This window comes from Pseudomonas sp. Marseille-QA0892 (assembly GCF_054950135.1).
Map to the genome: position 1 here is coordinate 3417205 of NZ_CM143104.1, position 115343 is coordinate 3532547.

The window sequence follows — 115343 nt, forward strand, 5'->3', positions numbered from 1 at the left end:
CCTTCCCGGAATTCAATCGGCCGCCGACTGGTAGTGGCCACGCTGGGCTTCTGTTTGCTATTTGCCGTCGTGACGGTAGGCGCTCGCGGCTGGTTCGCCTGGCAGACGCATATGCAGAATATGAAAGATGAGCTTGCGCTGATCGACCAGGTGTTCCAGGCCACATTGGCCAAGGCGATCTGGGACATGGACACCGACGCGCTAACGTCGCAGTTGGATAGCGTTGCGCATGCTGCGCCCATTGGCCGGGTGGAACTACGAATCTTCCATACCGGGCGAGAGCCGACCGTCATCATTCGCTCCAAGACTAGCGCTACCAACGACACGCAATTCCTCGCTCTACGACGTGAGCTGACCTTCGCGCCCTATCCAGGTGGTACGGAATGCGTGGGGACTCTAGAGCTCGACGGAGACCAGGCCCTGCTGCATGAGCGGCTGGCGAAAGACCTGCTTAGTATCCTGTTAGCCCAGATCATCCAGGCATTGCTGCTTGCAGGCTTGATCATGTGGATGTTCAACCGCTCGGTGACGGTCCATGTCCGGCACATCGCCCGGCACCTAAGCCAGCTGTCACCGGAAAACCTGGGTTCGCGGCTCCGACTCGACCGAGCGCTTGGCCTTCGTGACGAGTTGACTCAGTTGGAGGCCGGCGTCAATGCCGTGCAGACCAACCTCGCCACCCACCTTGAACAGCAACACGAGTACGAAAAGGACCTGGCTGCTCATCGTGACCACCTCAGCGAGCTCGTTGCGGCGCGAACCGAGGAGCTGATGGCTGCCAATGCGCGTCTCGAGGAGCTATCGCGCATCGATCCCTTGACCGGCCTGGCCAACCGCCGCGATTTCGATGATGTGAAGGAAATGGAGTTCAGGCGTGCGTTACGCGGCCGGCAGCCCCTGAGCGTGCTCATCTGCGACGTCGATTTCTTCAAGGCCTATAACGACTTCTATGGCCATGCCTGTGGTGACAAATGCCTGCAGGATGTCGCCCAGCTGCTAAAGAAAGCATTCAGCCGAGCCGGCGAAATGGTTGCACGTCTTGGGGGTGAGGAGTTCGCGATTTTGCTCCCCGGCATGGATCGCAATCAGGCGTCCCAAGCCGCCGAGCGGGTGCTCACGCTGATGGCCGAAAGAGCGCTTCCCCACGAGGCGTCTCAGATTGCACCCCATGTCACATTGAGCATTGGCGTGGCACAGCTGGACCTTTGCGCCATGGACCATTTCGATCAGCTATTGAATGTGGCCGATCAAGCCCTCTACCGCGCCAAGCAGTCGGGCCGCAATAAAGTTGCCTGGTAAAAACAAGAGCCTACCCATGTTCCGATTAAAAACGCTGTTGGGCCTGTTCCTCGTCGTGGTGATAACGCCAAGCTACGCAGACCGCATTACGGTCGTCACCGAAAGATCATCGTTCGCCTATGCCGTAGGGCGCACGGTCAGCGGCCCAGCAACGGATTTCGCGGTCTCCATGCTCAAGGAGGCCGGCTTGAACGAATATGAAATCAGCCTGTACCCATGGGCACGGGCATACGACATTGCACTACAGCGCCCCAACGTATTGATCTATTTGATAGCTCGGACGCCTAAGCGCGAGGACCGATTCAAATGGGTCGGCGAGTATGTGTCTATTGAACCCATCTTCTATGCCATGAGCACGCGCCCGGATATCTCGATAACATCGCTCGAGGATGCCGCGGGCTACCGAATCGGAGTCACCCGAGATGGCATGCAGCACCAGTACCTCGCTCAACGGGGATTCACGCGACTGGTCCCATCCGCCCAGGAGAGTGAGAATCTTCGCAAGCTATTGAGTGGACAAGTCGACTTGATTCCGATGCCGGAAAGCGAGGCTCGTGCGTTATGCGCAGAGGCCAACGTGGACTTCTCCGCACTCCGTGCGGTGTCTCCCGTTCCCGGATTGATTACTCGGCTTTACATGGCCTTCAGCGAACAAACCGACGATGCCATCGTGGACAAGGCTCGGGAGAGTTTCAAGCGTCTGCGTGATGCCCAGGCGCGAGCGCGCCCTTGACACTCAGGGACGGTGCGCCAAGCATGACCGCTCTGCAAAGGAGCCTGACATGAGCCTTGAATCCGTCCGTACGTTCTTTTCCCACCATGCACCGGACATCACGGTCATCGAACTCGAGACCAGCACCGCGACGGTCGCACTTGCAGCCGAGGCGCACGGTGTCGAACCCGGCCAGATCGCCAAGACGCTCGCCTTTCGCGTCGGTGACCGTAATGTCCTGATCGTTGCCCGCGGCGATGCGCGAATGGACAACCGCAAGATGAAGGAAGCGTTTGGCGCCAAGGCCAAGATGCTCGATGCCGAGACCGTCGTAACCCTCACCAGCCACCCGGTGGGTGGCGTCTGCCCCTTTGGCCTCGCCACGGACCTGCCCATCTACCTGGACGAATCCCTCAAGGCCTACGATGAAGTCCTGCCGGCCGCCGGTGCTATCCACAGCGCCGTGCGCATCACGCCAGAGCGGATGGCTGAACTGGTCAACGGCACGTGGATCGACGTTTGCCAGGTGGCCGAAACGGTAGCCTAGACGCGTCGGCTGTATCGCTCACTTGGCCGGCCACTGTACCGGGACGCGCCACATCGCATGCGGCACCATCACGTGATTGCCACAGGGAAGTTGCACACATGCGTATCGCCATATTGACGTTCGAGGGCTTCAACGAGCTCGATTCGTTCATTGCCTCCGGCATTCTCAACCGGATGGCACGTTGCGGCTGGGAGGTCGCAATCACCAGTCCTACCCATTCGGTCACATCGATGAATGGCGTTCGTATTCATTCCCAGCAGCGCCTGGAATTTGCCAACGAGGCAGACGTAGTGCTGGTTGGAAGCGGTATTCACACTCGGGATGTGGTGCGTGACGTCGGCATCATGGGAGGGCTTGACCTGGATCCGTCGCGCCAGTTGATCGGCTCGCAATGTTCGGGCGCACTGGTACTCGCAAAGCTGGGCCTGCTGGATCAGATCCCCACATGCACCGACCTCACGACCCGGCCCTGGGTGCTGGACGCAGGTGTGGAGGTGATCGGCCGGCCCTTCCATGCAAGCGGAAATGTAGCCACAGCGGGCGGCTGCCTGTCATCCGTTTACCTGGCTGCCTGGGTGATTGCGCGGGTGGGTGGGCTTGGCGCCTGTGCCGACGCGCTGCGCTATGTGGCGCCGGTTGGAGAGAAGGACAGCTACGTCGAGCACGCCTTGCGGGTGCTCGCGCCCTACCTCGAGGCCGAATCGGCCTCACATGTTCTTGCGCAGTGATACCGGCTCGCGCGATGTAACGTTCTCGGAAGGCTGCCCGACCATTTCGTCGTAGACCGCCGATTGAACGAGAAAGGACGGGATGTCCGAGATGCTGGCGAGGTGCTTCTTCGCTTCGTCGATGGACCCAAGCTGCAGGGTTTCGCCATCCGCGCCGTACACCGGCGATGGGTTGCCACCGACGACGCCGTGCACGGCGTAGGACCCGCCTTCCAGCGAAACGAGGTGTATCTCCTCCAGCTCGCCGTTCTTGGCCTTGGTCTTCAGTTCGTCAAGCGTCATGGTCGTGTACTCCACTTCTTCGGTCGTAATGTCTGACGGATAGACCTGTCCTGAGGCAGCGATGATCCGTTGAGCCGCCAGACGGGCGAACAGCGCTCCATTACGTCTTTGTTTCAAATGCTGAATACCCAATTGCGCGGCCAACGGCCGCTTGGCAATCTAGCGCACCGCGGGAGGGGCTGGTTTTTGCCTCTCTCGCGGCGTGTCTCGCATCCCGCTGGAGTTCGCCGTTCGCAGTTAAGCGATCGCTGGCGCAGGAGGCTGGCACACCGTAGTCGCTGACGCATCGCCGCGGGCGTTCAGCGTGGAATCATCGCGGCAGGTAATCAGGGTTTGCGTCGATCGAAGGAGGAACACGACGTGGATGCTGCAGCCATTTTCTGGGCCCCGATCCTGGGGATGATACTCATGGGCTGGATCATATGCGGTCACCAGACCTTCTCCCTGGCACGGCATCGCCGTATCAGTTCGAAGGAATGGGTCTCCCGCATGACTGACGCCAGCCTGATCGCTGCACTGGCGGGTTTACCCATCAGCTTCGGCCTTTATGTCGTAGCCAGCAGCGGGATGTGAACGACACTGCCGGCGGCCTCGTCAGGCTTCCGGCAGTGTCGCACCGCTCCAGCCCCCTTTTCGATCCGTTTGGTCTAAGTGCGATGTAGCCGTACGCGTCCGCCGCACGTCGCCTCACCATGGCCCGTTGCCAACGCCATAGGCGCGGGCCCTACAATAGGGGCGATAGAACCGGTCGCGTGCCGAGTATCCTGACGTGACAAGAACAATATTCGAGGAGATCGAGACATGCTGACGGCCCTGCCCTCGGACGACATGCGTCCTGTCCGCGATCGCCTCAAGGAGGTGGCGCTCAGGCAGTTTGCCGAGCGGGGTTACCACGCTGTGGGCCTTCGCCAGCTTGCAAGCGAGCTTGGCCTGCAGGCAGGGTCGCTGTACGCCCATATCGATAGCAAGGAAAGCCTGCTTCGGGAGCTCATCGAGGATGGCTATGACGAGCTTATCGAGAGCGCCCGCGATGCATTGTATCGAGCAAGCTCACGCGTAACGCCCCTATCGGTCCTGATTCGCCATCATCTGGATTACCAGACCGAGCGCGCTGCCTGGTACTTCCTGGCCACCATCGAAGTGCGCCATCTGCCGCGCGAAGGCTGTGAGGAAATCATCGAACTCCAGCGCCAATACGCGGCACTCATCCAGCTTTCGCTCCCCGACCGTCACAAGCACCCCAACCCAAAAGGCCTTACCGAGCAGATCATCAGCCTGCTCAACGGCATTCCGCAGCTCAAGAGCCGCTGGCAGGAAGTCCGCAAGCTGGACGATTGGGAGCAGGATCTGGAACGACTGATTCTGAAGCGTCTGGCCGCAGGCGAATGATCGCGGCAGCGAGATCACCCTGAACGTGCATCCTGGCCCAGCAGTCCATAGACTCCGGTCAACGCCATCTGGAGGTCATCTTGCATGAAACCGCGTCTGCTGATTCTCAATTCCTTGTCGGCCGAGAGCCTCGCGCGCATCAGCGAGCGGTACGACACGCTCTACGCGCCGGATGCGGAGAGCCGTCAGAAGGCCATAGAGGCACACGCGGGGGAGATCGATGCCGTCCTGACCATTGGCATCATCGGCCTTACGGCTGATGAAATTGCCCGCATGCCGAAGCTCTCGTTTATAGCCACACTGGGCGTGGGTTACGAGAAGGTCGATCTCGACGCTGCGCGTGATCGCCAGATCAGCGTCAGCAACGGCGCAGGAACGAATGCCATCTGTGTCGCGGATCATGCAATGGCGCTTCTGCTCGCCCAGATCCGCGATATTCGTCGGTTGGACATGGCCTGCCGCGCCGGCGTCTGGCGCGACGCATTGCCCATGACGGATAACGTCAGCGGCAAACGCCTCGGGTTGCTGGGCCTGGGGGCGATCGGCGAGCAGCTTGCCAAGCGTGCCACGGCCTTCGACATGGAAATTGGCTATCACAAGCGCAGCGTCAAAGCCGAAAGTCCCTACCAGTACTTCGATGACATCGTGGCACTGGCGGAGTGGGCCGACTGCCTCGTCGTCGCCGTGCCCGGCGGCGCGGCTACGCACCATATGGTCAATGGCCGGGTACTCGAAGCACTGGGCTCCAATGGCTATCTGGTCAACGTCGCACGTGGCAGCGTCCTGGACACCGACGCGCTTGCCCTGGCGCTGCGCGGCAAGCAGATTCGCGGCGCAGCCCTGGATGTCTACGAAAGCGAGCCAGAGCCGCCCAAGGCCTTGCTCAACCTCGATAACGTGACGCTGACGCCGCATGTTGGCGGTGCGTCGCCGCAAGCGCTGGAGCAGTCCCTAAGCCTGTTCCTGGAAAACATCGGCAGACATTTCCGCGGCGAGGCGGTGCTGACGCCGGTATGACCCACCACTGATCGAATACGCGGGTTTCGTTTCCGGCGCTCCCCTTCAACTTTTGCCAACTGCCGCCGATACGCTGGAACCACTACCCACCGTACCGGTGACAGTCATGTTCTTCTCGCGCCAAAAAGACGAGCTTGCTCGCCTACAAGAAAAAGTCGCCATGTTCGAGCGGGCCCAGGCGAGCCTCAACGAGCAACAGGTATCGGCCACACTCGACGCATCGGGCCGATTCACAAGCGTGAACGACCTGTTCCGCCAGGAGCTGCAGTACAGCGCGTCCGACGTCGCCGGCCGGCATCTCAATGAATTCGTTCCCGCGCTTGTCGTGAAGGACGAGCATCACCGCCGCATCACCGATGCGCTGCAGCGCGGAAGGTCCTTTAGCGGCGCGCTTCGGCTGCTGCGCAAGGATGGTAAGGAAGTCTGGCTGCGCATCGTACTGGTACCGCTGACGCTTTCGAATGGCACAATCGATTCGTTCGCGATCCATGGCAACAACGTCACGATGACCATCGAGAACTCGCGTGAGCACGAGAACATGGTCAATGCGCTGAAGCGCTCGACGGCTGTGATCGAGTTCAACATGGATGGCACCATCTTCAACGCCAACGAACGTTTCCTCGGCGGGATGGGTTATTCGCTGGAGCAGATCCGTGGCAAACACCACCGCATGTTCTGCACCCAGGAAGAAGCCAATTCCAAGGCGTATGCGGATTTCTGGGCCAAGCTGAACGCGGGCCAGTTCATCGCCGATCGATTCCATCGCATCGACGCGCGTGGCAACGACGTATGGCTCGAAGCGTCCTATAACCCGGTGTCCGACCTACAGGGCCGCCTCTACAAGGTGGTCAAGTTCGCAACGGTCATTACCGACCAGATCAATCAGGAACGCGCCGTCGCCGATGCGGCCGAGATTGCTTACGTCACGTCCCAGCAGACCGACCAGAGCTCCAAGCGCGGCACCGAGGTGATCAACCAGGCGCTGGCGGTGGTACAGCAATTGACGGGCCAAATGCAGAAGGCCAACGGCTCGATCGAGGCGCTGGACCAGCAAGGCGAACTGATCGCCAGCATCATCAAGACCATCAGCGGCATTGCCGAGCAGACCAACCTGCTGGCGCTCAACGCCGCTATCGAAGCCGCACGCGCCGGCGAGCAGGGCCGCGGGTTCGCAGTGGTTGCGGATGAGGTGCGTCAGCTTGCCTCGCGCACGTCGACAGCTGCACAGGAAATCGTGGGCGTGATCCAGAAGAACCAGAGCCTGGCCGCCGATGCCGTGGCGGTGATCGCGCAGAGCCGCAGCCAGGCGGACGAGGCGCTTGCGCTATCCACCGAGGCCGGCCAGGTCATCCTGGAGATCCAGAGCGGTGCCCAGTCGGTCGTGAGCGCGGTCAGCCAGTTCGCCAACCGCTTCAGCCACTAACCCGCCCCAAACCCGGCTGCCTGTGCAAGGCGCCGGGTCCACCCTCTCCGGCCGCCTTTCAGCGAGCCGACAGAACGCGCTGTCCAGCGATGGGCAATTTCTCGCGTGGCCCGCTATGATCGTGAGCCATGACGCCCCCTCCCGTGCTCCGTAGCCCCTGCCCACCTGGTGCCTGTGATTGCCAGCGCGATGCGCTTCTGGATGCGTCCGGAATGGATACACGCATCCTGCTGCTGACAAAGCCGGAAGAAAAGCGATTACTGGAGCGCCTGGAAAACCTAAAGGACCTGGCCGATCTGGAGCGTCTCCAGCGGCGCATGTACGAACAGCTCGGTTTGCGGCTGCATATTGCGCCTGGCTACAACGAGGTGCGCAGCATGCGCGGCATCAGCATTCGGATCGAACCGCAGCCGGGTCTGTGTCGAAAGACGAGGCAATCGATTCCAGCAGCGATACGGCGAGGGATGGAACGCAACCCCGAGGTCGCTTACGCGTTGCTCAACGCAAACGACCTGTTGCGGGATGCGTAAGAATCTTCAGAGGGATGCGAGCACTTCGCGGTAGGCGCGACATTGGGCGCATTTGCACTGACGTCGGGTACCGACCGAGAAAAAGAAACTCTGGGTGGTCGCAGCGACTGTTGCCTGTGCGTCTGGCTCCTCTGCGAGCTCGAGCATGACCTGATCCGCGAGCAGGTCAAGAAGATCCTTGTGAAGCCGCTGGGGATCGCCAACCGAATTGAAGCACGCCATGAGAAAGCCTCCAGAGGAGAAGTAGCGAGCACTATCGCATCGCTTATCCACTCTATCGGCACGGGTGTCTGGCACTTGATGGTCAGAGGCGCTCGGCTGACGATAGGTATGAACGCCCCGCCGCAATGCCCGAACGACTCGAAGCATTCGTTACCTTATAAATAACTTATGCTTTACAGAAAGAAACTTATATCAGCTGCGCATTATATTAGGTGCGAACTCCCAATGCGAACTCTTAAAGAGCTGAATTAATAGCTTCACCGAACTTATAAGATCCATTTTTAAATTAGATTAAAACGAAGCAGACGCGGGCAGAGCCCGCGTCCAACCTCGATTCTTTAGCGAAGATCAGCTGCGGCCGCTATTGCTGTTCTGGCCGCCCTTACGCCCGGCTTCGGACGCTTTTTCGCGATCATTCGCGAAGTTGCCACCGCTGTTGGAGCCGCCTTTGCTGCCGGCTTCCGCAGCGCGCTGCGGGTCGTTGGCGAAGTTGCCACCGCTGTTCTGGCCGCCTTTGCTGCCAGCCTCTGCAGCGCGTTCTGGATCGTTGGCGAAGTTACCACCGCTGTTATGGCCGCCCTTGCTACCTGCTTCTGCAGCGCGTTCACGGTCGTTAGCAAAGTTGCCTGGGTTGTCATTTGCCATTTTGTGTCTCCCAACTATCAATAAGTTTTGAGCCAAGGCTGCGACTGTGTTTATACATTCGCGCCTCTCGTAGTGTGAGAAAGCGGAGCTGGCAATAGAGTTCTTGCGCTCAGTGAAGTAAAGACAAGCGGCCCGGAATGTATAACTTAAATACCAATACGCTATCCGATTGATATCAGATCAGAGCGCTAATATGACCGCTGGCGGCGGTTATCCACAGCCCGTTGATATCAACGGGCGGAACAGCGTTGTACAACGAGAGGCGGCGTGCCATCAGCCCCGCCGAACGACGGGCCTGATGGCAGGACTCAGGCCTCGCCGCCTTCGGCCGGCGCACCTGCTGTGGCAGCAGCCAGCGCCAGCAGACGCGCGCCCGCAATGTCCGCCTTGCCGGTGCCCAGCTTTGGTAACCCGGCGACCTGAAGCCACTGGCTTGGCTGCATCAGGGGACTCACACCGGCCTCCACGAGGGCACGCTTGGCCGCGGAAAGGTCGAGATCACGTTCGTGCAGGACTACGATGCGTTCGCCTTTCTTTTCATCCGGCACGTTCACGGCCATCAGGTCCAGCTCGGGATCATCGAGCGCTGCCCTGATCTGCTGCTCGACCGCACCAAGGCTGACCATTTCGCCGCCGATCTTGGCGAACCGGGAATAACGATCGACGATGGTGAGGAAGCCATCGGCATCCAGCCGCCCCTTGTCACCGGTGATGTACCAGCGCTCACCGTCCCGCTCATGGATGGCCTTGGCGGTGCGGCCCGGATCGTTGAGATAGCCTTGCATCAGTTGCGGCCCGGTAATAAGGATCATGCCCTCCTCACCTGTGGCTAACTCCTCGAAGGTCGCTGGGTCGACGATCTTTAGACTGGTGCCGGGCAGTGGCATGCCAACGGTGCCAACCTTGCCGCCGCGCTGGACTTGCAGGTAAGCCACATCAAGCGCATCGGGTAGATTGACCGTCGCGACCGGTGCGGTCTCCGTCGCCCCATAGCCCTCGTAGATCTCCTTGTTGAATTTCAGTTTGAAGCGGTCGCGGACGTCCTCGCTGAGCTTTTCCGCTCCTGCAACCACGATGCGCAAGCTGCTGAGCATCAGCGGTTCGACCTTGTTGTTGCGTGTGAACAACCGAAGGAAGGTAGAGGTGCCGCACATGATCGTGGCCTTGTAGGTAGCCACGGAACGGGCGATCGCGACCACGTCGGTCGGGTCCGGCTGGGCTACCAGTGGAAGGCCTTCGATCAGCGGCAGGAATTGCGTGACGGTCAGGCCGAAGGCATGGAAGAGCGGCAGCGACGCCATGACGACATCGTCATCGTTGGTGTTGAGGACGTCAGAGGTCTGCTTGATATTCGCCATAAGGTTGCGGTGGCTGAGCATCACCCCCTTGGGTACGCCTTCACTGCCACTTGAAAACAGGATCGCCGCCGTCCTATCCGGGTTAACCGGACGGACGAACAGGGCCTTCAGCATGAACGCAGGCAAGACCTTCACGGCCAGCCATGTGGCGATCATCTCGGGCTTACCGAAGCGTTCTCGAAGTGTCTCAAGCATGATGACATTACGGCCGGTCAGAATTTCACCCACTGGCAGGCCGCGCTTCTCAAGCTTTTCGATGAAGCGCTGCGAGCTGTAAATGGTACGAATATCGGCCTGGTCAAGTGCCGAAATCAGCGCCTCGCGACTGGCCGTGTAGTTGAGGTTCACGAGGGTCTTGCCCGCCAGCAGCACAGCCATGTTGGCGAGTACACCCGCGTTGGAGGTCGGCAAAAGTACGCCTACGTTCTGCTCCGGGCTGAGCTTCACCATGCGCCGCGCGATGGCCAGGCTTCCGGAAAGTGCCTCCGCCGCACTGAGTGGCTTGCCCAGCCCGTCGGCCAGCGCCAGTTCGCCGGTGCGGCGCTTGACGCTGTCGATCCACGCGTCCGGCAGGCTCGGCAGGTCTTCCATGTAGTGCTGCCAGGAGCGGACCGTCTGGTCGAAGATGCGACGCTTCAGAACGTCGGCCGTCGTCGTCTTCGGCAACGGCTGGCCGAACGCAACGATGACCGAGCGGTGCAATGGCGTACCGCGCAATTCCTTGAGTTTGCTGGACGACCGAGAGAACTGGCTGCCCCACAGGCCACGCAGATAGAACGGCACGATCACCACATCGTCGTTCGCCTTCTCACAGGCGCGTTCATAACCTCGGCGGAACTCACCCAACTGCCCGGTACGGCTGATCGCCCCTTCGGGGAACAGGCACACCACCTCCCCGGTATTGAGCAACTGCGCAACGGTCTCCAGCGACTGCGTGGCGCCAGCGCCTTGCTGGATCGGAATGCAACCCAGTGGCTTCAGCAGCCATTTGAGGTACCAGCGATCGTAGATGCTCTTGAGCATGACGAACCGCACCGGGCGCGGGCTGGCGATTTGAACCATCGCCCAATCGACCCAGCTGATGTGGTTGCCCAACAGCAGCACCCCGCCCTGAGCCGGCAGGTTCTGCAAACCATGCACCTCCACCCGATAGCGCTGCTTGAGCATAAGGCCAAGCAGGAAGCGGACGAGGCTCTGCGGCAGGCGTATGGCGGTATAGGCACCACCGACGACCGCAACCGCCGCAATGATCAGCAGGAGGTAATGACTGCTGACACCTATCAGGGCGAACAGAGCCGTCAGTATCAGGAACCCGAGCATCGCCAGGTTCTGAATCCAGTTGTTCGCAGCGAGTACGGTCCCTAGCTCTTCTTCGCGCGCATGGAACTGGATGAGCGCATTCAGCGGCACAATGAACAGGCCTCCCATGGCGCCGATGAACACCATGTTGAGCGCATGCGTGAAGGTCGACCCATAAAGCGGAAGCATCCAGAGGCCAGCAGCGATACCCAGCGCACCCAATGGGATGAGCCCGGTTTCGATTCGGTTGCGGGACAGCCGGCTCGCGATGGCGGAGCCGAGGGCGATACCGATACCCGTGGCGGCGAGAATCCCCTGGATGACCAGGGCATTGTTCACGCCCAGGCTGTCCTTCGCGTAGGACGGAAACGCCGCGAGCAACACCTGCCCGACCGACCAGAACACGGCGAGACCAATGATCGATTGGCGGATGACAGCATTACCCGTAACCGCCCGTACATTGGCCCTGGCCGAGCGGCCATGAAGGTAGTCGTCCCAGACGAAGGGCTTGCGAGACGCGGGCGCTGGCTCGACGGGAAGCCGATAGAGCATCACCAGCTCGACCACACTGGCCGCGACGAGCATCCAGCCAAGCGGCGCGACGTCCTGAAGCATCTCATGGGGCGTATCAGCCGCGCCCAGCCACGCTTCGAACAAGGCGGTAAACACGAACGTCCCCGCGAGTATCGCCACGATCGAGACCGCCTGAACCAGGCCGTTGGCCTCCGCCAGCCTTGGCTTGCCGAACAACGTCTTGATGTAGCCGTACTTGGCCGGCGAATAGAACGTCGCCTGAGCCGCCAGGAGCAGCGTCATGGCGAACGAGAGCCAAAACCAGCCGGCGTAGTACGCCAGTGTGATCAGGAGCGTTATGCCGACTGCAGCCCAGGCGGACAACCGCATCACACGTACCTTGGGCTGCGTATCCGAGACATGTCCGGCCGGGCTGAACAGCAGGATGAAGGGCAGCAGCATCAGGCCGTTGACGATCGCCGTCAGGATGACCTGGGTCGAGCCGTCATAGATCTTGAAGACGGTGTTCTGAATAACGATCTTGTGGCCCAGATCAACGAACGCATTGATGAACATCGCGATCAGGAAGGGCCAGGCGCCTGGCATGCGGTGCAGTTTGTCCATGGAGGCCTCAGTGAGAACAGACCGATGCAGACTGGCGCGTACAAGAGGGTGGCGCAACTCTGACAAGTGAAGTTGCACCGCTTTGATGGCAAGGTATCGTTTTCCGATACTTTTCTTCTCGGTTCTTATTCATGACGCAAGTTGTCCGTCTCGTCGAGACATTGAAGAAACAGCTCAAGGCGCATGGGAAAACCTATGCCGATGTCGCGACGCACCTTGGGCTAAGCGAAGCATCGGTCAAGCGTACCTTTGCAGAGCACACCCTGACGCTTGAGCGGCTCGAACGAATATGTGGGCTCATCGAGATCGACCTTGGGGGACTGGTGCAGGCGATGCAGGCGGAGGCCCCGCAGACCTCTGGCTTGAGCGAGGCGCAGGAACAGGAAATCGCGGATGATCCATTGCTTCTGCTGGTGGCCGTGTGCGCGATCAACGGTTACGGCCTGGCCGACATGCTCGAGCAGTACCGGCTCACCAAGGCAGAGTGCGTACAAAAGCTGATCCGCCTGGAGCGGCTCAAGCTCATCGAACTGATGCCGGGCAATCGGATAAAGCTGCGTATCGCCCCTAACTTTCGCTGGCAGCCTGGCGGGCCGATCCAGCGCTTCTTCCAGGCGCACGTGGCGGGCGATTTCTTCCGCTCACGGTTCGATGGGGACCAGGAGCGGTTGGTCGTGCTGAACGGCCTGCTTTCTCCGGCTGGCAACGCTCAGTGGCAACGCAAGATGCAGCGGCTGGTCAGCGAGTTCAACGAACTGTGCCGCGAGGAAGCCTCCCTGCCACTCGCCGAACGCTTCGGCACCACGGCCGTCCTCGCCGTCCGACAGTGGCAATACAGCCTGTTTCGCGAGTTTGGGAAGTAAGTAGGGTTCAGCGCGTTGTGATCCATGCGCTGGCCAATGGTCCGCCGATGCCTACCAAGCTGACTATGCGCCTGTAGGGTGGAATCCCGGAGGCCTTCCACCGTTCACCTCGAACGGCACGACCCGCGGTGTATCGGCTCGATACCGGTTGTGTGCGCCTTGGAGAATAGTGCCCGTGACTACCGTTTCGGTACCGGCTATCCGGTGGGTTACGCTTCGCTAACCCACCCTACAGGCTAATGCCCATCATTGTGGCTACATGTCTGTAGGGTGGAATCCCGGAGGGCTTCCACCGTTCACCTCGAACGGCACGACCCGCGGTGTATCGGCTCGATACCGGTTGTGTGCCCTGGAGAACAGGGCCTCCGACCATGACTACAGTTTTCGGTACCGTCCATCCGGTGGGCTACGCTTCGCTAACCCGCCCTACATGGCTGTGGTGGGAGCGTTTGGCCAATGGCGAGCTCCGGCCCACCGTGGGGTCACGCGTCAATTTCCGCCGCGTACGTTGAAGCGAACGTTTACCGCAGCGGCGAGCGAAAACGGTAGTAGGAGCGTGTCGAGCAACGCGCTGGCTGGCAAATCGAGGCCTGGATACTTGGGTGCTTCGGCGCCGAAATGGTCGTCCGCACAACATCCGCCGTTCAGGGCATACAGGTCGAGCCGCGTGCCGGCATAGACCAGCGGTGCGTCCGGCTTGTTGGCATTAAGCGTCCGTGCGGTCGCGCAGCCCTGGGTGAGCAGCGCGGCGGCGATCAATCCGATCCAGTATCTATTCATCGTTCACCACATGATGTTCGCCCCAGCGCGGCAGCATGTCCTGGGGGATATCCAGCAGGTTGAGAATCCGGGCGACAATGAAGTCGACCATGTCATCCAGCGTCTGCGGCTGATGGTAGAAGCCCGGCGATGCAGGAAGGATAGTCGCTCCCAGGTTGGACAGCTTGAGCATGTTCTCCAGGTGGATGCTGGAATACGGCGCTTCGCGCGGCACCAGAATCAGCTGACGACGCTCCTTCAGCACCACATCGGCCGCCCGCTCGATGAGGTTGTTGCAGGCGCCGGTGGCAATTGCTGAAAGCGTACCGGTGGAGCACGGCACCACGACCATCGCGCTTGGCGCGCCGGAGCCGGAGGCGGGCGGCGCCATCCAGTCTTCCTTGCCATAGACGCGGATCTGATTCACCGAGGCCCCGGTGTATTCGGTCAGAAATGCCTGCATCGCCTGCGGTTTGCTCGGCAGCGTGACGTCCGTTTCGGTCGCCATCACGAGCTGCGCCGCCTTGGAAATCAGGAAATGCACCTCGCGGTCTTCCTGCACAAGACAATCAAGCAGTCGCAGGCCGTACTGCGCGCCTGAGGCGCCGGTCATGGCAAGGGTGATGCGTTCCGGTCCGGTCATGGCTTACTCGGGCTTGGGCGTGTCGACAGGTGCAATGGGGGCTTCGCGCTTTTCGTCGAGCTTGGTGACGATCCTGGCCTTGGCAGAGCTGACAGAGCGCACGACAGCGTCACCACCCTTGTTCAGGGCAAGCCGAAGCGCTTCTGAATCGTCCCGCTCGAACATCTTCACCTTCTCCAAGGTTTCGGCATCATCGATATCGAAGTACGGCGCCGTATCGAAGTTCAGCTTGTTCGCCACCAGCACGGTGGGGAATCCGTTACGCATGACGTTATAGCTGCGTACCCGCTGGTTGTAGTGCTCGCGGCGCTCGAAGATGGTTTGCTCAAGGCGCTCAAGCTGCTGCATGAGCGCCTGGTACGTCTCGTTCGCGCGCAACTGAGGATAGTTCTGCGCCAGCGCCGATACACGCTCCATGGCCCCTTCGATGTTGTTCGACAGCGATACATAGGTCAGCTTTTCATGCTCGCCGTAGCCCGCCGCGATATCGATCACCTGGTTTGCCAGATCCACGCGCTTCTTCATCGAGGCCTGCAGGTTCGACAACGCCTCTCGGATCGCCTGCATGGCCGCCTGAAGCTTGTTGTATTGAAGAACGACCCAAACGGCGATCGCGGCAGCGATCACGATCAGCAAAAACAGAAATTCCATGGTGTGCAGCTCCCTTCCCTTGCGAATTGAAACGAGGTGGATTGATTAACGCAGTGCTTCGGCCAACTTTCCGTGCAGGCCGCCGAACCCGCCGTTGCTCATGATCACCACATGGGTGCCAGGGGCGGCATTGGCTTTCACGCCGGCAATAATGCTGTCGAGCGAATCACAAACGGTGGTGGGCACGGTCGACCCCGAGACCGTGGCGGCCAGGTCCCAGCCCAGGTTCGCCGGGGCATACCAGAATACGTGGTCCGCCTGGGTCACGGATTCAGGCAGTCCATCCCGGTGCGCACCGAGCTTCATGGAGTTCGAGCGTGGCTCTATGACGGCGATGATGTTCGCCGTGCCGACCCGCTTGCGCAAGCCGTCGAGCGTGGTGGCGATCGCGGTCGGGTGGTGGGCGAAGTCGTCGTAGACAGTAACGCCGTTGACCTCGGCCACCTTTTCCATGCGCCGTTTCACGCTCTTGAAGGATGAAAGCCCGGCGATACCCAACTCCGGAACCACGCCGACGTGGCGCGCCGCGGCCAGCGTTGCCAGGGCATTGGCCACGTTGTGCTGCCCTGTCAGTTCCCACTCGACGGTGCCCTGCGGCTGGCCATCGAAGAGCACCTCGAAGCGACTGCCGTCTTCACTCAACAAGCGTGCTTGCCACTGGCCGCCCTCACCTGTCGTGTGGACCGGCGTCCAGCAGCCCATCCCGATCACACGCTCGAGCGCGGCCTCGCTTTTAGGGTGAACGATCAGCCCTTCGCCCGGGATCGTACGAATGAGGTGATGGAACTGGCGTTCGATGGCCGCCAGGTCCGGGAATATATCGGCGTGGTCGAATTCGAGGTTATTCAGGATCGCGGTGCGCGGGCGGTAATGAACGAACTTACTGCGCTTGTCGAAGAACGCGCTGTCGTACTCATCGGCCTCGACCACGAAGAACGGCGTTCCGCCCAGGCGGGCGGATACGCCGAAATTCTGCGGCACGCCGCCAATGAGAAACCCTGGGCTCATGCCCGCATGCTCGAGCACCCAGGCCAGCATGCTGGTCGTGGTGGTCTTGCCATGCGTGCCGGCCACGGCCATCACCCAGCGGCCCTGAAGCACATGATCGGCGAGCCATTGCGGGCCACAGACGTACGGCAATCCCTTGTTCAGCACGTATTCAACGGCAGGATTCCCGCGCGAGAGGGCATTGCCGATCACGACGAGATCCGGCTCCGGCTGCAGATGTGACGGCTCGTAACCCTGCATCAGCTCGATGCCCTGCGCTTCGAGCTGAGTACTCATGGGCGGATAGACATTGGCATCCGAGCCCGTGACACGGTGGCCGAGCTCTTTGGCGAGAACGGCGAGCGAGCCCATGAAGGTGCCGCAGATGCCGAGAATATGGATGTGCATGCTGACTCCGTACAACCAGGCCGCGGGCGCGGCAAATGCGCGCGAGGTTATCACAGCGCCCCGTCGCTACGGGCCACTCTGCAACGGCGCTGAACCGAAGCGCTGGCACATCTATTGCTCTGGTTGCAGGTGCACTCCGGCGCCTTCCCGCCCCATGGAAGGCTTGCAACGACATGATCAAGGCGAACCCGAGATGTCCATCGAGCACACGAGCCAAGCACCTGATAAAGCTGGCGTCGACTTCGAAAAGGTCGACGCAGACTACTTCCAGAACCGGCAATTGAAGCAAGGCGCGGCAGGCTGGGTCCTGCTTGTCGGCCTTGGTGTGGCCTATGTGATTTCGGGGGACTACGCCGGCTGGAACTTCGGCCTGGCCCAGGGCGGCTGGGGCGGGATGTTCATCGCAACGTTACTGATGGCTACGATGTACCTGTGCATGTGCTTCTCACTTGCCGAGTTGTCCTCGATGATTCCCACGGCTGGCGGCGGCTATGGATTCGCTCGAAGCGCCTTTGGCCCCTGGGGCGGCTTCCTGACCGGCACGGCGATCCTGATTGAATATGCCATCGCCCCGGCGGCCATCGCCTGCTTCATCGGTGCCTATTGCGAATCGCTCTTCGGCATCGGCGGCTGGATGATCTACCTGCTGTTCTATGTGGTGTTCATTGCCATCCATATCCTCGGCGCAGGCGAGGCGCTGAAGCTGATGTTCGTCATCACGGCCGTGGCCGCCCTTGCGCTGGCGGTATTCATCGTTTCCATGGTGCCGCACTTCAGCGTGGCGAACCTGTTCGACATACCCGCCACGATGGCCGCCGGGGCGAGCAGCTTCCTACCCTTCGGCTACGTTGGCATCTGGGCTGCCCTGCCCTATGCGATCTGGTTCTTCCTCGCGGTCGAGGGCGTACCGCTTGCGGCAGAAGAAACCAAGGACCCACGCAAGGATCTTCCACGCGGCCTGATCGGCGCCATGTTGGTGCTTCTCGCGTTCGCTGCACTGATTCTGGTCGTCGGACCGGGCGCTGCCGGTGCACAGAGCCTGGTCGCGTCGGGCAATCCGCTGGTGGAGTCGCTTGAAAAAGCCTACGGCGCCTCGACCTGGATGAGCCAGTTCGTCAACCTCGTTGGCCTGGCAGGCCTGATTGCGAGCTTCTTCTCGATCATCTATGCCTACTCCCGGCAGATCTTCGCGCTGTCACGGGCGGGATATTTGCCCCGCTCGCTGTCGCTGACCAACCGCAACAAGGCGCCGGTGCTGGCGCTGATCATCCCGGGCATCATCGGTTTCGGCCTTTCGCTGAGCAACCAGGGCGACCTGCTCATCCTGGTCGCCGTGTTCGGCGCCACGATCTCCTATGTATTGATGATGGCCTCGCACATCGCACTACGGGTTCGTCGCCCTGATCTGCCGCGCCCTTACCGCACCCCCGGTGGTGTCGTGACATCCGGCATCGCGCTCGTGCTCGCCTGTGTCGCCGTAGTGGCAGGCTTCCTTGTGGACCCGCGCGTCGTGATCGGCGCTGTCATCATCTACGCTGTGTTGATCGGCTATTTCGCGCTGTACAGCCGCCACCACCTGGTATCCGGCACGCCGGAAGAAGAGTTCGCCGCGATACAGGCAGCCGAACAGGACCTGCGTTGACGGGTCCCAGCTAAAACAATGACGCCGCGCCCCACGCGGCTCTGGAGACGTTGCCATGGCCCGGTTCAACCACACCGTTGGCGGTCAGACCTACCGTTTCGAAAGCCTCAAGGACGTGATGGCGAAGGCCAGCCCGGCCCGCTCGGGCGACTTCCTCGCCGAAGTCGCGGCGAGCAGCGACGCCGAGCGGGTCGCCGCGCAAATGGCACTGGCGGACATACCCTTGCGGCAATTCCTCGACGAGGCTGTCATTCCCTACGAGAAGGACGAAGTCACCCGCTTGATCATCGATACCCATGATGAACAGGCCTTCTCGCCCGTCGCGCACCTAACCGTTGGCGGCTTTCGCGACTGGTTGCTGAGCGACGAGGCGGACACATCCGCACTCACTGCACTTTCGTCGGGGCTCACGCCCGAGATGGTCGCGGCCGTGTCCAAGATCATGCGGGTACAGGACCTCATCCTCGTCGCCCAGAAGGTACGCGTGGAAACGCGCTTCCGGAACACCATCGGCATCCGCGGGCGGATGTCCACGCGATTGCAGCCAAACCACCCTACGGATGACCCGGCAGGCATCGCAGCAAGCATTCTGGACGGTTTGCTGTACGGCAACGGGGACGCCGTCATCGGCATCAACCCGGCCACGGACAGCACCGCCGGCATCTGCGAATTGCTCAAGATGCTGGATGCGATCATCCAGCGCTATGAGATCCCAACCCAATCCTGCGTCCTGACCCACGTCACTACATCCATCGAAGCCATCGGTCGCGGCGCGCCGGTGGACCTCGTCTTCCAGTCCATCGCCGGCACCGAGGCCGCCAACGCGAGCTTCGGCATCAATCTGGCGGTGCTTCAGGAAGGGTACGAGGCCGGGCTGTCACAAAAGCGCGGCACCGTCGGCGAAAACCTCATGTACTTCGAAACCGGCCAGGGCAGCGCGCTTTCCGCCAACGCCCACCATGGGGTGGACCAGCAGACCTGCGAAGCTCGCGCCTACGCCGTCGCGCGCCGCTATAACCCGCTGCTGGTCAATACGGTGGTCGGCTTCATCGGCCCCGAATACCTCTATAACGGCAAGCAGATCATTCGCGCAGGGCTCGAAGATCACTTCTGCGCCAAGCTACTTGGCGTGCCAATGGGCTGTGACATCTGCTACACCAACCATGCCGAAGCCGATCAGGACGACATGGACATGCTCCTGACGCTGCTGGGTACGGCCGGCATCAATTTCATCATGGGCATTCCGGGCTCGGACGATGTGATGCTCAACTACCAGACGACCTCCTTTCACGACGCGCTGTACGTGCGCAAGGTGCTCGGCCTGCGCCCCGCACCGGAGTTCGAAGCCTGGCTCGAGCGCATGGAAATCCTGCGCCAACACGACGGCACGGTTCGCCTGGGCAACGAAGTGCCCACGGCCTTCCGCCAGGCGCTCGCTCAACTCGGCTGACCCATCTTTCGGAGGCACGCACATGAGCGCGCAAGACACACTGCCCGACAACGTCACGCAAGGCCCATGGGATGCGCTGCGCAAGCTCACCCCGGCGCGCATCGGGCTCGGCCACACCGGCACCAGCCTGCCAACCCGCGCCCAGCTCGAGTTCCAGTTTGCGCACGCTCAGGCGCGTGATGCGGTGCACCTGCCGTTCGATCATGCGGAGCTGGCAGACAGCCTGGAGGGGACGGGGCTTGAGCGCGTGTTGCTGCACAGCGCGGCATCGGACCGACACCTCTACCTGCAACGCCCCGATCTCGGACGAAAGCTGGATGACGCCTCTGCGGCCTCGCTCGATGCGCACGCCGCGGAGCGGTCGCAGCCCTATGATCTGGCGATCGTGGTCGCTGACGGCCTCTCCGCGCTGGCCATTCATCGGCACGCCAAGCCGTTCATAGAACGCCTGTTGGAGCTGATCGGTGAAGAGAACTGGTCCCTTGCGCCGATTACACTGGTACAACAGGGGCGCGTGGCCGTCGCGGACGAAATCGGCGAGCGACTGGGCGCGAGGATGACGGTTATCCTCATTGGCGAGCGCCCTGGCCTCAGCTCACCGGACAGCCTCGGACTTTACTTCACCTTTGGCCCGAAGGTGGGGCTGAACGATGCCCATCGCAACTGTATTTCCAATGTCCGCCTGGAAGGCCAGAGCTATGCCATGGCTGCACACCGCCTGCACTACCTCATGCGCGAGGCCTGTCGGCGACAGCTTTCGGGGGTGAGCCTCAAGGACGATGCGGATATGCAGACGCTCGCCAGCGAATCGGGGCAGATGCTCGACAATTTCCTGCTGCCGGACACCCCGCGCTCCTGATCCGCCACGCTCAGCGCGCTTGGCCCAGGTGCAATCAGGTACGCGGAATTGCGCTAGCGGCGTGACTTGAGGCAGCATTCGGTCCGTCCCGGCCGCCGCGCCGTTGTCCAATGACGAACTGGATGCTTCCCGCCTGCAAGGGGCGTCCCTTCGTACCGAGGCCCTCATGCGCATCATTCAAGCCACGCCTGAACATCTGGATCTGATTGCCCCGATGTTCATCAAGTACCGTGAAGTCTTTGGCGAGCCCGCCTATCCCGAACAATCGCGAGCGTTCCTCGCCAAGCGCCTGGAGCGGGACGAATCGGTCATCTACCTGGCCCTGGCCGACGACGAAGACAAACCCATGGGCTTCTGTCAGCTTTACCCCGGCTATTCCTCGCTCTCGCTGGAGCGCGTCTGGGTACTCAATGGCCTCTTCGTGGAAGAAGACGCCCGCCGCCAGCAAGTCGCCGACCGACTGCTGCAAGTAGCGCGCAAGATGGCGAAGGAAACCAATGCCGTGCGGCTCCGTGTCGCGACCCGCGCAGATAATTTGGCGGCGCGCGCACTTTACGAGTCGATTGGGTTCGAACAGGACGCCGAATTCACCAACTATGTGCTTCCGCTCGACTGAGCCTGACCGCGGGGCCCGCCCGACGCCGGTCGCAAGGCCGAGTCTGGCCGGCAGTTGGCCTGAACGGCGCCATCAGCCTGATTGCTTCGGAGCTTTCGCAATGGACTTCGCCCCGCTCGACATCATCCTTCACCTCGACGCCTACCTGGAACTGCTGATCAACCAATATGGGAGCTGGATCTACCTGATCCTCTTCGCAGTGATTTTCTGCGAGACGGGCCTGGTCGTCATGCCCTTCCTGCCGGGGGACTCCCTGTTGTTCATTGCCGGTGGGATGGCCGCGATCGGCGGCATGGACCTCGGCCTGCTCATGCTGTGCCTGTTCCTCGCCGCTACGCTCGGCGACAGCACCAACTATGTGGTCGGCCGTACGTGCGGCAAACGGCTGTTCTCCAACCCGGACTCGAAGATCTTTCGCCGCGACTACCTGCTGCAGACCGAAGCCTTCTACCTCCGCCACGGCGGCAAGACGGTCACACTGGCGCGTTTCCTGCCGATCCTGCGGACCTTCGCTCCGTTCGTGGCCGGCCTTGGCCGCATGCACTACCCGCGGTTTCTCGGGTTCAGCGTCGCCGGTACCGTACTGTGGGTATGCGGGCTCTGCACCCTGGGCTATTTCTTCGCGAACATCCCGTTCATCCGTCAGCACCTGACGCTGCTGATCCTGGCCGTCATCGCCCTATCGCTCGCGCCGGTCGTGGTAGGCGCTATCCGCCAACGTCAGCGCAGCCGCGCCGTGCGCGCCGCGTCCGGGCACTGACATCGATGTGGAGCTTTCGCGCCTGGCGCCGACGGCGGTTTCTGGAGCGCACCCGGATAGACCCGGTGCTCTGGGCCAGGGTCAGGTCGCGACTGCCCATCCTTGACGGTCTGACTGAAACCGAGCTCACACGCCTTCAGGCGCAAAGCCTGTTGTTCCTGAAAGACAAGACCGTGAGCCCGTTGCCCGGCGTAGAGCTCGGTGACGAGGAATTGCTGGTCATTGCCGCTCAGGCGACACTGCCGCTGCTGCACCTGCCCGACGTTGATTGGTACAGCGGCTTTCACGAGCTGGTGATTTACCCGGACGACTTCGTCAGCCCCCAGAAATACCGGGACGATGCCGGCATCGAACACGCCTGGGATGATGAACGCAGTGGCGAAGCCTGGCAGCAGGGGCCGGTCATCATGGCCTGGCCCGGCATCCTGCAGAGCGGCAACTGGGACGGCTTCAATCTCGTCATCCATGAGCTCAGCCACAAGCTGGACATGCTCGAAGGCGGCCCAAACGGCCTGCCGCCGCTGCACGCCGGCATGCGCATCGACGCCTGGGCTGGGGCCATGCAGCCCGCCTATGACGCCCTCAATGCCCAACTCGATGCCGACGAAAACGCCGAGACGCCCATCGACCCGTATGCAGCGGAAGATCCGGCCGAATTCTTCGCGGTCACCAGCGAATATTTCTTCTGTGCTCCCGACCTGCTGCACAGCGCCTACCCGGCGGTGTATGCGCAACTCAAGGCGTTCTACCGGCAGGACCCGTTGGCGCGGCTAACGGCGCTCCAGGCGAACGATCCTGCCTACCGACCGGAACCCGCCGCGGCCGACGATGGTCTTGGTAGCTAGCTTTCAATCCTTGGGCCTATAATCGCGCCCACTTTTCGGACCCAATTCCAGGGAGTCGCCCATGAGCTACAGCAAGATCCCGGCCGGCAAGGACCTGCCTAACGACATCTACGTCGCCATCGAGATCCCGGCCAACCACGCGCCGATCAAGTATGAAATCGACAAGGACAGCGACGCGCTGTTCGTCGACCGCTTCATGGCTACCCCGATGTTCTACCCGGCTAACTACGGCTACATTCCCAATACGCTGGCCGATGACGGTGACCCGCTGGACGTACTGGTCGTGACCCCCTACCCTGTTGCCCCTGGCGCTGTCATCCGCGCTCGCCCCGTGGGCGTGCTGCACATGACCGACGAATCCGGTGGCGACGCCAAGCTGATCGCCGTACCGCACGACAAACTGACCGTGCTGTACAAGGACGTGAAGGAATACACCGACCTGCCAGCCCTGCTCATCGAGCAGATCAAGCACTTCTTCGAGAACTACAAGGACCTCGAAAAAGGCAAGTGGGTGAAAGTTGAAGGCTGGGGTGACGCGGAAGCCGCCCGTGCCGAAATTACCAAGGCGGTTGCGGCTTACCAAAAATAAGCTGACAACACCTCCAAGAAGCCGGCCACAAGCCGGCTTTTTTATTGCCTGCAAATGGCTCAGCAGCGCGCGAATGTGGGCCACAGCACTCCAGGCTCTCGGCCTATACTCGACGTATGCTCGTCCATGCATAGACGTCACCATGAAACGCCCACCCCTTCCCCCTGCCCTCGTAGCGCTGATACTCACTGCAATCACACCCGCTGCCTCAGCCGACTGGCGATGTGCGAACGGCATCGCGAGCAAGGGCGACAGCATGCTGGAGGTGACGCGCAAGTGTGGTGAGCCCGCGGCACGGCAGGCCAACATGCCTGCTGTCGGGCCAGACGGGCGTGTGGCTTATGGCGCCGTGCAAGTCGAGGAATGGGTGTATGGCCCGCGAAGCGGAATGCTCTACACCCTTCGGTTCGTGGATGGCAGGCTGGTACGGATCGACAGCGGGAGGGAGTGAGCCGCCAATCCGCGGCTCACCTTTTGCCGTTACTCGGTGGCGATGCCGGCTGCCCTGGCACGTGCCGAATGAAGTTTCCTGTAGCTTTCCACCAGGCGCAGATGGCGGTCGAGCCCCTCGAGTTTCATGCTGGTCGGTGTCAGGCCGTGGAAGCGGACGCTGCCGTCCACCGATCCCAGTACGGCATCCATCCGGGCATTGCCGAACATGCGACGGAAGTTGGTTTCGTAGTCTGCCATTTCCAGATCCTCATCGAGGATGACTTCCAGCACGACATTCAGCGCCTGGTAGAACAGGCCGCGCTCGACGGTGTTGTCGTTGAACTGCAGGAAGGCCTCGACCAGCTCCTTGGCCGGCTCGAACTGTTGCAACGCCACATGGATCAGTAGCTTGAGTTCCAGCACGGTGAGCTGGCCCCAGACCGTGTTGTCGTCGAACTCGATGCCGATCAGGGTGGCGATATCGGTGTAGTCGTCCAGCTCGGCCTCTTCGAGGCGTTCGACCAGTGCTTCGAGTTGCTCGTCATCCAGCCGGTGCAGGTTCAGGATGTCATCGCGGAAGAAGAGCGCCTTGTTGGTATTGTCCCAAATGAGGTCTTCGACAGGGTATATCTCGGAATAGCCGGGCACGAGGATCCGGCAGGCCGTCGCGCCGAGGTCGCCATAGACGGCCATGTAGACTTCCTTTCCCATCGATTCGAGGATGCCGAATAGCGTGGCCGCTTCCTGCGCGTTCGAATCGCTGCCCTGCGCCGAGAAATCCCACTCGACGAATTCGAAATCGGCCTTCGCGCTGAAGAAGCGCCAGGACACGACGCCGCTGGAGTCGATGAAGTGCTCGACGAAGTTATTGGGCTCGGTCACCGCGTGGCCTTCGAAGGTCGGCTGCGGTAGGTCGTTCAAGCCCTCGAAGCTTCGGCCCTGCAGCAACTCGGTCAGACTGCGCTCCAGTGCCACTTCGAAGCTGGGGTGCGCGCCAAAGGATGCGAACACGCCCCCGGTGCGCGGATTCATCAGCGTGACGCACATCACGGGGAATTCACCGCCAAGCGATGCGTCCTTCACCAGCACCGGGAAACCCTGCTCTTCCAGGCCGCGGATGCCCGCCAGGATGTTGGGGTACTTGGCGAGCACATCTTCCGGGACATCCGGTAATGCCAGCTCGCCTTCAAGGATCTCGCGCTTCACGGCCCGCTCGAAAATCTCGGACAAACACTGCACTTGCGCTTCGGCTAGCGTATTGCCGGCGCTCATGCCGTTACTGAGGAACAGGTTCTCGATCAGGTTGCTCGGAAAGTAGACAGTCTCGCCATCTGACTGACGCACATAGGGCAACGCGCAGATCCCGCGCTCGGTGTTGCCCGAGTTGGTGTCGTAGAGGTGAGAACCGCGCAGCTCGCCGTCCGGATTGTAGATTTCCAGGCAATACGGATCGAGGATCCCCTTGGGCAGCGCATCCTTGCGGCCCGGTTTGAACCAGCGCTCGTTCGGGTAATGCACGAAGGGCGCGTTGGCGATGTCCTCGCCCCAGAACTGATCGTTGTAGAAGAAGTTGCAGTTGAGCCGCTCGATGAATTCGCCCAGTGCCGATGCCAGAGCGCTTTCCTTGGTCGAGCCCTTGCCATTGGTAAAGCACAGCGGTGACTGCGCATCACGGATATGCAAGGACCAGACATTCGGCACGATGTTGCGCCAAGACGCGACTTCAATCTTCATGCCCAGGTTGGCGATGATCGCCGACATGTTGGTGATGGTCTGCTCCAGCGGCAGGTCCTTGCCCAGGATATACGTGCTGGCACCGGACGCCGGGTCCAGCATCAGCAGGGCGTCAGCGCTGGCATCGAGGTTATCGACTTCCTCGATGATGAATTCGGGGCCGGTCTGCACCACCTTCTTGACCGTACAGCGGTCGATCGAACGCAGAATGCCCTGACGGTCCTTGGCGGAGATGCCCGCCGGCAACTCGACCTGGATCTTGAAGATCTGGTTGTAGCGGTTTTCCGGGTCGACGATGTTGTTCTGCGAGAGGCGGATGTTCTCGGTCGGGATATCCCGCGTCTGGCAGTACAGCTTCACGAAGTACGCCGCGCAAAGCGCCGACGATGCCAGGAAGTAATCGAAGGGCCCCGGCGCGGAGCCGTCCCCCTTGTAGCGGATAGGCTGGTCTGCGATGACGGTGAAGTCGTCGAACTTGGCTTCCAGTCGAAGGTTGTCGAGGAAGTTGACCTTTATTTCCATGGGGGGATTACCTGGGTGTGTGCAGCGGAAAAGCCGCGAATTATCCGGTTTTTACCGAGTGAAGTCTTGGGCTATCGGTCGGTGCCGCGCTGTGTGGCGTCATTGTCCAAAACGGCCGGGAGCATAGGCGCGAGAGCGAGGCAGAGGTCGACCGCGCAACTTTCAGCCTCAAGGGTATTGATGCTTTTTCTCCCCGAAGGTCAGATTGAAGCCTGCGTTCTCGAAGGTTCTGCCGAGGCAAGATGACCCTGTTGATTGGTCACGCCTTCCCACGGGTCCCTTGTTAGCCGCTTCGCTTTCCGGTACCACCGCCGTCACGCGCTAATCCCCTATATTGCCGAGGCCCGCATCCGCCCTATTCTGTCGAGTCACCCGGAAGCAGCCCGCTTACTGTTTTGAGGCCCACGCATGAACATCAGTAATATCCCCTTTGGCACCACCGATTGGTCGACAATCGACGCAACCGAACATACTGGTGAAACCGGGATGGCCTATTGGCGCACCCAAACCTTCGGCGACATTCGGGTGCGCATGGTGGAGTACACGCCGGGCTATCTGGCCGACCACTGGTGCAGCAAAGGCCACATCCTGTTCTGCCTTGAAGGTGAACTTCACACGGAACTCGAGGATGGTCGGCGCTTCGTGCTCAAGCCCGGCATGAGTTATCAGGTGGCCGACAACGCCGAGCCTCATCGCTCCTACACCGATGTCGGCGCCAGGCTTTTCGTGGTGGACTGACGGGCGGCGCGTTCAACCCGTTTCGTACTGACCAGGGTCACGCTCGGTACACGATTCATGGCCTATCTTCTATGACTGACCCCTTATGCCGCCTGGCGGTACATCGCTCTGGTCCAGGAGATAGCCATGAAACTCGCCATGTTCAGCGCCCAACCCTACGATCGCCGGTTCTTCGACGAGGCGCTGCAACGCAAGCACGCTGGCAGCGACGTCGACATCACCTACCTCGATGCCACCCTCTCGGCTGACACTGTACTGCTGGCGCAGGGGTTCGATGCCGTTTGCGCCTTCGTCAATGACGACCTGAGCGCAGCGCAGCTGGAGACCCTGGCAGGCTTCGGCATTCGCGCCGTTCTCATGCGCTGCGCCGGCTTCAACAACATCGACCTCAACGCAGCCAAACGGCTTGGGCTGTTCGTTGCTCGCGTCCCGGCGTATTCGCCGGAGGCCGTTGCGGAGCACACGCTGGCGCTGGTCATGACGCTCAATCGCCACACCCATCGGGCCTTCAACCGGGTACGCGAAGGCAACTTCATGCTCGATGGCCTGCTCGGCTTCAATCTGCATGGCAAGACGGTCGGTCTGATCGGTACCGGGAAGATCGGCATCGCCACGGCGCGGATCTTCAAGGGTTTTGGCTGCCGCGTGTTGGGCCACGATCCATTCGAGACGCCCGATTTTGCGCCGCTAGGCGAATATGTAGCGCTCGAGCGACTGCTTGCCGAGTCCGACATCGTGAGCCTGCATTGCCCACTCACGGAAGGCACGGCACATCTGATCAATGCCGAGAGCCTGAGCCGCATGAAACGCGGTGCGATGCTGGTCAATACGTCGCGTGGCGGGCTCGTTGATACGCCGGCTGTTATCGATGCGCTGAAATCCCATCAATTGGGTGCGCTGGCGATCGACGTCTATGAGCAAGAGAGCCAGCTGTTCTTCCAGGACCGGTCCAGTGCGCGCATCGATGACGAGGTCTTCCTTCGCCTGATGACGTTCCCCAATGTCATGGTGACTGGCCACCAGGGCTTCTTCACCGAGGAAGCCCTGCGGGAAATCGCCGATGTCACGTTGCACAACCTGCAATGCTTCACGCGCGGCGAAGGCTGCGGCAACGTCCTCTGCTGAATTGGCACGCTCTCCTTTTCCCGCTCAAGCGGGCCATAGCGGCCCGCGCTACCGGAGCCTGACCTGTCATGTGGCAGCACCTCTACGACCCACTGGGCAACGCCTACCTGTCCGCGCTTCTGGCCGCGACGCCCATCCTGTTCTTCCTGCTGGCCCTGACACTGCTCAAGCTCAAGGGAATGACCGCAGCGATTCTCGCGCTGGGCATCGCCGCGGCCATGGCCGCGCTGCTGTTCGGCATGCCGCTGGCGAGCATCCTGGGCGCAGCATTGTTCGGCATCCTCAGCGGTCTGTGGCCCATTGGCTACATCATCCTCACGGCGGTGTGGCTTTATAAGCTGGCTGTGAAAAGCGGCAAATTCGAGGTCATCCGCGGCAGTATCGCCACGATCTCGGACGACCAGCGCGTCCAGGTCATTCTCATCGCGTTCTGCTTCGGGGCATTCCTGGAAGGGGCCGCAGGCTTCGGAGTACCCATTGCCATCTGTGCGGCGCTGCTCGTCGAGCTGGGCTTCAAGCCTTTGAAGGCGGCCATGCTCTGCCTGTTGGCAAATGCCGCGTCGGGCGCTTACGGGGCGATCGGTATACCGGTGCTGGTCGGTGCGCAGCAAGGCGGTGTACCACTGGCCGAGATGTCATTGATGATGATTGCGATCGTGCAGCTGGCGACGCTTTTCGTCCCGACCCTGTTGATCGCTGTGCTGGACGGCTGGCGTGGCATTCGCGAAACCTGGCCCGTACTACTGCTGATCGGGGTGCTGTTCAGCGGCGTGCAGACCGCGACGCTGTATCTGCTCGGGCCCGAGCTGGTCGATATCATCGCACCTCTGGTGAGCATGGGGTGCCTGGCTGCGTTCATGCAGGTCTGGCAACCCCGCCACGTCTATCGTGAAGACGGCGCGCCGCCTATCTCCAGCCAGCGCTGGTCATTGCCGCAAGTGATCGCGGCGTGGTCGCCGTTCTACATTCTCACGGCTGTAGTGCTGACTTGGAGCCTGCCCGCATTCAAATCGCTGTTTGCCGCAGGCGGATGGCTGGAAAGCACGGTGCTGCGCATACCCATGCCGTTCCTGCATCTGCAGATTCAAGAGCTTCCGCCAATCACCGAAGCTGCGCGCGCGCTGCCCGCCGTCTGGACACTGGCACTCGTGAGCGCGCCGGGCACGGCCATCCTCATTTCCATTCTCATCACAGTGGCGTTGTCACGTCGGCTGTCCTGGCGCGCCGCCGGGGAGCAGTTCTCGCTGACGGTCACTGAGCTATGGCGCCCGCTGACCATGATCTGCCTGATCATGGCAGTGGCCTATATCGCCAATTTCTCGGGCGCGTCGTCCAGCATCGGGCTGGCGCTGGCAAATGCGGGCGCCGTATTCCCACTGCTATCACCGATCATTGGCTGGCTGGGCGTGTTCATTACGGGCTCGGTGGTAAACAACAACACGCTGTTCGCCCACCTGCAGGCGATTACCGCCACGCAAATTGGCACCAGTCCGTCCCTGTTGGTCGCTGCCAATACCAGCGGCGGCGTCATGGCCAAGCTGATCTCGCCACAATCCATTGCCATTGCCGCCGCTGCGGTAGGCCAGGTCGGTCGAGAGTCCGAGATCATGCGCATGACGCTTACGTACAGCCTCGCCCTGTTGGCATACGTTTGCGTATGGACATGGCTACTGGCGCAATGGGTGCCCGCCACACTTTGAGCCGTGGGCAGGAGGCGGCGTTATGCAGCCGTCTCCTGTGGATACCAACCGAGATGCGCCTCGATCAGACGGCGGTTGGCCGTGCTGATGCTCGCTGGTGTGGATCGTATGTAGTGCTCGGCATGAGCGTATTGATCGGCAGGCAACCCTTTGAGGTAGTCGATAACGTCCGTTTCACTTGGCATGCGGTGGTTTTCCCCGCGGCTTCGCGGCGGCAGGGCGGTCCAAACCACCGCATCGATCCCCCTCGCAGTGGCCCAGGCTGCAATCCGGTCCGAGCAGGGCGAAGGACCGTATACGGCAGGCAAGCTTCCTACGCACTCGGGTTGAAACGCCGGAATGCCCTCGCGTTCACGCAGTTGCTCGCGCGCAACCGCCAGTTCAGCCACATCCAGAAGGGCCCAGAGAACCGGTACGTCGGCGACACCTGGGCACAGTACCGTCGCTAACTCACCCCCGTCGCTTTCCCGGGCGAACTCGATGGGCAACAGCGGCCCATCGTCGAACCATTCGGAGGCCAACGCCAGGTCACCCGGCTTCCAGATCAATGATCCCCAGCCCAAGCAGGCAATACGCATAGTGCTCCCCCCTCCCATGTCGTCATGGGTGGACACCCGTTACGCCGTGAAGGTGCGGCACGGTGCCATAGCCGCCCGGCGAACGGTGTGGACCGACCGTCTCCCACCGCGCGCAAGCGAACGGGCAGCATGGCGCCAGGTCTCATAGAGGAACGTCCTCCTGACGCATGCGATGATGTAGAGTTGGCGGTTCGATGCCCGGGTGTGCCCGTTTGCCCAGGGCCAGCGGTGGCACATGGACGACCCTCGAGTTCACGATTGGATTTACGGCGACAGCCCGGCGACCTGCACCGAATGAGCGCTTCAGACACGGCCCGATCCTCGCGCAAGCACTGGTTGATCTGCGAACACTGCGATTCGCTGTATGAGCGCGCGCCTCTGAAGCGGCGCCAGGCCGCGTACTGTCAGCGCTGCGGAGCTCTGTTGGAGCGCGGCGGTGGATTCTCGATCGAACAGCTACTGGCACTGTCCATTGCCGCTGCGATCCTTTACATATTCGCTAACATCTTTCCGGTCATTCAGATTCGCATGGAAGGCCTCACGAACGAGGCGTCCCTGTGGCAATCGGTGCAGGCGCTCGCTCAGGGTCGCATTACCCTGATTGCGCTGGTGGCAGGCCTCGCCATCATCTTTGCGCCCGGCCTGCAGATCATGCTGCTGGTCTGGGTGCTTGCCTTCGCCTATAGGCGTCGTGTTGCGCCGGGATTCAAGCTTTGCATGCGTACATTGGAGCATCTCCGTCCCTGGAGCATGCTCGAGGTGTGTCTGCTGGGGATTCTGGTGTCCATCGTAAAGCTCTCGGGCATGCTCAATGTGCATCCGGGCGCGGGTCTGTGGGCCATGGGCATGCTGACAGTACTCCTCATCCTTATTGCCAACCGGGATATCCGCCGGCTATGGGATGAGCTCCCGGTGCCAATGTCATGAGCCAGCCGCCTTACGCCTACGAGCGTAGCCTCGCCCTCTGCCATACCTGTGGATATGCCTGTGATCTGGATGCTCACACCTGCCCCCGATGCCAGTCAGCGGTGCATCGACGGAAGCCGAACAGCTATGCGCGCACCTGGGCGCTGCTGATCGCTAGCCTGATCTTCTACATACCGGCCAATACCCTGCCGGTGATGTACACCAGCCTGCTGGGCAGCGCCGCCGAAAGCACGATCATGAGTGGCGTTATCGAGTTCTGGAAAGAAGGCTCCTGGGATATCGCCGCGCTGATCTTCATCGCCAGCATCGCCGTCCCGTGCCTGAAGTTCTTCATTCTCGCTCTGCTGCTGATCACCTGTCAGCGACGTAGTCGATGGGCACTGCGCGAGCGTGCACGGCTGTACCGGTTCATCGAGCTGATTGGCTACTGGTCGATGCTGGACGTGCTGGTCGTTGCCCTGGTCGCAGCGCTGGTGCAATTTCGCGCACTCAGCACCATCGAGCCACGAATCGGTATCCTGTTCTTCGGCCTGGTCGTTGTGCTGACGATGCTGGCCGCAATGACTTTCGACCCCCGCAAGATCTGGGACGCAGAGGTAAACGATGTCCGATAGGCCCAACCCGTCCGCACCGACTCCGGAGGTGAGAAGCCACCGTTTCCGTATCTCGCTGATATGGCTGGTGCCCATTGCGGCCGCGCTAGTGGGACTGTCCATGGTCATCCACAGCTGGTTATCCACAGGCCCCACCGTCGTGGTGAGCTTTCAGACCGCTGAAGGCCTGGAAGCCAACCGTACCCAAGTGAAGTACAAGAATGTGGTCATCGGCACGGTGACCCGCATTCAGCTCAGCGATGATCGCTCACACGTCAACGCTACGATCGAGCTGGACAAATCAGCCCACCCGTTTACTCGCGAAGATTCGCGCTTCTGGGTCGTGCGTCCACGGATCGGGGCCGGCGGGGTATCCGGCATCGATACCTTGCTATCGGGTGTATTCATCGGCGCGGACGCCGGCCGCTCCGAGGAAACCAGCACCACGTTCGAAGGACTGGAACAGCCTCCCGCTGTAACCTACGGCCAGCCCGGCAAGCGCTTCACGCTGCATACGGGCGATTTGGGATCGCTGTATGTGGGTGCGCCAGTCTATTACCGTCGCATTCAGGTTGGCCAGGTCGTTTCCTACACCCTGGCGAACGACGGCAAGGGCGTGGACATCGAGATCTTCGTGAATGCCCCGCATGACCGCTTCGTGCTGACCGACTCGCGGTTCTGGAACGCCAGCGGCATCGATGTTGCATTGGGCGCGAATGGCTTGAGGGTAAACGCCGAGTCGCTGTCGACCATCGTGGCAGGCGGCATCGCGTTCCGTGAGCCCAACTGGACGCCTGAGCCCAAGGCGGCGGACGAATACACCGAATTCCAGCTGTTCGCTGACCAGCAAACAGCCCTGGCCCCTCCAGACGGCGAGCCCCGCTATATCCGCATGCGCTTCAACCAGTCCCTGCGCGGCATGCGTCTGGACGCGCCGGTCGAGTTCCTCGGCATCAACGTCGGCCGCGTCGTATCGATGGATCTGGAGTACGACGAAAAGACCGGGGACTTCCCGACGACTGTGGGCGCGGTGATTTATCCACAGCGCCTCGGCCGCGCTCATGAGCAACTCGTGAAGGAAATGGGTGGCGAAGGCGAGGAGATGACTGCCAAGCTCATCAAACGCTTCGTGGATCGAGGCCTGCGCGCCGAAGCCCGTACCGGGAACCTGCTGACAGGCCAGCTCTACATTGCCTTGGAGTTCTCACCGAACGCACCGAAAGTGGCCTTCAATGCCAAGGCACAACCGATCGAGATTCCCACCGTGGCCGGCAGCTTCGACCGGTTGCAGGAGCAGCTTCAGGCCATGGTCGACAAGATCAGCCGCCTGCCGGTAGACGAGATCGGCAACAACCTCAACGGGAGCCTCGCCGAGCTTCGCAACACGCTAAAGCAAGTCAATGGGCAGGTCCTGCCGGAGATGAAAGGCACGCTGCAGCAGGCGAACGAGACGCTGGAACAGGTCGCCCGAACCATGGAAACGACCCGTCAGACGCTGGCCGACGACTCGCCGCAACTCCAGCAGGTCGAGACGACGATGGAAGAACTCCAGCGCACCGCCCGCTCGATGCGTGTGCTGACCGACTACCTAAGCCGGCATCCCGAAGCCCTCATTCGCGGCCGTTCGAGCGAAGCCGCGCCGGGTTCCTATCAACCGCCGACGCCTTCACGCCGATCCATGGAGCCCTGACATGACATCAATCCAACGCCTGCTGGCCGTCGCCGCGACGCTGACCCTGACGGCATGCAGCTCCGCGCCGCCCACGCAGTACTACACGCTGATCGCTCCGCCGTTCACCGCCGACAGTGCCGCCACGGCGCCGGTCGGCTTTCAGTTCAACGTTCAGTCCCTGCGCGTGCCTGTGCAGGTCGACCAACCGCAACTTGTGATTCGGCAGGGCGACGGCACGCTGGCGATCCTGGAGAACGAGCGCTGGGGCTCGCCCTTGGCAGACGAGTTTCACGACGCGCTGGTGGCCCGCATGGAACATCGACTGGGCACCCGCGACCTGTCCGGCCTGCCCCGCGACAGTGAGCGAGATCAGCTCGCATTACGCATGGATGTGCGCCGCTTCGAGTCGATCCCCGGCCATTACGCACTCGTCGACGCCGTCTGGAGCCTGGAACTGCGGACCCCGAACGACGGCCGCCGCAGCCTGACGTGCAGCACGACCGTTACCGAAGCCTCCGGCGAAGGGCTGGAAAACGTCGTCGTTGCGCATCAGCGCGGGGTCACGAAGCTTGCCGACACTGTCTCCGACACCGCGCGGCGCTGGGCCAGCAATCCCGCACAGGGATGTCCGGCCGCCCGGTAAACACGCGGTTCCGGTGGAAGCCCTGCGGGATTCCGCCCTACGAAGCTGCGCCTGCGACGGCTGAGGCAGCGGACCTGTAGGGTGGATCAGCCGCAGGCGTAATCCACCGTTTACCGCATCAGCCATCAGCCATCAGCCATCAGCCCCAGGCCCCGAACCCAATCACAATTTGCCGCTCACTCGCGGTACCGGCGGAAGCCCTGCGGGATTCCGCCCTACGAAGTCGTGCATACGACGGCAAAGTCGGCAGCCTGTAGACCCGTAGGGTGGATTAGCCGCAGGCGTAATCCACCGTTTACCGCGTCCGCCATCCGCCCCACTTCCAATCACAATGGCGCCGCACTTGCGGTTCCGGCCAGAGCCTGCGGGACTCAGCCCTACAGAACAGGGTTCCTCCCGGCGCTATACCCTCGCGGTACGGCAGAACACGGCGCATGCGTCACTGAAACATCGTGGAACAACCAGACGAAACGGCAGTCACACGGACGCCATAGCACTTTGGTCATTCGCGAGTAGGGACGTCGCGGGCCATATCCGATGAAGCCGCGACACGATGGAGAAGATGTCCGCCTGGCTTCCCCTGTTGGAATCCCTCGCTGATGCAGCCACGCTTTAGCCCAGCCACCGATGATGCGTATCGCAACGACATTCAGGGTGTCCGCGCCATCGGCGCCCTCTTCATTGCCGTCTACCACATCTGGCTGGCCAAGGTATCCGGGGGCGTGGACGTCTTCTTCGTCATTTCGGGTTTTTTGATGGCCAGCCTGCTGGCCCGTCAGTTCAACCGCGAGGGGCGCATTCGGCCCTTCCTGTTCTGGGGTAACCTGGTTCGACGAATCGCACCTTCTGCCTACTTCGTACTGCTGTGCACCCTGGGACTTGCGTACCTATTCGTCCCGGAAACGCTGTGGACGCAGGTGATCAAGGAGACGGTCCATAGCGCTGTCCACTACGAGAACATCGGCCTGATGCGCTCGTCCGTTGACTATCTCGCACGAGACAACCCGCCCAGCCCTGTCCAGCAGTTCTGGGCACTTTCGATGCAGGTGCAGTTCTACGCCGTGCTACCCCTGCTATTAATGGGTACGTTCGCCCTGGCCAGCCGCGTCGGGTCTACCAAGCCCGTCTTCATCGTGCTGGGAAGCCTGATCGCCGCATCCTTCGCCTATTCCCTGTTTGCCACACCGCTCAATCCCGCGCCGGCCTACTTCAACCCCCTGACCCGGGCATGGGAGTTCCTGTCCGGTTCGCTTCTCGCATTCGCCCTGCCGTGGATTCGGCTCAGCGCGGCCGTACGCACCGTTTTGGCCACGATCGGACTGGCGATCCTGTTGTTTGCCGGCCTCGTCATTCCCGTCGACTTCCACTATCCGGGCTATATCGCGCTCGTACCCGTGGCCGCCGCACTCTTTCTCATCATGTCCGGCGCAAAGGACCAGAGCACCTGGGTCAAGCGCCTCCTGTCCCACCCTTCGCTGGTGGCGGTCGGCAGCGTGTCGTTCACGCTTTACCTGTGGCACTGGCCGCTACTGGTAGTGGCGCGGGAATACAACCGGGGCGCCAATCTCAGCCTCCTGCAGGGGGTCGGGGTCATCGCACTGTCCATCGTGTTGGCATTCCTGACCAGCCGTCTCGTGGAACAACCGCTGCGCTCGCGGCGCAAACCGGAAGGGCTCCAGGTACTGGTCCCCTACGCCATCGGAGTGGCCTTCATCGCGCCGGTACTGGTCAGTGCGGGCCTGTGGCGTCATCACCTCAACGGCATCGTGGCAGCCGAAGCGGCGGTCGCGCAGACCTTCGATGCGACGCCCCCGCCACTGGCAGAAGTACAGACCGACACCACCGCCATCAGCCGCGATACGTTCATTGCGGTGAAGAGTGTGCTCCCGGATGCCTACGGTGATGGCTGCCATCAGGACGCTGTCTCCCCAGACGTGAAGGAGTGTGCCTACGGGGATGAAAACGCGACGACGACTGTGGCGCTCGTTGGCGGCTCGCATTCGGCGCAATGGCTGCCGGCGCTGAACATCATTGGCCAGGAGAACGGCTTCAAGGTCATCAACATCACCAAGAGCGACTGTCCGTTAGGCGCGCTCGCTGAATCGGATCCCTCGTGCGCGGAATGGAACAGCCGGGTCATGACCCGATTGGGTGAACTCAAGCCGGACGCCGTCGTGACCACCTCGACGCGAGCAGTGAAGGACAGTGGCGAGGAGTACGTACCGGACAGCTATGTTGAACAGTGGCGCGCACTGGACGCCCAGGACATTCCTGTCGTGGCGATCCGTGACAACCCGTCCTTCGAATTCGACACCATCGATTGCATCTCTCGCCACAAGCAGGATCCACAGTTCTGTGCCAAGCCACGCGACGAGTCACTGGCGGCCGAAGATCCTGCCGAGGAGGTCGAAGCGCAGGTCGATAATCTGGCCACGGTCGACATGTCCGAATTCCTGTGCACGGATGACACCTGCCCAACCGTCACGAACGATCACCTGATGTACCGTGACTGGCAGCACCTGAACGTACCGTTCGTGGTGTCTCTGACCACAGCCCTGAGCGAAAAACTGGCCGAGGCACGTCCCGAAACCTTTACGGCACTGCCTACCGAACCGGACTCGGAAGAGGACGCCACGCAGCTGAGCCTGCACAAGCCCTGACGGCGCTCGACATCGGGTCGCGCGGGCCCGGCGCTGTCCAACAGCCGCCGGGCCTTTCATATTCGAAAGTGCCCAGGCAGCTCTCCGCCCCGGTTGAATGCGCCCGGCAGCGGCGCTATCACCCACGCCTCCGGGGCCGGTGGCGCGGATTCGGAAGCGGGCTGCGCGCTCAACAGCCCCACCAGCACGCACATTTGCGGCCCGGATGGCGCTCTGCTAACGTCGCCGCGACTACCTGCCTGCGAGATTTTCATGGCCCGCAAGAAAGCCCCGCTCGACTTCGAACAGTCCCTTGCCGATCTACAGGCCCTCGTCGAGCGCCTGGAGGGTGGCGAACTGTCACTCGAAGACTCACTGACCGCCTTCGAACAGGGCATCCGCCTGACGCGAGATTGCCAGGCGGCACTGACCCAGGCTGAGCAGAAGGTCCAGATTCTCATGGAGCGTGACGGTGAATTGGAAGAAGCACCGTTCGAAACGGACGTCAACGAATGATCAAGGCGTATCAGCAACGCTGCCAGGCTCGCATCGATGCGGCCCTTCTCCCCCTTTTCGCTGCACCGGCAAACGATCTCGGTCGCCTCTATGAGGCAATGCGCTATAGCGTGATGAATGGCGGTAAACGCGTCCGTCCTCTGCTCGTCTATGCGGCCTGCGAGGCCTTGGGCGGCGCAGCGGACCGAGCGGATGGCGCGGCCTGCGCGGTCGAACTCGTCCATGCCTATTCACTGGTACACGACGATCTGCCTGCCATGGACGATGATGACCTTCGTCGAGGCCAGCCCACTACACACAAGGCATTCGACGAAGCCAGCGCCATCCTCGCAGGCGACGGTCTGCAAGCACTTGCGTTCGAGGTGCTGACCGATGCAACACGCAATCCTCAGAGCGCCGATACCCGACTAGCCATGGTCTGGGCACTCGCGCGCGCGGCCGGCCCCGCCGGTATGGTGGGAGGCCAGGCGATCGACCTGGGTTCGGTTGCCGTGAAACTCGATCGGGCGGCCCTGGAACGCATGCATCGCCACAAGACCGGAGCCCTGATTGAAGCAAGTGTCCGCCTCGGGGCGCTGGCCAGCGAAAACGCCAGCGACGCGAATCTCGAACATCTGACGCAATACGCGCGTGCCGTGGGGCTGGCCTTCCAGGTGCAGGACGACATACTCGACGTCGAAAGCGATACCGAAACGTTGGGCAAACGCCAGGGGGCTGACATTGCAAGGGACAAGCCAACCTACCCTGCGCTGCTTGGCCTGGACGAAGCGAAAAGCTACGCCCTACAACTGCGAGATCAGGCCCTCGAGGCATTGGTCAGTTACGACGACAAGGCCGAACCCCTGCGTGCATTGGCACGTTATATCGTCGAACGCCGCAACTGAAACCAGGCTTCCGCAGCCCTGACCAAGGCGGCGGAACACCCGACCTTACCGCTGGTCGAAGCCCTGCTCTACCCGTGGCAGAGGTGCCGCACGGCTCCTGCCGTCCATGGTGCTCTGCATACCTGATCCGCATCAGGTACACTTCGCCCCCTTCACCCGATCATAACGACTTGCCTGATGCCAAAGACGTTCCACGAGATTCCCCGAGAACGGCCTCACACTCCCCTGCTCGATCGCGTCTCGACGCCGGATGACCTGCGGCGCCTGGGTGAATCGGAGCTGGAAGCGCTGGCTGACGAATTACGCTTGGATCTGCTCTACACCGTAGGCCAGAGCGGCGGGCACTTCGGTGCCGGGCTCGGCGTCGTGGAACTGACCATCGCACTGCATTACGCCTATGACACACCCGAGGATCGTCTGGTCTGGGACGTCGGCCATCAGGCGTACCCCCACAAGATCCTGACCGGTCGACGCGATCGCATGCACAGCCTGCGGCAGAAGGACGGTATCGCGGCGTTTCCGCGTCGCTCAGAGAGCCCGTACGACACGTTCGGTGTCGGCCACTCGAGCACGTCGATCAGCGCAGCGCTTGGCATGGCAATCGCTGCCCGCATGCAGGGCAGCTCGCGAAAGAGCGTTGCCGTGATCGGCGACGGCGCGTTGACCGCCGGCATGGCATTCGAAGCGCTCAACCACGCCTCCGATGTGGGCGCGAACATGCTCGTCGTGCTCAACGACAATGACATGTCCATTTCCCGGAACGTCGGCGGGTTGTCGAATTACCTGGCCAAGCTGCTTTCCAGCCGTACCTATGCCCATGTCCGCGAGGGTGGAAAGAAGGTACTGTCGCGCCTGCCAGGTGCTCTGGAGATCGCTCGCCGTACCGAGGAGCATGCCAAGGGCATGCTGGTGCAAGGCACCCTGTTCGAGGAACTGGGCTGGAACTACATCGGCCCCATCGACGGCCATGACCTGCCGACACTGGTAACCACGCTGCGCAACATGCGCGACCTGGAAGGGCCGCAGTTTCTGCATGTCATCACGACCAAGGGCAAGGGCTTCGCGCCTGCCGAAGTCGACCCGATCGGCTACCACGCAATCACCAAGCTGGATCCACTCGATGCGCCGCCCAAGAAGGCTGGCGGACCGAAGTATTCAAGCGTGTTCGGCCAATGGCTGTGCGACATGGCCGAGCACGACACGCGTCTGGCCGGCATAACACCCGCCATGAAGGAAGGCTCTGACCTCGTCGCCTTCAGTGAACGCTTCCCCGATCGCTACTTCGATGTCGCCATCGCCGAGCAGCATGCGGTCACGCTTGCCGCTGGCATGGCTTGCGATGGCGCCAAGCCCGTCGTGGCGATCTACTCCACGTTCCTCCAGCGCGCGTACGACCAGCTGATCCACGACGTCGCCGTGCAGAATCTGGATGTCCTTTTCGCCATCGACCGCGCCGGGCTCGTCGGCGAGGACGGTCCGACTCACGCGGGCAGCTTCGACCTGAGCTACCTGCGCTGTATTCCGGGCATGCTCGTCATGACCCCCAGCGATGAAAACGAACTGCGCCGCATGCTGACGACGGGCTACCTGTTCGAAGGCCCGGCCGCCGTGCGCTATCCCCGTGGTACCGGCCCGAACGCTCAAATCGAACCGGGCCTCGAGCCGCTGGAGATCGGTAAGGGCGTCGTACGCTGCCAGGGTAGCCGTGTGGCGTTGCTCGTATTCGGCGTCCAGCTGCAAGCCGCGCTCGAAGCAGGAGCCCGCCTGGATGCGACCGTAGTCGACATGCGCTTCGTCAAGCCGCTGGACGAAGCACTCGTTCGCCAAATGGCCGACAGCCATGAGCTACTCGTGACGATCGAAGAAAACAGCGTCATGGGTGGCGCTGGGAGCGCGGTCAGCGAGTTCCTGGCATCCGAAGGGCGCGCCGAGCCAATCCTTCAGCTTGGTCTACCTGATCGCTACGTCGAACATGCGAAGCCAGAAGAAATGCTGGCCGAATGCGGGCTGGATGCTACCGGTATCGAGCGGGCTATCCGCGCACGCCTGATCGATCCACCAAAGGCCATTTCGGCCATCTGATCCGACGTAAAGGGGCCCCGCACTATTCAAGCGCGGCCCCGTGTCCTATTACACCCATCCCTGAGCCTTGAGCTCGTCCTTGATGTACGCATAGAAAACGGGCGCGGCCACCAATCCGGCGAGCCCGAACAGCGCATCGAATACCAGCATCGCAAGCAACAGTTCCCAGGCCCGTGCCTTGATCTGCCCCCCCACGATCCGTGCGTTGAGGAAATACTCGACCTTGTGGATCAAGATCAGATAACCCAGCGCGCCCAACGCTACCCATACGGAAACGGACAGACCGACAATGAAAATGGCCGTATTCGAGATCAGGTTACCTACCACGGGCAATAGCCCGGCGACAAAGGTCACCAAGATCAGTGTTTTCGTCAGCGGAAGGTCAACGCCCATCAATGGCAGCACGCCCAGCAGGAAGATGGCTGTGAAGGTCGTATTGAGCAGGGAAATCTTGATCTGGGCGAAGACAATGTTGCGAAACGCACGGGCAAGCCTCGAAATGCGCATGAGCATGGCCGCAGCCAAGGGGCGCATCGTATTAGGGTCTGGCGCATGCTGCAGCGCTATCACGGCGCCCAGGACCATGCCGATGAGCACGGTCACGAACATGTGAACCGCGCCCTTGCCCAGTAACTGGAGTTCAGCGACATGGCCGCGCAACCAGTCATGCACCGTGGCACGAATGTCGTCAACGTTCGCCGGAAGATACGTCACGACGCTTTCGGGCAACTGATCACGCGCGCGATCGATCACGCCCATGAGCTTGCCTAGCAACTGCCCCGGGTTGTGGATCTCGTGAAGAACGAGTGAAAACGCGCCGGCAAACGCTGCAGCCAGCACCAGGATCACGACCACACTGAGCAGACCGACCGCCAGCACTCGCCCCAGCCGTCCAGCAAAGAGCCGCTGCAGCGGCGGCGTCATGCTGTCGATGACTTCATGCACCAACAGGCCCGCCAGCAGGCAGGGGAGCAGATTGAAAGGAAGGACGAGGATCAGCGCCAGCCCCATGAGGATGGCGCTGGCCAGGGAAAACCGCTGGGAATGACTCATGATGCCCACTGCGAACTGCGACTCCTGCAATCTGCCATTTGGACGGGCATTTGACCAGCGGCTTCGCCAGACTGTGCCAAACCGCGGCGCGCAGCCTCCATTTTTAGGTGCGTCAGAGCCTTAACAGTCGCGCCTTCGGCCTGGCGCCTGGCGCGTCTGTGCGCGCTAGACGCGGCGTTCAGAGCTGTCAGGACTCGGCGACTTCGCCCTGATGCAGGTTGCCGAGGTAATGGCCGAGCTTGCCTGCTTTCGTTGCAAGATAATGCCGGTTGTGTGGGTTGAGTCCCGTCTGCAGAGGCTTCCGCTCGGCGACAAGCACGCCGAACCCCTTCATGGCATCGACCTTTCTTGGGTTGTTCGTCATGAGTTTGAGCGCCTGGATGCCAAGGTGGTCGAGCATGGGCTTGCAGATCGCATAGTCGCGCAGGTCCGCCGCGAAACCGAGTCGCTCGTTGGCTTCGACGGTGTCGGCACCGCCGTCCTGCAACTCGTACGCGCGGATCTTGTTCAGCAACCCGATACCCCGCCCTTCCTGGCGAAGATAAAGAAGCACGCCGCGGCCCTCTTCGGCGATGGCACGCAGGGCAGCCTCCAACTGGTAACCACAATCACAGCGCATGCTGAACAGGGCATCGCCTGTCAGGCACTCTGAATGGATTCGCCCAAGCACAGGCTGACCATCATCCACCTCGCCGAGTGTGAGCACGACATGCTCCTTGCCAGTGGCCTCGTCGAGAAAGCCGTGCATGGTGAAAATGGCGAAGGGCGTCGGCAGTTTCGACGCAGCAACGAACACGACGGACACGGGGTACTCCGATTTCAAGCGGTGGCCGCGACTCATTGGCCGCCGACGCCACCCGTTAGAGGGCAATCTCGTTCACTCTCACCAGGCGAAGCCGCCGGTGAAGAAATCATTCACTCGTCGAACGGGTACTCCCAGTTCCAACGTTCATAGACCGGACGCAGCGCACCGCTGCCGACCAGTTGAGCCATGCGCTCATCGTAAATATCCGCCAGCGCCATGGCGGAAGGCGTCTTGGCGAAGCCCAGGTACAGCGGCAACTTCAGCAGCTTTGTCACGCGATAGCGTCGGCGGTCCCTGGTCTGCTCGAGCATCATGTCGACATCCACTCGCGCGTCGATGAAATAATCCGCCCGTCTCGCATCGATCATTGGCAACACGGTGTCGCGCTTCTGGATTTCCTGAAAACGGGTAACGCCCGGCAGGTAACGCTCGTATCGATAGCCACGAATCCAGACGAGCTTCGCATTGCCTAGCACCTCCGCCGTTGGTAGCGGTGCATCGGCAAGGCCCAGCGCACTGACGTAATCACGGTCAAAATGCCAGCGTGGATAATGAACGCCCTCCACTTCGCGGTCATAGGCGCCCACCCAGGCATCAGCCTCGCCGCGCTTCACCAGCCCGACGGAGCGACTGTAGGGCACCGTGTGTATATTGACCTGAACTCCGGCCGGCTCGAATACCAGCTTGAGCACTTCCCAAGCCACGCCCCTGCCGTCGTCTTCCGTAAACGAAGGCCAGCGCTCGCTGACCAGATGTATTTCCTTCGGCGTTTCGTCTGCGGCCTGTGCGACCACGGCACTCATGCACATCAGCAGCAGGGTCATGCGCATCAGCATATCCATCTGCCTGGCGACGTGGCCCGGATATGCCGCGTGACCGCTCATGCTCAGGCAACCGCCATCAAGATGGCCTGCAGCGCCGCCCAGGCGCAGATACCGGCCACGATATCGTCGAGCATGATACCCAGGCCACCGTCTACGTTGCGGTCCAGCCAGCTGATGGGCCAGGGCTTGAAGATGTCGAACAGACGGAACAACGCAAAGCCCAGCAACCACCAGTACCACACGGCGGGCGCCAGCCAGAGCGTTATCCACATCCCGACCATTTCATCCCAGACGATACCTTCATGGTCGTGCACACCCAGGTCACGAGCGACCCGGCCGCACAGCCAGCAACCGAACACCATGGTCGCTGCCAACATCAGGCCGTAGCCCCACTGTGGCAGCATCAGCCAGAGCGGCATGAATGGAAGCGCCATCAGCGAACCCCAGGTCCCCGGAGCCTTGCGCATCGTGCCGGAACCCAACCCGAAGGCAAGGAAATGCCACGGATTGCGCCAGACCAAACTGGGGGTAGGTGAAGGAACGGTTTGGTCGAGTACGGGATCGGTCATGAATGCTGTCCAAAATGCATGTAGCCGGTTCGGGACGGCGTCAGCTCGATGCCACACGAATCGACCAGGCGTATGGCCGGTCCCTGCGCGTCCACCTCACCAATCCGTACCGTCTCTGGCCAGGCCGCGTGCAGTGCGTCCCAGCGCTCCGCCGGAAGGGTAAAGGCGAGTCGGTAGTCATCACCTCCCGACAAGGCAAAGCTCAACGCGTCCGGCTCGCCTACCCAATCTGCAAGAGCCGCGGGTACCGGAACGCAATGGGTATCGATCCTCAGGCTCACGCCGGAGGCGCGTGCGATGTGCATGCAGTCAGCCACAAGGCCATCGGAAATATCGAGTGCCGAAGTTGCGACACCTCTCAATGCCTGCCCCAGTTCAAGCTGCGGCATTGGCGACCAGTAGCGTTCGGCCAGACGCTGCGCAAGCCCGTCGGGCGGCGTCGCTCGGCCAAGCACCATATCCACCGCAGCCGCTGCCTCGCCAAGCGATCCGCCCACACAGAGCAGATCGCCGACCCGCGCACCGTCCCGGCGCAGCGCCTGGCTCGACGGAACGCTGCCGAACACCGTGAGCGTCATGCTCAAAGGCCCGCGGGTGGTGTCCCCGCCCAATAGGCTCATCTTGCAGCGGTGTGCCATGGCGTCGAGCCCGCCCGAGAAGCGGTCGAGCCAGGCTACATCCAGGGTGGGCAAGGTAAGCGCCAAGGTAAAACCGATGGGTCGAGCCCCCATTCCGGCCAGATCGCTCGCAGTGACAGCCAACGCGCGCTGGCCCAGTGCGAACGGATCGCACGCGGCCGGAAAATGAACGCCGCTGACCAGCGTATCGGTGGAAATGGCAAGCTGTTCCCCAGGCAGGGGCTGAAGCAAGGCGCAGTCATCACCAATACCCAGCGCCACATCCGGGCCGCCGCGGGCGCAACGCGCCGACGCGAAGAAGCGGCCGATCAGCTCGAACTCGTCCACCCGGTCAGGCCTTGCCCGCCCGCACTTCTACACCGCGCAGCTGGGGTGCAAGCTTGTCCAGAACGCCATTGACGAACTTGTGGCCGTCCGTCGCGCCGAACACCTTCGCCAGCTCGATGCCTTCGTTGATGACCACACGGTAAGGCACGTCGATGCGATTCATCAGCTCGAACGTGGACAAACGAAGGATCGCAAGTTCGACCGGGTCCATATCGTCCAGCGAACGGTCCAGCAGCGGGACGAGCAGCTCGTCGATGTCCGCCTTCTTGCGCGGAACGCCGTGCAGCAACTCGTGGAAGTAGGCGCCGTCGACACCTGAGAAATCATTATCGACCCGAAATTGGGCTTCGATCTCGTTGAGTGCCTGGCCAGCCATTTGCCACTGGTACAGCGCCTGAGTCGCCAGGCTGCGCGCCACGCGGCGCTGAGCGATCTTGCCCTTGGCAGGTTTCGCCGGCTGAGCGTCGGCGCTGTCGTCGTGATTCAGGCTCACTTGGCCTCCAGGGCAGCCAGCAGGCTGACCATTTCAAGCGCGGACAATGCCGCTTCGGCACCCTTGTTACCAGCCTTGGTACCCGAGCGCTCGATGGCCTGTTCGATGGTATCGACGGTCAAGACGCCGAAGGCGACCGGCACGCCGAAGTCCATGGATACCTGCGCCAGACCCTTGGTGCATTCGCCCGCAACGTACTCGAAGTGCGGTGTGCCACCGCGAATTACAGCACCCAAGGCGACGATTGCGGCGAATTCACCACGCTGCGCGACCTTCTGGCAGACCAGCGGGATCTCGAACGCACCCGGTGCGCGGATGACGGTGATGTCGCTCTCGGGCACACCATGGCGAACCAGGGCATCCACCGCGCCGCTCACGAGGCTCTCGACGACGAAACTGTTGAAGCGACCGACAACCAGGGCGAATTTGCCCTGCGGTGCAGTGAAGGTACCTTCGATGGTCTTCAGGGGCATGGAAATCTCTTTGTGCGTTGAGGAGTCGCAGACCAGACGCCGCGGCTCCTCTCAAACTATGAATGCCAAATCAGCTGCGGCCTCGGGAGGCCGCAGGGAGATCATTCGGCGGACAGGTATTCTACAACCTCGAGGTCGAAGCCGGATATTGCATTGAACTTCATGGGCGAGCTCATCAGGCGCATCTGACGAACGCCCAGGTCGCGCAGAATCTGCGAACCGGCGCCAACGGTACTGTAGGTGCTGGGGTTCTTCTTGTTCGTCCCGTCGACATCGCGGATATGGGCCAGCAACTCTTCGCCGTCCGGAGAATGGCCAAGCAACAGCACCACACCACTTCCTTCCCGAGCGACAGCTGCCATGGCCGCACGAAGGCTCCACCGGCCTGCCTGGCGGATCATCAACAGGTCGCGTAAAGGATCCATGTTATGAACCCGGACCAGCGCCGGTACGTCCGGACGCACTTCGCCGAGCGTCAGTGCCATGTGCACGTCACCTTCCACCGAGTCGCGGTAGGTCACCAGGTTGAAGTGCCCGAACTCGGTGTCGATCGGCTGCTCGCTGATGCGCTCGATCGTGCGCTCGTGGATGAGGCGATAGTGAATGAGGTCAGCAATGGTACCGATCTTGATGCCGTGCTGCTCGGCGAACACTTCGAGTTCGGCGCGACGCGACATACTGCCATCATCGTTCATGACTTCGCAGATAACGCCGCTGGGCTCGAAACCCGCCATACGAGCAAGGTCACACGCTGCCTCGGTGTGGCCGGCACGCGCCAGTACGCCACCAGGCTGGGCCATCAGCGGGAAAATGTGGCCAGGGCTGACAATGTCTTCGGCCTTGGCGCCTTTCGCGGCAGCAGCTTGCACGGTACGCGCGCGATCGGCGGCAGAAATGCCGGTGGTCACGCCCTCGGCGGCCTCGATGGATACGGTGAATTTGGTACCGAAACCCGAACCGTTGCGGGGTGCCATCAGGGGCAGGCGCAGCAGTTCGCAACGCTCGCGCGTCATCGGCATGCAGATCAGGCCGCGCGCATGCTTGGCCATGAAATTGATGTGCTCGGCACGGACGCACTCGGAGGCCATGATCAGGTCCCCTTCGTTTTCACGGTCCTCGTCATCCATGAGGATGACCATCTTGCCCTGACGGATGTCTTCGATGATTTCTTCGATGCTGTTGAGTGCCACGGCGGGGTCCTTAACGATTCAGATAGCCGTGCTCGGCCAGAAAGCTTTCACTGATGCCGGTCGCGCTGGGCTCGGCGGCCTTGTCGCCAAGCAACAGACGTTCGATATAGCGCGCCAGCAGGTCGACCTCGAGATTGACGCGGCGACCGGCGTGGTAGTCCGCCATGATGGTTTCACCCAGCGTATGCGGCACGATGGTCAATTCGAACTCATCGCCATTGACCGCGTTAACGGTGAGGCTCGTCCCGTCGACCGTGATCGAGCCCTTCAGCGCGATATAACGCGCAAGCTCGCGCGGCGCTTTTACGGTGAACTGAACGGCGCGTGCGTTATCGGCACGCTTGATGACCTCGCCAACGCCATCGACATGGCCACTGACGAGGTGCCCACCCAGGCGGCTGGTCGGCGTCAGCGCCTTCTCGAGATTGACCCGGGCACCCGGCTTGAGGTCGACGAAGGCACTTCGAGCAATGGTCTCGCGACTGACATCAGCCCAGAAACCATTACCGGGCAGATCCACAGCGGTCAGGCAGACGCCATTGACGGCAATACTGTCCCCAAGCTTCACATCGCCCAGATCCAGCTTGCCGGTCTCGATCATGACACGCAGGTCGCCGCCACTCGGAACGAGGGTGCGCACGTGTCCAATGGACTCGATTATGCCGGTGAACATGAGGCCTCCTGTGTCGAGGAAGACCCTTTGATGAAAAGACGCATGGAAACGCACTCCTGTTTTTCATGAAAAACAGGGCATGGATCGAAGGGAAAAATGCAAACGAGCGCCGCTCGGCCGCAGCGCCAGGCACATTCCGCTCTCTCTCATCCGGACTCTAACCGTCGGCTCCGGGATCACACCGGATCTGCTGACCTTGCTGGAAGCAAGCGCTCGCGGGCTCGACGCATTGCGCGTCATCACCGCCGGTGGGGAATTTCGCCCCGCCCTGAGAACGTAAGTGGTCGTAAACGACCGGCAGCGTTTTTAACACAGCTGGCCGTTTACGCAAAGTCCGCAGGGCCGGGCGGCACTGTTTAGTCGCGCAAATCGTCAGGCAGGGCGAGCGGTGATAAGCCAATCCTTGCCAATGGGCTGGATGCTTTTCACATCAAGCTGTGGAGCATCCGCCATATGCTCCAGGGGCAACTCCAGAAGCGGCCGCGCGCCAGAGCCGAGAAACTTCGGCGCCATGAATAGCTGGTACTCATCCACCAGTCCGAGCCGAGCAAAAGCGCCCGCCAGACGAGGACCAGCCTCTACCAGAACCTCGTTCATTCCGCAGGCGCCCAGCGAACGGATCAGGTTGCGCAGATCAACCTTGCCAGCTCCGTCCGTTGCCGGCATTTCCAGAAGCTCATGGCCATGCTTGGCATAGTCTTCGGGCATTCCACGGGTCGCACAGACCACCAGCGCCGGGCCCGCCTGGAAGAACGGAACAGTCAACGGCACGCGTAACGCACCATCGACCAGCACGCGCATGGGCTGGTCGCGCATGGCCAACTCGGTCAGCTCGGCATCGAGCCCGAGCTCTTGCGCACGCACATTCATGCGTGCACGGTCGGTCATGACTGTATCGGCCCCGGTCAGCACGACGCTGGAGCGCGCCCGCAGGCGCTGCACGGCAGAGCGAGCTTCCGGTCCCGTGATCCACTGGCTTTCGCCATTCCCCATGGCAGTGCGGCCGTCCATGCTCATGGCCATCTTTACCCGCACGAAGGGCATGCCGGTTTCCATTCGCGTGACGAATCCGATGTTCAACTCGCGCGCTTCGTCCGCCATCACCCCGCAGAGCACCTGAATATCGGCATCGACCAGGCGACCAAGGCCGCGACCGGCCACCTGCGGATTTGGATCGCGCATGGCAGCCACGACACGGGTAATACCCGCCTGCACCAGCGCCTCGGCGCAAGGTGGCGTACGCCCATGATGGCTGCACGGCTCGAGGGATACATAAGCAGTTGCGCCGCGAGCAAGCTCACCTGCCTGGGCGAGCGCATGGACCTCCGCGTGCGGTTCGCCTGCGCGCACGTGCCACCCCTCGCCCACGATGGTGCCGTCGCGCACGATGACGCAACCAACCCGGGGATTGGGGTGGGTGGAATACAGCCCCTTCTCGGCCAGCGCCAGGGCCCGGGCCATGTAGGCATGATCATTCATTCGCGTGTGGTCTCCCGTGACATCCGCTCGATCTCCTCGCGGAATTCCTTGACGTCCTGAAAGCGTCGATACACCGAGGCGAAACGGATGTAGGCCACTTCGTCCAGCTTCTGTAGTTCGTTCATGACCAATTCTCCCAGCACCCGCGACTTTACCTCTCGCTCGCCTGTCGCACGCAGCTTGTGCTTGATGTGGGAGATGGCCTCTTCAAGCCGCTCGATGCTGACGGGCCGCTTTTCCAACGCCCGTTGCATGCCCCCGCGAAGCTTCTCTTCATCGAAGGGCTGTCGGCTGCCGTCCTGTTTGATCAGTCGCGGCATCACCAGTTCAGCGGTCTCAAACGTCGTGAACCGTTCGCCACACGCAACGCACTCGCGACGCCGCCGAACCTGGTCTCCTTCGGCAACGAGTCGAGAGTCGATGACCTTGGTGTCATTGGCGGAGCAAAACGGGCAGTGCATGGCGGTCGCCGGAGTCGAATGAAAGGAGGCTCATGGTAGCGCATCCCCCATGCGACACAAGCGACGCGCCGAATGCGCTCCAGCCGCCACCGGACGGGACGGGGGAACACCCCAGCCCGGCCCGTGCCCAATGCCTAGCGCCTACCGCCCGCCGTTGTCGAAGCCTGCGGCATGGCAGACAAATAGCCGTCTTTTCGGTATATCGATAGCCGATTTCAACGCCGCGGACCCGCCCATGCTCAAACGCCCCCTTCTCTTCACGCTCGCGCTGCTGCTCTCTGCCTGCGCCAGCGACGCGCCTCCTCCGAGCACCCCATCCGTGCCGGAACCCCCTACCGCCGACATCGACACTGAAGTCCCCCTTCCAGCGGACTTTCATGCCGTCAGCGGTCGGCTGGAAGGTGCAGCAGCCGGGTCGGACATCGAGCTGGCCCTTCTGCAGATCGACGGCAGCGATCGCCCGCAACGTATGTTGGCCACGCTCAAGCTCAAGGGCACCGGTGCACCCATCCCGTTCAGGCTTGCCTTCAATCCGGAAAAGTACCCGGTCGGTCAGCGTGTGGAGTTGCACGGCCGCGTTACGCAGTCCGGCATGCTGTCCCAGAAGCTGCCGCCGCGCCGGGTCAACGGCCCGGATAATCAGGAGCTCGGCCGATTGGTTCTGGTCCCTGCACCTTGATTGCGCCCGACTCACTTCAGCAGGCGCTGCTTGGCACGCTGGGCGCGGCGCAGCTGGCGGCGACACCCTTACCTGGGACCGACCTGTCGCTGTGGCTTCTCGATCCTGCCAACATGCGTCGTGCCTTCGATGCAGATGAAACGCGGCGCATCCTGGAAGAGCCGCCCTACTGGTGCTTCTGCTGGGCGAGCGGCCTTGCGCTGGCCCAGTGGCTGACTTCGTATCCCGAGGTGGTTCGCGGCCGCCGTGTACTGGATTTCGGGTCAGGCTCAGGCGTCGCCGGAATTGCAGCGGCGCGGCTGGGTGCCACCGAAGTCGTGGCGTGCGACCTGGATCCGACTGCGCGACTGGCGACCATGGAAAACGCCCGGCTGAATGGCGTCGCCGTTCGCTGCGAAGCAGACGTGGGCAAGCTTCAAGAGCGCTTCGACCTGCTCATCGCGGCCGACGTGCTTTATGACCCGGCCAACCTGCCCCTGCTGGACCGCTTCGTGGAGTATGCGGATGACGTCCTGGTCGCTGACTCTCGTATCCGTCACTTCGCTCACCCCCGCTACCGCCGCATCGCGCGCCTGGCGAGCGATACCTGGCCGGACCTGGCCGAGTCGGACGAATTTCGAACCGTAAGCGTCTACCGGACGGGCACGATCCCACTCGAGGGCAACAACGCCCCTCTTGAACGATCGGCAGCGAAGCCCGAAGCTATCGGCTATCCCTTATCGCATGCTTGATCAGGACTTCCATGAGCGACTCGCCCTACATTTTTGACATCTCTGGCGCGGCCGACTTCGACCAGCGCGTAATCGAAGCCTCCTTCAACACCCCGGTACTCGTCGATTTCTGGGCCGAATGGTGCGCCCCCTGCAAGGCCCTTATGCCATTGCTCGCCCAGATCACCGAGGGCTATCGCGGCAGCCTCCTACTGGCCAAGGTCAACTGCGACATCGAGCAGGACGTGGTCATGCGTTTCGGCATTCGCAGCCTGCCGACCGTCGTGTTGTTCAAGGATGGCCAGCCGGTTGACGGGTTTGCAGGCGCACAGCCCGAGTCCGCCATCCGTGCCATGCTGCAGCCGCATGTCGCCGAACCCGCGCCCGAAGTCGAAGACCCACTGGACATCGCACGCGAACTCTTCGATGCCGGGCAGACGAGCGAGGCCGAAACCCTGCTCAAACAGGTGCTGGGCGAGGACAACGAAAACGCCGAAGCCCTGATTCTCTATGCCCGCTGCCTGGCCGAGCGCGGCGAACTCAAGGATGCAGCCGCCGTGCTGGACGCAGTGAAGGGCGACGAGCACAAGCAGGCGATTGCGGGCGCTCGCGCGCAGCTCACTTTCCTTGAGCAGGCGGGCGCCCTGCCAGACGCTGCCGAGCTGAAATCCCGCCTGGCCCAGGATCCAAACGATGACGAAGCCTGCTATCAGCTGGCCGTTCAGCAGCTGTCCCGGCAGCAGTACGACGCCGCACTCGAGGGCCTGCTGAACCTGTTCGTGCGCAACCGCACGTACGCCGACGGCCTACCGCACAAGACCTTGCTGCAGGTGTTCGACCTGCTGGGCAGCGACCACCCCCTGGTCACCCAGTACCGTCGCAAGCTTTACCAGGCGCTGTATTGATCGGAATGCGGGTCGTCTGTCGGCCCGCACCGCTCGCATGATTGATCATCACTCATATCTGGGAAAAACGCCTTGAACCCTGCCCGACTTCCGTTCTACCTGATACTTGCTAGCGCGGTCTTGTTAGGCGCGTGCACGCGTCAGGTAACCGAGCCCACCGTCACCCCGAGCCTGGACCTGCCAGCGCAGTTCGATGTTGAAAGAACGCGCCGTGGCGTCACGGACCACTTGACCGTCGTCGTAGAGCCGCGCGAAGAGGGCAGTTCGCAGTGGCAGATGAAAGATGCAGACGGGAGCGTCCTCGCCCTGTTGATTCTGCAGAACCTGCAATGGCACGCCTCCAAGGTCAGCTCTCCGTCGCCGCAGGCACGCGAGTTTTTCGCCGCACTCCTCTTCGCACTGACTGACGAATCCCAGCTGTCGGATGCCTACGCAGACGATGATTGGCGAGTCGCAGAAGATCGCCGCACGCTCTATATTGACGGCGCTCCGCATTGGCAGGTGATCTACGGCTCCGATGAACGGATGGAGCTTCGGATCGCCCAAGATGCCCGCTACATCATCACGTCCCGCTCGCCATACTTACAGTAGTCGAGGATCCACACGAGTGAGTCCAGTCTCCCGCGAGACGATCTCGACGAACGCCTGCAGCACCGGGGACAGCTCGCCGCTGCGGCGTACCAGCAATACCGACGTTTCGGCACCGGGATCGAGCAGCGGCCGATACACGACATTCTCGATCGCCACGCAGCGATACGAAGCAGGCAGTACCGAGACACCCAGGCCAGCGGCGACAAGCCCTATGATGGTCAGCGAGTCGCCGACCTCCTGGGATATCTTCGGGCTGAAGCCCGCCTGGCCTGCCAGGGTCATCAGCTGATCGTAAAGGCCTGTGCCGAACCCACGCGGAAAGAACACGAACGCCTCTTCGGCCAGCGCTGAAAGCGCAAGCGGTACGTTAGGCTCCGCTCCAAGCACATGCGCTGCATTGAGTACCGCGACCAGCGGCTCCGTGAACAGCGGCTGCGCCACGATCGAGCCTGGCAACGCGATAGGCCGGATGACGCCTACCTCGACCTGATCATTTCCCAGCGCCTCCACCACGCCCCGGCTGTTCATTTCCTGAAGCTCGAGCCGAACGTCAGGATAGGCACGGCGAAACGCGAGCAGGCTTCGCGGGATGATCGAGGTAAATGGCGCCGAGGCAGTAAAGCCCACCTTTAGCGAACCGATTTCGCCAAGCCCCGCGCGCTGGGCAATGTCCGTTGCACGTTCAACCTGCGCCAGTGCCAGCCGCGCCTGATCGAGAAACAACAGGCCGGCCTGAGTCAATGCCACACGCCGCTTGGTACGCTCCAGCAAGCGAACTCCGAGCTCATCCTCCAGCGCCTGGATCTGCTGGCTCAAGGGTGGCTGGGAAATGTTAAGGCGATCCGCCGCGCGTCCGAAATGCAATTCCTCCGCGACCGCCACGAAGTATCGAAGGTGTCTTAAATCCATAGCCCACTAATTCGCTCTGCATATTAGTCCTGTCGACTAATATATTGGAGATTCCAGTGGGGCACTCCTATCCTGTTACACATTCCAATTCCAACACCGTCCCGCGCGCTGCCTCACGGCAAGTGCTGCGGGCGCGTGGCTTGTGTGCAGAGGTTTGATTCATGAGTACTGGTCCCGATGCGTCGGAGCGCGCGGCGTTGACCGAGGCTGCGGTTGCGGACGCCGAAACGCGTAACGATACCCCCGGCGATGAACCCTATATCGAAAAAGGCACGCCGCAGTTTGTGCGGACCTCGCTTGCTTTGTTCGCTGGCGGATTTGCAACGTTTGCGTTGATTTACTGCGTGCAACCGCTAATGCCGATCTTTTCGGATGACTTTGGGCTCGATGCGGCTAGCAGCAGTCTGGTTCTGTCCATCTCCACTGCGATGCTTGCGATCGGCCTGTTGATCACAGGCCCCATCTCAGATGCGGTCGGCCGCAAATCGATCATGGTGGTTTCGCTGCTGGCCGCGGCGCTCTGCACCCTGGCGTGTGCCGTCACGAGTGACTGGTATGCGCTGCTCGTCTTCCGCGCCCTTATCGGCCTGGCGCTCAGCGGGCTTGCAGCCGTGGGCATGACATACCTGAGCGAGGAGATCCATCCGCGCTTTATCGGTCTGTCCATGGGGCTCTACATCAGCGGGAATGCAATTGGTGGGATGAGCGGGCGCTTGGTAAGCGGCGTCATGGTGGACTTCGTCTCCTGGCGGATCGCACTGGCGGTACTCGGCCTCGTCGCGCTCGCCGCCGCACTGGTGTTCTGGCGAATCCTGCCGGAATCGCGACATTTTCGCCCGCGCCGCCTCAACCTGGGCAATCTCATCGACGGCTTTACCCTGCACTTCCGCGATCGCGGCTTGCCCTGGCTGTTCCTGCAGGGGTTCCTCTTGATGGGTGCCTTCGTGACCGTATTCAACTACATCGGTTATCGATTGTTGGACGCCCCGTACCATATGAGCCAGGCATGGGTCGGTCTGATCTCCGTGGTCTATCTCTCGGGTATCTACAGCTCTGCTTTCATCGGCTCGCTAGCCGATCGTATGGGCCGGGGAAAGGTGCTTTGGGCCGTCATAGCGCTGATGGCTGGAGGGCTCTTTCTTACGCTGTTCGAACCGCTTTGGCTCGTCCTGCCCGGCCTGCTGCTGTTCACATTCGGCTTCTTCGGCGCGCACTCAACCGCCAGTAGCTGGATCGGCAAGCGGGCGCCGGTCGCCAAGGCCCAGGCCTCATCGCTTTATCTGTTCAGCTACTACGTGGGTTCAAGCCTTGCCGGTACGCTCGGAGGCTTGTTCTGGCACGGATTCGGATGGGCGGGCGTGGGCGCGTTTGTCGCTGCATTGCTGGGGCTATCGGTACTGGTCGCCCTGCATCTGGCGCGTGTGCCGCCGCTGGCTCAGGGCGCGCTGAACCTGCAGCGCGCCTGACGGGGCCTGTCAGCCCTGATGGTAGGGCGCCGACAGCTCGTGGACGGCTTCGATGAACGCGCCTGCGTTGGCGGGATCGACCTGGGGTGTGATGCCATGGCCCAGGTTGAAGACGTGCCCTGAACCCTTGCCGTAAGACGCCAGGATGCGAGCCACTTCCCGGCGGATGGCCTCCGGGCGTGCATAGAGGACGCTTGGGTCCATGTTGCCCTGCAGCGCGATGCGATCCCCTACACGGCGGCGCGCCTCGCCAATATCACACGTCCAGTCCAGACCCAACGCATCCGCCCCGGCGTCAGCCATCTGCTCGAGCCACAGCCCACCGTTCTTGGTGAACAGGATCACTGGGACCTTGCGGCCGTCATGCTCACGGATCAGGCCATCCACGATGCGCTTCATATAGGCCAGAGAGAACTCCAGGTAAGCCGCCGAGGACAGGTTTCCACCCCAGGTATCGAAGATCTGGACCGCTTGGGCACCATTGCGGATCTGCCCGTTCAGGTACGACGTAACCGATCGGGCAAGCTTGTCGAGCAGCGCATGAACGACCTCGGGCTGGTCGTACAGCATTGCCTTGCTCTTGCGGAAATCCTTGGAGGACGCACCTTCGATCATGTAGGTAGCCAGCGTCCACGGGCTGCCGGAAAAGCCAATCAGCGGCACCCGACCGTTCAAGGCGCTGCGAATCGTCCGCACGGCCTCCATCACATAGCCAAGGTCCGCATCGGGATCGGGAATCGGCAATGCGTCGACGTCGGCCGCGGTATCGATCACCTTACGAAACCGCGGGCCCTCGCCGGTCTCGAAATAAAGGCCTTGGCCCATGGCGTCGGGGATCGTGAGGATGTCGGAAAAGAGGATGGCCGCGTCCAACGGATAACGGTCCAGCGGTTGAAGCGTGACTTCGCAGGCGAACGACGGGTTCTGCATCAGGCTCATGAAGTCGCCGGCCTTGGCGCGGCTTTCACGGTACTCGGGGAGGTAACGGCCGGCCTGGCGCATCATCCAGACGGGCGTAACGTCCACAGGCTGCCCGGCGAGGGCGCGAAGGAAACGGTCGTTCTTCAGAACAGTCATGGACACGGCAATCCCGGCAGCAGAATGATCCGGCATTGTCGCAAACGCAAAAACAAAAGGCACGGCGAACGCCGTGCCTTTCACCCTATCGCGCCAATAGAGCGCAGGTTCGGTCAGACTTCCAGGTAATCCAGGATACCTTCTGCGGCCGTACGGCCTTCGAAGATAGCGGTCACGACCAGGTCCGAACCCCGCACCATGTCGCCGCCCGCAAAGATCTTCGGGTTGCTCGTCTGGTGTTTGAACTGACCGATGCCGGGTGCGACAACGCGGCCCTGGCTGTCGGTCTGGATATCGAACTCCTGGAACCATGGCTCGGGACTCGGACGGAAGCCGAACGCGATCAGCACAGCTTCGGCCGGGATGATCTCTTCCGAACCCGGGATCGGCTCAGGGCTGCGACGGCCGCGCGCGTCGGGCTCGCCCAAGCGCGTTTCCACGACCTTCACCCCTTCGACTTTGTCTTCACCAACAATCGCGATGGGCTGACGGTTGAAGAGGAACTTCACACCCTCTTCCTTCGCGTTCTTCACTTCCTTGCGCGAGCCCGGCATGTTCTCCTCGTCACGACGGTAGGCGCAGGTTACGGATTTCGCGCCCTGACGAATCGATGTGCGGTTGCAGTCCATGGCCGTATCGCCACCACCGAGCACCACGACCCGCTTGCCCTTCATGTCGACGAAGTCCTCGGGCAGCTTCTCGAACCCGAGATTGCGGTTCACGTTGGCAATGAGGAAGTCGAGTGCGTCGTGCACGCCTTCGAGGTCTTCACCCGGGAAACCACCTTTCATGTAGGTGTAGGTGCCCATGCCCATGAAGACGGCGTCGTACTCATCCAGCAACTGCTGCATGGTGATGTCGCGGCCCACTTCGGTGTTCAGACGGAATTCGATACCCATGCCGGTGAATACTTCCCGGCGACGTGTCAGGACGCTCTTCTCGAGCTTGAACTCAGGGATACCAAAGGTCAGCAGACCTCCGATTTCCGGATTGCGGTCGAAGACGACGGGCGTCACACCGTTGCGCACAAGAATGTCCGCACAGCCCAGCCCGGCGGGCCCGGCGCCAATGATGGCGACACGCTTGCCGGTCGGCTTGACCTTGGACATGTCCGGACGCCAGCCCATGGCAAAGGCAGTATCGGTGATGTACTTCTCTACCGAGCCGATGGTGACCGCACCGAACCCGTCGTTGAGCGTACAGGCACCCTCACACAGGCGGTCCTGCGGGCATACGCGGCCGCAGACTTCCGGCAGCGTGTTGGTCTGGTGCGACAGCTCGGCCGCGGCCAGGATGTTGCCCTCGGATACCAGCTTCAACCAGTTCGGAATGAAGTTGTGAACAGGGCACTTCCACTCGCAGTAGGGGTTACCACAGCCGAGGCAGCGGTGCGATTGGTCGGCAGCCTGCTGCGGCTTGAACGCGTCATAAATCTCGACGAATTCCCGCTTGCGCTGGCGCAGCAGTTTCTTTTTCGGGTCCTTGCGTCCGACTTCGATGAACTGAAAGTCGTTATTAAGACGTTCGGTCATTTCACAAACCTCTAACGGCAGCGGCAGGCTTCACGCCGCTCGATCATCACGGTGCCGGACAGGCGCAACGGACGTGCCGTCGCGGCCTGATGCATGCAGCTTTTTATTGCGGGTTGGCGCGCGTCGTGGACAGCAACGTCTTGAGGCTCGCGGCCTTGGGCTTGACCAGCCAGAACCGGCGCAGGTAGTCCTCCAGGTTCTCGTGCAGGTTGGCGCCCCATTCGCTACCTGTCTCGCGGACATACTCGGCGAGCACAGACTGCAGATGGCTGCGATAGGCTTCCATCGCTTCGTTGTTGATCCGCTGGATCTCGACGAGCTCGTGGTTGACCCGGTCGACGAAGCTGTTGTCCATGTCGAGCACATAGGCGAAGCCGCCGGTCATGCCCGAACCGAAGTTGTAGCCCGTCCTGCCGAGCACGCAGATGAACCCGCCAGTCATGTATTCGCAGCAGTGGTCACCGGTACCCTCAACGACGGCGTGAGCACCCGAGTTACGAACACCGAAGCGCTCGCCTGCGGTGCCGGCGGCGAAGAGCTTGCCACCTGTCGCGCCATAAAGACAGGTATTACCGATGATCGCGGATTCCTGGCTCTTGAACGCACTGCCCTTCGGCGGCGTGATGACCAGCTTACCGCCGGTCATGCCCTTGCCAACGTAGTCATTGGCATCACCTTCGAGGTACAGGTTGAGACCACCCGCGTTCCAGACACCGAAGCTCTGGCCGGCAGTACCTTTGAACCGGAAGGTCAACGGCGCATCGACCATGCCCTGGTTGCCGTGCTTGCGAGCGATTTCGCCTGATATCCGCGCGCCGATCGAGCGGTCGCAGTTGCAGATATCGAGTTCATATTCGCCGCCACGTTTCTCAGCGATATCCAGCGCAGCCATCTCGACCATTCTTTCGGCCAGCAGGCCCTGGTCGAACGGCGGGTTCTTCTCCACTTGGCAGAACTGCGGCTTGTCAGCCGGAATGGCGTCGCTGTTCAACAGCGGGCTCAGGTCCAGATGCTGCTGCTTTTCGGTCTCGCCCGGCAGCTGCTCGAGCAGATCGGTTCGACCGATCAGCTCGCCCAGGCTACGCACGCCCAGCCTTGCCAGCCACTCACGGGTTTCCTCGGCGATGAAGGTGAAGAAATTCACCACCATGTCGACGGTGCCAATGAAGTGATCCTTACGCAGCTTGTCGTTCTGCGTGGCGACACCGGTTGCACAGTTGTTCAGATGGCAGATACGCAGGTATTTGCAGCCCAGCGCAACCATCGGCGCAGTACCGAAGCCAAAGCTTTCAGCACCCAGGATGGCCGCCTTGATGACATCGAGGCCGGTCTTGAGGCCGCCATCCGTCTGTACCCGCACCTTGCCGCGCAGGTCGTTGCCACGCAGCGTCTGGTGCGCCTCGGCCAGGCCCAGCTCCCACGGAGAGCCGGCGTACTTGATCGAGGTGATCGGTGATGCGCCTGTTCCGCCGTCATATCCCGAAATGGTAATCAGATCGGCATAGGCTTTGGCGACGCCCGCGGCGACGGTTCCTACGCCTGGCTCGGCCACCAGCTTGACGGAGACCAGCGCACCCGGGTTGACCTGCTTGAGGTCGAAGATGAGCTGGGCCAGGTCTTCGATCGAATAGATGTCATGGTGCGGCGGTGGCGAAATCAGCGTTACACCCGGAACGGCGTAGCGCAGGCGCGCAATGAGTCCGTTGACCTTACCGCCTGGAAGTTGACCGCCCTCACCGGGCTTGGCGCCCTGCGCGACCTTGATCTGCAAGACCTCGGCGTTGACCAGATACTCTGGAGTAACCCCGAAACGGCCTGTCGCTACCTGCTTGATCTTGGACGTGCGGATCGTGCCGTAGCGCGACGGGTCTTCGCCGCCCTCGCCCGAGTTCGAGCGGCCGCCCAGGCGGTTCATCGCCTCGGCCAGCGCCTCGTGTGCTTCGGGCGAAAGTGCGCCCAGCGAGATGCCGGCCGCGTCGAAGCGCTTGAAAATCGCTTCGAGTGGCTCGATTTCCTCCAGCGGCAACGGGTTTTCACTGACCTTCACCTTGAGAAGATCACGAATCATTGCGACAGGGCGGCTGTCCACCAGCGCGGTGTATTCCTTGAACTTCTCGTAGCTGCCCTGCTGAACGGCAACCTGCAAGCTCGCGACGACGTCCGGATTGTAGGCGTGATACTCGCCACCATAGACGTACTTCAGCAAACCGCCCGGCTGCAGTGGCTTGCGGTTGCTCCAGGCTTCATGTGCCAGAAGCTTCTGCTCAACTTCGAGATCGACGAAGCGGGCGCCCTTGATGCGGCTGGCAACACCCCGGAAGCACTGGTCGACAACTTCGTCGGACAGGCCCACGGCCTCGAACAGCTGGGCCCCCCGGTAGGATGCCACCGTCGAGATCCCCATCTTCGAGAGAATCTTCAGCAGGCCCTTGGAAATCCCCTTGCGGTAGTACTTGAAGACTTCGTAGAGATCGCCCAGCACCTCGCCTGTACGGATCAGGTCCCCCAGCACCTCGTAGGCGAGGAACGGGTACACCGCCGTTGCACCGAAGCCCAGCAGCACAGCGAAGTGATGCGGGTCACGCGCGGTGGCGGTTTCGACAAGGATGTTGCAATCGGTCCGCAGGCCTTTCTCCACCAGATGATGGTGCACGGCGCCAACCGCTAGCGCCGCATGCGCGGGCAGCTTACCTTCCGCAATGGCACGGTCACTCAGAACCAGCAGCGAACGCCCGGCACGAACGGCCTCTTCAGCCTGTTCGGCAATGTTACGAATGGCGGCCTGCAGCCCAATGGATTCGTCGTAGTTCAGGTCAATGACCTGACGATCGAAGCCAGGGCGCTCGAGGGTCATGATCGTCCGCCATTTGGCAGGCGAGATGACCGGCGAGGTCAGAATGGCACGATTGGCGTGATCGGGGCCTTCCTCGAAGACGTTGCGCTCCGCACCGAGGCAGGTTTCCAGCGACATGACGATCGCTTCCCGCAACGGGTCGATCGGTGGATTGGTCACCTGCGCGAACTGCTGGCGGAAGTAGTCGTATGGCGAGCGGACACGCTTGGACAGCACCGCCATCGGCGTATCGTCGCCCATGGAGCCTACCGCTTCCTGCCCTTGCTCGGCCAGAGGACGCAGCACCTGGTCACGCTCTTCATAGGTGACCTGGAACATCTTCATGTATTGCTTGAGACGGTCGGCGTCGTAGAACGCCGAGCCATGGTCATGATCGTCCAGGGTGGCCTGAATGCGCAGGGCATTCTTGCGCAGCCACTGCTTGTACGGATGGCGCGACTTGAGGCGGTTGTCGATGTCGTCCGTGTGCAGCACCTGGCCGGTTTCAGTGTCCACCGCCAGGATCTGGCCCGGGCCAACGCGCCCTTTCGCGATAACGTCTTGTGGCTTGTAGTCCCAGACGCCAATCTCGGATGCGAGCGTTATATAGCCATTGGTCGTGGTGACCCAACGCGCCGGACGCAGGCCGTTACGGTCGAGCAGACACACAGCGTAGCGGCCGTCCGTCAGCACCACACCCGCCGGACCGTCCCAGGGCTCCATATGCATGGAGTTGTACTCATAGAATGCGCGCAGGTCGGCATCCATGGTTTCGACGTTCTGCCAGGCCGGCGGAATGATCATCCGCACGCCGCGGAACAGATCGACGCCGCCGGTGACAAGCAATTCGAGCATGTTATCCATGCTCGACGAGTCGGAACCCACGCGGTTGACCAGCGGACCGAGATCATCAAGATCCGGTATCTGCTCGTTCGCGAATTTCGGCCGGCGCGCCTGGGCCCAGTTGCGGTTACCCGTGATCGTATTGATCTCGCCGTTGTGTGCCAGGAGGCGGAACGGCTGTGCCAGCGGCCAACGCGGCAGCGTATTGGTCGAGAAACGCTGGTGGAATACGCAGATCGATGTCTGAAGGCGCTCATCGCCCAGGTCTGGATAGAACGCGGCCAGGTCGGCCGGCATCATCAGACCCTTATAGATGATCGTCTTGTGCGAAAAGCTGCAGATGTAATGCTCGGTATCGTCCTGGTTCGCAACGGACGAACGGCGACGAGCGCTGAACAGTTTGACGGTAAATGCCTGGTCATCCAGGCCATTCCCCCCGATGAACACCTGTTCGATACGCGGGAGACGCTCACGCGCGAGGGTGCCAAGGACACTGGGATCGATAGGTACCTGACGCCATCCGATCAGATCGAGGCCGGCTGCTCGAATCTCGCGATTCATGTTTTCGCGAGCGGCATTGGCCTTGGTTTCGTCCTGATTCAGGAACACCATGCCAACGGCATACATGCTCGGCAGATCGGTTCCAAATGTATCTTTCGCGATAGCCCGGAGGAAAGCGTCCGGCTTCTGGATCAACAAGCCACAGCCGTCGCCAGTCTTGCCGTCCGCATTGATCCCTCCACGGTGGGTCATGCAGGTCAGCGCTTCAATCGCCGTTTGCAGAAGGTTGTGGCTGGGCACACCTTCCATATGGGCGATCAGGCCAAAGCCGCAGTTATCCTTGAACTCTTCAGGATGGTACAGACCTGCTTTCATAGGGGACTCTCACCAAGCGGCCTTTCTTCGAAGGCAATGTTCGATATATCAGACACTTAGCCGTAGGCAAGCCCAGCGATAGGCTTTTACCCAGGCAAAGGGAGGCCATTGTACATAGCGCCCAACCTCGTCACAAATTTTTGTGACGAGGTACGGAAAGACTATGTCGCTACGATGAAAGAAATATAACGAACTGGATGCTAGAGATTATCGAGCGCTGCTGATGTCCTGCTGGATACTCGAAAAGGTGCGAGGCCAGGGCTTGCCTGCCTGAATCTGTGCGGGAAGCGACTTCAGCGCAGCCTGGGCGGCCGCGCGATCAGCGAAACTACCATAAGTGATGACGAAGAGCGGCTTGCCATCGTGCATCTTACGGAAGTAACGGTATTCGCTGCCATGCTGAGCAACGAATGCACGCGCTGTCTCTTCGGAACTGGTGCCGAGAATCTGCAGCGCATAGCGCGAACCGGCAGTCCCCTGATACCAGGCCGCTCCGCCTGAGGACCCTACGCTGGAGGCCGCCGACTGTGGTTTCGCAGGCTCAGTTACCGGTTTCGCTGGGGCCTGGGCCGCTGGCGCCTGTGGCCTAGCCGCAGCAGCGGGCTTTTCCGGTGCCGCTGGCGAGGACTGAATATCCGCCATGGCAGGCTTGGATGGCGCAGGTAACGCGGACGTTGACGGCTGCGCTACCGACGGGCGCCCAGCACCGGTATTGCCTGATGGCGGCGCAAGCATTTCGGCCACACCGCTATCTCGCTCTTCGGGGCCGGCTGCCTGCGCCAAAGGTTCCCGCACCACAGGATCGCTCTGATTGCTCAAGGGAAGCGAAAGCGGTTGGTTGCCGCCGCCGAAATCCACGACAGGCTTGTCCCCGCCAGCGCCTGGCTGAGCCGTCGCCGCCGAATTGTTCGCAACGTCCGGTGCTGACACGTGATTGCTGGAGCCGCTCCGCATGAACCAGGCCGCTGCCACTGCTACGATCACGACACCGGCCGCCACCATGTGCTTGCGGGGCAACGTGAAGGCAAGACCACCTGAACGGGGATTGCCACGTTCAGCCAGCATGTTGTCGATCAAGGTATCGCGGGCCACCTGATTGATAACACCCGGCCAACCGCGCGATTGCTCGTGAATGTCGGCAATCTGTTCTTCAGAGAATACCTCGATGCCCTGCCCCGCACCTTCCAGGCGCTGAGCCAGGTATTCCTGCGTTTCGGCGAGCTCATACGGCTGCAGTTCGAGGATATGGTGACGCTCAGCGCCAGCACCGAACGCCTCGAGTTGAGACGTCAACGAGGGCTCGCCGAACAGGAACACGTGAGCCCGACATTCGCCATTCCCAGCCGCCAGACCATAGAGTGCCTCGAGTGCCGATTCCTCCAGCTGTTCTGCGTCATCGACGAGAACGTAGGTTTCCTGGCCTGCCAGCGCACGGTCGTTTATTGCCGCCAACAGGTCACCCACCTCATGGCGAGGCGCCTCTATACCTTGCGCGACTTGCCGCAGAACGGATTCCGCATCACCCCCATTTCGGGCGGACGCCACGACGCTGTGAACCACCTGCTTGTTGGTGCTTGCGACCAGCGCCTGACGCAGCAAGGACTTTCCACTGCCAAGCGGCCCGGTGACGACCAGTAGCAACTGGCTGTAACGGGCGAGGTGATGGAGCTGTCCTAGCACCGGCTTACGCTGAGCGGGAAAGAACTTGAAACCCGGCACCCTCGGCGCGAAGGGGTCGTGGGAAAACTGATAATGATCGAGAAACGCTTCTTCCGCGTGCAAACTACTCATCGTGACTCTCGATTTACCTCGGCCTGTTCGGCCAGTTCCACATAGTTGGCGCTCAACGTCGCATCCAGGGCGTCGCGCGCATATTCGTCCGTAACGACTGCCTCACCGATGCCGGTCAGCAGGACCAGACGCAGCCGGCCATCCTGGACCTTTTTGTCGACTGCCATGTGCGTCATGAAATCTTGCGGCGTCATCTCGGCCGGCGGCACGACGGGTAGCCCGGCGCGGGCGATCAGGCGAATGCCACGATCGCGCGCCGCGATGTCGATCCAGCCGAGACGCTGCGACATTTCAAGTGCCATCACCATTCCCGCGCCTACTGCCTCGCCATGCAGCCAGACCCCATACCCCATGTGGGTCTCGATCGCATGCCCGAAGGTGTGGCCGAGGTTGAGCGTAGCGCGAACACCCGACTCTCTTTCGTCGGCTCCAACAACCTTGGCCTTCGCAGCGCACGAGCGCTCGATGGCATAGGTCAGCGCCTGCTCGTCCAGCGACAGAAGCGCGTCCATGTTCTGCTCGAGCCAGGCAAGGAAAGGCTCATCGCAGATCAGCCCGTACTTGATGACCTCGGCAAGGCCTGCCGCGAGCTCACGCCTTGGCAGTGTCCGCAGCGTCTGAGTGTCGATGAGTACGAGGCTAGGCTGATAAAAGGCCCCGATCATGTTCTTGCCAAGAGGGTGATTGATTCCCGTCTTGCCCCCGACGGATGAATCAACCTGGGACAGTAGCGTCGTCGGGATCTGAATGAAGTTGACGCCACGCTGGTAACACGCCGCTGCGAAGCCAGCCATATCGCCCACGACGCCGCCTCCGAGCGCGATCACCGTTGCCTTGCGGTCGAGCCGGCTCGTAAGCATCGCATCGAAGATTGTCTGGAGCGTTTCCATATTCTTGTGCGCTTCACCATCGGGCAGTACAACAGGCAATACCTGCCTGCCCTCCAGTACCGCCTGCAGACGCGACAAGTACAGCGGCGCCACGGTCTCGTTGGACACGACCGCGACCTGACGCCCTGTTAGGTGTGGCAGCAACAGTTCAGCCTGCCCGAGCAGGCCCGCGCCAATATGGATGGGGTAGCTACGCTCCCCGAGGTCAACTTGAAGTGTCTGCATTTAGCCCCCGAATCGAGGCGCTAGAATAGCGCGTTTCAGCCCTGGCTTTAACGGGGCTCAAGCGCTCGAAGACGATCGATCACTTCCTGTACCACCTGGCGTGGCGGACGCTCGTCGGTATCGATGATGACGTCCGCAATTTCGCGGTACAACGGATCACGAATTGCCATGAGCTCTCGAAGAATCTGAGCCGGATTCGGCGTACGTAACAACGGCCGATTGCGATCCTTCGCGGTGCGATTTACTTGCTGCTCGACGGTGGTATGCAGGTAAATAACCCGCCCTCCCTGACGGAGCGCTGCCCGGTTGTCAGGTCGAAGGATCACGCCGCCGCCCGTGGCGACGACAGCTCCTTCGAGCTCGCTGAGTTCGGCGATCATGGCGCGCTCGCGCTCGCGAAAACCGGCCTCCCCCTCGACATCGAATATCCAGGGGATGTTGGCACCGGTTCGCTCCTCGATCTCCTTGTCGGAGTCCTTGAAAGGCAGCCGGAGCTCCTTTGCCAACATGCGGCCGATGGTGCTTTTACCGGCTCCCATCGGCCCAACCAAGAACAGATTACGCACCTATCATCGACTCACCGTGACTGACTGGCCGTTGACGATACGGGGCGTCAGGAAAATCAGCAATTCCGATTTGTTGTCCTGAACCACGTCCCGGCGGAAGAGGCGACCTACGTAGGGAACGTCCCCAAGGAACGGAACCTTGTCGGTCGACTTGATCTGCGTATTTGAGAATACGCCGCCGATTACGATAGTTTCACCGTCCGCCACCAAGACCTTGGCATTGACCTCGTTCTTGTCAATGGTCGGTGTGTTCTGCACCAGCCGTGAGAAGTCAGGTGCGTCCTTGGTGACCTTGACCTCCATGATGATGCGGTTATCCGGCGTGATCTGCGGCGTCACTTCGAGCGACAACGCTGCCTCGACGAAGGTCACCGATGTCGCACCACTGGAGCTGGCCTGTTGATACGGGATCTCCGACCCCTTCAGAATCTTGGCGGTTTCCTTGTCGGAGGTAACGACCTTGGGCTGGGAGACGACTTCGCCGTTGCCGCTGGCCTCCATTGCCGTCAGCTCCAGATCAAGAAGCAGATTATCGGTTACATAGCCGATCCCGAAGCCTGCGGTACGGTTAGCAACGCCCAGATCCACGAAGGGCACGTTCGGCCCGATGTCGCTGCCCGTGTTGCCCGACTCGTCACCCTGGTCATCGTTGCCGTAGAACGCACCGCGGCCACCCGCAAAGGTCTTCGTACCGCCCCAGCGGACACCGAGGCTCTTCTCATAACCGACGTTAGCCTCGACGATTCGGGCCTCGATCATGACCTGGCGAACCGGAATGTCGAGCTGGCTGACGATACGGCGCAGCTCGTCGAGCTTGTCCTGGGTCTGATAGGCAATGATGCTGTTGGTCCGCTCATCGACCGTGACCGATCCACGCGCATCAGTTGCCGGTCCTGGACCAGCACTGCCTGCGGTGACCGACTGGAACAGTTTGGCAATGTCTGCCGCCTTGGCGTAGTTCACCTGGATCAGCTCGCGGCGCAGCGGAGCCAACTCTGAAATCTGCTTCTGAGATTCGAGTTCCTGACGTTCCCGTGCCGCGATTTCTTCCGCAGGCGCGACAAGCAACACGTTCCCGACCTGACGCTTGGCGAGGCCCTTCGTCTTCAGCACGAGATCGAGCGCCTGGTCCCACGGAACGTTCTGCAGACGCAAGGTGATGCTGCCCTGAACGGTGTCACTGGCCACGAGATTGAGATTGGTGAAGTCTGCGATCAGCTGCAGTACCGAGCGCACGTCAATGTCCTGAAAGTTCAGCGACAGCTTTTCACCGGAATAGACGAAACGATCTGCCTGCTGACGATCCATTTCTTCCCGGGTCAGCGGCTTGACGCTCAACGTGAGCTTGTTGTCAGCTTGATAGGCCAGGTAGTCGTAATTGCCGGTTGGCTCGATGACCACCTGAGCGTCCGCGCCCTCTTGGGAAACGCTAACGAACTGGACCGGGGTAGCAAAATCCTTCACGTCGTAACGCACGCGTAGCGCGTCAGGCACCTGAGTACCTGCGAAGCGCAACCGGATGCGACCACCTTGTTCCTGGATATCGGGCGTGGTACCGGCGCCGGCCAGATCGATAACGACATTACCTTCGCCTTGCTGGCCGCGCTGGAAATCAACGTTGCGCAGCGCCTTGGCCGAGGCCTGGTAAGAGCGCGTCACTGGCGCTGGCGACGGCGCGGGGACAGGCTGCGCTACAGGCGCGGGGACAGGCTGCGCTACAGGCGCGGGGACAGGCTGCGCTACAGGCGCGGCGGCTGGTGCCGTTACGGGCGCCGGCGCAGGCCGATTGGCGAGCGCCGGCGCGGTCGCCGCCGCGGACTCACCGATCACTACATAAAGGTTGTTGCCTTCAACGCGCGTGGCGTAAGGCGCAATGTTGGTCAGGTTAACGATGAGCCGCGCGCGATCCTTGGTCTCCACAACGGTGACACTACGGGCATTCCCCATGCCCAGCTCACGGTTTTTGCTACCGAGCTCATTGCTGACACCCGGCAGATCCAACGCAATTCGCGCAGGTTGCTCGATCGTATAGCCTTTGGGCTCGGCGATCGGCTGGTCAAAGCCGAGCTTTAGCTCCACCCGGTCTCCTGGCAGCGAAGCGGCGTCAAGGGTCTGGAGAACCGCGCCCCAGACTGACCCAGGCAGCAGGATTGCAGCGAGCGACAAGCCCGCGCCTAGCGATACGCTCTTCATTTTAATGTTCCATCGTGCAGATCGATCATTCATGTTTCAACATCCTGTACGCTCAGGAGCGCTCCTTTAGTGCGATGCTCCGAGGGCGCTCCAGCCATCCGCCGTCCCCATCCGGGACGAGCTCGACGACCTCAATCTGCCCTTCGTCGATGGATACGATCCGCCCATCGTTGCGGCCAAGATAATCACCCACCTTTACCCGGTGGACACCGCCAGCACCACGCACAAGTGCAAACGTGCCCTTGGTATCCGAGAGCGTACCGACCATATCGAACACTTCAATGTTGAAGCCTTCAAGAAACTGCTTGGTACGGTTCTCATCCGGCTTCACCAGCGATGAGCCCTTCTGGCGATTCGCCAGATCGATCTTGATAGGCGGCTGGAAAGGGTTGCGCATCGATGCGGCACTGTATGTAAACGCTTCGTACGGCTGGAACTTGGGCAGAGGCTCGATCGAACCTTTCGGCTTCGCCCGCACCTGATCCATATACGCCTGCAGATCGTTGAAGTCTCGAGAGCCATCACAGCCGAACAGCAGCGAAGTCGTGGCGAGCAGCGCGATTAAGCCGAACCTCATTTGCGCAATCCTTCGTCGTTATAGCGGTACGTGCGGGCAAGAATGCTCATGCGCAGCTTAGACGACCCCTGGCCCTCGACGGGTTTGATAGCGAAATCGTGCAGTGTCACGATTCGAGGAAGACTCGACACACCGCTCACGAACGTGGCCAAGTCGTGATACCCCCCTACCACGACGATTTGTATCGGCAGTTCGATGTAGAACTGCTGCGCTACCTCTGGAAGCAGCCTGATTTCTTCGAACTCAAGGCCACTACCCAGCCCCGTGCGCGTGATGTCCTCCAGCAGACCCGGGACCTCAGTATCACTGGGCAGCTGACGCAGCAGCGCGCCAAAGGAGGTTTCCATTTCCTTCATCTGGTCTTTGTAGGCTTCCAGGTTGGCCGCCTGAAATGCCTTCGTGGAGAACTGGCTCTTCAGAGACTCCTCTTCAGCAGCAGCCCGATCGAGCTGCTCCTGCAGATCCTTGACATGGAAGTTGTAGCCGAGCACCAGCACCACCACCACAAGCAGAATGGCCGTAATGACCTTTACGATCGGCGGCCATGAGCCGAGATTGTTGAGGTCCAGCTCAGCAAGATCGACCTTCTTCAAGCTTTCCAGCGAGTCTGCAAGGCTCATTCCGCTACCTCACCGGCTGTCACAGGCTGGGTCTGCTGTACCGTCAGCTGAAAGACGTTGGCCTGGTCAACAGCGCCAGCCGTGACGGCCTTGACCTCGGTCAGGTTCGGCATGGTGAGCCATTCCGAACCATCCAGGTTACGCATCAGGTTCGAGACGCGACTGTTGGATTCGGCGGCACCAATGATTGAGATGGTCTTTCCCGTCATCTTTAGGTCCGTGAAATAAACGCCATCTGGCAGCGTGCGGACCAACTGGTCGAACACCCGCCCGATGATTGGCCGGTTGCCCTGCAGGTCCTGAATGATCTTCATACGCTCAAGCAGTTGCTGGCGGCGCTGCTTCAGCTCACTAATTTCCTTGATGCGCGAATCAAGAACAGCAATCTGCTGCTTCATGAAGTCGTTACGGGCATTTTGCCGCTCGACCGCTGAAGTGAAGTACTGGTCTGCCAGGAAAACGACGCCCAAAGCCAGCACGAACATCGCACCAAGCACGGCGACGAATCGCTTCTTTCGCTCTTCGCGTAGCTGCTCGCGCCATGGCAGCAGGTTGATCCGTGCCATTAATCGAAGCTCCTCATCGCAAGGCCGCAGGCGATCATCAATGAGGGCGCATCACTCGCCAGCGCAGCGGCATTGACCTTATTGCTCAACGTCATGTCCATGAAGGGATTCGCCACTACCGTCGGTGTGCCAATTTTTTGCGCAATGAGACGATCCAGGCCGCTGATCGAAGCGGTACCCCCTGCCAGCACGATGCAATCCACGTCATTGAACTGGCCAGCGGCGAAGAAGAACTGAAGTGAACGCGAAACCTGCTGGACGACGGCGTCCTTGAACGGAACGAGCACTTCACTGTCGTAGTCGTCAGGCAGTCCCCCTTGCTTCTTGGCAAGCCCGGCTTCTTCGACGGAAAGCCCATAACGGCGCTGGATTTCCTCAGTCAACTGACGCCCACCAAACAATTGCTCCCGCATGTAGATGGTTCGCCCCTTATGCAGCACGCTCAATGTCGTCATCGTGGCGCCGACGTCGACTATGGCGACGGTCATATCGTCAATATCGCCATCAAGCTGAGGCGCAAGCAATTCGTATGCCCGTTCCAGCGCGTACGCCTCGACATCGACGACGCGTGCCGTGACACCTGCGAGGGCAAGGGCAGCTTCTCGGACCTCGACGTTTTCCTTCCTGCAAGCCGCCAGAAGAACGTCGACGCGCTCCGCAGAGCGAGCGGAAGGCCCCTGAACCTCGAAGTCAATCGCAACCTCCTCGAGCGGATAGGGGATGTACTGATCAGCCTCGATCTTGAGCTGGGTCTCCATCTCGTCGTCCGAGAGACCAGCGTCCATTTCAATCGTCTTGGTGATGACGGCGGAGCCGGCAACGGCTACAGCGGCGGAACGGTTGCTGACTTTGGCTTTAGCCAGAACACGCGAAATGGCACTACCGACACCCTCCATCTCGGCGATGTTCTTTTCGACAACGGCGTTGGCCGGCAGCGGCTCCACGGCGTAGGCCTCGACGCGATAGCGCCCTCCGGAGCGACTGAGCTCGATCAGCTTCACGGAAGTCGAACTGATGTCGATTCCGAGCAACGTGTTCGCCTTCTTCTTTATGAGCCCTAGCACGACTTATCCCTTGAATCCGATACGTATGGCGCCACATGGGCTCCGCATTAGATAGCACTCCCGATGGGAGCGCAAACAAGCTGCTTGCAAAAAAAAGGCCTATAATGTGCCCCGATTTTTGCTTTGTTAAACAGGTCTCAGCCAGCCGGCTTTCTTACGTGGAATCTCGACAATCCCGATGCGTGTCCTGAAGTTTTTACTGTGGTGCCTCGTCGCCGGCGTCAGTGCAATGGTTCTCTGTTTCAGCGGAGCCTTCCTCTATCTCAGCCCAGGACTACCCTCGGTCGAGTCACTGAAGGAGACCCAGCTGCAGATTCCCCTGCGCATCTACAGCCAGGACGACAAGCTGATCGCCGAGTACGGTGAAATGCGCCGCTCACCCATTCCGTTCGCTGAGATACCGCCTGACTTCATCAGCGCGCTCCTCGCAGCCGAAGATGACAACTTCAATCGCCACCACGGTGTTGATCCGACAAGCCTACTTCGCGCTACGTCCGAGCTGGTCAAGACAGGCGAAATACAGACCGGCGGCAGCACCATCACCATGCAGGTTGCGAAGAACTTCTTCCTCACCAGTGAGCGTAGCTTCTCTCGCAAGGCCACGGAAATTTTGCTCGCACTACAGATCGAACGTGAGCTCACCAAGGACGAGATCCTTGAGCTCTACGTCAACAAGATCTACCTCGGCCACCGTGCCTACGGCATTGAAGCGGCCGCACAGGTGTATTACGGCAAATCGATCCGTGACCTGAGCCTCGCGCAACTCGCCATGATCGCGGGCCTGCCGAAGGCGCCATCACGGTACAACCCCCTGGTGAACCCTGAGCGCAGCAAGACCCGCCGTGATTGGATCCTGGGTCGCATGCGTCAACTTGGTCGCATCGACGAAGCACGCTACCAGGAAGCGATAAACGAGCCGGTCGGCGCGACTTACCACTATCAGGCGCCTGAGCTTTACGCACCTTACATCGCTGAAATGGCGCGTGCGGAGATGGTGGGCCGCTACGGGGGCGCGGCATACACCGATGGATTCCGGGTCCGGCTAACAGTGCCGAGCGATCTGCAGAATGCGGCGAACAGCGCCGTACGCAATGGATTGATGGAATATGATCAGCGTCACGGTTACCGCGGACCTGCCAAGCAGTTCGGCGGCATGTCGCGTGACCAATGGAAGGAAGAACTGACGAAATTCAGCAGTATCGGCGGGTTAGAGCCGGCCATTGTCACCCAGGTTGAAAAGAGTGGTCTCCTCGTTCTGCTTCGTGATGGACGAGAAGAAGCCGTATCTTGGGAGAGCATGCAGTGGGCACGACCATTCCTGGGCAGTGACAGCATGGGGCCACGGCCTCGCTCGCCAGCGGACGTCGCCAAGGTCGGTGACCTGATCCGCGTCCAACCACAGACCGAGGGCAAATACGCGTTCTCGCAAATACCGTCTGCGCAGACGGCACTCGTCTCGCTGGACCCTGCAAACGGCGCCATCCGTGCCCTTGTAGGCGGTTTTGCGTTCGACCAAAGCAATTACAACCGCGCCACCCAGGCGAAGCGCCAGCCCGGCTCCAGCTTCAAACCATTCCTGTACAGCGCGGCACTCGACAATGGCTATACCGCTGCGAGCCTGGTGAACGATGCACCAATCGTTTTCCAGGAGTCCGGAATGCAGGAAGCCTGGCGCCCCAAGAACGACAACAACACCTTCCTTGGCCCGATCCGTCTGCGCGAAGCGCTCTACCGCTCACGTAACCTCGTCTCGATTCGTGTACTGCAGGCCATGGGTATCGATTACGCGATGAATTACGTCACTCGCTTCGGCTTCGAGCGCAGCCAGCTCCCACGCAATCTCTCGCTCGCCCTTGGCACGGCCGAACTGACACCGATGGAGATCGCGACGGGCTGGAGTGTCTTCGCCAATAACGGCTACAAAGTGACGCCCTACCTCATCGAGCGTGTGGAAGATCGTGACGGCAAGCCGCTCTTCGTGGCAAACCCGGCCCGGGTACCCGCAGACGACGAGCGTCATGTGGACGCCGTCGCCAAGCCGTTGCCCGCACCGCCGGAAGAGCCACTGATCAAGACGGGTGACGATGCCGAGCCGGTGGAGGAGGCGCCTCGCGTAGCCGAGCAGGTCGTGGACCCGCGGACCGCCTACATCATGACGAGCATGCTTCAGGATGTGATCAAGCGCGGCACGGGCCGGCGTGCATTGGCATTGAACCGTACTGACCTCGCTGGCAAGACCGGCACGACCAACGATTCGAAGGACAGCTGGTTCTCCGGTTTCAATGGCAACTACGTGACGACTGTGTGGAGCGGCTTCGACCAGCCCGAGACGCTCGGGCGCCATGAGTTCGGCGGCACTGTCGCGCTGCCAATCTGGATGAACTACATGGGCGCCGCACTAAAGGACAAACCACCTTATCTCGCACCTGAGCCGGACGGCATCGTAAGCCTACGGGTAGACCCGCGCAGTGGTCGCGCCGCGCCGCCCGGCACGCCCGACGCGTATTTCGAACTGTTCAAGAGCGAGGACACGCCGCCGCCAATGAACGAAGTCGAGCCCGGCTATAACACCCCATCGAGCCCACTGCCAGCCGATGAAGCCGCGCCAATGAATCTGTTCTGATTCCGGCGCCCATAAAAAAGCCCCGCCAATCCTGAGGTCGGCGGGGCTTTTTACATCGACAACCTAGCCTGGGAACACGTCCTTCACCGAACGCAGCGGGTAGTTAGCCGGGTAAGGAAGCGTGGCGACACCGCTTTCGATTGCGGCCTTGGCCACTGCATCGCTGACCACATCGATCAGACGCGCATCCATCGGCTTCGGAATGATGTACTCACGGCCGAATTCCAACTTGATGCCACCGTAGGCATCGCAGACTTCCTGCGGCACCGGCAACTTCGCGAGATCGCGCAGCGCCAGAGCGGCAGCGATCTTCATCTCCTCGTTGATGCGCTTGGCCCGAACGTCGAGCGCGCCACGGAAGATGAACGGGAAGCCCAGTACGTTATTGACCTGGTTCGGGTAGTCGGAGCGACCCGTAGCCATGATTACATCATCGCGAGTCTCATGCGCCAGCTCCGGCTTGATTTCCGGGTCTGGGTTGGAACATGCGAAGACGATCGGGTTGGGGCCCATGCGCTTGAGGTCTTCCGCGCTCAGCAGGTTGGCGCCCGACAGACCGACGAATACGTCCGCACCTTCCAGCGCATCGGAAAGCGTACGCTTGTCGGTTTCGGTCGCGAATACGGCCTTGTACTGGTTCAGGTCATCCCGACCGGCATGAATTACACCTTTGCGGTCGATCATGTAGATATTCTCAACACGCGCGCCCATGCTGACTAGCAGCTTCATGCAGGAGATTGCGGCCGCCCCCGCACCAAGGCAAACGATTCGAGCGGTATCGAGTGACTTACCCGCAATTTCCAGCGCATTGAGCATGCCCGCTGCCGTAACGATCGCGGTGCCGTGCTGGTCGTCGTGAAAAACCGGGATATCACATTGCTCGATCAGCGCGCGCTCGATATCGAAGCATTCTGGCGCCTTGATATCTTCGAGGTTGATGCCACCAAAGGTGATCGAAATACGCTTGACCGTATCGATGAAGGCCTGGGGGCTTTCAGCGTCGACTTCGATATCAAACACGTCGATACCGGCGAAACGCTTGAATAGGACACCTTTGCCTTCCATGACCGGCTTGGACGCCAACGGGCCCAGATCGCCCAGACCAAGAATCGCCGAGCCGTTGGAAATGACAGCGACCAGATTGCCCTTCCCGGTGTATTTGTAAGCCAGCTCAGGATCACGGCCGATTTCACGCACTGGTTCGGCGACGCCAGGGCTGTAGGCCAGGGACAAGTCACGCGCGGTTGCGGTGGGCTTGGTCAATTCGACACTCAGTTTCCCCGGACGCGGCTGGGCATGATATTCGAGCGCGGCAGTTTTCAAGTCTGACATTATGAGCGTTCCGCTTTTCTTGGATGGGAGAGCGAACCCGGCGCAAGACCGGATCGGCGAGCATACGCAAGTAGACTAAAGGCTACAAGATCGCCCAGAACGGCCAAAATAGCGCGTTTCCTGGCCTCTCGGTCAAGGTATGCGTCGCAGGGTCGCGGGATCTGTCAGCGTCAGCATCCAGCGGGCCTGCCCTCTTCGCCCATCCTTCCGACGATCCACGATCCACCCCCGCGCTTCCACCCGCTGGTCGACCTGCTCCGTCAGTGCCCGCAAACCGAAGCGCTCGATATCCCTCGGTGCGACCCTCAGCACGAGCGGGCCATCCAGTTCGAGCCAGACGCCGCCCTCGTTGCGCTCGACACGCTGCACCCGTCCCTGCACCAGCGCAAATCCTGCGCGCTGGATAGAGGTCGCTGAAATCGGACGCTCGACTGTCCACAGCCGCAACCCTTCGCGACGTGCATCCAGCTCTGCGGAAAGATGGCAGTCGGCCAAGGCAACGTTGGGGGCTATGGCGATCATTCGGGCATAACCTTCACGCAGCAGTATCTCTTCGAGATTGCGGCCTTGGTCGTCATAGAGATGGGCAAGCGTCCGGCCGTACCGATCGCGGCGTTCGGTACCGTACTGGAGACGCACACGGTCGCCGTTGGCAGCGACCAGCTCCGCCAGACGCACACGCGCAGCCTGGGCGAACGGCTCATCCGGTAGCCCCTTGCGAGCAAGCTCCGGCGTATCCAATCCGATCAAACGGATCCGACGTCCATCGACCAGGCGAACCGTGTCTCCATCGATGACATATTGGACGCGCGCTTCGCTTGTTTTTTGCGGAAGGGGGCAGGCCGAATGCGCGAAGGAGGCCATCGCGCAGGCAATAAAAAAGGCGCCCACCAGGGGCGCCTTCTTGTACAGCGTCAAGCAGACCATACGGTGTGCTTGGGCCAATCGGTTACTTGGAACCGAAAACGCCGAAACGCTGCTTGAAGCGATCGATACGGCCGCCCGCATCCAGCACTTTCTGCTTGCCGGTGTAGAAAGGGTGGCACTCGGAGCAGACGTCCAGGTTCATGGACTTACCCAGGGTAGAGCGGGTCTTGATGACGTTGCCGCAGCTGCAGGTAGCTTCGATCGCGACGTAGTTCGGATGGATATCGGCTTTCATGGTATTGCCCTCTATGTCCTGCGTGCCGCCACCCGGCCCTATTGCCGAATACCGCACGTAAACAGGCCGCGAACTATACCAGAGCCGACCCGGCACGCAAGCGCAGCGCGGCGCAAGCCGACGAAGTCCGCGACGCGGTGCACGAACCGGACAAGGTCGTGGACAGACGGTAGACTCCGCTTCTGGCCCTCACCATCTTGAGCCCTGTCCGTCCGGAGGAATCGACTTGCCAGCTTCTCGCACGCCCATTCTGCGCCTGGCATTGCCCTCCCCCCTTCGCCGCCTCTTCGACTATCTCGCCCCTGCTGGGGTCAGCCCTGAGTCGCTGCAGCCGGGCGTTCGTGTCCGTGTCCCATTTGGACGGCGCGAAGCGGTGGCAGTCCTCATCGATACAGCCCAGCAGACAGACGTTCCGCCCGACAAGCTAAAGGCGGCGCTTGGGCTGATCGACGAGACACCGCCCATCCCGCCATCCATATTCCGGCTATGCCTATGGGCGGCGCAGTACTACCAGCACAGCCTGGGCGACACGTTGAACTGGGCGTTGCCGACGCTTCTGCGCCAGGGCGAAGCCGCCGAGGCGCGCCATGAGCGCTTCTGGCGCGCCAGTGAACACGCGACGGTCAATGATCCGCGCCTCGCGAGAGCGCCTCGTCAGCGAGAGGCGTTGAAGGCTCTGCAACAGCATACCCATGGGGTGTCTCATGAACTGCTCCTTAAGCTGCAGCTGAACCGGGACAGCCTGGAACAGCTCAGGCAAAAAGGCCTGGTGCAACTGGAAACCCGGCGACGCAAGGCGCCTGAGCGCCCCGCCAGCTGGCTGGCACAACCCGAACTGCCCCTCAACCCTGAACAGCGCGCTGCGACCGAAGCGATACGCGCCAGCTTCAATGGTTTTGGGGCATTCCTGCTGGCGGGTGTCACCGGAAGTGGCAAGACCGAGGTTTACCTGCAGCTCATTCGGCAGACGCTGGAAGCCGGTAAACAGGCACTGGTACTGATACCGGAAATCAACCTTGGCCCTCAGACGCATGAGCGATTCGCCCGGCGTTTCAATGCGCGTATCGCCCTTTTGCATTCGAACGTGGGTGACCGGGACCGTCTGGATGCCTGGCTCGCCGCCCGCGACGGCGAAGCCGATATCGTGATCGGCACCCGCTCCGCGCTGTTCACGCCACTGAAGCGCCCCGGGCTCATCATCGTCGACGAAGAACACGATGCCTCCTATAAACAGCAGGAAGGCTTGCGCTACCACGCCCGCGATCTGGCCGTGGTTCGTGCCAGGCTCGAAGACGTTCCGGTCGTACTGGGCTCTGCTACGCCGTCACTCGAAAGCCTGCATAACGCACATGCCGGCCGCTATGCACTCCTGAAGCTGAACCAGCGCGCCGGGAACGCGACGTCACCGCGTTTCATTCGCCTCGATATCAAGAGCCGGCCGCTGGATGCCGGTATCTCGCCGCCCCTGCAACAGGCAATGGCGCAGACGCTCGAAGCGGGCCAACAGGTGCTGGTCTATCTCAACCGCCGCGGCTATGCGCCGACGTTGCTGTGCCACGATTGCGGCTGGGTTGCGCAATGCTCACGCTGCGACGCCCGCATGACGCTCCATCAACGCAGTAACGAGCTGCGCTGCCATCACTGCGGCCATGCCGAACGGCGCCCCGATCACTGCCCCAGCTGTGAACACGTGGATCTTCGGCCCGTCGGCGCCGGAACCGAGCGGGCAGAAGGCCGCCTGGAAACCCTGTTTCGCGATGTGCCGATCCTTCGAATTGATCGGGACAGCACGGCGCGCAAGGGCGCCATGGAACGCATGTTCGCGACGATAAACAAGGGCGAGCCGTGCATTCTGGTTGGTACGCAGATGCTTGCGAAGGGACACCACTTCCCGCGGGTCACCCTAGTCGCCATCCTCGATGCAGACGGCGGCCTGTTCTCCGCCGACTTTCGTGCGAGCGAGCGAATGGCGCAGATCATCACTCAGGTTGCTGGCCGGGCGGGTCGCGCCGAAGAACCGGGCCGGGTCATCATTCAGACACACCTGGCGGACCACCCGCTGCTCGTGCAGCTGACCGAACAGGGCTACACGGCCTTTGCGAACGAAGCGCTGCTGGAGCGCCGCGCGGCGAGCCTGCCGCCCTTTTCCCACCTTGCGCTGTTGCGGGCCGAAGCGCATAAACCCGGCCAGGCGGATGGATTCCTGCAGGGTGCCTGTGACGAAGCCGAGCAACTGCTGGTAGACATGGCGCTGGAAGGTATCGAGCTATTAGGCCCAGTGCCTGCTCCGATGGAGCGACGCGCGGGCCGCTACCGTGCCCAGTTGCTGCTGCAGGCCTCGGCACGAAGCAGCCTGCACAAGCTGCTTGCGCGTTGGACGCCCACATTGGAGCAGTTGCCTGGCGCGCGTACGGTCCGCTGGTCCCTCGATGTCGACCCGATCGACCTTTACTGATGCCCGGACCCGCTTGAGCCCCGGGCAACAGGTGCGGATAATGCCCCGTTCTAGCCCGCTGCCGTAGCCCTGCAATGAAAGAAGATATTCGCCATCTGATCCAGCAAGCCGTCGATCGTCTCATCCAGCAAGCTGTGCTGCCTGCGGATGTCAGTCCGTCGATCCAGGTGGAAAACAGCAAGGATCGCAGCCACGGCGACTTCGCCAGCAACATTGCCCTGATGCTGGCCAAACCGGCCGGCATGAAACCGCGCGACCTGGCAATGCGTCTCGTCGACGCCCTGCCTGCCGACCCCGCCATTTCGAAGGTCGAGATCGCCGGCCCTGGCTTCCTTAACTTCTTCCAGAACGATGACGCGCTGGCCCAGCAGCTCGAGGCCGCTTTGAAGGACGATCACCTGACCGTCAAGCGAAATGGCCAGGCCGAAACCGTCGTGATCGACCTTTCCTCGCCCAACCTTGCCAAGGAAATGCACGTCGGCCACTTGCGCTCCACCATCATTGGCGATGCCGTTGCGCGCGTGCTCGAGTTTCTCGGCGATACCGTTGTCCGCCAGAATCACGTGGGCGATTGGGGTACGCAGTTCGGTATGCTGCTAGCCTACCTGCAAGAGCAGCCCGCCGCCGCGGAGAGCGAACTGTCGGACCTGGAGACGTTCTACCGAGCTGCCAAGAAGCGTTTCGACGAGTCGCCAGAGTTCGCCGATCGCGCCCGTGAACTGGTCGTGCAGCTCCAGGCGGGTGACAGCGAATGCCTGCGCCTGTGGACGCGCTTCAACGAGATATCGCTGAGTCATTGCCAGCAGGTCTACGATCGCTTGAACGTGCGCCTCACCCGCGACGACGTGAAAGGCGAAAGCGCGTACAACGCGGAGCTGCCGGGCGTGGTGGAAGACCTGCGCACTGCAGGCCTGTTGAGCGAAAGCGAAGGCGCACAATGCGTTTTCCTGGATGAATTCAAGAACGCCGAGGGCAATCCGCTCCCGGTCATCGTCCAGAAGGCAGGCGGTGGTTACCTCTACTCCACGACCGACCTGGCTGCTATGCGCTACCGGAGCCGGAATCTGAAGGCCGACCGAGCACTGTACTTCGTGGACCAGCGCCAGGCGCTGCACTTCCAGATGGTGTTCTCGGTCGCGCGCCGCGCCGGTTTCGTCCATGACGCGATGAAGCTCGAGCACATGGGCTTCGGAACGATGAACGGCCCGGATGGCCGGCCCTTCAAGACACGCGACGGCGGCACGGTCAAACTGATTGACCTGCTCGACGAAGCCGAGCAGCGTGCCTACGCCCTGGTCAAGAGCAAGAACCCCGAACTCGGGGAAGACGAGCTACGTCAGATCGCGCGCGCGGTCGGCATCGGTGCCGTAAAATACGCCGACCTCTCAAAGCATCGCACAAGCGACTACAGCTTCAACTTCGAGCAGATGCTCAGCTTCGAAGGCAACACGGCTCCCTATCTGCTTTACGCCTATACACGGGTAGCGAGCATCTTCCGCAAGCTGGGCCAGGGAAGCGAAAGCCTGGAAGGCCGGATCGACCCACAAGCCGAACAGGAGCGTGCCCTCGCCGCCAAGCTGGCGCAATTCGGGGAAACCCTCAATAGCGTCGCTGACAAAGGTGTTCCACACGTCCTTTGCACGTACCTCTACGACCTGGCCGGCCTGTTCTCCAGCTTCTACGAGCATTGTCCCGTACTGTCCGCTGAAGACCCGCAGACCCGCCAGAGCCGCCTACGGCTGGCAGCCCTGACGGGGCGCACGTTGAAGCAGGGCCTCGAACTGCTCGGTCTCGAACCATTGGAACGGATGTAACGGACGACACCCATGGCCAAGCGAAAAGCCCCGCCCAAGCGCGGCGCGAGCCGCACCAGCGCACCCAAGAAGAAATCCGCCCCCGGCTGGCTGTGGCTGGCCTGTGGCCTGGTGGCGGGCGGCTTCCTCATGTTCCTGTTCAACCTTGAACCAGGACGCGATGACATCAAGCGTCAGGTAAAGGACGAACGCCCAAGCGCCGTCAAAAAGGAACCCGCGCCGGACACCTCCAAACCGAAGTACGACTTCTATACCCTTCTGCCAGAATCGGAAGTCATCGTGCCAGCCGAAGCCGTACCACCACAGCCGCAACCTACCCCGCCGCCACAGGCGCCGGTCAGCCCGGAGGAAGCAGCGAAGATCGACGCGGCACGCGCACAGGCCGCACTGGCCGGGCAGGTTCCGCCGCCTCCACCCACGGTTGCCAAGGCCCCAGTCACCACGCAGTTTTTCCTTCAGGCCGGGTCCTTCCGGCGCAAGGACGACGCCGAAAGTGTCCGCGCTCAGATCATTCTGCTTGGCCAGCAGGTACGCGTGGAATCCGGCACTGTTCGCGACGAAACCTGGCACCGCGTACTGGTCGGCCCCTTTGCCGATCGAGGCAAGCTGGACGCGGCTCAGAAAGACCTGCAGTCCCACGGCTTCAGCAACCTGCTGTTACAGCAGCGCAAGGGCGGCTAAGCCTGAGTTGCCGGCCTCCCCCGCTTGAGGCCGGCGCCTTTTTTCACACTCCACACGTCTTACGGTTGAAGCAGGGCCAAAGCGACCCCATTTGAGTCTCACCGGGCCTGTTTTTTGCCCCACTGCGTGGAGAGATCGCTTTGACCACCATCGTTTCAGTTCGCCGCCACGGCAAGGTCGTCATGGGTGGCGACGGCCAGGTTTCGCTGGGCAACACCGTGATGAAAGGCAACGCCAAAAAAGTCCGCCGCCTTTATCACGGCCAGGTACTGGCCGGGTTCGCCGGCGCTACGGCAGATGCATTCACCCTTTTCGAACGCTTCGAAGGCCAGCTGGAGAAGCATCAGGGCCACCTGGTCCGCGCAGCCGTGGAACTGGCCAAGGACTGGCGCACCGACCGCTCCCTGAGTCGCCTCGAAGCGATGCTCGCTGTCGCCAACAAGGACGCCTCTTTGATCATCACCGGTAACGGTGATGTCGTCGAACCCGAACACGGCCTGATTGCCATGGGTTCGGGCGGTGGCTATGCGCAGGCCGCCGCATTGGCGTTGCTACAGCACAATGACGCGCTCACGGCGCGCGAAGTCGCGGAAACCGCATTGAACATTGCCGGTTCCATTTGCGTCTTCACCAATCAGAACCTGACTATCGAGGAGCAGGATTCCGCGGTTTGAGCGGGATCCTCTCTGGAGCCAACCGAATGTCCATGACACCTCGCGAGATCGTTCACGAACTCAATCGCCACATCATCGGCCAGGACGATGCCAAGCGCGCCGTTGCCATTGCACTGCGCAACCGCTGGCGCCGCATGCAGCTTCCCGCTGAATTGCGCCAGGAAGTGACGCCCAAGAACATTCTCATGATCGGCCCGACTGGCGTCGGCAAGACCGAGATTGCCCGCCGCCTGGCCAAGCTCGCCAATGCGCCGTTCCTCAAGGTCGAAGCGACCAAGTTCACGGAGGTGGGTTACGTTGGTCGTGACGTCGAATCCATTATTCGTGATTTGGCCGATGCGGCTGTGAAGATGCTGCGCGAGCAGGAAATGCACAAGGTTCGTCACCGCGCCGAAGACGCCGCCGAAGAGCGCATCCTCGACGCGCTGCTGCCGCCTGCCCGGGCCGGTTTCAATGAAGACCCGACGCCTAGCAACGATTCCAATACGCGTCAGTTGTTCCGCAAGCGCCTGCGCGAGGGCCAGCTCGACGACAAGGAAATCGAGATCGAAGTGGCGGATACGCCCACCGGTGTCGAGATCATGTCGCCGCCCGGCATGGAAGAGATGACCAGCCAGCTGCAGAACCTGTTCTCCAACATGGGCAAGGGTCGTCAGAAGGCGCGCAAGCTGAAGGTCAAGGACGCACTCAAGCTGGTCCGCGATGAGGAAGCCGCTCGCCTGGTCAACGAAGAGGAGCTGAAGGGACGTGCGCTCGAAGCGGTCGAGCAGCATGGCATCGTGTTTATCGACGAGATCGACAAGGTGGCGAAGCGCGCCAACGCCGGCGGTGCGGATGTATCCCGCGAAGGCGTCCAGCGCGACCTGCTGCCACTCATCGAAGGCTGCACCGTCAATACCAAGCTGGGAATGGTCAAGACGGACCACATCCTCTTCATCGCGTCCGGTGCATTCCACCTGTCCAAGCCCAGCGACCTCGTACCCGAACTGCAGGGGCGACTGCCGATACGCGTTGAGTTGAAGGCGCTGACGCCTGAAGACTTCGAACGCATCCTGGCCGAGCCGCACGCCTCGCTCACCGAGCAGTACACAGCGCTACTCAAGACCGAAGGCCTTTCCATCGAATTTGCTAGTGACGGTATCAAGCGCCTCGCGGAGATCGCGTTCCAGGTCAACGAGAAGACCGAGAACATTGGCGCCCGTCGCCTTCATACGCTGCTGGAGCGGCTCTTGGAAGAAGTGTCCTACAGCGCCGCGGACATTGCAGGACAACGCAACGGCGAACCGCTGAAAATCGACGCCGAATATGTCAACAGTCATCTTGGCGAACTGGCGCAGGACGAAGACCTGTCGCGTTACATCCTTTAACGACGCTGCGCCGCCGCGCCCTGTGCGCGGCGGTAAGTCTCAGGAATGCCCATGCGTATCCCCTCCTCCGTAAAGCTACACAAGGCATCGCGTACACTCGAACTCGTCTATGGCGAGGAACGGTACACGTTGACCGCCGAGTTCCTTCGCGTCCACTCGCCTTCTGCTGAGGTCCAGGGCCACGGTAACCCGGTGCTGCAGTACGGCAAGCAGCATGTCGCGCTGACGCAGCTGGAGCCGGCCGGCAACTATGCATTGAAGATGACATTCGACGACGGCCACGACAGCGGGCTGTACAGCTGGGAGTACTTGTATGAGCTGTCTACGCGTCAGGAAGAACTCTGGAACGAGTACTTGCAGAAACTGCGCGACGCCGGACGCAACCGAGACCCGGATACGTCCGTCGTCAAGTTCATGCCGCCCCGTTAAAGCGGGGGCTTGTTCGAGTCGGGAAGAATGATGGTGTCGCCGCCCGGTGCAGCCGGCTCTGGCTGTGTCGGATCGACGATAGGCGATGCGGCAGCAGCCTGCGTGCTTTCAAGCTGATCCACCCTCGCCTTCAGCGCATTGACTTCCGCCCGAAGCGCATCGACCTCATGGCGTGTAGGCACGCCCAGGCGATCGAGCGTGCTACCTAGCCGCCGGTCGAACATTTCTTCGAGCTCGCTCCATCTGCCGGCCGCCCGTTCACGCGCCTGATCGAAGCGCTCTCGCGCGCCATGCCTGGCTCGCTCGTCTCCGCGGTCTTCCGCGTGCCGACCTTGCTGGCGCGCCTGCTCGGCTTCTTCTCCATCCTGCACCAAGCTTTCAAATAGTTTCGCGCCGTCCTTGCTGAAGCGCGAATAGGCGCCGAGCCCCGCGAGTTTGAGCTGCCGAGCCTGCCGCTCGAGTTCCGCCATCCAGCTATTGTCCCGACCTGCTTCGTTTCTCTCGGACATAACGCATTCTCCTGTGGCGTGGTTTCTCCACGGCCAACGGTGGCATCTAGCATTTGGACAGGCTCCACACTGCATAATTCGCGCAGCGCACACCAGCCCCACCGAAGACGAACCCGTAACGTCTCGTTGCGCGACGCACGCCAGTACATCCACGGATTGCCCGACCCGCGTCAAGACAAAGCCGCCGAGCGCGGATTAGAATGACCGCCTTTGCCCCAGGTGAGAGTGCCATGAGCGACCCGCGCAATACCCCTGACAGCGAGCCCACCACTCACTTCGGCTACCGCAATGTCCCCGAAAGCCAGAAAGCCGAGCGCGTCGCGGAGGTATTTCACTCCGTGGCGGCAAAGTACGACGTCATGAACGATGTACTTTCAGGCGGTATGCATCGCCTTTGGAAGCGCTTCACCATCGAGCTCTCTGGTGTGCGCACCGGCAATCGCGTGTTGGACATTGCTGGTGGTACGGGCGACCTGGCTCGGCAGTTTTCACGCCTCGTTGGCGAGCGCGGAGAGGTGGTCCTGGCGGACATCAACGCGTCCATGCTCAAGGTAGGCCGTGATCGCCTGCTGGACCGCGGCGTTTCCGGCAACATCCGCTTCGTTCAGGCGGACGCCGAATGCCTGCCGTTCCCTGATAACCACTTCGACTGCGTCACCATCGCCTTCGGACTACGCAACGTGACCCACAAGGACGCCGCGCTACGCTCGATGTTGCGGGTGCTCAAGCCCGGTGGCCGTTTGCTCGTCCTCGAGTTTTCGAAGACCAAAAACCCCATCCTCGGCAAACTCTACGACGCCTATTCCTTTGGCTTCATGCCGCTCGCCGGCAAGCTCATCACCAATGACGCCGACAGCTACCGTTACCTGGCAGAATCCATCCGCATGCACCCGGACCAGGAAACGCTGAAGTCGATGATGGTGGAAGCCGGCTTCGACCGGGTGACCTATCACAACATGACGGGCGGTATTGTCGCACTGCATAGGGGAATCAAGCCCTAATGCGGTTCTCGCTGGCGACACAGGCCGCGCTCGCCGGGATCGAAGCGGGTGTGAATCGCACGCTGCAGCTTGATCCGAGCGCACTGGCACGGCTCGGGGCATTGCAAGGCAGGGTCATTGCAATCGAATGCACTGCGCCCGCTCTGACGGTTTTTGTATTGCCGGCAGCTGACGGCCTTCATCTGGCGTCCCACCACGAGGCCGATGTCGATTGTCGCCTGATCGCTCCGCTCAATGCGCTGGTACGGCTCGCGACCGCGCGTGACAAGACGGCAGTGCTCCATGAGCCCGGCGTCACGCTGGAAGGCGACAGTGGGCCCCTGATGGCACTATCGGAGATCCTTGAGGGGCTCGATCTCGACTGGGAGCACGAACTGTCACGCGGGCTGGGCCCGCTGGCCAGCGGATTCGTCGGCCAGTTCGTACGGACCGCCCGCGGCTGGACCCGGCAAAGCGCGAACAGCCTGCACAAGGATGTCGCCGACTATTTGACCGAAGAAGCGCGTACCCTCGTCGGCCGTCGTGAAGCCGAGGCACGCTTCGAAGAGCTGGATGCAATAAAGCTGACGCTCGACCGGCTGGACGCGCGTATGCAGCGTCTGTCCCGCACCCTTGAAGAGCGACCCAAGCCCGAATGAACCTGCTCGCCGTCCGCCGTCTGTTCCGAATCTGGTGGGTCATCATCCGTTATCGGCTGGACGACCTCCTCTGGGCGATGCCCCTTCCTTGGTGGGCGCGCCTGTTCAGCTACACCCTCCCTTGGCGCTGGATCCCACGTCGCCGTGACGAAACGCTCCGTGGGGAGCGACTCCGACTGGCCCTGGAAGGCCTCGGCCCGATCTTCATCAAGTTCGGCCAACTGCTTTCGACCCGGCGCGACCTACTTCCACCCGATATCGCACTCGAGCTGGCCTTCCTGCAGGACAAGGTGCCGCCCTTTCCGCCCGAGCAGGCCATCGCACGCATCGAAGAAGATCTGGGCGCGCCGGTGGGCGAAATATTCGCCCGCTTCGACGCAAAGCCACTCGCCTCGGCGTCGATCGCACAGGTACATGCCGCGCGACTGCTGAGCGGTGAAGAAGTTGTGGTCAAGGTCATCCGGCCAAACCTTCGGCCGATCATCAGACAAGACATCGCCTGGCTCTTTGCGCTTGCCAAGATCGCAGAGCGCCTATCGGGCGACGCGCGCCGCCTACGGCTGGTCGAAGTTGTCGACGATTACTCGCGGACCATCTACGACGAATTGGACCTCCTGCGCGAAGCCGCGAACTCGTCCCAGCTGCGTCGCAACTTCGAAAACTCTACGCTGTTGTACGTGCCACAGGTGTACTGGGACCTCTGCCGTCCACATGTGCTGGTCATGGAGCGCATCTACGGCGTCCCGGTCACCGATCTGGATGCGCTCCGCGACCAGGGCACGGACCTACGCCTGCTCGCCGAGCGTGGCGTAGAGATCTTCTTCACCCAGGTGTTCCGCGACAGCTTCTTTCACGCGGACATGCACCCAGGAAACATCTTCGTATCGACCGAACGCCCCTGGGACCCGCGCTACATCGCCATCGACTGCGGCATCGTCGGTAGCCTGTCGCCCGAAGACCAAGATTACCTGGCGCGTAACCTCTACGCGTTCTTCAAACGGGACTACCGCAAGGTCGCGCAGCTACACATCGATTCGGGCTGGGTACCGCAGGAAACCAAGGTCAACGACTTCGAAGCGGCCATCCGTACCGTATGCGAGCCTATCTTCGAGCGTCCACTGAAGGACATTTCCTTCGGCGTGCTGCTGTTACGCCTGTTTCAGACTGCGCGGCGGTTCAACATGGAGGTCCAGCCGCAGCTCGTGTTGCTGCAGAAAACCCTGCTCAACATCGAAGGCCTTGGCCGCCAGCTGTATCCGGACCTCGATCTATGGGTTACCGCCAAGCCATATCTGGAGCGCTGGATGCGTAACCGGATGCATCCGCGCCAGCTGGTGAAAAACGTCCAGTCCCAGGTCGAACAGTTGCCTCACCTCGCGCGCATGACACGCGACCTGCTTGAACGCATGTCCTCGCCGCATGCCGAAGACCCGCCGGCACCCTGGCGCAAAACCCGCGATGAACGCCCTTTGCGCATCGTCGGTGCCGTTCTGCTCGCGTCCGGTGCGGCACTTGCGAGCGTTGTACCGAGCTTCACGGACCCTACGACCTGGCCAATCTGGCTGATGGCTGCAGCAGGCTTCTACCTTATTGCCCGTCGATAGCCATGGGGCCACCAGGCTGGCACACTAATGCGCTTTCTCACGTCGTCGTGGCGGAGCGCTCATTGCCGATAGGTCTGTACCTGTCGAGAGGATCCATCCTCAACGATCGCCGCGACCGGCCAGGCTCCACTGCGTAAGCAGTAAGTGAAGCGGAACGACCGAATGAACGATTGGCTGGATGAAATCAAATGGACTGCCGATGGCTTGGTTCCTGCCATTGCGCAGGATCACGCCACCGGGCGCATCCTGATGATGGCCTGGATGAACCGCGAATCCCTCGAACTCACCGCGAAGGAAGGCCGTGCGATCTACTGGTCCCGCTCGCGGGGCAAACTGTGGCGCAAGGGCGAGGAGTCGGGCCATGTGCAGAAACTGCATGAACTGCGCCTGGACTGCGATGCCGATGTGATTGTCCTGTTGGTCGAGCAATTGGGGGGCATCGCTTGTCATACCGGACGTGAGAGCTGCTTTTACAGGGTTTTCGAAGACGGCGAATGGCGCATAGTCGATCCCGTCCTGAAGGATCCCAACGCCATCTACAACGAGCCAACATCGCATGAGTGATACGCTGTCCCGCCTGGCGCAGGTGCTGGAAGAACGCAAGGGTGCTGCACCTGACAGCTCCTATGTCGCAAGTCTCTACCACAAGGGGCTCAACAAGATTCTGGAAAAGGTCGGCGAAGAGTCAGTCGAAACCATCCTAGCCGCCAAAGATGCGGCCGCCTCGGGCGACTGCAACGACCTGATCTATGAGACGGCAGACCTTTGGTTCCACAGCCTCGTCATGCTGGCGGCGCTGGATCAGCATCCTCAGGCCGTACTCGACGAACTCGAACGACGCTTCGGATTGTCGGGCCACGACGAAAAAGCGGCACGAACCTAACTATTGTTTGAAACGAAAAGAGATTAAGTCACATGGGTATTTTTGACTGGAAACACTGGGTCGTCATTCTGATCGTCGTGGTACTGGTCTTCGGCACCAAGAAGTTGAAGAACGTCGGCTCCGATCTGGGTGAAACCATCAAGGGCTTCCGCAAGGCGATGAACGAAGATGAAGCCAAGCCGGAAGATCCAGCCAAACAGCAGCCTCCGCTGAATCAGCACAACACTATCGACGCACACGCTCACAAAGTCGAAGAGCCGTCTCGCAAGGACTGAACGAATGTTCGACATGGGTTTCAGCGAGCTGGCCCTCGTGGGCCTCGTAGCGCTCGTGGTGCTGGGTCCAGACAAACTGCCCGGTGCAGCGCGCACGGCCGGGCTGATGATCGGCCGACTGAAGCGCAGCTTCAATAGCATCCGCCAGGAAGTGGAAAAGGAGATTGGTGCGGACGATATTCGCCGCCAGCTGCGGACCGAGGAATTACAGGATTTGCGGCGAGAGGTGAAAGCCCAATTTGAGGCGCCTACCCCCAACCGTGCAGCGGGCTCGCCAGACGCCATGAATGCCGCCCTCGATCCGGCGCCGGCGGCGGAAACACCCGCACCTGCCGACACGCACACCATCCAGCCGCCGCGCTCGCCTGCCATGGACGCTGCGTCCCAGGCAGGCAAACCTGGGGCAGCTGCCGAACCCGTAACCCAGCCTGCGCCCCCCGTGTCGCCTGCCGAAACCGATCCGAAGCCACGCCCATGAGCGCTACACGCCCCGAAGACGACCAGGAGATGCCGCTCATCTCCCATCTAGCCGAACTCCGTACACGCCTGCTGCGCTGCGTAATTGCGGTTTTCGTAATCTTCGCCTGTTTGTTCTACTTCTCGCAGGACATCTACACCTTCGTATCCGCACCGCTTCGGCAATTCCTGCCCGCAGGCGCGACCATGATCGCGACCGACGTCGCCTCCCCTTTCCTCACGCCGTTCAAAATGACGCTGGTCGTGTCCCTGTTCGTGTCGATGCCGGTGATCCTGCATCAGGTATGGGGTTTTCTCGCACCCGGCCTCTATCGCCATGAACGACGCATCGCACTGCCCCTGCTGGTCTCCAGCATTTTCCTGTTCTACGCAGGCATGGCGTTCGCCTATTACTTCGTCTTTCCGCTAATGTTCCACTTCTTCGCCAGCGTCACGCCCCAGGGCGTTTCGATGATGACGGATATTTCCAGCTACTTCGACTTCGTGCTCACACTGTTCTTCGCCTTCGGGGTAGCTTTCGAGATCCCGGTAGCCGTTGTCCTGCTGATCTGGATTGGTGTTGTGGATGTCGCTTACCTGCGCAAGATCCGGCCGTATGTGATCGTAGGCTGCTTCGTGGTCGGGATGATCCTGACGCCGCCCGACATCTTCTCCCAGACGCTCCTTGCGGTGCCCATGTGGCTGCTATTCGAAGTAGGTATTCTGGCCGGTAGCGTCGTGCGCAAGCGCCGTGGCGAGCCGGAAGATACGCCCTCGGACAGCACACCACCCAGCGTCCGCCCGTGAACCTGCTGCTGCTGGAGGCCGGCGATTTCGTCGGCGCCGATCGCGTTGTTCTGCATGGTCGCCGATTGCGGCACATGCAGGAGGTCCATAAGGCCGTTGTGGGTGACGAGCTGAGGGTTGGCATGCTGAACGGAGCGATGGGCCGCGGCCGCCTGGTCGCGCTCGATACCGAGGCTGCGGAACTTGAGGTCGTGCTCGATACACCTCCGCCTGCCAAGCTTCCCCTGAACCTGGTGATGGCTCTGCCCCGGCCAAAGATGCTTCGCCGCGTTTTCCAGACGGTTGCGACATTGGGTGTCTCCCGCCTGGTGTTGATCAACAGCTACCGGGTCGAGAAGAGCTTCTGGCAAACCCCATTTCTGGAGCCTTCCGCCATTCGTGAACAGCTGGTACTGGGCCTTGAGCAGGCGCGTGACACAGTGCTGCCCACGGTGGAGATACACAAACGCTTCAAGCCCTACGTTGAAGATCACTTGCCCTCGCTTGCCGCTGGCACGCAAGCCATCGTTGCGCATCCCGGCCCCTGGCCTGACTGTCCCCGCCATGTCGAAGGCCCTGTCACCTTGGCGATCGGCCCGGAAGGCGGCTGGATTCCGTATGAAGTCGATCTGTTGAAGACGCAGGGTTTCGCTCCCGTACAACTGGGCGATCGCATCCTCCGGGTTGAGACCGCCGTGACAGCCCTGCTGGCCAGGCTCTTCTGATGCGAGATGCCGCATGCGTGCCGTCTAGGCGCGCGGCTCGCCCAACACACGGTTTTGATCGCCCACAAAAAACCCGCCTCACGGCGGGTTTTTCGATTGGCGACGGTTATGCGCTACCTGTCTGAAGCGATGACGTGCCGGCCAGGCCGCCACGCTGCTCGACGTCCGGGTTGTGCGATGCATGATGGCCGAGCCGACGCCACGGTTCGATCCACGGCGAAAGATTGTTTTCCCACACCTTGGTGTGCAGCCGCGCCAACACGACCGGGTCGCTGATCAGATTGAGCTTGAGCGCCGCGGGCAGCTTCTCCGGTGCAGCCTTCAATGCCTCGGCGATCCGCTCCTCACGCACCGCCTCGATCGGCGCCACGTTTCGGTGCCGGCTCGTTGCCATCGCGATAGCGAGTGCATTCTGAGTAGGCGACACCACGGCCCGCAGGAAGCCATGCTCCAGCGGCGCCGCGCGATTGGCTTGTGTGTACTCATCTGTAGCGACCAGTGCTTTCGGCGTGTCGTACTCCTCGGGGATGAGGAACACATTGGACGAGCGCATGGCACGGCCAATGCTGACACGGCTGGTGATGACCGATACAGGGATAGACAACATCAAGGCCACCACGATTGGCGCCAGCCACCACAGGAAAACAGGATCAAGCCAACCGACCAGGCCAGCCCATGCCATACCCAGTAGCGTCTGCCCGCCATGCGCTCGAATGGCGTCGCCCCAGGAGGTGGCGCCGTCTTCACGCTGTGGCGATTTCCATTGAACCGACCATCCCAGGAACGCGGCCACAACGAAGCGGGTGTGAAACAGCATGCGAACCGGGGCCAGCAGCATCGAGCAGAACATCTCGATGAACATGCTGATAGTGACCTTGAACGCACCACCGTACTCACGGGTCCCCTTGGCATAGATGAGCAGTACGCTCAACAGCTTGGGCAGGAAAAGCAACGTGAGCGTCGTCGAGAACAGCGCAATGGCTTTTTCCGGGTGCCACTGCGGCCAGATCGGGAACAGCTGCTGCGGCTCCATGAAGTATTGCGGCTCCATCAGCGTGTGTACTGCAAGCAATGCCGTGGACAACACGAGGAACATGAACCACAGCGGTGCAGACAGGTACGACATCACGCCGGTCAGGAATACGGCCCGGTGAACAGGGTGCATGCCCTTGACGAGGAACAGCCGGAAGTTCATCAGGTTGCCGTGACACCAGCGCCGATCGCGTTGCAGTTCATCCAGCAGGTTCGGCGGTAGCTCCTCGTAACTGCCCGGCAGGTCGTAGGCAATCCACACGCCCCAGCCGGCGCGGCGCATCAGCGCAGCTTCGACGAAGTCGTGGGACAGGATGGAGCCCGCGAATGAGCCCTTGCCCGGCAATGGCGCCAAGGCACAGTGCTCCATAAAGGGTTTCACGCGGATGATCGCGTTGTGGCCCCAGTAGTGCGATTCACCGAGCTGCCAGAAGTGTAGGCCCGCCGTGAACAGAGGCCCGTAGACCCGCGTGGCGAACTGCTGCATGCGTGCATAGAAGGTCTCCATGCCCGATGCCTTCGGTCCGGTCTGGATGATGCCTGCGTCAGGATGCGCTTCCATAAGGCGGACGAGCTTCGTGAGGCACTCACCTGTCATTACGCTATCGGCGTCCATGACCACCATGTAGCGGTAGTCCGGGCCCCAACGACGGCAAAAATCGTCGATATTGCCGCTCTTTCGCTTCACACGACGACGACGGCGTCGGTAATGGATGCGCCCGAAGCCATTGGTTTCTCGGCACAGATCCATCCATGCCTGCTGCTCGGCTACCGCGATGTCGGCATCGTAGGTATCGCTAAGAACGAAAAAGTCGAAGTGCTCGAGATCGCCCGACTCGGCAACCGATTCGTAAGTCGCCCGAAGACCTGCGAATACCCGCGGTACGTCTTCGTTGCAAATGGGCATGACGATGGCCGTGCGAGCACCCGGCTCTATCGGCTCGTCACCCGCGCTTGCTGCCGAGATACGGTATTTGTCCTGCCCGCTCAGCAGCTCCCAGAAACCCATCAGCGCCGTCCAGAAACCGGCCGACACCCAACAGAACAGGATTGCGAACAAAGCGAGCACCGAGAACTGCACCACATAGGGCAGCACCTGCTCCGCGCTTACAAGAAGCGGCTGTTGGAATACCAGCTGCAGGTCGATGAAGGACCAGCCCTGATAGGGCAGCACGCCCTTCATGTAATAGGTGGCGATGGCCGTCTGGCCGAAAACCAGCAAGAGCAGGCACAAACGACGGCGAGCGCCAACCTGACGCCAGCGATCCTGTTTGAGCTCGTTCTGCACCTTTACGGCCTGACGCCGTTCGCGGCCGAAGATTCGCCGCCAACCGCGCACCAGCACGTTGGTAATCCAGGGCTCCGGCACCATCGTGCCGCGGTTGATGGTAGGCGCGGCCTTCAGGCGAGGCCGACCGCAGTCATCGCGGTCGAGCAAGCCTTCTTCACGTAGTCGGCGGCCCGCCAGTGCCTCGATGCGCCCTTCGGTGATTTCCACCGAAGGGTTGGCTGCATTCTGAGAGGACTGACCGGCCAGGCCGGCATTAGGGTCGTCTGATCTATTCATTGGCAGGCAACTGGTAGCTCCAGGTTTCGCTGAGTACGTTCTCGCCTTCGATCAACTTGCCACTGAGCTGGACCGGCTTGGTCGGGTCCTTGAGCTTGACCCGAAGCGTCAGCCGCCAGCCTTTCGTGGCTTCGTTGTAGCGCAGCTCGTTCTGCAGCAATTCGGTATTGTCGTCTGTCGTCACCGCCGTGCTAACAGGCGCATCGGCCGGCAGTTCCGCCAGCTTCGGCCCTACGAAGTCGACCAGCAGCGCCGTGCTGCCGTCTGGCTGACGCACCAGATTCGATTGTCGGATATCGCCGGCCGAACGACGGGTCTGCTTGACCCATGCGACGTCCTGGTCGCGGTGGGCCTTCTCATCCAGCGTCCAGTAAGTGCGGTAGGCGAATTCGATCGGCTCGCCGGTCTTGGGCAAGGAGTCGGGCACCCAGAACGCAACAATGTTGTCGTTGGTTTCATCCGGCGTCGGGATTTCGACCAGCTCGAAACGGCCCTTGCCCCAGTCGCCTTGCGGCTCGATCCAGGCACTCGGGCGCTTCTCGTAATGGTCGTCCAGATCCTGATAGTCGTTGAAATCCCGACTACGTTGCAGCAAGCCGAAGCCCTTGGGGTTCTCCGCAGGGAACGACGAAATGGACAAACGACGCGGGTTGCTCAGCGGCCGGTAAGTCCATTCGCCGTTGCCGTTCTGAATCGAAAGGCCTTCGGAATCATGCAGGCGCGGCCGGTAGTTCACTTGAGAAGAAGGCTGATGCGGCGCGAAAAGGAACATGCTGGTCAGCGGTGCGATGCCAAGCTTGCTGACGTCCGCACGTAGATAGACACGGGCCTTCACGTCCAGCACGGTTTCGTCCCGCATACGCAGGATGAACCGATAGGCGCCAGCTGCGCGAGGCGAGTCCAGGAGCGCATAAATGACAAGGTGCTTGTCTTCGGGTTTCGGACGCTCGATCCAGAATTCCTTGAACCGCGGGAATTCCTCTCCGGAAGAGACAGCCGTATCGATTGCCAGGCCGCGGGCAGAGAGACCATATACCTGGTCCTTCCCAATCACGCGGAAGTAGCTGGCACCCAGCATGCTCAGAACTTCGTCGGATTCATCCTTGCTGTTCACAGGGTAGTGAACGCGGAAACCCGCATAGCCAAGATCTTTCGTTGCCGAAGGATCGAGTGACAGGGAGCCGAAGTCGAACCTGGACGGATCGTATTCGATGGTATGGACGCTGGTGCTCGTGACTTCGTTGATCCTCACGGGCGTGTCGTAATGCATGCCCTGGTGATAGAAGTTGAGCTTGAATGGCGTCTTCAGATCCATCCACTCGGCCTTGTCGCCGCGGAAACGAATCTTCTGGTAATCGGCGAATTTTAATTGCCGCAGGGCAGTAGGGAGATTGCTGGTGGGCGCCGAGTAGGCCTTTCCCGCCAGTTCCTTGGCCTTGGCATCTACATCATCCAGGCTGAAAGCAGCCGATTGACCCGCGGCCAGCAACGCTGCTGCCAATGTGCCGAACAGCACTAGGGCGCGCGAGGCCTTGCCAGACGAAGGTCTCGAGGTACTCTTGCAGGTCACAACTCCCCCAAATACTCGAATCGAAAGGGCCGGGCACAGCCCGGCATCCTGTTCCGACCCAAAAAGGGTTCGATGATTCCCTAGCGGGGCTCATCCAGCCGGCGCGCACATCCTAGACATGGCCGAGAGTCCTGGCTAGCGGCGTTCTACGCCTCCAGCAGGAAAGTTACAGGGCCGTCGTTTACGAGATGCACCTGCATGTCGGCACCGAAGCGGCCGCACGCGACGTGAGCATACCGCTGGCGCGCGGCGGCCACCAGATGCTCGAACATTTCCAGCCCTTTTGCAGGCACCGCTGCGGTTGAAAAACTCGGGCGCATCCCGCTTCGAGTATCGGCTACAAGTGTGAACTGCGACACAAGAAGGAGCCCACCTTCTATATCAGTAAGGGACCGATTCATCCGGCCCGCTTCGTCCGAAAAGATGCGATAGCCAAGCAAGCGCTCGAGCAGGCGCGCTGATCGCGCATGATCGTCGTCAGGCTCGACACCGATGAAGGCCAGCAATCCGTGGTCAATTGCGCCAACGATCTCACCCTCGACTTCGACGCGTGCGTGGCGCACGCGCTGGATCAGAGCCTTCATGCTTCATCCGGTGCCAGATCGAGGAGACGATGCGCCATTTCATTGGTAGCGCGCACCAGCGCATCGGTTATGCACGGCTCGGAGGCGGCATGCCCCGCCTCGCGAATGATCTGCAGCTCGCTACCTGGCCACGCCTGGTGCAAGGCCCAGGCGTTATCCATCGGCGTCACCACATCATAGCGACCATGTACGATGATGCCCGGGAGGTGCGCGATCTTCGGCATATCCCGGATCAGCTGATCCGGCTCGAGGAACGCATCATTGACGAAGTAGTGACACTCGATGCGCGCGATAGCCAGTGCGCGTTCGTGGAACCGCTCGACGACCTCGGGGGATGGGCGCAGCGTAAGGGTGCGTCCTTCCCAGCACGACCAAGCCTTGGCGGCATGCATCTGAGCGATCTGATCGCTGCCGGTGAGACGCTTGTAGAACGCCCGCATAAGATCGCCGCGCTCTTCCTGCGGAATTGGCGCCAGGTAGTCTTGCCAGTAGTCCGGGAACAACCGGCTCGCGCCGTCCTGATAGAACCAGTGAAAGTCCTGCGGACGGCACAGGAAAATGCCGCGCAGAATGAGCGCGTGAACGCGATCCGGGTGACGCTGTGCATAGGCCAACGACAGGGTCGACCCCCAGGAACCGCCGAACAGTACCCACTTGTCGATCCCCAGGTGCTCGCGGATGCGTTCCATGTCCGCGACCAGGTCCCACGTCGTGTTCTTTTCGAGGCTCGCATGGGGCAACGAACGGCCGCAGCCGCGCTGATCGAACGTCACGATCCGGTACAACGCGGGATCGAAAAAGCGCCGGGACATCGAATCGCAACCGCCACCCGGGCCGCCATGCACGAACAGAACTGGCAAGCCCACACGCGTCCCGCTTTCATCAACATACAACACATGCGGGTCATCCACGGCCAGTTCATGGCGTGCGTACGGCTTGATCTCCGGAAAAACGGTCAGCATTGAACACTCCCCTGTCTGCGTCTGCGTGATTTCCAGTGCGCTTCGGGCGCCACCCCGAACACTGCCCTGCCAACCTGCATGGGGCACGCTTGTCCTACCGCTCGTCAAGCAGATTCCGATCGGAGAATGCCCAAGGCGCATCGGCTTGTTGCAAGTCGTGCATCCCAGCGGCTCCGAAAGCGCATGCGTTTCGCTCTGCTACACTGCCGCGAACTCAACGGGCTGCCCACGCATGGATCGACATACGTATTTCCCGATCACGCGCCAGCGGATTCAACCGCTCTGTCGCCTCTGGACGCAGACCCACTGCCCTCTGCCGCGGCCGCTCAACAGCACTGAGTGCGCTCGGCTCAGCCGTTCGAAGAAAAGCGCGCGGCGCCATGCTTGAACTCGAGCAGGTCCGCTTTACATACCCGAATGCCGAGCGCCCGGCACTGGATGGCATTGATCTGGAAGTGCCGGCCGGTGAATGCCTTGGCCTGTTGGGCAGCAACGGCGCAGGGAAAACCACCCTGTTCTCGCTACTCGCGGGCCTTCGCCAGCCGCAAAGCGGCCGCATACGCTGGCGAGCTGAAGGCCGACCCGGGCTGATCCCGCAGCAGTCGGCGTTCTACGGCCAACTCAGCGTGCGTGAAAATCTCGAGCTTTTCGCCGACCTCTACAGGCTACGCGGCGAAACCCGACGGCAGCGTATGGAGCGCGTGCTGTACGCCGCCACGCTGGAAGGCCTACTTGGGAGACGCGCACATGGGCTGTCCGGCGGGCAGCAGAGACGCCTCAACTTTGCAGTAGGTCTGTTGCAACCCGCGCGCGTCTACCTGTTCGATGAAGCGACCGTAGGTGTAGACGCCCAGGCACGCCAGCGACTGCTCGACGCTGTGGCGGCGCTTCCATCCGAAGGGTGCGCCGTGCTGTATACCAGCCACTACCTCGACGAGATCGAGCGAGTTGCCCAGCGCGTCGTCCTGATGGATCAAGGTCAGGTTCGACTCGATCTCGATAAGCGCCAGCTGCTCGACAACACGCCAAGCCTGATCCTGGAATGGCCCGAGGGCGTGCCGGCCGCCGTGCAAGCCGCGCTGGTCGAGCTGGAGCTGGCAACCGACCCATTGCCTCACGGCGTCCGCATTCCGGCGCTCGACATGACGCAACTTGATCGCCTTTGCCGCGTCCTGGTCACGTTGCCCGAGCCGCCTAGCCTGCTGCGCTTCGGGCGCCCCTCTTTAGAGCAGCTTTACCTTCATCTCTGCGGAGGGCCGTTGTGATCATCCGAGCGCTCATCGGCAAGGAAATCCGCCTCGTATTACGCGACCCGCATGCACTCGGCGCGCTGTTACTGATGCCGACCCTGTTCATCCTCCTCATGGCGTTCGCGCTCTCGGCCGTCAACGAAGACAAACTGCCTGCACTGCATGTTACGACCTCAATCCCCACGGAATCCGTGAATGCCCGCTTCTTTCAGCTGGCGTTAAACGACCAGCTAGGCGGCGGCGATACCAATGCCCAGGGGGCTGTCCCTCTGATCGAGCTTGCCCCGGACTTTGACACGCGCCTGCTCGACCCGGACGCTCATGCAGTGGCTATTCATTATCCCGCCTCCACCGATAGCGCAACACGCCAGCGATTGCGGGCCGCGGTGCAGACCGCGCTGGCGCAGACGCGAACCCAGGCGTACCTGCTTGGTACCGGAGAGCTGTCGGCAGAGCAACCGGTCGAGTCACGGCTACGCGACATCGCCGACCAGACCCGTGTGCTGGTCGAAGAGCAGGACTTGACGAGGGACGGCCCCGCGCAGCGTGCCAATGCCAGTCAGCACAGCGTCCCGGCATGGCTGATCTTCGGCATGTTCTTCGTGATGTTGCCCATGGCTCACAGCTTCCAGCATGAGCGACAAAGCGGTGCGCTGATGCGGCTTCGCTGCCTTGAACTCGGAACGTTTTCGCTCGTCGTGAGCAAGCTTGCGCCCTACTTCGGGCTCAATCTGCTGCAGTTCGCCACATTTCTCGCGCTGGGCGCGTGGGGCCTGCCGCTTCTCGGATTGCCGGGTCTTACTCTGACCGGAGATCCCCTGGGTTATGTCGCGCTCGCCATCAGTCTGGCCTTGGCGGCCTGCACACTGGGACTGGCGATCTCGACCCTGGCCGGCACGGCGGAGCAGGCGCTGCTTCTCAGCGCCGGCATCAATATCATCCTTGCCGCCATTGGCGGCGTGATGGTTCCCAAGAGCGTGATGCCCGATGCCATGCGTCATGTCGCAGAACTGTCGCCGATGAGCTGGGGGCTCGATGCCTTCCTGACGCTTCTCGTTGGGCACGGCGATTTGGCAGCGGTTGCGCCGTACTGCGCACGCCTGCTCGGACTGGCCGTGGTTGTCGGGGCCGCAGCACTGGTGCTGTTCCGCCGACGTCTGAACGATACGCAGTGGACAGCTCACTTCTAACCATCATTGTCTGATCCCGACGATCCATACCGCGCGAACGGTCATCAGGCTGTCACGTGCCGTTTCTACGCTGGCGCGACCTTTTTCGAGAGCCCCGCCATGCGATACCCCTGCCTGACCGCCGCCGCCCTTCTTGCGATGTCCCTCCAGTCCCACGCCGAGGTGCGCCTAGACGGGCCGGTCGAGCATGGGATCTTCAAGAGCCAGGTGACACAGACGGAACCCGGTCAGCGCGTTATTGCGCGAGGTGACCAGACGATCGAGCGCACCGAACAGGTGCCGGCGAAGCTCGGCACCAAGTTCGGTATGCGTTATCAGCTGAGCGGAAAGACCGCGGGCGAGCCGCCGCTAACATTGCTGTATCTCACGCCAGGCGTGGTCACACCCGACGGCAAGCGTCACGACAAGTTCGTCGTGACGCAGAAGATGGAGCCAGGCGCTCCGAGCGATGTCATGGCCTTCGAATTCACGGAGCCCTACGAAGTCGTCAAGGGCGAGTGGCATCTGATGGTCTTCCAGGAGGACCGCAAGTTGCTGGAGCAGCGATTCGAAGTCCGCTGATCCTGCTTACTTCGCGCCGGGCATCTCGCTGTCCGGCGTACGCCAGATCAGCTTGCTGGTGTCATAACCCTGCTTACGAGCGGCCAACAGCATTTCGTTCAGCGTGTCCTGGTCCACCTGGGGCTCGCGCGACAATAGCCACAGATAGGACAGTTTCGAGTCGCCTACGACAGCGGTGCGGTAGTCGTGGTCGAGATAGATGATCCAATAGTCGCCCTTTGCAAATGCACTCAGCAGCGTGCTCTGGACGAAGCTTACGGACAGCTTGTCAGTGACGCCCTTTTGCTGCGGCTTGGCTGTGCCGCGCGCTTCCTGCCATTCACCGTTCTTGTCACGGCAGCGGTTGAATACGCCGACTTCACCGTCCGCCTGAAGCGTGTAATGCGCCTCGGACTGCAGGCAGTCGCGCTGGAAGTACATCGGCAACCGCGCGAGTTCGTACCAAGTGCCCTGATAGCGATCCAGGTCGACATGACCCACCGTCTGGGGTGGCGCTTGCCCGGTTCCGGAATTGGCGCATGCAGTGAGCAGCAACATGCTGATGAGGGCGCTGATGAATCGCATCGATTCTCCTTGGGTGGTTATTTGAGGCCTTTGCCGGAATACGTCAACACCATGTCACGCCCGTACTGCACCGTGATGGAGCGCTTGTCGTCGCCCCATCGGCAGCTGGACACATTCGTCGCAGCGTCGCACTCGGCAGGCTTGCCCAGCAGCGCCTCGACTTCGGCTGGAGACATCCCGGTCCTGAGACGTGCGTAATTTTCCGGGCTGACCTTGCTGCATGCAACCAACGCCACACTCGCTAACAGCAATATGCCCATACGCACACTCATGCCCGACTCCTTATTGAGCAACGCCGCTCCATGCTTTCCTTGGGTAAAAATGCACCCAGGCCAGACAGCGTTTTGACGCGACGCGGGTGCGTTAGTTGCCGGGCAGTGCAATGGTTTTTCAGCGCAGGCTCGCCGCGCAAGATGGAGGTCGGCTTAGAAACCCAAGCCGGGCTGCGACAGATAGGCCACTTCTTCGGGAGTCGAGGGCCTTCCCAGAATGGCGTTGCGGTGTGGGAATCGCCCAAACCGCCGGATGACGTCCTGGTGACGCCGTGCGTAGTCCAGGAAATCCGCAAAGACCTTGCGATCCTCAGGCCGACACCCTGCGGCAAGTGCCGTAAAGTACTCCACAGCCATGGCCTGGGACGCGGCGGACTCGTCATGCTCGAACGGCAAGTACACGAAAACATGTGCAATGGGCGGCAACGTCTGATGCCAACCCTGATCGATACCCTTGCGTGCCAAGGCAAGTGTGCTGGCATCCCCGGAGAAGGCTTTGGGGGTATTGCGAAACAGCATGCGCGGTAGCTGATCTAGTAACAGGATCTCGGCAAGCCACCCTTGTGGCTCCTGTCGCCAGCTCACCAGACGTCCTGCGAGGGCCTCCTGCACGAAAACGCCGAAGCGCTCTCGCGCCTCGGCGTCCTGTCTAGCCCGGTATCCGAACCAGAGCTTGTGTTTCTCCCGGGACACCGCGGTGGCGTCCAAGCGGGCGATCGTATCGGCCGGTCCGAACCACCACTCCAGCAGCGGTGCCCAGGGCGTCATTGCTTACTTGTGGTAAGCGGTGACGCGTTCGACTTCTTCCTTCGAGCCCAGGAACACCGGCACGCGCTGGTGCAGTTGGGTGGGCTGGATATCGAGGATGCGTTGCGTACCATCGGTGGCTGCACCGCCCGCCTGCTCGATGATCATGGCCATCGGGTTGGCTTCGTACATCAAGCGCAGCTTGCCGGGCTTGGACGGGTCGCGCTTGTCACGGGGATACATGAACACGCCGCCGCGGGTCAGGATGCGGTGCACGTCCGCAACCATCGAGGCGATCCAGCGCATGTTGTAGTTCTTGCCCAGAGGGCCTTCCTTTCCCGCCAGCAGCTCGTCCACGTAGCGCTGCACCGGGGCCTCCCAGTGACGCTGGTTAGACATGTTGATGGCGAATTCGGCCGTGGTTTCCGGCACGCGCATGTCATCATGCGTCAGCACGAAACTGCCCATCTCGCGATCGAGCGTGAAGCCTTTCACACCGTTGCCCAGCGTCAGGATAAGCATGGTCTGCGGACCGTAGACCGCATAGCCTGCAGCGACCTGCTGGGTGCCCGCCTGCAGGAAGGCCTCTTCGCCGAGCGATTCGTTCTGGCTGCAGTCGCCTGGGCAGCGCATGACTGAGAAGATGGTGCCAACCGAGACGTTGACATCGATGTTCGAGGAGCCATCGAGTGGGTCAAAGGTCAGCAGGTAGGCGCCCTTCGGATAACGGCCGGGAATCTGGTAAGGCTCGTCCATCTCCTCGGACGCCATCGCCGCCAGTGTGCCGCCCCATTCGTTGGCTTCGAGCAGGATTTCGTTGGACAGGACGTCCAGCTTCTTCTGCACCTCACCCTGTACGTTCTCCGTTTCGGTGCTGCCGAGAACGCCACCCAGCGCGCCTTTGGACACGGCATGGCTGATTTCCTTGCATGCACGCGCGACCACTTCAATGAGGAATCGCAGGTCTGCGGGCGTGTTGTGACTGCGGGTCTGCTCGATCAGATAGCGACTCAGGGTTACGCGTGACATTGGCGGGCTCCGAATGATGGGGACACAAACGCGCAGAGTTTAGCGCGAGCGGCATTTCAATGCTCCTGTCAGACCGGCTCGAAGGAGGAAGGTTCTTGCTTCGCTTGGCTACGGTTCGGCCCGCCTGGAACGTAGCGGCATGGCGCGGTGCGCTGGAGCCCACCTTGCCCCCGCCCCCGCATGCTGCAGGATGGATAGCCGGGACCCTCCGCGCAGGATTCCAAATCGACAACGGTGGAAAAGGCTTGGCCGTTTTCCACCCTACACGCCGACGCGAAGTGCTCGACGGATGGAGTGGCTGGATTTCGCAGCGTGGATGGCCGAAGCCATCCACGCGAACATCATCGACGTCTTGCCCCTTAATCCAGAGCCTTCCAGATGTCGCGGGCATATTCGCGGATCGTCCGATCCGACGAGAACCAACCGGCACGCGCCGTGTTGAGCACAGCCGACCGCCACCACAGTTTTGGCGAACGCCAGTAGGCGGCCACCTTGCGCTGGGCATCCCAGTAATCATCGAAATCGGCACAGACGAAGAACGTATCGTGAGCGATCAACCCTTCGATTAATCCCTTGTAGCGGTTCGGATCGTCTGGTGAGAACGCCCCGCGATGGATTGCCTGAAGCACTTCGTTCAAGCGAGGCGAGGCGTCCAGCCACGGCTGCGCATTGAACTCGCCGGCTGCCTTGCGTGCTTCCACCTGACGCGCGCTCATGCCGAAGATGAACATGTGCTCTTCGCCAATGAGTTCGCTCATCTCCACGTTGGCGCCGTCCAGCGTGCCGATGGTCAGCGCACCGTTCAGGGCAAACTTCATGTTGCTCGTACCGGACGCCTCGTAGCCCGCCGTCGAGATCTGCTCCGAAAGATCCGCGGCCGGGATGATCGCCTCTGCCAGGCTCACGTTGTAGTTCGGCAGGAACGCGACCTTCAGCATGCCGCGAAGCGTCGGGTCGTTGTTCACGGTACGGGCGATGTCATTCGCCAATTTGATGATGAGCTTGGCCTGGTGATAACTCGCAGCCGCCTTGCCAGAGAAGATCTTCACCCGCGGCACCCAATCCATATGCGGCTCGGCGCGCATGGCTTGGTACAGCGCCACGGTATGCAGCAGGTTGAGTAGCTGACGCTTGTACTCGTGGATACGCTTGACCTGCACATCAAAGAGCGCATCCGGATCCAGCGAAACGCCGATACGCTCGAGCACAAGGTTCGACAGATGCACCTTGGCGTCGCGTCGCTGCTCCATGAACGCCTTGCGGAAAGACTGCTTGTCCGCAAACGGCTCCAGCTGCTTGAGTGTGGTCTCGGGCTTGTCCAGCACGTCCTCACCAATTGCGTCGACGAGCATGCCCGCCAGCTGCGGGTTCGCCTGGTGCAACCAGCGGCGGAACGTAATCCCGTTGGTCTTGTTGTTGATTCGATCCGGGTACAGCTGATGCAGGTCCTTGAAGACCGTCACACGCATCAGGTCGGTGTGCAGACCGGATACCCCATTGATACTGTGCGAGCCGAGGAAGGCCAGGTTCCCCATGCGGACCCGGCGCCCATTGTCTTCCTGGATCAGCGACACCGCACGAAGCAGCTCGAAGTCGTGGATGTCCTTCGCCCGCAGCGCATCGATGTGATAGGCATTGATCAGGTAAATGATCTGCATATGCCGTGGCAGCAGATGCTCCATGAGCCCCACAGGCCAGGTCTCCAGGGCCTCTGGCAGCAGCGTATGGTTCGTGTAGGACAAGGTGCCAACGGTGGTCGTCCAGGCGTCGTCCCAGCTCAACCCATGCACATCGACCAGCAGACGCATCAGCTCGGCCACCGCAATCGCCGGGTGGGTGTCGTTGAGCTGGATCGACACATGCTGCGGCAGCGTACGCAGGTCACCATTCTGCTTCATGAAGCGGCGGATAAGATCCTGTAGCGACGAGGATACGAAGAAGTACTCCTGACGCAGACGCAGCTGCTGGCCGGCTTCGGTGCTGTCTGCCGGATAGAGGACGCGCGAAATGCTCTCGGCGCGCGCCTCATCCATGACCGCGCCCACGTGGTCGCCGGCGTTGAACCGCTCCAGATGCAAATCACTTTCAGCACGCGCACGCCACAGGCGCAACGTGTTCACCGCGCGCCCGCGCCAGCCGACCACGGGTGTATCGTACGCAATAGAACGCACGACATCGGCCGGCTCCCACTGCTGGCGTTGGCCACTTGGATCGTCCGGCAGGTTGATCACACCCCCGCCGAATCCGATCTTGTACGTCACTTCGGCGCGCTCGAATTCCCATGGGTTGCCGAAGTCGAGCCAGGTCTCGGTCTGCTCGTGCTGCCAGCCGTCCACGATCGCCTGTCGGAACAAACCGTGCTCGTAACGAATGCCGTAGCCATGCGCAGCCACACCCAGGGTGGCCATGCTTTCCATGAAGCAGGCGGCCAGGCGGCCCAGGCCGCCGTTACCCAAGGCGGCATCGGGCTCCAGCTGACGAATCTGATCGAGGTCCACGTCCAGGTCGGACAGGGCCTGACGCGCGATATCGAGAATGCCCAGGTTACTCAGGCTGTCGAACAGGAGACGGCCAATCAGAAATTCCAGCGAGAGGTAGTACACCCGCTTCTGATTGCTGCGGTAGACATGGCGTGTGTGGTCCATCCACGGGTCGACGATGCGATCCCGTGTCGCCAAAGCGATGGCTTCGAACCAGTCGTGATCATAAGCGTGTTCAGGGTCCTTGCCGACCGAGTAGGTCAGCTTGGACAGGACCGCATCACGAAAGGCGGCCACTTCGGCAGGATCGGGTGTAACACGAGACTCCTGGGACATTGACATGCATCCTCGGCTGGCAAGACGGGCAGCAAGGCCGAACGTTGACCTCACCGCTCTGACCTTTAGGTGATTTCAGCGTTCGTTGCAAACGAGGAATGGCCGAACGGCCCTAAACCCGGCTTGAACCCTGCGCAAATCGCCTGCGTCTTAAACAAACAACCCCGCCGGCAATCACGATGCCGTGCCTGGCATGCCGCGCCTGGCTGCACTGGGCTATCGCTGAATTCGGTGGCGACGAGAACCGAGAACGAAAGGCCCCGGATCCGCATGACAGCACCGTCCCACTCCCTCCGCCGCCGCGCTTTCCGCGCCCGTTTCGCCTGGCTTGCGGGCACCTGTGCCCTGCTGCTGAGCGTTGCGTCGAAAGCAACGCCCATCCAGCTCGCGCCAGAACCGGATTGGGCCGATTCGCTGACTGCCCTGCTCGCCAAGGCCGACCACTCGTACCCCGGCGAGCTAGGCGTGTATGTCAAGGATTTACAAAGCGGAGCGGAATACAGTTACAAAGCGGACGAACGCTGGTACCTCGCCTCGATGGTCAAGGTGCCGGTGGCGATCACGGTGATGCGCGCCATCGAACGCGGTGAATTTAGCCTCGAACAGAAGGTGACACTGTCCGCGAGCGACTACGTGGACGGCACGGGCCAGACCAACCAGCATGGTCCCGGCGAACGGTTGAGCATCGACTGGCTCATGCACCAGATGCTTGTGTACAGCGACAACACTGCCACCGACATCCTCATTCGCCAGGTCGGCCTTCAGGCCGTCAACGACGTCACGAAACAACTCGTACCCGAGGGTTTCGAACCGATCACGACGCTCGCTGAAGTGCGTCGACAGGTCTACGGTCACTATCACCCCGCCGCAGCGGATCTCGTTGGTCGCCAGTTCCTGACGCTCAAGCAGCAGCGCACCGAAGCCGAGCGCCGCGCGACCCTTGCGCGCCTCCTCAAGGTCGCGCCGAACGAATTGGCGCCTATCCGCTACGACGATGCCTACGCGCAGTACTACGCGAGCGGGCTGAACAGCGCCCCGCTTACAGCCTACGGACATTTGCTCGAACACCTCGCCCGTGGCGAAGCCCTGCAGGCCGACAGCACCGCCTACGTACTGGGTGTGATGGGCAAAGTGGCCACCGGCAGCAAGCGCCTCAAGGCCGGGCTCCCCGACACCGTCTCGCTCGCGCACAAGACGGGCACCCAGCGAGGCCGTTTCTGCGACGCCGGCATTGCCCAGGCACGTGAGGGCGATCAACGCCGTACCGTCATCATCGCGGCCTGTACCCGTGGCAGCCTGTCGCTCGATCGCTCCGAGCAAGCGCTGAGCCACGTCGGACAGGCCGTGGGCCAAACCGGCCTTTTTTCTCACCCCCTTCGCTTAGGCAGGGTCACACCATGAAAGCTCGATCGCTCGTAGGCGCGGGTGCGCTGATCCCGCTCGGCCTGATCGCCGGGTTCGGTTTTTTCGACACATCGCAAACCCAGGCCATGCCTGAACTGGAGAAGAAAGTCGCCGCGCTCGATGAGCGAACACCCGGGGCGCTCGGCGTCTACATTCGAGACCTGGGCGACGGCCGGGAACTCAACTACGGGGGCGAGCGCAGCTGGTACCTGGCGTCCACGATCAAGGTGCCCGTCGCGGTCGCCATTTTGCAGGATGTCGACGCGGGCAAACTGTCCTTGGACGATACGCTCACCCTCGAGGAGGGCGACAAGGTAGACGGGCCAGGAGACCTCGCCTGGAAAGATGCAGGTACGGAGATACCCGTCGACGACCTGCTTCGCGACATGCTGCAGGTCAGCGACAGTACGGCGACGGGCATGCTCATTCGCCATCTGGGCGCCGACGAGCTCAATCGCCGAATCCGGCGTGACATGACGAGTGGCGGGTTCGGCGAAGTGACGAGCATTCTGGAGGTCCGCCGCGCCCTGTATCGTCAGTTCACGCCCAAAGCCGACGAGCTGGACAATGCCCAGATCCTCAGCCTGGCCTCAACGTCACTGAATGAAGAACGCACCCGTGCGCTAGCGCGTGAAGTCGGCGTACAGACGGATGAGTTCGACGTGAACAGCCTCAAAGAGGCCTACGCCCGTTACTACGAAACCGGCCTGAACGCCGCCGAGCTTGACGCCTATGGCGAGATGCTGGTGCGCGTCGTCAAGGGTGACCTGCTCAAACCCGACACGGCCGAACAGCTCTTCCGCTACATGAAGCTTGGTCAATATGACGCCTACCGCCTCGAGGCCGGGCTCGACAAGGCCATTCCCTTCGCGCACAAGACAGGTACCCAGTTCGAGCGGACCTGCCATGTCGGCATCGTCGACCCGCTGTCTGCGGAGCGCGCCATTGTCGTGGCGGCCTGCGTCTCGGACGCCGACGAGGACGACGCGGCCGAGACGCTCGGTGAAGTCGGCAAGCTGTTGAACACGCTCGCAGCGGAGTCGGCACCCGCGCAGACGAGTGCCAGCCGCAACTGACATCAGAGCTGGAACGTCGCCGTGCTGCGCGAAAGGCTACGGCTGCCCGCGTTCAGTCGGTCCGCAACGCCGTGCACCGATTGCGCACCTTCGAGCAGGTGCAACGCTGCCTGATCGACCTGTTGAATGTTGCCACTGACATCTTCGGCCGTTGCAGCTTGCTCCTCTACGGCCGTGGCAATCTGGGCGATCATGTCTTCCACACGTTGCACCGCGCCGACGATATCGCCCAACCGTTGGCCCAGCTCGTCTACCGCCGTCACATCCTCCTCAGCCTGCGCATAGGCCTCCTGCATGAGCCGCACCGCATCGGCAACGACTGTCTGCAGCGCCTGCACGGTCGTGCCAATTTCCCGGGTCGACTCCTGCGTCCGACGTGACAGACCACGCACCTCGTCCGCTACCACCGCAAAACCGCGACCGTGATCACCGGCACGGGCGGCCTCAATGGCAGCGTTCAGCGCAAGCAGGTTGGTCTGCTCGGCAATGGCACCAATCACATCCACGACACGGCCGATACGCTGGGCCTGCTCGTCCAGCTGAGTCATCGCCCTGGAGCTGGCGGAGAGCCGGTTGATCAGCCCGCGCATACCCTCCGTCGTCGCCTGGCTGCGCTGATTGCTCACGGTCGCGATTTCACGCGTCTCACCCACATCGCGCGCCGCCTGCTCGCAGCTTTCCGCAACGCTCTGCGCAGTCGCCGCCATCTGCGTGGCCGCCGCTGCAATCTGGCTGACCTGCTGTTGCTGGCGCTCGACCGATACGAGGCTGGACTGAGCGTGGGACGTCAGCGACGTGACTGTATTGTCCAACGCAGCGGCTTCCTGATTCACCTCCGTCAGAGAACCACGCAACTGCACGACAGCCTCGTTGAGGGCTGTACCGATCGTGGCCAGTTCGTCGCGCCCGACAACGCGGGTCTGCTGACGGAGATCGCCGCGCCGCAATGCTTGCGCCATGGCGGTGATTTCGGACGCACTGGAGCGAATGGATGCTTGCAGGCAGAGGAATGCGTACATCGCCACCAGCGCCAGCACGCCAAATGCCGTGAGCGTGACGACCATGGCGCCCAGCGCCTGGGCATGGTATTCACCTAGCCGGAGTTCCAGCGTTTCGAGCGTAGATGTCTGCAGTGCCTGCGCCGCGCCAAGCGCGCCATCCATGCCCTTCTCGAAGGTAGGCATGTCCAGTGTGACCTTGTCGCCAAACAGGTTCTGATCCAGCTCGCCGAGCCAGCGGTCCAGAGCCGCCAGGGTCTGGCGATATTGCGCCTTCCAGGGGTCAAGAGACGGCTCGGGAATGCGTTCAAGGACTTCTGCAGCTTTGATGAGGACATCGCGCGAGGCATCCAGATTGCCGCGGATCTCTCGAAGCTGAAGGCGTGTCTGCAAGCTGAAGTTTCCGGATGCCACAACGCCTTGTCCGATGCTGGCCAGGGTGCCGAGCTGGCGGCCCAGCTGCGGCGATGTCTGGCTTCCGAACTGCTGGAGCAGATAGGTATCGAGCATTGGGTCAAGAATCAGACCCGTATCGGTCCCGATGCGGTCCCGCAGCGAACTGACCTGCTGCAGCGTATCAGCGAAGCGTTGATACGCGTCCGGCCACCAATTCAGGGTCTTGAGCGCGTCAGCGTGAAGGCCGTCAACGGCCTTGCTGATCGCCTCAATGCCCGCAAGGGCTTCATGGCTGGCGCCCTCCGCCTCGAGCATGCGCGAGGCACTGTCGACGGCCACGCGCAACGTCTTTTCATGAGCGACCACCTCGGCCAGTGCCGCCTGGGCGAGCGTCCCCGATCGTGTCGTCGTGTCCTGCGTTTTCCAGCGCGCCGCCAGATTCCGCGCTCTCAAAATGGCTTCGTCGATGCGGTCCAGCGCCTGTAGCTGATGAACACCCGACTGCTCAGCCGATAGACGTGACAGGTTCCCCGCGTAGTCGCTACCGATCGACCATGCCGCATAGGCAATCGGCAACATGAACATCAGCGCGATCAGCTGGAATTTGTGAGCGAAGCGAAAACGCGCCAGGGCGCGGACGCCTGGACGGAGCAATACATTCATTGGCGCTTACTTCCTTGATTACAGCACCACCTGATGGAGCAAATGGCACGCCATCTGCGCCGCCTCGACCACAAATAAATACGCCAATCCGCTCCGAAGGCTCTGCAACGCGACGATAAAGGCATAGCGCCATCATCCGGAAAGGATCGGACATCCCGAGCGGAGCGTAGAGGTCTGGAAAACCCTGTTCCAAAACGCCTCAAAGCAGTGCAACGGGTGGGACCAGAGGCAGTGAAATGCTTCGAAAAGGAGCAATCAGCCGCCTCTGGTACAGCGGATGTCCAGCACCCCGCCGGGCTGCAATGTCTGGCGGTCGCCGCGACAGTTCACCTCGATCGCCCGTGCACTACCCTCTTGTACGCTCAGCCTCAGCCGCTCACCCCCCAAATGGACGTGCAACAGAGCGCCCCGGAATCGAAGCTCGAAACGCACATCTCCCAACGCAGCGGGTGGCGCGGGATCGAGGTGGAGGCCGTCCGCACAGAGATAAAGCCCGCAATAGTGCCGCTGCAGGACGTCCAGCGAACCCGCCATGGCTCCTAGATGGATCCCTTCCCGGGTGCCCCCTTCAGGCGGGGCCGCCAGATCGACGTCGAGGCATTCACGAAAGCATGCCCAGGATGCGGCGGGGTCGATCCTGGCCAGCGCGCCCGCGCAAACAACCGTTGAAAGGCTGGACTCGTGAGTGATACGTGCCATGTAGTACTCGACGGTGCGTCGCGCCGCGTCATCGTCCAGCACGTACCCTAGTCGAGCGAACAATGCTTCCAGTTCATGTGGCGTAAACAGGTACGCCAGCATCAGCACATCCGCCTGTTTGGTCAGCTGGTAGCGGTCGCAGCTGTCGCCTTTTGCATTCAGCCACCAGTCCAGACGCGGACGGCCGTCCTCCAGCCAAGCAGGGTTCGGCGGCTGCAAGCGGTCGAAGCCGTCGAATTGCTCCACGACACCGTCGGATAGCAGGGGCACGTACATCCGCCGACTTACGTCTTCCCACTGGGCCAGCTCCTGCTCGTCGATTCCGAGCCTTGCGCATAGCGCCTGGCCGCCGTCCGGCAGCGCTGCCAACACATCGAACCCCCGGCAGATTGTCCAGACCGCCATCACGTTCGTATAGGCGTTGTTGTCGAGCCCGGGTTCGGCCGCACCTGGATAGGCATTGTGGTATTCGTCCGGCCCGATCACGCCGGTGATCACATACCGCGCTTTACTGCTATCGAAGGTGGCGACCGATGCCCAGAAGCGTGCGATCTCCAGAATCAGCTCACCGGCTTCATTGGCCAGGACGTCCAGATCATCCGTTGCCAGAAAGACAGTCCACGCGTCGTACGCAATCGCCGCGCCGATATGGCGTTGGAGATAGGTGTGATCAGGCATCCACTTGCCTGATAGCGGATTGAATTGATAGGGCGGTGTTTCCTCGAGCCCAGTACGCCCGCTTCGCCATGGGAACATTGCACCGCGAAGGCCGGCCGCAGCGGCATGCTCACGCGCGGCCGGCAGCCGACGATGGCGGTAGCGCAGCAAGCCGCGGGCAATTTCCGGAAAGCGGGTCGCAAGAAACGGAAAGGCGAAGATTTCGTCCCAGAACACCTGCCCGTAATACCCCTCCTGCCAACCCTTTGGTGGTAGCCCTACATCCAGGCGCGCGCTATGTGGCGATGCTGCCTGCAAGAGGTGAAACGCATGCAACCGCAATGGGCGTTCCCACTGAGGCTCGACATGCAGCGGCATGCGCTGCCACAGCGATGCCCAGGCAGCGCCATGGCGCGCCCGAAGTGATTCGAATGCCTCTACCGGCAAGCGGCAGCGGACAGTCTCACGGGCTTCCTTGCCACCACTGCGCAACGCCTCGTCGACCGCTACCGCAGCGGTGACGTCGATTCGCACGAGTCCATCAGCGGGCCTGCAACAGCGGAGCACGAAACGAACATGGTCAGGCCCGGACTCGGTGCCCAGCAATTGCGCATCAGGTGTGACACGCGCCCGCATGGCCATCGCCATGTGAAAGGCGCGATCGTGCAAGGCCGCGCTCGCGCTCGCCTCACCGGAACCGTGCGTCTCTACCTCGATGTCCTGTAATCGTTGCCCTTCGTAGGGACCGCTGCGCGGTATCGCGGCGTTGGCGACGCGCGCGTCCAGTCCCGTCTGGATATCACAGTGCTCGACACCCTCGGGTAGTCTGATCGTCCAGCCCACGGCGGCGAAGGCGCCATCAGCCATGTCCACGAGCCAGGTCTCGCATAACGACACCGCATGACCATCGAGTTCGAAGGTCATTTGTCGCTCGACAATCCCGTCCTCCATCTTCAGCGACTGCTCGTAACGTCGGTGGGCTTGGGCGGGCGAGAACCAGGTTCCGCCGTTCAGCCGCAGGCTGAGGCCAAAGGGTTGTGGAAGATTCACCAGCGCTGCGACATCGGTGACCCGCCCGTTGACCAGTCGAGGCGCATCGTCGTACCAGCCGGCATGGTAGAAGCCTGCGTAATGCGCGTCATCGACGGCCGGCGCCTCTCGTGACGCTTCGGGCGCGGCAGGCCGAAGCGAAAGCACGCCGTTTCCCAGCGCAAGTAGCGAGGTTCGGCGCCGCTCATCCTCGGCATCGAAATGATCGAACCGCACCTCCACAGGGGCACTACGCATCGAGCGCTTCGATCCGCTGCAGGATGCCTTGCGCCCGCTGCAGCAGTTGCTCGCGACTGGGGTAGGCAGGCTGCGAGCCATAGCCCGTCACGGCGTGATTAGCCGCCGCCACCCCCCAAGCGGCAGCCGTCCTGGGAGACTCGCCCTCAAGCAACGCGATCGCGAATACGCCTGTAAACGCATCGCCTGCGCCCGTGCTGTCGACGACATCGACGTCATCAGCGGGCACGTGGACAAGCGTGTCGGGCGCGGCCAGCACGCAACCACCATCACCCAGCTTGATACACACGACCTCGACGCCCTTTTCATCACGCAACTGCCGTGCCGCGCGCGCGGCGTCCTGCAGCGACTCAACCTCTAGGCCGACCAGGCCGCCCGCTTCGTCCGGATTCGGCGTCAGCGCATGGAACGAAGACAGCAGTTCCGGCTCAACCCGATCCGGAAAGGAGGGATCCAGAATCACCGGAATGTCGCGCTTGCGAGCAGCGTCAACGGCGCGACGCACCACGGCCGCGGGCACTTCGTAATCCAGCACCAGGCATGCCGGCAACGCAGCAGATTCGATCGCGTCGACCGCCTGCCGGACCGCCTCCTCAGGCCACTGATCGTTGGCGTTGGTCGCCAGGACGATCTGTTTCTTACCGTCCGGCGGGACCATGATCATCGAAACGCCTGTCGCCTGGCCGCTCACCGTATGCACCCGGTCGACATCGGCACCCGCGTCCACTAGCGCGGCGAGCGTCTTATCCGCCAGTCCATCATCGCCGATACACCCGAGCAGATGGCTGCTGTGGCCGAAGCGCGCGCCGAGGTAGGCCACGTTGGCGGCCTTGCCGCCGGCGAAGCGTGAAAAGTCGTGCGCCAGCAACGTCTCTTGCGAGCCGGGCGGCTCATCCAGTCGCACCTGGAAATCGGCGTTGATGCTTCCAAGGGAAATCAATGTTCGACGAGTCATGAGGTGCTCCGGGCGAGTCCGCTACGTTCTGATGACCCGTCTGGCCCTTTTCAGGTTCGTTGCGGAAACGCCTTGAGACGCATGCGCACACCGCCATCGGTCCTTCGCTGGGAACCCGTGGCGGACGCCTCGCTTCTACCCTCTAACTACGTCAACCGCCCGAGGCCATGCAATGAAACCGAAGCTCAAGCCCCTCAGTGAACAGGTCATCGTGATCACCGGTGCCTCGAGCGGTATTGGCCTTGCAACGGCCGAAGGCGCCGTTCGGGCAGGAGCGCGTGTAGTGCTGGTCTCCCGAAACGAAGAGGCGTTGGCGGAGATCGAACAGCGCCTGGACAGCCGAGGGGACCGGGTCATCCATGTCGTCGCAGACGTTGCCAATCGCGAGGATCTGGAACGGGTCGCGGCCGATACGCTGTACCGCTTCGGCGGCTTCGATACCTGGATCAACAACGCCGGGGTGTCCGTCTGGGGCCGCCTGGATCAGGTTGACGAACAGGACCACCGTCGCGTGATGGAGACCAATTTCTGGGGCACGTTTTATGGCTCAATCATCGCCATGGCGCATCTGCGCGGAAAAGGCGGTGCGATTATCAATATTGGAAGCGTCGAGTCCGAGACGCCCCTGCCCTTCCACGCGAGCTACAGCGCCAGCAAGCACGCCATCAAGGCGCTGACTGACACCTTGCGTATCGAACTGAAGAAAAGTGCCGCACCCGTGTCGGTCACACTCGTCCGACCCACGTCGACCGACACGCAATTCATCGATCACTCGAAGAACGAGCTCTCGAGCGCGCCTACGCTGCCACCGCCCGTGTATGCACCGGAAGTCGTGGCTGAGGCGATACTGGACGCGGCGGAGAATCCCCAGCGTGACGTGTACGTAGGCAACGCACGTACGCTGACCAACCTGTCGCGCCACGCCCCGCGATTTCTGGACTGGCTGCAAAGCAACGTCATCTACGATTGGATCAGAAGCGGGCGCCCTGATCGAAACCCGCGCGGTACGTTTTACCGACAAGCCGGTGAACGCTGGAACGAGGAATTGCGTACGCGCGGTCGGTATCCCGGCCCGACGGTTCCCTTCAGCCCGACGACGCGCATGAGCCAACACCCACTCGCGACGTCGGCCATCGTAGCGGCCGCCGCCATAGCGACCTACGCACTGCTACGTCGCAAACGCTGACGAGCGAGTTGACGCATGGCCCGCACCTATACGCTCGCTTTCCTTTTTATTGCCGTAATGGGTGTATTGCTTCTGTCCGCACTCGACCCCATGGACCGGACAACCTGGCTGCTCGAGGCCAGCCCGGTCCTTGCGATTGCCGCCATCATCCTGTGCACGCATCGCCACTTCGGCTTCAGTACGTTCGCCTATGGCCTTCTTGCCCTCGGTGGGCTGGCCCTGGTCATCGGTGCGCATTACGGGTTCGCCCATGTCCCGGTTGGCAACTGGGCGAGGGACACCTTTGGGCTCTCGCGGAACCATTACGACCGGGTTGGCCATGTCTTACAGGGCATCATCCCCGCTATCCTGGCTCGTGAATGGCTGCTACGTGGCGAACGCGTTCGTGGCCGGCGCCTGCTTCCTTTCCTTTGCATCTGCGTTGCCATGGCCGTGAGCGCCGTATATGAACTGGCCGAATGGGTCGCTGCGATTACGCTTGGGCAGAGCGCTGAGGAATTTCTTGGCATGCAAGGTGACGAATGGGATACCCAGGCGGATATGGCCTGCGCCCTGTTCGGTGCATTCATGGCCATGACGCTGCTGGTACCCCTGCATGACCGGAGCATGGCGAAGCTCGTCCAGCCCACGCTCAACACAGCGCGGCACAAACCCGCCATACCGAGCATGCGCGAGCGTCCTTCCACCGAGTCACGCTGACTCGCGGGACACCACTCACAGACAGTCGACAGAGACCTGCCCATGAAACTGCAAGCCCTCAAATGCGGCGCCCTTGGCTTCGCCAGCCTGCTAGCGCTGGCCATGACGCCCCACGCACTGGCGCAGACGCCCCCACCTCCCGGTGGTGCCGGCGGCGCTAACCCAGCGCCGGGCGGCAATCAGAACATCCAGCAGGAGACACACGGCGACTGGCAGCTTCGCTGTGGCATGGTACCAACCGGCCCAGCGCAAGGTAACAACCCACCGCCGCAGCGCAAACTGTGCGTGATCTCGCAGGAACAGACCAACCAGGACGCCAAGCAGCGCGTCATGGCCGTCGAGATGATTCCGGACGGCCAGGAAGTCCAGGCAACATTCATCCTGCCGTTCGGGCTGTCACTGCAAAAGGGGGTCAACCTGCGTATCGACAACGGGACCGCCAGCGGCGCCCTGCCCTTCCGCACGTGCCTGCCCATCGGTTGCATTCTGCCGATCCGCTTCGATCAGAAGCTTGCCGGCGACCTTCGCAAAGGCAACAAGCTGAATGTGACGGTCACGTCCGACGCGGGTGAGGAGGTGACCCTCGGTTTCTCGCTGAGCGGGTTCACCAAGGCCATCAGCCGGGCGGCCGAGCTCTCGAAGAGCTGACGATAGGCCCTGCATGAAAAAGCCCCGCGCGGATCACTCCGGGCGGGGCTTTTCGTTCTGATGGATCCGAATCAGACCTTGCTGCGCTCGTAGCGCTTGCGGTCGTTCTCGTTCAGCAGCTTCTTGCGCAGGCGGATCGACTTCGGCGTCACTTCCACCAGCTCGTCGTCGGCGATGAATTCCAACGCCTGCTCGAGGGTGAACTTGATCGGCGGAACCAGGGCGATGACTTCGTCCTTGCCCGATGCACGCATGTTGTCGAGCTTCTTGCCCTTGGTGGGGTTGAGCACGAGGTCGTTGTCACGGCTGTTGATGCCGCACAGCTGGCCTTCGTAGATCTCGTCGCCCGGTGCCAGGAACAGCTTGCCGCGGCTCTGCAGGGTTTCCAGCGAGTAGGTCAGCGCCGTACCGGTAGCCATCGAAACCAGCACACCGTTCTGACGGTTGGTGACTTCGCCGGCCTTGATCGGGCCGTAGTGGCTGAAGGTCGAGGTCAGGATGCCCGTGCCCGAGGTCAGGGTCAGGAAGTTGTTACGGAAGCCGATCAGGCCACGCGCCGGAATGGTGTACTCGAGACGAATACGGCCCTTACCGTCGGGGATCATGTTGGTGAGATCACCCTTGCGCAGACCCATCTGCTCCATCACCGAGCCCTGGTTCTGCTCTTCGATGTCGATGGTGACGTTCTCGTAAGGCTCCTGCTTCTCGCCATCCTTCTCGATGATGACCACTTCAGGACGGCCGACGGCCAGCTCGAAGCCTTCGCGGCGCATG

General features: G+C 61.5%; 106 protein-coding genes, 4 pseudogenes and 1 riboswitch (2 of these 111 only partly in view). Of the genes and pseudogenes, 59 read left to right on the forward strand and 51 right to left on the reverse strand.

Going from position 1 to position 115343, the window contains the following annotated elements:
• From ACY8D3_RS15920 to ACY8D3_RS15935, 4 genes are all read left to right on the forward strand, one after another.
• Nucleotides 1–1299, forward strand: the 3' portion of a protein-coding gene (locus tag ACY8D3_RS15920; RefSeq protein WP_462379777.1) for a GGDEF domain-containing protein. It extends 54 nt beyond the left edge of the window; the window shows 1299 of its 1353 coding nt (coding positions 55–1353); its start codon lies beyond the left edge, outside the window; it ends in the stop codon at nt 1297–1299.
• 16 nt (nt 1300–1315) lie between these two features.
• On the forward strand, nt 1316–2032 hold the full coding sequence (locus tag ACY8D3_RS15925) for a substrate-binding periplasmic protein (protein WP_462379778.1): 717 nt from the start codon (nt 1316–1318) through the stop codon (nt 2030–2032).
• A gap of 49 nt (nt 2033–2081) precedes the next feature.
• On the forward strand, nt 2082–2558 hold the full coding sequence (locus ACY8D3_RS15930) for a YbaK/EbsC family protein (protein ID WP_462379779.1): 477 nt from the start codon (nt 2082–2084) through the stop codon (nt 2556–2558).
• Nucleotides 2559–2656: 98 nt separating this feature from the next.
• Nucleotides 2657–3286 (forward strand): DJ-1/PfpI family protein, encoded by a 630-nt coding sequence (locus ACY8D3_RS15935; protein ID WP_462379780.1) that lies wholly within the window; start codon nt 2657–2659, stop codon nt 3284–3286.
• On the opposite strand, the gene ACY8D3_RS15940 is transcribed toward ACY8D3_RS15935, so the two are convergent.
• Entirely contained in the window at nt 3266–3685 is a 420-nt protein-coding gene (locus ACY8D3_RS15940; protein ID WP_462379781.1) for a DUF6482 family protein, read from the reverse strand. The two genes, ACY8D3_RS15935 and ACY8D3_RS15940, sit on opposite strands and share 21 nt — an antisense overlap.
• 243 nt (nt 3686–3928) lie before the next feature.
• Here ACY8D3_RS15940 and ACY8D3_RS15945 point away from each other — a divergent pair, with 243 nt between their 5' ends.
• From ACY8D3_RS15945 to ACY8D3_RS15970, 6 genes and pseudogenes are all read left to right on the forward strand, one after another.
• Nucleotides 3929–4141: a hypothetical protein gene (locus tag ACY8D3_RS15945; protein ID WP_462379782.1), complete on the forward strand. Its 213-nt coding sequence runs from the start codon at nt 3929–3931 to the stop codon at nt 4139–4141.
• 228 nt (nt 4142–4369) lie between these two features.
• Complete coding sequence (locus ACY8D3_RS15950) at nt 4370–4957, forward strand: TetR/AcrR family transcriptional regulator (RefSeq protein ID WP_462379783.1); 588 nt, start codon at nt 4370–4372, stop codon at nt 4955–4957.
• An 84-nt stretch (nt 4958–5041) separates the two neighbouring features.
• Nucleotides 5042–5974 carry a 2-hydroxyacid dehydrogenase gene (locus ACY8D3_RS15955; RefSeq protein WP_462379784.1) on the forward strand — a complete coding sequence of 311 codons (933 nt, stop codon included), beginning with the start codon at nt 5042–5044 and terminating at the stop codon, nt 5972–5974.
• Between the two features lie 160 nt (nt 5975–6134).
• Nucleotides 6135–6809, forward strand: a pseudogene (locus tag ACY8D3_RS15960) (PAS domain-containing protein); the annotation flags it as partial.
• A 219-nt stretch (nt 6810–7028) separates the two neighbouring features.
• A pseudogene (locus ACY8D3_RS15965) lies at nt 7029–7397 on the forward strand (methyl-accepting chemotaxis protein); the annotation flags it as partial.
• A 128-nt stretch (nt 7398–7525) separates the two neighbouring features.
• Nucleotides 7526–7927 carry a hypothetical protein gene (locus tag ACY8D3_RS15970; protein WP_462379785.1) on the forward strand — a complete coding sequence of 134 codons (402 nt, stop codon included), beginning with the start codon at nt 7526–7528 and terminating at the stop codon, nt 7925–7927.
• 6 nt (nt 7928–7933) lie between these two features.
• Here the strand turns inward: ACY8D3_RS15970 and ACY8D3_RS15975 are convergent, their stop codons facing one another.
• The 3 genes from ACY8D3_RS15975 to ACY8D3_RS15985 all read right to left on the reverse strand — a co-directional run bounded on the left by ACY8D3_RS15975 (nt 7934) and on the right by ACY8D3_RS15985 (nt 12588).
• Complete coding sequence (locus ACY8D3_RS15975; RefSeq protein WP_462379786.1) at nt 7934–8149, reverse strand: hypothetical protein; 216 nt, start codon at nt 8147–8149, stop codon at nt 7934–7936.
• Between the two features lie 348 nt (nt 8150–8497).
• Nucleotides 8498–8794, reverse strand: coding sequence for a con-10 family general stress protein (locus tag ACY8D3_RS15980; protein WP_462379787.1), 297 nt, complete (start codon nt 8792–8794; stop codon nt 8498–8500).
• Nucleotides 8795–9102: 308 nt separating this feature from the next.
• A complete protein-coding gene (locus ACY8D3_RS15985) occupies nt 9103–12588 on the reverse strand; it encodes an acyl-[ACP]--phospholipid O-acyltransferase (RefSeq protein ID WP_462379788.1) in 3486 nt (1161 codons plus the stop codon).
• Between the two features lie 131 nt (nt 12589–12719).
• Here ACY8D3_RS15985 and ACY8D3_RS15990 point away from each other — a divergent pair, with 131 nt between their 5' ends.
• The gene (locus ACY8D3_RS15990; protein ID WP_462379789.1) at nt 12720–13451 is read left to right on the forward strand and encodes a helix-turn-helix domain-containing protein; all 732 of its coding nucleotides are present in this window, start codon (nt 12720–12722) and stop codon (nt 13449–13451) included.
• Nucleotides 13452–13940: 489 nt separating this feature from the next.
• Here the strand turns inward: ACY8D3_RS15990 and ACY8D3_RS15995 are convergent, their stop codons facing one another.
• The 4 genes from ACY8D3_RS15995 to mpl are packed head-to-tail and all read right to left on the reverse strand — an operon-like array spanning nt 13941 to nt 16899.
• The gene (locus ACY8D3_RS15995; protein WP_462379790.1) at nt 13941–14231 is read right to left on the reverse strand and encodes a YceK/YidQ family lipoprotein; all 291 of its coding nucleotides are present in this window, start codon (nt 14229–14231) and stop codon (nt 13941–13943) included.
• The gene (gene ubiX / locus ACY8D3_RS16000; protein WP_462379791.1) at nt 14224–14853 is read right to left on the reverse strand and encodes a flavin prenyltransferase UbiX; all 630 of its coding nucleotides are present in this window, start codon (nt 14851–14853) and stop codon (nt 14224–14226) included. Before ubiX ends, ACY8D3_RS15995 begins: the two co-directional genes overlap by 8 nt.
• Nucleotides 14854–14856: 3 nt before the next feature.
• Entirely contained in the window at nt 14857–15504 is a 648-nt protein-coding gene (locus ACY8D3_RS16005) for a LemA family protein (RefSeq protein WP_462379792.1), read from the reverse strand.
• Nucleotides 15505–15549: 45 nt separating this feature from the next.
• A complete protein-coding gene (gene mpl / locus ACY8D3_RS16010) occupies nt 15550–16899 on the reverse strand; it encodes a UDP-N-acetylmuramate:L-alanyl-gamma-D-glutamyl-meso-diaminopimelate ligase (RefSeq protein WP_462379794.1) in 1350 nt (449 codons plus the stop codon).
• 193 nt (nt 16900–17092) lie between these two features.
• Between mpl and eat the strand changes: the two genes are divergently transcribed.
• The 8 genes from eat (at nt 17093) to ACY8D3_RS16050 (ending at nt 24111) form a co-directional block, all read left to right on the forward strand.
• Nucleotides 17093–18541 (forward strand): ethanolamine permease, encoded by a 1449-nt coding sequence (eat, locus tag ACY8D3_RS16015; protein WP_462379795.1) that lies wholly within the window; start codon nt 17093–17095, stop codon nt 18539–18541.
• Nucleotides 18542–18596: 55 nt separating this feature from the next.
• Nucleotides 18597–19991, forward strand: coding sequence for an ethanolamine ammonia-lyase subunit EutB (locus ACY8D3_RS16020; protein ID WP_462379796.1), 1395 nt, complete (start codon nt 18597–18599; stop codon nt 19989–19991).
• 22 nt (nt 19992–20013) lie between these two features.
• Complete coding sequence (eutC, locus tag ACY8D3_RS16025) at nt 20014–20850, forward strand: ethanolamine ammonia-lyase subunit EutC (protein ID WP_462379797.1); 837 nt, start codon at nt 20014–20016, stop codon at nt 20848–20850.
• A gap of 166 nt (nt 20851–21016) precedes the next feature.
• Nucleotides 21017–21466: an N-acetyltransferase family protein gene (locus ACY8D3_RS16030; RefSeq protein WP_462379799.1), complete on the forward strand. Its 450-nt coding sequence runs from the start codon at nt 21017–21019 to the stop codon at nt 21464–21466.
• Between the two features lie 100 nt (nt 21467–21566).
• Nucleotides 21567–22226, forward strand: coding sequence for a DedA family protein (locus ACY8D3_RS16035; RefSeq protein WP_462379800.1), 660 nt, complete (start codon nt 21567–21569; stop codon nt 22224–22226).
• 5 nt (nt 22227–22231) lie between these two features.
• Complete coding sequence (locus ACY8D3_RS16040; RefSeq protein WP_462379801.1) at nt 22232–23071, forward strand: M90 family metallopeptidase; 840 nt, start codon at nt 22232–22234, stop codon at nt 23069–23071.
• A gap of 61 nt (nt 23072–23132) precedes the next feature.
• A complete protein-coding gene (gene ppa, locus ACY8D3_RS16045) occupies nt 23133–23660 on the forward strand; it encodes an inorganic diphosphatase (RefSeq protein ID WP_462379802.1) in 528 nt (175 codons plus the stop codon).
• 142 nt (nt 23661–23802) lie between these two features.
• Complete coding sequence (locus tag ACY8D3_RS16050; RefSeq protein ID WP_462379803.1) at nt 23803–24111, forward strand: DUF2845 domain-containing protein; 309 nt, start codon at nt 23803–23805, stop codon at nt 24109–24111.
• A 29-nt stretch (nt 24112–24140) separates the two neighbouring features.
• On the opposite strand, the gene ACY8D3_RS16055 is transcribed toward ACY8D3_RS16050, so the two are convergent.
• Complete coding sequence (locus ACY8D3_RS16055; RefSeq protein WP_462379804.1) at nt 24141–26348, reverse strand: OsmC domain/YcaO domain-containing protein; 2208 nt, start codon at nt 26346–26348, stop codon at nt 24141–24143.
• Between the two features lie 408 nt (nt 26349–26756).
• Here ACY8D3_RS16055 and ACY8D3_RS16060 point away from each other — a divergent pair, with 408 nt between their 5' ends.
• The 3 genes from ACY8D3_RS16060 to ACY8D3_RS16070 all read left to right on the forward strand — a co-directional run bounded on the left by ACY8D3_RS16060 (nt 26757) and on the right by ACY8D3_RS16070 (nt 29911).
• On the forward strand, nt 26757–27086 hold the full coding sequence (locus tag ACY8D3_RS16060) for a DHCW motif cupin fold protein (protein WP_462379805.1): 330 nt from the start codon (nt 26757–26759) through the stop codon (nt 27084–27086).
• A 126-nt stretch (nt 27087–27212) separates the two neighbouring features.
• Nucleotides 27213–28211, forward strand: a complete 999-nt coding sequence (locus ACY8D3_RS16065) for a 2-hydroxyacid dehydrogenase (protein WP_462379806.1) — start codon at nt 27213–27215, stop codon at nt 28209–28211.
• Between the two features lie 68 nt (nt 28212–28279).
• Nucleotides 28280–29911, forward strand: coding sequence for an L-lactate permease (locus ACY8D3_RS16070; protein WP_462379807.1), 1632 nt, complete (start codon nt 28280–28282; stop codon nt 29909–29911).
• A 20-nt stretch (nt 29912–29931) separates the two neighbouring features.
• Here ACY8D3_RS16070 and ACY8D3_RS16075 read toward each other — a convergent pair whose 3' ends face one another.
• Nucleotides 29932–30489: a hypothetical protein gene (locus tag ACY8D3_RS16075; protein ID WP_462379808.1), complete on the reverse strand. Its 558-nt coding sequence runs from the start codon at nt 30487–30489 to the stop codon at nt 29932–29934.
• Nucleotides 30490–30783: 294 nt separating this feature from the next.
• Between ACY8D3_RS16075 and ACY8D3_RS16080 the strand changes: the two genes are divergently transcribed.
• The 8 genes from ACY8D3_RS16080 (at nt 30784) to dxs (ending at nt 40445) form a co-directional block, all read left to right on the forward strand.
• A complete protein-coding gene (locus ACY8D3_RS16080) occupies nt 30784–31416 on the forward strand; it encodes a paraquat-inducible protein A (RefSeq protein ID WP_462379809.1) in 633 nt (210 codons plus the stop codon).
• Nucleotides 31413–32030, forward strand: a complete 618-nt coding sequence (locus tag ACY8D3_RS16085) for a paraquat-inducible protein A (protein ID WP_462379810.1) — start codon at nt 31413–31415, stop codon at nt 32028–32030. The genes ACY8D3_RS16080 and ACY8D3_RS16085 overlap by 4 nt, the downstream gene beginning before the upstream one ends.
• Nucleotides 32020–33699 (forward strand): PqiB family protein, encoded by a 1680-nt coding sequence (locus ACY8D3_RS16090; RefSeq protein WP_462379811.1) that lies wholly within the window; start codon nt 32020–32022, stop codon nt 33697–33699. Before ACY8D3_RS16085 ends, ACY8D3_RS16090 begins: the two co-directional genes overlap by 11 nt.
• 1 nt (nt 33700) lies before the next feature.
• A complete protein-coding gene (locus tag ACY8D3_RS16095; protein WP_462379812.1) occupies nt 33701–34324 on the forward strand; it encodes a PqiC family protein in 624 nt (207 codons plus the stop codon).
• A gap of 599 nt (nt 34325–34923) precedes the next feature.
• On the forward strand, nt 34924–36984 hold the full coding sequence (locus ACY8D3_RS16100; protein WP_462379813.1) for an acyltransferase family protein: 2061 nt from the start codon (nt 34924–34926) through the stop codon (nt 36982–36984).
• A 252-nt stretch (nt 36985–37236) separates the two neighbouring features.
• Nucleotides 37237–37479: an exodeoxyribonuclease VII small subunit gene (locus ACY8D3_RS16105; protein ID WP_462379814.1), complete on the forward strand. Its 243-nt coding sequence runs from the start codon at nt 37237–37239 to the stop codon at nt 37477–37479.
• Nucleotides 37476–38363, forward strand: coding sequence for a (2E,6E)-farnesyl diphosphate synthase (gene ispA / locus ACY8D3_RS16110; protein ID WP_462379815.1), 888 nt, complete (start codon nt 37476–37478; stop codon nt 38361–38363). Before ACY8D3_RS16105 ends, ispA begins: the two co-directional genes overlap by 4 nt.
• Nucleotides 38364–38540: 177 nt before the next feature.
• A complete protein-coding gene (gene dxs / locus ACY8D3_RS16115) occupies nt 38541–40445 on the forward strand; it encodes a 1-deoxy-D-xylulose-5-phosphate synthase (RefSeq protein WP_462379816.1) in 1905 nt (634 codons plus the stop codon).
• A 48-nt stretch (nt 40446–40493) separates the two neighbouring features.
• Here the strand turns inward: dxs and ACY8D3_RS16120 are convergent, their stop codons facing one another.
• The 11 genes from ACY8D3_RS16120 to nrdR form a co-directional block, all read right to left on the reverse strand.
• Nucleotides 40494–41498, reverse strand: coding sequence for an AI-2E family transporter (locus tag ACY8D3_RS16120; protein WP_462379817.1), 1005 nt, complete (start codon nt 41496–41498; stop codon nt 40494–40496).
• 187 nt (nt 41499–41685) lie between these two features.
• Nucleotides 41686–42303, reverse strand: a complete 618-nt coding sequence (ribA, locus tag ACY8D3_RS16125; RefSeq protein WP_462379818.1) for a GTP cyclohydrolase II — start codon at nt 42301–42303, stop codon at nt 41686–41688.
• Nucleotides 42304–42413: 110 nt separating this feature from the next.
• Complete coding sequence (locus tag ACY8D3_RS16130) at nt 42414–43139, reverse strand: substrate-binding periplasmic protein (RefSeq protein ID WP_462384415.1); 726 nt, start codon at nt 43137–43139, stop codon at nt 42414–42416.
• Between the two features lie 50 nt (nt 43140–43189).
• Nucleotides 43190–43696: a phosphatidylglycerophosphatase A family protein gene (locus tag ACY8D3_RS16135; RefSeq protein WP_462379819.1), complete on the reverse strand. Its 507-nt coding sequence runs from the start codon at nt 43694–43696 to the stop codon at nt 43190–43192.
• Nucleotides 43693–44661, reverse strand: a complete 969-nt coding sequence (gene thiL, locus ACY8D3_RS16140; protein ID WP_462379820.1) for a thiamine-phosphate kinase — start codon at nt 44659–44661, stop codon at nt 43693–43695. The genes ACY8D3_RS16135 and thiL overlap by 4 nt, the downstream gene beginning before the upstream one ends.
• A gap of 4 nt (nt 44662–44665) precedes the next feature.
• Nucleotides 44666–45154 (reverse strand): transcription antitermination factor NusB, encoded by a 489-nt coding sequence (gene nusB / locus ACY8D3_RS16145; RefSeq protein ID WP_462379821.1) that lies wholly within the window; start codon nt 45152–45154, stop codon nt 44666–44668.
• On the reverse strand, nt 45151–45627 hold the full coding sequence (gene ribH, locus ACY8D3_RS16150; protein ID WP_462379822.1) for a 6,7-dimethyl-8-ribityllumazine synthase: 477 nt from the start codon (nt 45625–45627) through the stop codon (nt 45151–45153). The genes nusB and ribH overlap by 4 nt, the downstream gene beginning before the upstream one ends.
• 101 nt (nt 45628–45728) lie before the next feature.
• A complete protein-coding gene (gene ribBA / locus ACY8D3_RS16155; RefSeq protein WP_462379823.1) occupies nt 45729–46817 on the reverse strand; it encodes a bifunctional 3,4-dihydroxy-2-butanone-4-phosphate synthase/GTP cyclohydrolase II in 1089 nt (362 codons plus the stop codon).
• Between the two features lie 10 nt (nt 46818–46827).
• Complete coding sequence (locus ACY8D3_RS16160; RefSeq protein ID WP_462379824.1) at nt 46828–47490, reverse strand: riboflavin synthase; 663 nt, start codon at nt 47488–47490, stop codon at nt 46828–46830.
• Between the two features lie 134 nt (nt 47491–47624).
• A riboswitch (FMN riboswitch) is annotated at nt 47625–47770 on the reverse strand.
• A 92-nt stretch (nt 47771–47862) separates the two neighbouring features.
• Nucleotides 47863–48969: a bifunctional diaminohydroxyphosphoribosylaminopyrimidine deaminase/5-amino-6-(5-phosphoribosylamino)uracil reductase RibD gene (ribD, locus tag ACY8D3_RS16165; RefSeq protein WP_462379825.1), complete on the reverse strand. Its 1107-nt coding sequence runs from the start codon at nt 48967–48969 to the stop codon at nt 47863–47865.
• A complete protein-coding gene (gene nrdR / locus ACY8D3_RS16170; protein ID WP_462379826.1) occupies nt 48966–49430 on the reverse strand; it encodes a transcriptional regulator NrdR in 465 nt (154 codons plus the stop codon). The genes ribD and nrdR overlap by 4 nt, the downstream gene beginning before the upstream one ends.
• 235 nt (nt 49431–49665) lie before the next feature.
• On the opposite strand from nrdR, the gene ACY8D3_RS16175 reads away from it, so the two are divergent.
• The 4 genes from ACY8D3_RS16175 to ACY8D3_RS16190 all read left to right on the forward strand — a co-directional run bounded on the left by ACY8D3_RS16175 (nt 49666) and on the right by ACY8D3_RS16190 (nt 52315).
• Entirely contained in the window at nt 49666–50109 is a 444-nt protein-coding gene (locus ACY8D3_RS16175) for a YbaY family lipoprotein (RefSeq protein WP_462379827.1), read from the forward strand.
• Nucleotides 50106–50840, forward strand: coding sequence for a class I SAM-dependent methyltransferase (locus ACY8D3_RS16180; RefSeq protein ID WP_462379828.1), 735 nt, complete (start codon nt 50106–50108; stop codon nt 50838–50840). Before ACY8D3_RS16175 ends, ACY8D3_RS16180 begins: the two co-directional genes overlap by 4 nt.
• 11 nt (nt 50841–50851) lie before the next feature.
• Complete coding sequence (gene trxA, locus ACY8D3_RS16185; protein WP_462379829.1) at nt 50852–51724, forward strand: thioredoxin; 873 nt, start codon at nt 50852–50854, stop codon at nt 51722–51724.
• 72 nt (nt 51725–51796) lie between these two features.
• Nucleotides 51797–52315, forward strand: coding sequence for a hypothetical protein (locus ACY8D3_RS16190; protein WP_462379831.1), 519 nt, complete (start codon nt 51797–51799; stop codon nt 52313–52315).
• Here the strand turns inward: ACY8D3_RS16190 and ACY8D3_RS16195 are convergent.
• Nucleotides 52307–53224: a LysR family transcriptional regulator gene (locus ACY8D3_RS16195; RefSeq protein WP_462379832.1), complete on the reverse strand. Its 918-nt coding sequence runs from the start codon at nt 53222–53224 to the stop codon at nt 52307–52309. The genes ACY8D3_RS16190 and ACY8D3_RS16195 overlap by 9 nt on opposite strands.
• A gap of 161 nt (nt 53225–53385) precedes the next feature.
• On the opposite strand from ACY8D3_RS16195, the gene ACY8D3_RS16200 reads away from it, so the two are divergent.
• On the forward strand, nt 53386–54690 hold the full coding sequence (locus ACY8D3_RS16200; RefSeq protein ID WP_462379833.1) for an MFS transporter: 1305 nt from the start codon (nt 53386–53388) through the stop codon (nt 54688–54690).
• Between the two features lie 9 nt (nt 54691–54699).
• Here the strand turns inward: ACY8D3_RS16200 and hemE are convergent, their stop codons facing one another.
• The 11 genes from hemE to ACY8D3_RS16255 all read right to left on the reverse strand — a co-directional run bounded on the left by hemE (nt 54700) and on the right by ACY8D3_RS16255 (nt 70343).
• Nucleotides 54700–55767 (reverse strand): uroporphyrinogen decarboxylase, encoded by a 1068-nt coding sequence (hemE, locus tag ACY8D3_RS16205; protein WP_462379834.1) that lies wholly within the window; start codon nt 55765–55767, stop codon nt 54700–54702.
• Between the two features lie 113 nt (nt 55768–55880).
• On the reverse strand, nt 55881–57299 hold the full coding sequence (locus ACY8D3_RS16210) for an FAD-dependent oxidoreductase (RefSeq protein WP_462379835.1): 1419 nt from the start codon (nt 57297–57299) through the stop codon (nt 55881–55883).
• A 103-nt stretch (nt 57300–57402) separates the two neighbouring features.
• A complete protein-coding gene (gene gltB, locus ACY8D3_RS16215; RefSeq protein WP_462379836.1) occupies nt 57403–61851 on the reverse strand; it encodes a glutamate synthase large subunit in 4449 nt (1482 codons plus the stop codon).
• Between the two features lie 207 nt (nt 61852–62058).
• On the reverse strand, nt 62059–63642 hold the full coding sequence (locus ACY8D3_RS16220; protein ID WP_462379838.1) for an AAA family ATPase: 1584 nt from the start codon (nt 63640–63642) through the stop codon (nt 62059–62061).
• Complete coding sequence (gene aroB / locus ACY8D3_RS16225) at nt 63639–64757, reverse strand: 3-dehydroquinate synthase (protein WP_462379839.1); 1119 nt, start codon at nt 64755–64757, stop codon at nt 63639–63641. Before aroB ends, ACY8D3_RS16220 begins: the two co-directional genes overlap by 4 nt.
• Before the next feature lie 47 nt (nt 64758–64804).
• The gene (gene aroK, locus ACY8D3_RS16230) at nt 64805–65323 is read right to left on the reverse strand and encodes a shikimate kinase AroK (protein ID WP_462379840.1); all 519 of its coding nucleotides are present in this window, start codon (nt 65321–65323) and stop codon (nt 64805–64807) included.
• 3 nt (nt 65324–65326) lie between these two features.
• Nucleotides 65327–67516: a type IV pilus secretin PilQ gene (pilQ, locus tag ACY8D3_RS16235; protein WP_462379841.1), complete on the reverse strand. Its 2190-nt coding sequence runs from the start codon at nt 67514–67516 to the stop codon at nt 65327–65329.
• A gap of 52 nt (nt 67517–67568) precedes the next feature.
• Nucleotides 67569–68093 carry a type 4a pilus biogenesis lipoprotein PilP gene (gene pilP / locus ACY8D3_RS16240; RefSeq protein WP_462379842.1) on the reverse strand — a complete coding sequence of 175 codons (525 nt, stop codon included), beginning with the start codon at nt 68091–68093 and terminating at the stop codon, nt 67569–67571.
• The gene (gene pilO / locus ACY8D3_RS16245; RefSeq protein WP_462379843.1) at nt 68090–68713 is read right to left on the reverse strand and encodes a type 4a pilus biogenesis protein PilO; all 624 of its coding nucleotides are present in this window, start codon (nt 68711–68713) and stop codon (nt 68090–68092) included. The genes pilP and pilO overlap by 4 nt, the downstream gene beginning before the upstream one ends.
• Entirely contained in the window at nt 68710–69279 is a 570-nt protein-coding gene (gene pilN, locus ACY8D3_RS16250) for a type 4a pilus biogenesis protein PilN (protein ID WP_462379844.1), read from the reverse strand. Before pilN ends, pilO begins: the two co-directional genes overlap by 4 nt.
• The gene (locus ACY8D3_RS16255; protein ID WP_462379845.1) at nt 69279–70343 is read right to left on the reverse strand and encodes a pilus assembly protein PilM; all 1065 of its coding nucleotides are present in this window, start codon (nt 70341–70343) and stop codon (nt 69279–69281) included. The genes pilN and ACY8D3_RS16255 overlap by 1 nt, the downstream gene beginning before the upstream one ends.
• A gap of 178 nt (nt 70344–70521) precedes the next feature.
• On the opposite strand from ACY8D3_RS16255, the gene ACY8D3_RS16260 reads away from it, so the two are divergent.
• Nucleotides 70522–72966, forward strand: coding sequence for a penicillin-binding protein 1A (locus tag ACY8D3_RS16260; RefSeq protein WP_462379846.1), 2445 nt, complete (start codon nt 70522–70524; stop codon nt 72964–72966).
• 63 nt (nt 72967–73029) lie between these two features.
• On the opposite strand, the gene ACY8D3_RS16265 is transcribed toward ACY8D3_RS16260, so the two are convergent.
• From ACY8D3_RS16265 to rpmE, 3 genes are all read right to left on the reverse strand, one after another.
• Nucleotides 73030–74298 carry a malic enzyme-like NAD(P)-binding protein gene (locus ACY8D3_RS16265; RefSeq protein ID WP_462379847.1) on the reverse strand — a complete coding sequence of 423 codons (1269 nt, stop codon included), beginning with the start codon at nt 74296–74298 and terminating at the stop codon, nt 73030–73032.
• A 132-nt stretch (nt 74299–74430) separates the two neighbouring features.
• Complete coding sequence (locus tag ACY8D3_RS16270) at nt 74431–75243, reverse strand: thermonuclease family protein (RefSeq protein WP_462379848.1); 813 nt, start codon at nt 75241–75243, stop codon at nt 74431–74433.
• Nucleotides 75244–75247: 4 nt separating this feature from the next.
• Nucleotides 75248–75460: a 50S ribosomal protein L31 gene (rpmE, locus tag ACY8D3_RS16275; protein WP_462379849.1), complete on the reverse strand. Its 213-nt coding sequence runs from the start codon at nt 75458–75460 to the stop codon at nt 75248–75250.
• A 247-nt stretch (nt 75461–75707) separates the two neighbouring features.
• On the opposite strand from rpmE, the gene ACY8D3_RS16280 reads away from it, so the two are divergent.
• The 6 genes from ACY8D3_RS16280 (at nt 75708) to ACY8D3_RS16305 (ending at nt 82880) form a co-directional block, all read left to right on the forward strand.
• Entirely contained in the window at nt 75708–77915 is a 2208-nt protein-coding gene (locus ACY8D3_RS16280; protein WP_462384416.1) for a primosomal protein N', read from the forward strand.
• A gap of 74 nt (nt 77916–77989) precedes the next feature.
• Entirely contained in the window at nt 77990–79729 is a 1740-nt protein-coding gene (gene argS / locus ACY8D3_RS16285; protein WP_462379850.1) for an arginine--tRNA ligase, read from the forward strand.
• 12 nt (nt 79730–79741) lie between these two features.
• Nucleotides 79742–80410 carry an SPOR domain-containing protein gene (locus tag ACY8D3_RS16290; protein ID WP_462379851.1) on the forward strand — a complete coding sequence of 223 codons (669 nt, stop codon included), beginning with the start codon at nt 79742–79744 and terminating at the stop codon, nt 80408–80410.
• Nucleotides 80411–80550: 140 nt separating this feature from the next.
• Complete coding sequence (gene hslV / locus ACY8D3_RS16295) at nt 80551–81084, forward strand: ATP-dependent protease subunit HslV (RefSeq protein WP_462379852.1); 534 nt, start codon at nt 80551–80553, stop codon at nt 81082–81084.
• Nucleotides 81085–81110: 26 nt separating this feature from the next.
• Complete coding sequence (gene hslU, locus ACY8D3_RS16300) at nt 81111–82451, forward strand: HslU--HslV peptidase ATPase subunit (RefSeq protein ID WP_462379853.1); 1341 nt, start codon at nt 81111–81113, stop codon at nt 82449–82451.
• A gap of 51 nt (nt 82452–82502) precedes the next feature.
• Nucleotides 82503–82880, forward strand: a complete 378-nt coding sequence (locus ACY8D3_RS16305) for a gamma-butyrobetaine hydroxylase family protein (protein WP_462379854.1) — start codon at nt 82503–82505, stop codon at nt 82878–82880.
• Here the strand turns inward: ACY8D3_RS16305 and ACY8D3_RS16310 are convergent.
• Entirely contained in the window at nt 82877–83389 is a 513-nt protein-coding gene (locus ACY8D3_RS16310) for a phasin family protein (protein ID WP_462379855.1), read from the reverse strand. The two genes, ACY8D3_RS16305 and ACY8D3_RS16310, sit on opposite strands and share 4 nt — an antisense overlap.
• Nucleotides 83390–83619: 230 nt before the next feature.
• Here ACY8D3_RS16310 and ubiE point away from each other — a divergent pair, with 230 nt between their 5' ends.
• From ubiE to ACY8D3_RS16355, 9 genes are all read left to right on the forward strand, one after another.
• A complete protein-coding gene (gene ubiE / locus ACY8D3_RS16315; protein ID WP_462379856.1) occupies nt 83620–84390 on the forward strand; it encodes a bifunctional demethylmenaquinone methyltransferase/2-methoxy-6-polyprenyl-1,4-benzoquinol methylase UbiE in 771 nt (256 codons plus the stop codon).
• Nucleotides 84390–85028, forward strand: a complete 639-nt coding sequence (locus ACY8D3_RS16320) for a ubiquinone biosynthesis accessory factor UbiJ (protein WP_462379858.1) — start codon at nt 84390–84392, stop codon at nt 85026–85028. Before ubiE ends, ACY8D3_RS16320 begins: the two co-directional genes overlap by 1 nt.
• Entirely contained in the window at nt 85025–86632 is a 1608-nt protein-coding gene (ubiB, locus tag ACY8D3_RS16325) for a ubiquinone biosynthesis regulatory protein kinase UbiB (protein WP_462379859.1), read from the forward strand. The genes ACY8D3_RS16320 and ubiB overlap by 4 nt, the downstream gene beginning before the upstream one ends.
• Nucleotides 86633–86794: 162 nt before the next feature.
• Nucleotides 86795–87196, forward strand: a complete 402-nt coding sequence (gene hisI, locus ACY8D3_RS16330; RefSeq protein ID WP_462379860.1) for a phosphoribosyl-AMP cyclohydrolase — start codon at nt 86795–86797, stop codon at nt 87194–87196.
• Nucleotides 87189–87515, forward strand: a complete 327-nt coding sequence (locus ACY8D3_RS16335; RefSeq protein ID WP_462379861.1) for a phosphoribosyl-ATP diphosphatase — start codon at nt 87189–87191, stop codon at nt 87513–87515. Before hisI ends, ACY8D3_RS16335 begins: the two co-directional genes overlap by 8 nt.
• Nucleotides 87516–87547: 32 nt before the next feature.
• Nucleotides 87548–87790 (forward strand): twin-arginine translocase TatA/TatE family subunit, encoded by a 243-nt coding sequence (locus ACY8D3_RS16340; protein WP_462379862.1) that lies wholly within the window; start codon nt 87548–87550, stop codon nt 87788–87790.
• A gap of 4 nt (nt 87791–87794) precedes the next feature.
• On the forward strand, nt 87795–88268 hold the full coding sequence (gene tatB, locus ACY8D3_RS16345) for a Sec-independent protein translocase protein TatB (protein WP_462379863.1): 474 nt from the start codon (nt 87795–87797) through the stop codon (nt 88266–88268).
• Nucleotides 88265–89053 (forward strand): twin-arginine translocase subunit TatC, encoded by a 789-nt coding sequence (gene tatC / locus ACY8D3_RS16350; protein WP_462379864.1) that lies wholly within the window; start codon nt 88265–88267, stop codon nt 89051–89053. Before tatB ends, tatC begins: the two co-directional genes overlap by 4 nt.
• A complete protein-coding gene (locus ACY8D3_RS16355) occupies nt 89050–89757 on the forward strand; it encodes a 16S rRNA (uracil(1498)-N(3))-methyltransferase (RefSeq protein ID WP_462379865.1) in 708 nt (235 codons plus the stop codon). The genes tatC and ACY8D3_RS16355 overlap by 4 nt, the downstream gene beginning before the upstream one ends.
• Before the next feature lie 106 nt (nt 89758–89863).
• Here ACY8D3_RS16355 and mdoH read toward each other — a convergent pair whose 3' ends face one another.
• The 4 genes from mdoH to pip all read right to left on the reverse strand — a co-directional run bounded on the left by mdoH (nt 89864) and on the right by pip (nt 95472).
• Nucleotides 89864–92356: a glucans biosynthesis glucosyltransferase MdoH gene (gene mdoH / locus ACY8D3_RS16360; RefSeq protein ID WP_462379866.1), complete on the reverse strand. Its 2493-nt coding sequence runs from the start codon at nt 92354–92356 to the stop codon at nt 89864–89866.
• Complete coding sequence (locus ACY8D3_RS16365; RefSeq protein WP_462379867.1) at nt 92349–93926, reverse strand: glucan biosynthesis protein G; 1578 nt, start codon at nt 93924–93926, stop codon at nt 92349–92351. The genes mdoH and ACY8D3_RS16365 overlap by 8 nt, the downstream gene beginning before the upstream one ends.
• Before the next feature lie 146 nt (nt 93927–94072).
• A complete protein-coding gene (gene dtd / locus ACY8D3_RS16370; RefSeq protein WP_462379868.1) occupies nt 94073–94510 on the reverse strand; it encodes a D-aminoacyl-tRNA deacylase in 438 nt (145 codons plus the stop codon).
• A complete protein-coding gene (gene pip / locus ACY8D3_RS16375) occupies nt 94507–95472 on the reverse strand; it encodes a prolyl aminopeptidase (protein ID WP_462379869.1) in 966 nt (321 codons plus the stop codon). The genes dtd and pip overlap by 4 nt, the downstream gene beginning before the upstream one ends.
• A gap of 380 nt (nt 95473–95852) precedes the next feature.
• On the opposite strand from pip, the gene ACY8D3_RS16380 reads away from it, so the two are divergent.
• From ACY8D3_RS16380 to ACY8D3_RS16390, 3 genes are all read left to right on the forward strand, one after another.
• Nucleotides 95853–96737: an ABC transporter ATP-binding protein gene (locus ACY8D3_RS16380; protein WP_462379870.1), complete on the forward strand. Its 885-nt coding sequence runs from the start codon at nt 95853–95855 to the stop codon at nt 96735–96737.
• A complete protein-coding gene (locus ACY8D3_RS16385; RefSeq protein ID WP_462379871.1) occupies nt 96734–97912 on the forward strand; it encodes an ABC transporter permease in 1179 nt (392 codons plus the stop codon). Before ACY8D3_RS16380 ends, ACY8D3_RS16385 begins: the two co-directional genes overlap by 4 nt.
• Before the next feature lie 99 nt (nt 97913–98011).
• Nucleotides 98012–98473 (forward strand): DUF3859 domain-containing protein, encoded by a 462-nt coding sequence (locus ACY8D3_RS16390; RefSeq protein ID WP_462379872.1) that lies wholly within the window; start codon nt 98012–98014, stop codon nt 98471–98473.
• 6 nt (nt 98474–98479) lie between these two features.
• Here ACY8D3_RS16390 and ACY8D3_RS16395 read toward each other — a convergent pair whose 3' ends face one another.
• The 5 genes from ACY8D3_RS16395 to ACY8D3_RS16415 form a co-directional block, all read right to left on the reverse strand.
• Nucleotides 98480–99037: a lipocalin family protein gene (locus ACY8D3_RS16395; protein ID WP_462379873.1), complete on the reverse strand. Its 558-nt coding sequence runs from the start codon at nt 99035–99037 to the stop codon at nt 98480–98482.
• Between the two features lie 17 nt (nt 99038–99054).
• The gene (locus ACY8D3_RS16400) at nt 99055–99309 is read right to left on the reverse strand and encodes a hypothetical protein (protein WP_462379874.1); all 255 of its coding nucleotides are present in this window, start codon (nt 99307–99309) and stop codon (nt 99055–99057) included.
• Nucleotides 99310–99462: 153 nt separating this feature from the next.
• Nucleotides 99463–100077, reverse strand: a complete 615-nt coding sequence (locus ACY8D3_RS16405) for a DUF924 family protein (RefSeq protein WP_462379875.1) — start codon at nt 100075–100077, stop codon at nt 99463–99465.
• A gap of 3 nt (nt 100078–100080) precedes the next feature.
• Nucleotides 100081–101085: a class 1 fructose-bisphosphatase gene (locus tag ACY8D3_RS16410; protein WP_462379876.1), complete on the reverse strand. Its 1005-nt coding sequence runs from the start codon at nt 101083–101085 to the stop codon at nt 100081–100083.
• Nucleotides 101086–101444: 359 nt separating this feature from the next.
• Nucleotides 101445–103901: a glycogen/starch/alpha-glucan phosphorylase gene (locus ACY8D3_RS16415; protein ID WP_462379877.1), complete on the reverse strand. Its 2457-nt coding sequence runs from the start codon at nt 103899–103901 to the stop codon at nt 101445–101447.
• 270 nt (nt 103902–104171) lie between these two features.
• Here ACY8D3_RS16415 and ACY8D3_RS16420 point away from each other — a divergent pair, with 270 nt between their 5' ends.
• Both ACY8D3_RS16420 and ACY8D3_RS16425 read left to right on the forward strand, forming a co-directional pair.
• Complete coding sequence (locus ACY8D3_RS16420; RefSeq protein ID WP_462379878.1) at nt 104172–105302, forward strand: serine hydrolase; 1131 nt, start codon at nt 104172–104174, stop codon at nt 105300–105302.
• On the forward strand, nt 105299–106381 hold the full coding sequence (locus tag ACY8D3_RS16425) for a serine hydrolase (RefSeq protein ID WP_462379879.1): 1083 nt from the start codon (nt 105299–105301) through the stop codon (nt 106379–106381). Before ACY8D3_RS16420 ends, ACY8D3_RS16425 begins: the two co-directional genes overlap by 4 nt.
• Nucleotides 106382–106383: 2 nt before the next feature.
• Here the strand turns inward: ACY8D3_RS16425 and ACY8D3_RS16430 are convergent.
• The 4 genes and pseudogenes from ACY8D3_RS16430 to ACY8D3_RS16445 all read right to left on the reverse strand — a co-directional run.
• Nucleotides 106384–106905, reverse strand: a pseudogene (locus ACY8D3_RS16430) (methyl-accepting chemotaxis protein); the annotation flags it as partial.
• Nucleotides 106906–107241: 336 nt separating this feature from the next.
• Nucleotides 107242–108438 (reverse strand): annotated as a pseudogene (locus ACY8D3_RS16435) (HAMP domain-containing protein); the annotation flags it as partial.
• 255 nt (nt 108439–108693) lie between these two features.
• Entirely contained in the window at nt 108694–111081 is a 2388-nt protein-coding gene (locus ACY8D3_RS16440) for a glycosyl hydrolase family 65 protein (protein WP_462379880.1), read from the reverse strand.
• Complete coding sequence (locus tag ACY8D3_RS16445; RefSeq protein ID WP_462379881.1) at nt 111074–112036, reverse strand: PfkB family carbohydrate kinase; 963 nt, start codon at nt 112034–112036, stop codon at nt 111074–111076. The genes ACY8D3_RS16440 and ACY8D3_RS16445 overlap by 8 nt, the downstream gene beginning before the upstream one ends.
• A 172-nt stretch (nt 112037–112208) precedes the next feature.
• Here ACY8D3_RS16445 and ACY8D3_RS16450 point away from each other — a divergent pair, with 172 nt between their 5' ends.
• Genes ACY8D3_RS16450 through ACY8D3_RS16460 form a run of 3 tightly spaced genes read left to right on the forward strand, consistent with a single transcriptional unit; the run spans nt 112209 to nt 114569 of the window.
• Entirely contained in the window at nt 112209–113222 is a 1014-nt protein-coding gene (locus ACY8D3_RS16450; protein WP_462379882.1) for an SDR family oxidoreductase, read from the forward strand.
• Between the two features lie 15 nt (nt 113223–113237).
• Nucleotides 113238–113921, forward strand: a complete 684-nt coding sequence (locus ACY8D3_RS16455) for a DUF2238 domain-containing protein (protein ID WP_462379884.1) — start codon at nt 113238–113240, stop codon at nt 113919–113921.
• Nucleotides 113922–113963: 42 nt separating this feature from the next.
• Nucleotides 113964–114569 (forward strand): invasion associated locus B family protein, encoded by a 606-nt coding sequence (locus ACY8D3_RS16460; protein ID WP_462379885.1) that lies wholly within the window; start codon nt 113964–113966, stop codon nt 114567–114569.
• A 71-nt stretch (nt 114570–114640) separates the two neighbouring features.
• Here ACY8D3_RS16460 and typA read toward each other — a convergent pair whose 3' ends face one another.
• On the reverse strand, nt 114641–115343 hold the 3' portion of the coding sequence (gene typA, locus ACY8D3_RS16465; protein ID WP_462379886.1) for a translational GTPase TypA. 1115 nt of this gene lie beyond the right edge of the window; only the last 703 of its 1818 coding nucleotides appear in the window; its start codon lies off the right edge, out of view; the stop codon is at nt 114641–114643.

Coding starts and splice junctions, on each gene's coding strand:
- ACY8D3_RS16090 (WP_462379811.1), top strand. CDS start 32,020: ATGTCCGATAGGCCCAACCCGTCCGCACCGACTCCGGAGGTGAGAAGC.
- ACY8D3_RS16120 (WP_462379817.1), bottom strand. CDS start 41,498: ATGAGTCATTCCCAGCGGTTTTCCCTGGCCAGCGCCATCCTCATGGGG.
- ACY8D3_RS16265 (WP_462379847.1), bottom strand. CDS start 74,298: ATGTCAGACTTGAAAACTGCCGCGCTCGAATATCATGCCCAGCCGCGT.
- ACY8D3_RS16085 (WP_462379810.1), top strand. CDS start 31,413: ATGAGCCAGCCGCCTTACGCCTACGAGCGTAGCCTCGCCCTCTGCCAT.
- ACY8D3_RS16290 (WP_462379851.1), top strand. CDS start 79,742: ATGGCCAAGCGAAAAGCCCCGCCCAAGCGCGGCGCGAGCCGCACCAGC.
- ribD (WP_462379825.1), bottom strand. CDS start 48,969: ATGAATGATCATGCCTACATGGCCCGGGCCCTGGCGCTGGCCGAGAAG.
- ACY8D3_RS16335 (WP_462379861.1), top strand. CDS start 87,189: ATGAGTGATACGCTGTCCCGCCTGGCGCAGGTGCTGGAAGAACGCAAG.
- ACY8D3_RS16075 (WP_462379808.1), bottom strand. CDS start 30,489: ATGCGTATTGCCTGCTTGGGCTGGGGATCATTGATCTGGAAGCCGGGT.
- ACY8D3_RS16420 (WP_462379878.1), top strand. CDS start 104,172: ATGACAGCACCGTCCCACTCCCTCCGCCGCCGCGCTTTCCGCGCCCGT.
- ACY8D3_RS16060 (WP_462379805.1), top strand. CDS start 26,757: ATGAACATCAGTAATATCCCCTTTGGCACCACCGATTGGTCGACAATC.
- ACY8D3_RS15995 (WP_462379790.1), bottom strand. CDS start 14,231: ATGAATAGATACTGGATCGGATTGATCGCCGCCGCGCTGCTCACCCAG.
- hisI (WP_462379860.1), top strand. CDS start 86,795: ATGAACGATTGGCTGGATGAAATCAAATGGACTGCCGATGGCTTGGTT.
- dxs (WP_462379816.1), top strand. CDS start 38,541: ATGCCAAAGACGTTCCACGAGATTCCCCGAGAACGGCCTCACACTCCC.
- ACY8D3_RS16305 (WP_462379854.1), top strand. CDS start 82,503: ATGCGTATCCCCTCCTCCGTAAAGCTACACAAGGCATCGCGTACACTC.
- ACY8D3_RS16055 (WP_462379804.1), bottom strand. CDS start 26,348: ATGGAAATAAAGGTCAACTTCCTCGACAACCTTCGACTGGAAGCCAAG.
- hemE (WP_462379834.1), bottom strand. CDS start 55,767: ATGACTGTTCTGAAGAACGACCGTTTCCTTCGCGCCCTCGCCGGGCAG.
- ribH (WP_462379822.1), bottom strand. CDS start 45,627: ATGCCCCTGAAGACCATCGAAGGTACCTTCACTGCACCGCAGGGCAAA.
- ACY8D3_RS16105 (WP_462379814.1), top strand. CDS start 37,237: ATGGCCCGCAAGAAAGCCCCGCTCGACTTCGAACAGTCCCTTGCCGAT.
- ACY8D3_RS16450 (WP_462379882.1), top strand. CDS start 112,209: ATGAAACCGAAGCTCAAGCCCCTCAGTGAACAGGTCATCGTGATCACC.
- eutC (WP_462379797.1), top strand. CDS start 20,014: ATGAGCGCGCAAGACACACTGCCCGACAACGTCACGCAAGGCCCATGG.
- ACY8D3_RS16390 (WP_462379872.1), top strand. CDS start 98,012: ATGCGATACCCCTGCCTGACCGCCGCCGCCCTTCTTGCGATGTCCCTC.
- ACY8D3_RS16380 (WP_462379870.1), top strand. CDS start 95,853: ATGCTTGAACTCGAGCAGGTCCGCTTTACATACCCGAATGCCGAGCGC.
- ACY8D3_RS16035 (WP_462379800.1), top strand. CDS start 21,567: ATGGACTTCGCCCCGCTCGACATCATCCTTCACCTCGACGCCTACCTG.
- ACY8D3_RS16080 (WP_462379809.1), top strand. CDS start 30,784: ATGAGCGCTTCAGACACGGCCCGATCCTCGCGCAAGCACTGGTTGATC.
- ACY8D3_RS15935 (WP_462379780.1), top strand. CDS start 2,657: ATGCGTATCGCCATATTGACGTTCGAGGGCTTCAACGAGCTCGATTCG.
- trxA (WP_462379829.1), top strand. CDS start 50,852: ATGAGCGACTCGCCCTACATTTTTGACATCTCTGGCGCGGCCGACTTC.
- ACY8D3_RS16410 (WP_462379876.1), bottom strand. CDS start 101,085: ATGTCACGCGTAACCCTGAGTCGCTATCTGATCGAGCAGACCCGCAGT.
- mdoH (WP_462379866.1), bottom strand. CDS start 92,356: ATGAATAGATCAGACGACCCTAATGCCGGCCTGGCCGGTCAGTCCTCT.
- ispA (WP_462379815.1), top strand. CDS start 37,476: ATGATCAAGGCGTATCAGCAACGCTGCCAGGCTCGCATCGATGCGGCC.
- ACY8D3_RS16195 (WP_462379832.1), bottom strand. CDS start 53,224: ATGGATTTAAGACACCTTCGATACTTCGTGGCGGTCGCGGAGGAATTG.
- ACY8D3_RS16310 (WP_462379855.1), bottom strand. CDS start 83,389: ATGTCCGAGAGAAACGAAGCAGGTCGGGACAATAGCTGGATGGCGGAA.
- ACY8D3_RS15990 (WP_462379789.1), top strand. CDS start 12,720: ATGACGCAAGTTGTCCGTCTCGTCGAGACATTGAAGAAACAGCTCAAG.
- ACY8D3_RS16405 (WP_462379875.1), bottom strand. CDS start 100,077: ATGACGCCCTGGGCACCGCTGCTGGAGTGGTGGTTCGGACCGGCCGAT.
- ACY8D3_RS16460 (WP_462379885.1), top strand. CDS start 113,964: ATGAAACTGCAAGCCCTCAAATGCGGCGCCCTTGGCTTCGCCAGCCTG.
- ACY8D3_RS16020 (WP_462379796.1), top strand. CDS start 18,597: ATGGCCCGGTTCAACCACACCGTTGGCGGTCAGACCTACCGTTTCGAA.
- ACY8D3_RS16175 (WP_462379827.1), top strand. CDS start 49,666: ATGCTCAAACGCCCCCTTCTCTTCACGCTCGCGCTGCTGCTCTCTGCC.
- gltB (WP_462379836.1), bottom strand. CDS start 61,851: ATGAAAGCAGGTCTGTACCATCCTGAAGAGTTCAAGGATAACTGCGGC.
- ubiE (WP_462379856.1), top strand. CDS start 83,620: ATGAGCGACCCGCGCAATACCCCTGACAGCGAGCCCACCACTCACTTC.
- pilO (WP_462379843.1), bottom strand. CDS start 68,713: ATGAGCCTTGCAGACTCGCTGGAAAGCTTGAAGAAGGTCGATCTTGCT.
- ACY8D3_RS16005 (WP_462379792.1), bottom strand. CDS start 15,504: ATGGAATTTCTGTTTTTGCTGATCGTGATCGCTGCCGCGATCGCCGTT.
- hslU (WP_462379853.1), top strand. CDS start 81,111: ATGTCCATGACACCTCGCGAGATCGTTCACGAACTCAATCGCCACATC.
- ACY8D3_RS16200 (WP_462379833.1), top strand. CDS start 53,386: ATGAGTACTGGTCCCGATGCGTCGGAGCGCGCGGCGTTGACCGAGGCT.
- nrdR (WP_462379826.1), bottom strand. CDS start 49,430: ATGCACTGCCCGTTTTGCTCCGCCAATGACACCAAGGTCATCGACTCT.
- ACY8D3_RS16065 (WP_462379806.1), top strand. CDS start 27,213: ATGAAACTCGCCATGTTCAGCGCCCAACCCTACGATCGCCGGTTCTTC.
- ACY8D3_RS16210 (WP_462379835.1), bottom strand. CDS start 57,299: ATGACCGAACGTCTTAATAACGACTTTCAGTTCATCGAAGTCGGACGC.
- ubiX (WP_462379791.1), bottom strand. CDS start 14,853: ATGACCGGACCGGAACGCATCACCCTTGCCATGACCGGCGCCTCAGGC.
- ACY8D3_RS16395 (WP_462379873.1), bottom strand. CDS start 99,037: ATGCGATTCATCAGCGCCCTCATCAGCATGTTGCTGCTCACTGCATGC.
- ACY8D3_RS15985 (WP_462379788.1), bottom strand. CDS start 12,588: ATGGACAAACTGCACCGCATGCCAGGCGCCTGGCCCTTCCTGATCGCG.
- ACY8D3_RS15930 (WP_462379779.1), top strand. CDS start 2,082: ATGAGCCTTGAATCCGTCCGTACGTTCTTTTCCCACCATGCACCGGAC.
- ACY8D3_RS16400 (WP_462379874.1), bottom strand. CDS start 99,309: ATGAGTGTGCGTATGGGCATATTGCTGTTAGCGAGTGTGGCGTTGGTT.
- ACY8D3_RS16130 (WP_462384415.1), bottom strand. CDS start 43,139: ATGCTGATGCGCATGACCCTGCTGCTGATGTGCATGAGTGCCGTGGTC.
- ACY8D3_RS16425 (WP_462379879.1), top strand. CDS start 105,299: ATGAAAGCTCGATCGCTCGTAGGCGCGGGTGCGCTGATCCCGCTCGGC.
- ACY8D3_RS16100 (WP_462379813.1), top strand. CDS start 34,924: ATGCAGCCACGCTTTAGCCCAGCCACCGATGATGCGTATCGCAACGAC.
- ACY8D3_RS16040 (WP_462379801.1), top strand. CDS start 22,232: ATGTGGAGCTTTCGCGCCTGGCGCCGACGGCGGTTTCTGGAGCGCACC.
- pilQ (WP_462379841.1), bottom strand. CDS start 67,516: ATGAAGAGCGTATCGCTAGGCGCGGGCTTGTCGCTCGCTGCAATCCTG.
- ACY8D3_RS16160 (WP_462379824.1), bottom strand. CDS start 47,490: ATGTTCACCGGCATAATCGAGTCCATTGGACACGTGCGCACCCTCGTT.
- ACY8D3_RS16455 (WP_462379884.1), top strand. CDS start 113,238: ATGGCCCGCACCTATACGCTCGCTTTCCTTTTTATTGCCGTAATGGGT.
- ACY8D3_RS16095 (WP_462379812.1), top strand. CDS start 33,701: ATGACATCAATCCAACGCCTGCTGGCCGTCGCCGCGACGCTGACCCTG.
- ACY8D3_RS16440 (WP_462379880.1), bottom strand. CDS start 111,081: ATGCGTAGTGCCCCTGTGGAGGTGCGGTTCGATCATTTCGATGCCGAG.
- ACY8D3_RS16030 (WP_462379799.1), top strand. CDS start 21,017: ATGCGCATCATTCAAGCCACGCCTGAACATCTGGATCTGATTGCCCCG.
- ACY8D3_RS15925 (WP_462379778.1), top strand. CDS start 1,316: ATGTTCCGATTAAAAACGCTGTTGGGCCTGTTCCTCGTCGTGGTGATA.
- ACY8D3_RS16050 (WP_462379803.1), top strand. CDS start 23,803: ATGAAACGCCCACCCCTTCCCCCTGCCCTCGTAGCGCTGATACTCACT.
- ACY8D3_RS16260 (WP_462379846.1), top strand. CDS start 70,522: ATGCGTGTCCTGAAGTTTTTACTGTGGTGCCTCGTCGCCGGCGTCAGT.
- aroB (WP_462379839.1), bottom strand. CDS start 64,757: ATGCAGACACTTCAAGTTGACCTCGGGGAGCGTAGCTACCCCATCCAT.
- ACY8D3_RS16070 (WP_462379807.1), top strand. CDS start 28,280: ATGTGGCAGCACCTCTACGACCCACTGGGCAACGCCTACCTGTCCGCG.
- ACY8D3_RS15970 (WP_462379785.1), top strand. CDS start 7,526: ATGACGCCCCCTCCCGTGCTCCGTAGCCCCTGCCCACCTGGTGCCTGT.
- ubiB (WP_462379859.1), top strand. CDS start 85,025: ATGAACCTGCTCGCCGTCCGCCGTCTGTTCCGAATCTGGTGGGTCATC.
- ACY8D3_RS16320 (WP_462379858.1), top strand. CDS start 84,390: ATGCGGTTCTCGCTGGCGACACAGGCCGCGCTCGCCGGGATCGAAGCG.
- ACY8D3_RS15950 (WP_462379783.1), top strand. CDS start 4,370: ATGCTGACGGCCCTGCCCTCGGACGACATGCGTCCTGTCCGCGATCGC.
- tatC (WP_462379864.1), top strand. CDS start 88,265: ATGAGCGCTACACGCCCCGAAGACGACCAGGAGATGCCGCTCATCTCC.
- dtd (WP_462379868.1), bottom strand. CDS start 94,510: ATGAAGGCTCTGATCCAGCGCGTGCGCCACGCACGCGTCGAAGTCGAG.
- pilN (WP_462379844.1), bottom strand. CDS start 69,279: ATGGCACGGATCAACCTGCTGCCATGGCGCGAGCAGCTACGCGAAGAG.
- ppa (WP_462379802.1), top strand. CDS start 23,133: ATGAGCTACAGCAAGATCCCGGCCGGCAAGGACCTGCCTAACGACATC.
- pilP (WP_462379842.1), bottom strand. CDS start 68,093: ATGAGGTTCGGCTTAATCGCGCTGCTCGCCACGACTTCGCTGCTGTTC.
- argS (WP_462379850.1), top strand. CDS start 77,990: ATGAAAGAAGATATTCGCCATCTGATCCAGCAAGCCGTCGATCGTCTC.
- ACY8D3_RS15955 (WP_462379784.1), top strand. CDS start 5,042: ATGAAACCGCGTCTGCTGATTCTCAATTCCTTGTCGGCCGAGAGCCTC.
- ACY8D3_RS16340 (WP_462379862.1), top strand. CDS start 87,548: ATGGGTATTTTTGACTGGAAACACTGGGTCGTCATTCTGATCGTCGTG.
- ACY8D3_RS16220 (WP_462379838.1), bottom strand. CDS start 63,642: ATGAGTAGTTTGCACGCGGAAGAAGCGTTTCTCGATCATTATCAGTTT.
- eat (WP_462379795.1), top strand. CDS start 17,093: ATGTCCATCGAGCACACGAGCCAAGCACCTGATAAAGCTGGCGTCGAC.
- ACY8D3_RS15980 (WP_462379787.1), bottom strand. CDS start 8,794: ATGGCAAATGACAACCCAGGCAACTTTGCTAACGACCGTGAACGCGCT.
- ACY8D3_RS16415 (WP_462379877.1), bottom strand. CDS start 103,901: ATGTCCCAGGAGTCTCGTGTTACACCCGATCCTGCCGAAGTGGCCGCC.
- ACY8D3_RS15975 (WP_462379786.1), bottom strand. CDS start 8,149: ATGGCGTGCTTCAATTCGGTTGGCGATCCCCAGCGGCTTCACAAGGAT.
- pip (WP_462379869.1), bottom strand. CDS start 95,472: ATGCTGACCGTTTTTCCGGAGATCAAGCCGTACGCACGCCATGAACTG.
- tatB (WP_462379863.1), top strand. CDS start 87,795: ATGTTCGACATGGGTTTCAGCGAGCTGGCCCTCGTGGGCCTCGTAGCG.
- rpmE (WP_462379849.1), bottom strand. CDS start 75,460: ATGAAAGCCGATATCCATCCGAACTACGTCGCGATCGAAGCTACCTGC.
- ACY8D3_RS16445 (WP_462379881.1), bottom strand. CDS start 112,036: ATGACTCGTCGAACATTGATTTCCCTTGGAAGCATCAACGCCGATTTC.
- mpl (WP_462379794.1), bottom strand. CDS start 16,899: ATGCACATCCATATTCTCGGCATCTGCGGCACCTTCATGGGCTCGCTC.
- ACY8D3_RS16135 (WP_462379819.1), bottom strand. CDS start 43,696: ATGACCGATCCCGTACTCGACCAAACCGTTCCTTCACCTACCCCCAGT.